Origin of the sequence: Pseudomonas sp. BF-R-26 (assembly GCF_019947395.1) — a bacterium.
GTDB classification, from domain to species: domain Bacteria; phylum Pseudomonadota; class Gammaproteobacteria; order Pseudomonadales; family Pseudomonadaceae; genus Aquipseudomonas; species Aquipseudomonas farris.
Window position 1 is genome coordinate 114,406 of the sequence record NZ_JAGYGK010000006.1, and the last position, 115,343, is coordinate 229,748.

The following is a 115,343-nucleotide window of genomic DNA, read 5'->3' on the forward strand; positions in this document are numbered from 1 at the left end:
GGCTCGGCGAGCACTTCAAATCTTCACTTCTCATCCAACAGCCTGGGCTAACGATTGTCCAGTGGCTGGATGTCCTCAATCAGTGGCTGCTGGTCAAGACTGGCTTTGCAGATTTTGCCCAGCAGGCGCGAGTGCCGAGCCAGCGCAACGGCTTCTGGAGCTGGACCAATCAGCTCTACGTGAGTATTGAGGATTTCATGCTGGCGGCGGTGTTTGTGACTTTTACCTTTGTGGTGCGCCTAACCGTTCTGACCCTGTCCACACCACTATTTTTGTTGGCTTCGTTCACCGGTTTTGTCGATGGCTTGATGCACCGCGACCTACGCAAGTTTGGCGCTGGACGGGAAAGCAGCTTTGTTTATCACCGCGTCAAGCGAGCAGTGGTGCCACTGTTAGTCGTGCCCTGGATCATTTACTTATCTATCCCCTTTTCGCTTAACCCTATGGCTGTGTTTTTACCTTGCGCCGTGTTACTTGGAGTGACAATGGCGATCACCGCAGCAACATTCAAAAAATATCTTTGACGGCTTCTAATCGGCATTCCAACGTATCGGTACTACGCAGTTTTTTACAAGCTATCCGGGATTTTCTTGGCTATCTCTGCGCTCGAATAAAAGCTATGCCGATCACAAATGGTTGAGCTTAATCAGAGGAAGATTCTCGAAGGCTAATGGAGGGGCATAAAAAACCGGAATCCTTATCAGATTCCGGCCTTCCCCGATGCGCAGGGATTAGTCAAATTTTCTAACTAGACCACATCACGGACATTCATCGGGATTGAGTTTTCAAGTGGACAACTCATCGTTCAAGACGATTTCCGCGCAACAACTCACCACGCTCAAGGCAAGGGATCGAACTTCAAGTCGCTAAGGCTCTGCACTTTGTCCTCACGCACCATTTTGTAGGCGGTGTTCGGGCCAATCCAGCGGTCCCAGATCGCATCGATCTCCCCGGCTTTTTCCATCGACGCCAGCGATTCGTTGACCTTGGCCAGAAACGCTGGCTCATCCCGGCGCATGCCCGCGCCAATCGGTTCCAGCGCCATCGGCTCCTTGGCCAGTGCCAGTTCGACACCACTTTCCTTGGCCTGACCGACCAGTTTCAACGCGGTCATGGTGTTGGTCACCAGGCCCACGACCTTGTTTTGCTGCAAGGCCATGTAGGCCGAGCCGGTGTCCTGGAATGTTACCGGCGTGGCCCCGGCGATACGGATCGACTGCTCGGACGTCGAGCCTTTGGTGGAGCTGATGCGTTTGTCCTTGAAGAAGCTTTTCGGTTGATCGGCGTTGACCGCGCGCACCACCAGGGTTTCCTTGGCGATGTAGTACGGGTCGCTGAACTGGATCTGTTCGGCGCGGGTTTTGGTGTAGGCCAGGTTGGCGAAGATCACATCGACGCGCCCCATTTTCACCTCAGGAATCCGTGCTTCCACCGACAGCGGCTTGAGCTCCAGTTCAACGCCCATGGTCTTGGCCAGGGCCTTGCACAAATCGACGTCCATGCCCACCAGTTCGCGGGTTTTCGGATCAGGCGCCGAGAATGGCGGCACGTCGGCGTAGACACCGCAGCTCAATGACTTCTTGGCCATGATGTCGCTCAATTGATCGGCCTGGGCGACCGCAACAGCCAAAGGACCTAACGCCAGCGTGACTAACAGATGCTTCATACGCATGGAAAAACTCCGGGGATGGGAAAGTCGAATGGCAGAGCAAGCAAAACCGTTGCGATTCAGTGAGCGCGCAAATCGGCGATAAATCGTTGTGCTCGCGGGTGCGAGGGTTGATTGAAAAAACGCTCGGGCGTGCTCTTTTCCAGAATCTGACCCGCGTCCATGAACCAGATGGTGTCAGCAACTTCACGGGCAAAATTCATCTCGTGGGTCACGCACATCATGGTCATTCCATCCTTGGCCAAACTCTTCATGACGTTCAGCACTTCCCCGACCATTTCCGGGTCGAGGGCACTGGTGGGTTCATCGAACAACATCACCGGCGGCTCCATCGCCAGCGCCCGGGCAATCGCTACCCGCTGCTGCTGACCGCCGGACAACTGCGCCGGATAGGCGCCAGCCTTGTGTGCCAGCCCTACCCGATCAAGCAATTGCATGGCCTGTTGCTTCGCGGCCGAGCCTTTCAGACCGCGAATTTTGCTCGGCGCCAAAGTGATGTTTTCCAGCACCGACAGGTGCGGAAAAAGATTGAAGCTCTGGAACACGAAACCCACCCGGCTGCGCAGCCGGTTGATGTGGGCGTCGGTACCGTGCACGTCCTGGCCATCGAACAGGATCTGGCCTTTCTGGATGTCTTCCAGACGATTGACCGTGCGGATCAACGTCGATTTTCCGGAGCCGGACGGGCCGCACAACACCACCACTTCTCCGGGCTTCACCTCAGCGGTGATGTCGGTCAGTGCGTGGTACTCGCCGTACCATTTGTTGATGTTCGAAAACATGATCATTGGATGCATGGACGCAACCCTCTTCAATTATCAATGGCCAGCAAGGGGTCGGCAGCCACGGCTTGGCCGGCGTTGCCCAGACGTTTGCGAGCGATACGGCGTTCCACCCAGGCGGCCAGATGGGTCAGACCGAAACAGAGCAGGTAGTAAATGATCGCCAGGATGAAAAACACTTGGAACGGCTTGGTCAGCAGTTGGTTGTTGACCTGGTTGGCGGCGAAGGTCACTTCCTGGACGTTGATCACGTAGCCCAGAGAGGTTTCCTTGATGATAGAGATGAACTGGCTGATCAGGCTGGGCAGCGCGTTGTACAACGCTTGCGGCAAGATCACCCAGATCGTCGTGCGCAGATACCCAAGGCCCAAGGCCCGGGACGCTTCGTACTGACCCGACGGCAGCGCCTGAATGCCGCCGCGAATGATTTCGCACAGGTAGGCGCTCTGGTAAATCACCAACGTGCAGAGCATGGTGACGAACCCGGTGATGTTGTGGCCGATCAACAACGGCACCAGGAAGTAGGTCCAGAAGATCACCATCAGCAGCGGGATGCCCCGCAGCACATACACCCAGACCGTGGCAGCCCAGCGCAGTCCGGTCCACGGCGACACCCGAGCCAACGCCAGCAGCAAGCCGAAAGGGAACGCCAGCAACAGCGCCAGCGCCGCCAGAATCAAGGTGCTCGCCAAACCACCCAAAGGGCCATGCGGGTACTGACCGATCAGGAACAAGGTCCAGTTCTGCTGCACAATCGAGAAGATATCGAACATCGTGGTCTACCTCGCCAGCGCTTTGTTGAAGCGCCGCGCCAACAACGCGCCGAGCCCCATCAACAGCAATGAAAAAACCAGGTAGAACACCGTGGCGACCAGATAAGACTCGAACGTGCGAAAGGTGTAGTTCTCGACCTCGCGGGTGGCGTACGTCAGCTCCACCACACCGATGGCCATGGCCAGGCTGGTGTTCTTGAACAACAGCACGGTGTGGTTGATCAAGGACGGCAGGCAGTTACGCACGCCTTGCGGCAGGATCACATAACGCATCGAGCGCACATAACCCAATCCGAGCGCCCTGGAGGCTTCAGTCTGCCCGGCCGGAATGGCGCGCAGGCCACTGCGGATGTCTTCACAGAAATACGCGGCCTGGCAAAGTCCCAAGGCAATCACCGAGAACAGGTATTCGGTGCTGTAGTTCGCCAGCCACAGTTGCGTGGATTCGCTGAGCAAGGTCGGCACACCGAAATACCAGAGCATCAACTGCACCAGCGTCGGCACGTTGCGGTGGTAAGACACGTAACCCGCCACCAGACGATCGGCGAGCTTGTTGCCAGTCAGGCGCACAGTCACCAACAACAGCGCCAGGGCCATCGCCAAGAGCCAGGCGAACAGCGCCAGTTGTAGAGTTATTTCGATGCCCTTGACGATCAGCTCGGCATATTCGCCTTGCAGAACCGCGGCCAAATCGAAGTCATGCTTCATGGTCAATCCCCATCGGCATTGGGATAAGGGCAGGGATAAGGCGCCAAGCACAGGCGTGGCGTGGGTACCGCGATGACGGATCGATCCGTTCTTCTGTAGTGTCTCGTGCGGGGGAAACTCAGCCCTGATAATCCTGCGGACGGGCAGTGGAAAGGCCGCCGGGCACTTGCAGGGTCGGGGTGATTTCCATGTGCCCGACGTTGACCGCAATCGGTGCGGCAATGGCAAACGCGATGGCGTCGGCAATGTCCTTGGCCTGAGGCAACTCGAAACCTTCGACGAAGCGCTTGTAGGTCTCTTCGGAGTCACCGTGGACGTGAGCGAAAATGTCGGTGGCCACTCGGCCCGGACAGATCTCGGTGACCCGAACCCGCTTGCCGAAGGCATCGATGCGCAACTGTCGCGAAAGCATGCTCACCGCCGCTTTGGTCGCGTGATAAGTCGAGTTGCCGCCGAAGTTGTACGCCGCGGCAATCGAACTGATGTTGATGATGTGGCCGCAATCACGCTCGACCATCCCCGGCAACGCCAGACGCGCCAGGTGCAATACCGCACGCAGGTTGACGTCGATCAGCAAGTCGATGCCTTCGGCGTCGGCCTTGAGAATCGAGCCCGGTTTGTCGACACCGGCGTTGTTCACCAGAATGTCGAACGGCTGGGTTTCGAACAGACGAGTCAGCCCGGCCAAGTCGGTGACGTCGATGGCATGAGCGATACAACCGGTTTTCGTGGCCAGTTCTTGCAGCTTGTCGGCGCTGCGGGCCAAGGCATGCACTTGCACACCTTCCTGACAGAGACGCTCGACGACTGCGGCACCAATCCCGGAAGAGGCGCCGGTCACCAGCGCGGTTTTGTAATCTGAAAATGGCATGAATCTGTCCTCGTATTACGTGTGCGGATCACTCGGGTGATCGCGATGACTTCGACTCTATCCAGCCCTGAAGCCGGGCACCAAGACGGAATGGCTGTGTGGCAATAAGCCCTGCTTATGACGGTGCAACACTTAAGCCAGCAACTGCGAAATCGGCGTGATACAGCCGCCCGCCAGCTCGATTTCGCGACGGATGGTGCGGGCCAGTTCCACGGCGCCGGGCGTGTCACCGTGCAACAGGATCGAATGCGCCGGCACCGCAATGTGCTTGCCATTGAGACTGGTGACGGTGCCCTCCTCCAACAACTGCCGAACCCGTTGCAGCACTGCCGCCGGTTCCTTGATCACCGACCCCGGCACCTTGCGCGGCACCAGCAGGCAGTCATCGTCGTAGGCACGATCGGCGAGAAACGTCGTGGCGACCCGCAGCCCAAATTTTTCAGCGGCGTTTTCAATGGCCCGACTGCTCGACGAGCTGATAATCAATGTCGGATCGAACGCGGCCACCGCACACACCAATGGCTCAGCCAGCGCCGCGTCGGCCGCGACCATGTTGCCCAGCGCGCCGTGAAAGCTCATGTGGGTCATGCGGTGGCCATTGACCGCTGCCATCCCGGCCAGCGCGCCGAGCTGATAAACCACATAGGTCGCCAACTCCTTGAGCTCGATGTTCATCTGACGCCGACCGAAGCCCATCAAATCGGGGAAGCCGACATGGGCGCCCAGATCGATATCGCCAGCCTTGGCCAGACGCACCGTGTTATCCATGATCAGCGGATCGCCGGCATGGAAACCACACGCCACGTTCGCGGAGGAAATCAGGCTCATCAACGCCTCATCCTCGCCCATTCGCCAAGATCCGAAGCCCTCGCCCAGATCAGCGTTCAAATCGATTTTCATCACTTCTTTTCCTCGCCCGTTCATGCCGCTTCCAGGCGCATGAACGCCTCGCCATAACTGACCGTCGTGCCACAAGGCACCAACACCGCCGTCACCCGCCCTGCCCTTTGGCTGCGTACCGGCAGCAGCAGGTCGCCAACTTGCAGCAGGGCAATCAGCTGCCCTTGTTCCACCCGACTGCCGACCGACGCCAGCACGTCGCTCTGCTCGGGGTGCATCAGCAGCAACCGACCCAGGCCTGGCGTCTTCAATAGCGATTCATCCGTAGCCTTTGATGTCACTGGCGCCACGATTTGAGCAGGTATGGCGACTTCGGCGGCACTGCGCTTGAGCACCAGATGCAGCCCCGGACGACGTATTTCCGCGCCAGCCAGGTGGGTCTCCTTGAGCCACACCGCCAACTGACGGATTTCCTGATTTGTCATGTTCGAATGTCCTTAACGCGAGGCCAGACCGTGAAGTTCGACCAGGCGGCGAACTTCCTCGAGGTAGCACTGATTGTCTTCCAGAGCCGCAACGGCTTCGGTGTAGCTGCATTCAATAAACCGCACTTTGCTGCCGATCGGTGCCTGCCCCAGCCGCCAGAGATCCGCTTCAATCACCGTGCCGAATTTCGGATAACCGCCACTGGGTTGCGCGTCGCGCATCTGGATGATGGGCTGCCCACCGTGGGGCACCTGAATCACGCCGGGGACGATGCCGTGGGAACGGATTTCCATCGCGGCCTTGGGCAAGATCGGCGCACCTTCGAGCCGGTAGCCGTAACGGTTGCTCTGGGTGGTGACCTTCCACTCGCCGGACCAGAATGCCGCACGGGATTCATCCAGAAAGCACTCGTATTCAGCCGCTGGAAGGACGCGCATAGCCGGCAGCCCATCGCGTTGCAATGGCAACGCCCGACTCGGCGACACGACCCCGTAATCAGTGGGCAGCATGCTCACACCAGGACGCATCGCCGAAATCCGATCGCCCTGTTGCAAGGCCCGTCCTTGCAAACCACCGAACTCACCGCGCAACTGAGTACTGCGCGAGCCAAGCACCTGCGGTACATCGACGCCACCGGCCAGGCATAGATAGGCGCGACTGCCAGAGGTCGGATAGCCGAGGCTAAGCACCTGGCCTTTCCTGGCCTGCGCTACCCAGAACGGCGGCAGTGGCTGACCGTCGAGGGAGGCTTCGCAGGCCGCACCGGTCACCGCGAAGTCACAGTCCTGAACAAACCGCACCTCGAATGGAAACAGCGGAATTTCGATGGCCCCTGCGTCCTGGGGATTGCCCAGCAACAGGTTGCCCAACGCCAGCGCCAGATGGTCCATCGCGCCGGAAGTTCCCACCCCGTAACCGAGGCTGCCGAAGCGGCCGAAGTCCTGCACGGTGGCCAGGGCGGTAGCCGATAAAATCTCGATCATCGAATGATCCTCTCGATGCGCAAGCGCAACATATCGCCCGGCCGAAGCATGGCCGGAGGGTTTTGGGTCGGGTCAAAAAACGACATTTCGGTGCGGCCGATGGTGTTCCAGCCGCTGGGGCCGGCGGAGGCGGAAACACCGGTCTGCACCCCACCAATCGACACCGAACCGGCGGCAATGCTGATCACTGGCACCTGCCGCCGCGGTGTGGCCAGACGCGAATCCATGCCGCCGAGATAGCAATAGCCGGGATGGCTGCCCAAGGCGTACACCGGATACAGCGGCTCGCAATGCAGATTGGCGATGGTGTCGATATCCAGCCCGGTGTGCGCCACCACATCATTCATGTGTGGACCGAATTCGCCGCCGTACACCACAGGCAACTCGACGATGCGCCCTTCGAGAGGCAGCGGTTGGCTCTGCTCCCAGGCCTCTAGCAATCGCTCGCACAGTCCTTTGAGGTCGCGCGGCGGCTTGATGAAGGTCAGCATCAGGTTATTCATGCCGGGGACCGCTTCGTGTATTTCAGCCCATTGCCCGGCCTGCAAAGCCAGGTTCCAAATGCGTTGTTGCGGCGCCAGATCCAGCTCGCCCGGGGCTTCGAACAACAAAGCCGTGGACCCCAGCAGGCTGATGTGCGGACGCAGTGATACAGAAGCAGTACTCATGTCGGACTCCGTTGTTGCAGCCAGCGCTCCAGGTGATGAATGTCCACGCCACCGGCACAGAACGCCGGGTCGTCGAGAATGTCGCGGTGCAGCGGGATATTGGTCGAGATGCCTTCCACGCACATTTCACTCAGGGCCAGGCGCATGCGAGCCATGGCCTCATCACGCGTCGCGCCGTGGGTGATGACCTTGGCCACCATCGAGTCGTAGTAAGGCGGCACCCGATAGCCAGCGGTGACATGAGAGTCGACCCGCACACCAAAGCCCCCGGGGACTTCCCAGCGCTGAATCAGCCCCGGGGTCGGCATGAACGTGATCGGGTCTTCGGCGTTGATCCGGCATTCCAGCGAGTGGCCATTGAGCTGCACGTCTTGCTGACGCAGCTCAAGCACTTCGCCTCGGGCCATGCGCAGTTGCTGCTGGACGATGTCGATGCCGGTGGTCATCTCAGTCACCGGGTGCTCGACTTGCAGCCGGGTGTTCATCTCGATGAAGAAAAACTCACCGTCTTCGTAAAGAAACTCGAAGGTGCCGACGCCGCGATAGCCGATCTGCCGGCAAGCGGCGGCGCAGCGTTCACCGACTTTGGCGATCAGCTCGGGATCAATGCCAGGCGCCGGCGCTTCTTCAAGCACCTTTTGATGCCTACGTTGCAAGGAACAATCACGGCAACCCAGCCAGATCGCATGGCCATGGGCATCGCACAACACCTGGATTTCCACGTGCCGCGGATGACCGAGAAACTTCTCGATGTAGAGTTCCGGATTACCAAAGGCCAGCCGTGCTTCTTCCCGGGTCAGCGCGATGGAATCCAGCAGTTCGCTCTCTTCTTTCACCACGCGCATGCCGCGACCACCGCCGCCGCCGGCTGCTTTGACGATCACCGGGTAACCGATTTCACGCGCGATGGCGCAGATGCTTTCATCATCGGTGGGCATCACTGAATCCGGACCCGGAACGCACGGTACGCCGGCTTTGCGCATCGCCCGTTTGGCGGCGACCTTGTCGCCCATGGTGCGAATGCATTCGGCGCTCGGCCCGATAAAGGTCAGGCCGGCGGCTTCGATGCGTTCGGCAAACCCGGCGTTCTCCGACAGAAAGCCATAACCCGGATGAATCGCCTGGGCCCCGCTGACCTTGGCCGCGAACAGCAGCGCAGCCTGGTTCAGATAACTCTGACCGGGTGACGCCGGCCCGATGCACAGGGCCTGATCGGCGTTTTGCACATACTGGGTGTGGCGATCAGCCTCGGAGTGCACGACCACGGTCTGCAACCCCAGGCCACGGCAGGCACGCTGAATGCGCAGGGCGATTTCGCCACGGTTGGCGATCAGCACTTTGTCGAACATTGAATTCACCTGAAAGAGAATGGGCTTGGAATCAGCCGAGTCGAAACAGCGACTGACCGGCTTCGACTTCGGCGCCACTCTGGGCGAGGATCGCAGCGATCCGTCCGGCGGCTTTGGCCTTGACCGGGTGGAACATTTTCATCGCCTCGATCACCGCCAGGGTTTGCCCGGCTTCGATCTGCTCGCCAACCGTGACAAAGGGTGCCTCCCCCGCAGCAGGCGTCAGATGCAGCACGCCGTACAGGCTGGCCTTGACCTCGATGGCCTGCACCGTCGGGGTATCGACCGTAGGTGGCGGCGGTGTCGATACCGGCGATTGCTCGGTCAACGGCTCTGCGGTCAAAACCTTTCCGGCCTGCTTGAAAAGACGAATCGTACTGTCGCCTTCGGTCAGACTCAGTTCGAGCAGATCGGATTCGGCGAGCAAATCGATCAACCCCTTGATGCGTTCTGAATCCATGCGTGGCCCCCTGCCTGTCGAGCGTGTCTGAGTGGATGGGGTCAATGTAGCGAGCCCGAAGTAAGACGACCAAGACGCTTTGGCTTTGGGGTGATAAGCCGTCCTTATGACCTCTCAGATCAGGCTGCCGCGCATCTCGGCGACCAGTTCCAACAGGATCGCCTTGACCGCCTGCGCCGGCACCGACAGCGGCAGGTGACCGGACAAACATAGCGCCAGTGGCGCCTCGACCTCGGGCTCGACAATGCGGCACATGTGCATCGAGGTGGCGGCGACCATCACCCGCGCCGAGGATTCGGGCAGGATGGTCGAACCGAAATGCTCGGCGACGGCGGCAGTCAGGGTGATCGAAGACTCGATTTCAGCCACCACCCTTGCGCTCAAGCCAATGCGCAGGAAGGCTTCATCTACCAGTCGACGCATGACGTTGTAGGGACGCGGCAGGAGCATGTCCATGTCCGCCAGGTCAGCCAGAGGGATCTCGTCGAGAGCGCTGACAGCAGGGTCGGCACTCACCAGATAGAGGTGCTCGCGCAGCAGCGAGACGAAGCTCAAGCCATGGACTTCACGCCCGCCATAGAGCACGGCCATGTCCATCCGGCCGTTCATGATCAACTCGCTCAAAGTGGTGCCGAAGTTCTCATTGAGGTACAGCAGAATGCCCGGATGACGCTCGCGTACCCGGCGCAACAGCGGCAAGGACAGCGTCGATGCGGCGGTGCCCGGCGCCAGGCCGACCGACACCTGCCCGGACAAAGCCTGCCCGGTGGCATTGATGTCACTTTGAGCCTGCTCACACTGGCGCAGAATGATTTGCGCATGGCCGTACAGCACCTTCCCCGCCTCGGTCGGGGTGACGCCGCGTTTGGTCCGAATCAGCAATTGCTGCTGCAGCTCCGCTTCCAGCGTGGCCAGTTGCTGACTGAGTGCCGGTTGGGCGACATGCAGCACATCGGCGGCCTGGGTCATGCTGCCGATATCGACGAGTTTTACGAAATACTTCAAACGACGCAGGTTCACGGTGGCGATGCTCTTGCTCAACAAAGGGGGGCTGCCCACAAGCTTTAGCAAGAGCCAGGCCAGCCCTTCTGTGTCTCAACCATAAGCCTTTGCTATGGCTTGATCGTTGCTGGCGGCGTTGATACCCGCCAAGGGCATACAGGCCTGTACGCACCGTATTAGTGCAAGCACTGTTCAGTTCCAGCCATAAGCGATGCCTATCCGACCAGAACGATCTCGTCTTATGGCTGCCCGGGTAGCGACTCGTACTGTAGGGCCTCGTCAACGCCATCAACGAGGAACGACACGTGACCGCCTCCCGCATCGCCGCCCGTGTGCAACGTATCAAACCATCGCCCAGCAGCGCCGCTTCCGATCGTGCGAACGAACTGCGCCGGCAAGGCAAGTCCATCATCAATCTGGTCGTCGGCGAGCCGGACTTCGATACCCCGGTGCACATTCGGCAAGCAGCCAGCGCAGCCATTGAGCGCGGCGAAACCCGTTACACGCAAAATGCCGGCACCCCGGAGCTGCGCCAGGCCATCGTCGCCAAACTGGCCCGAGAAAACGGCCTGACCTACGGTGCGAATCAGATCCTGGTCACCAGCGGTGCGAAGAGCGCGATCTTCAATGCCTTCGCCGCCACCCTCGGCGCGGGCGATGAAGTGCTGATTCCAGCGCCGTACTGGGTGTCGTACCCAGATATGGTGCTGGCCTGCGAAGGTGAACCCGTCACCCTCGCCTGCCCGGAAGAACACGCCTTCAAGCTGACCCCGGCGCAACTGCGCGGCGCGATCACCGAGCGCACTCGCTGGCTGCTGCTCAATTCGCCGAGCAACCCGACTGGCGCCAGCTACAGCGCCACCGAACTGCGCGCCCTGGCCGATGTACTGTTGGATTATCCGCAGGTGTTGTTGATGACCGACGACATCTACGAACACATCCGCTACGAAGGCCTGGACAACCCGCACATCCTCGCCATCGAACCGGCATTGACCGAGCGCACCCTGGTGGTCAACGGCGTGTCCAAGACCTATGCCATGACCGGCTGGCGTATCGGCTACGCCGCAGGCCCGGTCGACCTGATCGCTGCCATGGCGACCCTGCAATCGCAATCGACCAGCAATGCCTGTTCGGTCAGCCAGGCCGCAGCCGTGGAAGCACTCAATGGCGACCAGACGTTCGTCAAGGAAAGCGTGGCGGTCTACCAGCAACGCCGTGATCGTTGCCTGGACCTGCTCAACGCTATTGATGGCCTGAGTTGCCGCAAGCCCGACGGTGCGTTCTACCTCTATGTGAACTGCTCAGGTTTGCTCGGCAAAACCACGGCCCAGGGCAAGCAGTTGGACAGCGACTACGACGTGGTCATGTACCTGCTGGAAAGCCAGGGTGTGGCCGTGGTGGCAGGCACCGCATATGGCCTGGCGCCGTTCTTCCGGATGTCGATTGCCACCGACATCAAGACCCTCGACGAAGGTTGCACGCGTATTGCTGCTGCCGTTGCGGCTTTGAGCTGAGGACCGACGATGGCCGTGGCGACTCACCCTCCCCTGAGTTTCAAACAGGCCTTGCTGGCGATGCTCGGCATCTCGCTGGTGTTGATGCTCTCGGCACTCGACCAGACGGTGATCGGCAATGCCTTGCCAAGCATCGTCGCCGAACTCAAGGGCTTTGAACTTTACGCGTGGGTCGCCACGGGCTACATGCTGGCGTCTATCGTCACCATCCCGATCTTTGGCCGACTGGGGGATTACTACGGGCGTAAGCCCTTCGTGATCGCCGCTACCCTGATTTTCACCCTGGCGTCACTGGCCTGTGCACTGGCCAGTGACATGCTGTTACTAGTGATCGGTCGCGTCTTGCAGGGTGTCGGTGGCGGCATGCTGATCGGCACCGCATTCGCCTGCATTCCGGAACTGTTTCCCGACACCAAACAACGCCTGCGCTGGCAGATGCTGCTCAGCGCCCTGTTCAGCGTGGTCAACGCCATAGGCCCCGGGCTGGGTGGCTACCTGACGGGGGCGTTTGGCTGGCGCTCGGTGTTCTATCTCAATCTGCCGCTGGGTTGCCTGGCGCTGTTTTTTGCCTGGCGCTACCTGCCTTATTACCGTCCTCAACAACTGACAAAGATCAGCCTCGATTGGCCGGGCGCACTGCTGATCGCCCTGGCATTGGGCAGTCTGCAGTTGTTCGTCGAATGGCTGGGGCATTCCAGTCTGATGCTGAGTGCGGCGCTGGGACTGAGCTGCATCGCGGCAACCCTCGCCCTATGGCACTGGGAACGACGCTGCCAACACGCGTTGCTGCCGGCGGCGTTACTCGGATTACCGAGCATGCGCCTGTTGTTTCTGCTGTCGATGGCGGCCGGGGCGATCATGTTTTCGTTGTTGTTCTATCTGCCGCTGTTACTGCAAGGCAGCTACGGCTACTCGCCGCAGGATGCCGGCCTGCTGATTACGCCGCTGGCGTTGAGCATCACCCTGGGCGCCATCGTTAACAGTCGCATCGTGACCCGCTTACCTAATCCGAACCTGTTGCCGCTGTGTGGTTTTGTCGCGCTGCTGCTGGCCTGCCTCGGGCTGGCCATCGCCGGACGCAGTGCTTCGTTTAATGCCCTGCTCGGCTTGATCCTGCTGGCGGGACTTGGCCTGGGTTTCATCCTGCTGAACCTGACGGTCTTCACCCAGACCCTGGCCGAGCGCCAGTTCCTCGGCATCGCCACCGCGCTGACCCAATCGCTGCGCCTGGTCGGTGGTTTGCTGGGAACGGCGGGAATGGGTGTGTTGGTCAACCTGCTGTACAGCGCCAACCTGCAACGACTTTTTATCGCCCAAGAACACGCTGACGGGTTGGCGTTGTACGCCGATCCGCAAATCCTTTTGCGCCCCGATGCCGCCCTGCTCGAACACCCGCAATGGCTGAACCTGGCCCGCGATGCCCTGGCGCAGTCGGTGGGCGTCGGCCTGCTGCTGTGCGCCGGGCTCGGCGTGTTGGCGCTGTTCATCCTGTACCGCTTGCCGCCCGTGAGACTGAACGTCTTGCCGGCCAGCGTTGCTCCTGAAAAACAATAAAAACCTGACTGCCGCTTTTGACTGCCTCTCACAACACTCAATAACTCATGGGGATGACTCCGATGGAGCTTTTCAATCGCGCACCTAAAGTAATGGCCGGCATTTGCGGCTTGATCATCGCTCAACAGGGTTACGCCGCAGGCCTGGTGGAGGACAGCAAGCTCAGCGTGCTGGCCCGCAACTTTTTCAGTAATGCCGACAACCGCAGCGGCGCGGCCGATCCCAACTATACCCAGGAATGGGGCCAGGGTTTCATCGCCAACTTCCAGTCCGGCTACACCCAGGGCACAGTCGGGTTCGGCGTGGATGCCATTGGCATGTTCGGAGTCCGCCTCGACTCCGGTAAAGGCCGGCACTACAACCCCGAAAGCAAAAATTTCAACGGCAACATCTTCCCCACCGACAGTGATGGCCGTGCCGTGGATGAGTTCGGCAGCCTGGGCTTGACGGCCAAGGCGAAGTTCTCCAACACCGAACTGAAATACGGCACGCTGGTGCCGATGTTGCCTGTGGTGATGTCCACCGACCGCATGTTGCAACAGACTTTCAATGGCGGGCAGATTCAGTCCAAGGACCTGGAGAACTTCACGTTTACCCTCGGCCAGTTGGAGCACGTCAAAGGTCGTGGTTCAAGCAACCAGATGGGCATGTCGATACCCGGCGCGAACAACGCGCAGACCGGCGAGTTCGTGAACAAGTTCTACTACGGCGGCGTGGATTACAAAGCGACCAAAGACCTGACCTTGCAGTACTACTACGGCAACCTGCAGGACTTCTACAAACAGAACTTCCTCGGGCTCAAATACGATATGCAGATCGGCCCGGGCACCCTGCGTACCGATCTGCGTCACTTCGACAACCGCTCCGATGGCGCCAACGGCCATGACCCGGCGTTCTACACCTTCGGTTACTACGGCAACGGCGTCACCAAGGGCAAGGTCGACAGTCGGCTGGACAGCGCGCAATTCACCTACCTGGTGAACGGCCACACCTTCGCCGCCGGCCTGCAACAAGTCAGCGGCGACAGCGACGCGGTCTGGTTGAACCAAGGTGACGGTTCCACCGCCTATTTCATGACGGAGTCAATGATCGGCAAGTTCCAGCGCGCCGGGGAAACCACCTGGCAGGTTCGCTATGGCTATGATTTTGCGCGGGTCGGGGTTCCGGGCTTGAGCTTTCTGGGCATGTACGAAAGCGGCTCGAACATCCGTACCCCGACAGGCGACAAAAGCGAGTGGGAACGCAACCTGACGGTGAGCTATGTCATTCAGCAGGGGCCGCTGAAGGACCTGAGCATTGCACTGCGCCATGCGTCACTGCGCACTGAGGTGTCGACACAACGCGATAGCGACGAGCATCGGGTGATCGTCAGCTACCCGCTGAACATTCTGTAAGGCAATGAAACCCGGCGTAAACGCCGGGTTTCGGCTCCTTCTTTATGCTTATCGCTCCGACAAACTCTCATTTGAGGAACACCTGAGCATCATCGTCAACCCGTATTTATCTGGTTCAATTCAACTGAGCACGAATAGAGGTTGCCCAAAAACACAATGCCAGATAACAACAATTTTCAACTCCTACAGTGAACTGACCGAAGAAAAGCGATTCCTCACGTCTCGCTTTTCTTACTGCTATCCCCACCCTTTAACTTGATTCTGACTTCATATCACTATGGGCCAGCATCATGCCGACTTCCGCCTTTCGCTGCTCGTTGCTACTTTCGCTAGCTATCGTCCATGGCAGTAGCTATGCCGCATCGGCTGATGAGCAAGTACAGCTAAGCCTGGTCCAACAGCAACTCGACACTATCGAACGCCTTACGACGCGAGCCGAGTTAGCCAGTACCCCTGAATCAAACGAACGCTATCGCTTCGACTACCCCCAATTGCTCCAAGACATCCAACGTATCCGTCACGGTGTGCAGAGCTACCTGTCCCCCTCCCGCGCTCAACCCCGCGATCCCAGTGAACTGTTAGGCGATTACAGCCTCGACACTCCGTCCGCGGAGCCCTCGCCATGAGCATGACCGACGCCCAGACCGCGGCCTTCCAAAACGCCTCCGGCTTTTCGGCGCAGAGCAGTTCGACGCTCTGGCTGTCCCTGGTTCTCGTCCTGGCTTTGCTCTGGTGCGCCTGGGTGATGTGGACGGCTTACCGGGGATGGGCGACAGGCAGTGTGCGCTTCGGTGCTTTTGGCGGCAGCGCTGCGCGAGTACTGCTCACATTGTTGGTCCTGATGTTTTTCACCCTTTCCTAAACCAGGAGATCGCCGTCATGCTCAAGTGCCTTGTCCCCCTGAAAAACAACCTGCGTGATCGTGCGACCCAGCGCTTGATCGGTCTGCTGCTGGTACTCGGTCCAAGCCTGGCTTTTGCCGAACTACCGACTATGGAAGCTCCTTCACGCGGTGAAGGCTCCGGGTTGATCGAGACGATCAAAAACTACGCCTACGACGGCGGCATTCTGCTTGGTCTGCTGATCGCCCTGCTCGCGTTTCTCGGTGTGGCCTGGCACTCACTGACCGTCTATGCCGACGTGCAGAACCAACGCAAGACCTGGAAAGACTTAGGTGCGGTGGTCGGTATCGGTGCTCTGTTGGTGGTGATCATCATCTGGTTCCTGACCAAGGCTGCCGCGATTCTGTGAGGTCGGCATGAACGACACTATCGAACGCCTGGCCGACGGCACCTTGGTCTTTCTCCCTGAGCGACTCAATCGTGATCCCGCCGTATTGCGCGGGTTGACCAATGATGAGATGTGGGTAGCACTCGGCACCGGCGCCGTCATTGGCCTACTGCTGGGCGTTCCTCTGGCGATTGCCACCGCCTCCATTGCCGTAGCGCCGACCGGCATGATCGCAGGCATGGCGCTTGTGCTATTTGCCGGTGGCACGCTACTGCGCCGGGCCAAACGGGCTCGCCCCGAGACCTGGTTGTACCGCAAACTCGAATGGGTACTGGCTAGCCGTTGGCGCTTGGGTCGCGGCAATCTGATCCTCCACTCCGGTGCCTGGACGGTCCGCCGTTCACGTCGGCTGCGTCCTGCCCTGTCCCGGTGGCAGCCATGAGTCGTTTTCGGAACAAGGTCGATGCCCAACAGGCCCATATCTTCAGCCTGCGTCTGGCGGTAGTGATCCTCACCCTGCTCTGCGCCGGACTCTGGTATGGCTGGCGCTCGGCACCGACCGATCTGACTGTGCATGTCCCCCCGGATCTGCGCTCGGGTAGCACGCGCAAATGGTGGGATATCCCCTCAGAGAATGTCTATGCCTTTGCCCTGTACATCTTTGGTCAACTCAACCGCTGGCCCTCGGATGGCGAGCAGGATTATCGCCACGCCATCTATGGCTTGCAGTCCTACCTGACACCCGCCTGCAAGGCCTTCCTTGACGGTGATTACGAGTACCGCAAGGCCGCCGGCGAACTGCGTCAGCGGGTGCGTGGCGTCTACGAAATTCTGGGTCGAGGCTACAGCGAGGATCCTGAACTCCGGGTCAAGCAACTCGACCGTGACAGCTGGCTGGTCAAGCTCGACCTCAACGCCGATGAGTATTACGCCGCTGAACCGGTGAAACGGGTGGTGGTGCGCTATCCATTGCGCGTGGTGCGTTTTGACCTGGATCCCGAGCGCAACAAGTGGGGGCTGGCGCTGGACTGCTACCAGGGCACTCCGCAAAAAATCTCCCTGCCTGGAGGTGAACCATGAAGCGGATATCTACTCTGGGACTCACCGTCGTACTGATGTTATGGGGAGCCGGAACGCAGGCCGTCGAGCTGATGCACTGGGAACGCCTCCCCCTCGCGGTCCCGCTGGTGATCAATCAGGAACGGGTGGTCTTTGTCGATGAGGATGTTCGAGTCGGCGTGCCCTCCACCTTGACGGGCAAGCTACGCGTGCAATCAACCGGCGGCACGCTGTACTTGCGCGCGTCGGAAGCCATTGCCCCGACCCGCCTGCAACTGCAATCGGTCGCGACGGGCGAGATCATCCTCCTGGACATCGCGGCCACGCCTGGCGATCAACCGTTGGAGCCCGTGCGTATTCTCAAGAATGCTCAGGTGCACGCTACCGAGGCTGAATCGAGCACCGCCCCTGTTCCAGAACGCACGCCGATCCCGGTCGCGTTGACGCGCTACGCCGCACAGAGCCTGTACGCGCCGTTGCGCACCGTGGAGTCCCTGCCCGGTGTACGCCGCGTCCCGCTCAAGCTGCGCACCGAACTGCCAACCCTGCTACCGAGCGAAAACGTGTCCAGCACACCCATCGCCGCCTGGCGACTCGGTGACTATTGGGTGACGGCGGTTAAGTTACGCAATCGTGGTTCAGAGACTGTGCAACTCGATCCACGTCGGCTTCAGGTCACGCTGTTCGCCGCGGCCTTCCAGCATGCTTTTCTCGGGCCTGTCGGCAGCGCTGAAGACACCACGATTGCCTACCTCGTCACCCGCGGTGCCGGCCTCGAACACACGGTGCTGTTACCCCCGCCCGTTGCGCGAGGTGCTGGCGATGAAAACTAATGCGTTGCTCAAATGGCTGGTACCGGCTGCGCTGCTGGCCGTGGTGGTGATCATCCTGAAAAGCTGGGTCGCGGGTAGTAGCACTCCCTCTCCAGAGCACCCAGTTGATCAGAACAATATTCAGTTATCCGCGGAGCAAGCCAAGTCGCTCGGCATTGCGGGCGATACCCCACGCGACACGGTCGCCACCCTGGTCGGCCAGGTGAAGGCCATGCGCAGCGACATGCTCGGTTTGAAGAAACACAATGACTCATTGCAGACGGAAAACAACCGCCTGCGCGAGCGGGAAAACAGTGTCGATTCGCGTATTCAGACGGCGCTCGGCAGTGTGACCCAGCAGGTTGACGAAGGCCGTCGCCAAGCCAACGAGGCCCGACTCAAAGCGGAACAAGACAGTCGCCAGGCCCATGGGCTGCTGACAAAGTTGCAGGATCAGTTGTCCGGACTGACCGGCAAGGGTCAGGATCTGCCGGTCGGACTGGGGCTTCAGCCAGGCGATGGCGCTCAGTTCGAGGGAGGCCATCCTGCCGGTGACACGATGCAGTGGATTGAACCCTCGGATACTCTGCCCACCGACACCCGAGAAAAAGCCAAGACCTCCTCCACGCTAAGTCTGCCTACCGCTTTCAACTCGCAGGAAGGCCTGAAAGACAACGCTATTGATCGCAGCCAGAAACAGGTGCGGGCGGTCACCCAGGGTGAGCGTGACCTGACGCGATCCGTTGACCGTACCGACGGAGCAAAACCGATCTACACCATTCCTGAAAACGCCACGCTGATGGGCTCGGTCGCCATGACCGCACTGATCGGCCGAGTTCCGGTGGACGGCACCGTGAATGATCCCTATCCCTTCAAGGTGCTGGTCGGTCCGGAGAACCTGACTGCCAACGGCATCGACCTGCCGGACGTCGCGGGGGCCGTGATGAGCGGCACAGCCTCCGGTGACTGGACCCTGTCTTGCGTACGCGGACAGGTCGAGTCGATCACCTTTGTGTTTACCGATGGCACCATCCGCACGGTGCCTCAACCGAAAGCGGTAGCCAGCCGCAATGCCTCCACCACCCAGAGCTCAAACACCGACAAGATCCGCGGTGGACTCGGTTACCTGTCCGATCCGTATGGCATTCCTTGCATTGCCGGCGAGCGCCGCTCGAACGCCCAGCAGTACCTCGGCAGCCAGAGCCTGATCACTGCGGCCGGCGCGGGTGTCGCTGCCTTGCTCGGGAATGAGCAAAACAACAGCAGCGTGATCAGTTCGGGCGGCAGTGCGTTCGGGGTCACCAGCAGCAGTGGCAATAGCGCACTGAATTCAATTCTCAGTGGTGGGGTCAGCGACATCCGCGAGTGGGTCAACAAACTGTATGGCGAAGCCTTTGCTGCCGTGTACGTGCCACCGGCAGCACAGGTCGCACTGCACCTCGACCATGAGATCACCATCGACTACGAGCCCAAGGGCCGGAGCGTTCGCCATGAAAAAGACCATGCTTCTTTGCCTGACCTGGATTAGCGTGCTCTGCTGGGTCCTGACGGGGTGTTCCACCGACAAAGACACGCTTTTGCCCCATGGCGAGCAAACCATGCTGGACATCTGGAACGGTGCCGGTTCGCAAGGCACTCAGCAGCAACTGCTGGATGCTCGGCAGCAGTTACGCCGTCCGCTGGCCCAGGCGAATTTCTCCGCCGCTCTCCAAGAACCGTACACACGCACAGCGACGAACGAGATCCACAATTTGTTCCCTCGCCTGCCCAATCCCGACCTGGTGCTGTACGTGTATCCGCATCTGAGCGGCACCGAGCAGGTACCGGTCCCGGGTTACTCGACGGTCTTTCCGTTCTACCAACGTGTGCAGTACGCATTACCTGGTGAACGTCAGGAAGACTTGTAGTGCGTACTGGCGATTCGGGCAACCGCACTGCCGCGTGGAAAGCCTGGCGCAACCCATTACGCCCTCGCGCCACGTTGGCCGATGACGCCGCACTCTATGCGCACAACCCTAGCTTCACCGATCACCTGCCGTGGGTCGAGTACCTCGACGCCGAGCAGTGTTTTCTGCTCGATGACAATCGCTCGGTGGGCGCGGTGTTCGAGTTGCTGCCCATCGGCACTGAAGGGCGCGAACCCGATTGGTTGATGGCGGCCCGCGATGCCCTTGAAGATGCCCTGCAGGATAGCTTTGACGAGCTGGATCAAGCGCCTTGGGTGGCGCAGTTTTTCTGCCAGGACGACAACGACTTCACCCCCTACCTGACCCGGTTCACCGACTATATCCAAGATAGAGCACGAGGCACGGTCTTCACCGAGGCATATTTGGAGCTAAGCCGCCATCATCTGAAGGCCATCGCAAAGCCCGGTGGTCTGTTTGAGGATAAAGTGGTGACACGCCTGCCCTGGCGTGGCAATAACCGCCGGGTGCGCCTGGTGGTCTATCGCTGGCTCGAGTCTGACGCTGAGGAGGCAGGACTCACCCCGGTGCAATCCCTGCATCAAGCTTGCGAACGTATCGCTGCTTCGTTGCAGGCATGCGGGGTACAAACGACACGAATCGATGGCCGAGGTCTTTATGCCTGGTTAGTGCCCTGGTTCAATCCTGCGCCCAAGCTCACCGATGGAGCGCCCGAGGAGTTCTACCGCCGCGTGGCCTATCCGGAGTCGGGTGACGGTGAGTCGCTGGATCTGCCCTTCGATCATGACTTTGCCGAGCGGCTGTTCTTCAACGAACCGCGTTCGGATGTGCAGCACGGACTCTGGTTTTTCGACGATCAACCCCACCGGGTGATGGTGGTGGACAAACTGCGGCGGGCACCATCGATTGGTCAACTCACTGGAGAAACCCGCAAGGGCGACGCGGTGAATGCTCTGTTCGACCAGTTACCCGAAGATACGGTGATGAGTCTGACCTTGGTGGTCAAACCGCAGGATGTACTTGAGGAGCAGTTGAACCGCCTGGCCAGCAAAGCCATCGGTGAAAACCTAGCCTCGACCCAGACCCGTCAGGATGTCGAAGAGGCTCGCGCGATCATCGGCCGCCAGCACAAGCTGTACCGAGGCACCCTGGCGTTCTACGTACGCGGTCACGACGAACAGCAATTGCACCAGCGCTCGGTCAGCCTGGCTAACGCACTATTGGGTGCGGGCCTACAACCGGTACGCGAAGGTGATGAAGTCGCCGCCTGCAACAGTTACCTGCGTTGGTTACCGATGGCTTACAACCCGGCCCGCGACACGCGCAACTGGTACACCCGCCTGATGTTTGCCCAGCACCTGGCGAATCTGGTTCCGGTGTGGGGCCGCAGCACCGGCACCGGCTACCCGGGCATCACTCTGTTCAATCGTGGTGGCTCGCCGTTGAGTTTTGATCCGTTGTCACGCCTGGACCGAGCCATGAATGGTCATCTGCTGTTGTTCGGCCCCACCGGCGCCGGCAAGTCGGCCACTCTGGTCACCCTGCTGATGCAGGTCATGGCGGTGTACCGCCCTCGCCTGTTTATCGTCGAGGCCGGCAACTCATTCGGCTTGCAGGGCGACTACTTCGCGACACTGGGCCTGTCGGTCAACAAGGTCCAATTGAAACCTGGCGCCTCGGTCAGTCTCGCGCCCTTTACCGATGCTTGGCGCCTGGTCGAGCAACCGGATCAGGTCGCGAGTCTGTCGATCGATGAGCTGGACGATGAGGTGGTAACCAGTCGCGAAGACCAACGCGATATTCTCGGCGAACTGGAAATCACCGCTCGCCTGATGATCACCGGCGGCGAGTCCAAGGAAGAAGCCCGCCTGAGTCGAGCCGATCGCAGCCTGATTCGCGAGTGCATTCTGGATGCGGCGCAGACCTGTGTCGCGGCGGGTCGTCAGGTGCTGACTCGCGATGTGCGCGACGCCTTGCTGCGCGTCGCCGCCGACCCGTGCTTGACGGAAAAGCGTCGCGAGCGCGCCCAGGAAATGGGTGAGTCCATCGACCTGTTTTGCCAAGGCTTCGAGGGTGAACTGTTCGATCGTGAGGGCACGCCTTGGCCCGAGAGCGATGTGACCATTGTCGACCTGGCCACCTATGCTCGTGAAGGCTACGAAGCCCAGATGTCCATCAGCTACATCAGCCTGATGAACACCGTAAATAACCTTGCCGAGCGCGACCAGTACCTGGGCCGACCGATCATCATGGTTACCGACGAGGGCCATATCATCACCAAAAACCCGCTGCTGGCGCCCTTCGTGGTCAAAGGGACGAAGATGTGGCGCAAGCTTGGCGCCTGGTTCTGGCTGGCGACGCAAAACCTTGCCGACTTTCCCGCTGCTGCGCAGACCATGCTCAACATGATCGAATGGTGGATTTGTTTGAACATGCCACCGGCGGAAATCGAAGAAATCGCACGGTTCAAGAAACTCACGCCGGCGCAGAAAGCGCTGTTGCTTTCCGCCAGCAAGGAGCCGGGTAAATACACCGAGGGGGTCGTGCTGTCGAAAAAACTCGAAACGCTGTTTCGAGCCGTGCCGCCAAGTCTTTATCTCGCCCTGGCCATGACAGAGCCCGAGGAAAAAGCCGAGCGCTGGACACTGATGCAAGAGAATGGCTGCTCAGAGTTGGAAGCGGCTTACCGGGTAGCCGAACGGATCGATAGAGCGCGAGGAATAGAACCCGCATAGGGAATCTATTCAGGTATCGCGCTCTAAAGCGAGTGACAGGTTATTACGATGCGCCTCGAAGCCGCTGCTGAATCCTCAACAAGAATCCGGCTTCAAAAGCATCTTGGCAGTCACCGACCGGAAAGGTCTTGCGTGTTTGCGCCAGCTCCCACCACAGTGGAATCTCACCGGGCGTATCAAGCCAAGCCTGGGCGCATTGCACGCCACGTTCGATCATCGGAGCAAATTCGTTGCCCCAAGGTGTCAGAAGACTTGGGCAACCATCCGCCGCAGGAATTGAAATGTAGTTTTCGTCCATACACACCCTAGATGTCTGATTTTATTGTTAGACGCTGGACCCAGCATGGAAATCATAACGAAACCAAATGAACGCTCGATAACAGACATCAGCATCAAATGGCCTAGATCAATACCAATGTAGACTATATCCCGTGGATTGAGAGTCCCTCAAGGCGCAATTTGCGCGCATGACTCAAGACTACGAACAGCTGCGTCTGCAACTGGCGGAAAACATCCGCTTGATGCGACGTATAAAGAACCTTACCCAAGAGCAATTGGCGCTCACGGCCGAGGTCGATCGTACCTACGTCAGTCAAATCGAACGATGCACGGGCAATCCGTCGCTGATGGTCCTATGCAAGCTCGCCAACATTCTCGAGGTTACGACGGATCAGCTACTTATCGAGCCAGACTCCCTTCGCCGTGCGCTGAGCATCGAATAGCCACCTCGTCGCCCTGAAAATCCTTGTAAACCGACAACGCCAGCTTCAGCTTTATCACTGACGGTGTAGGTTCAATCATTGAACGTGTCCAGGCCATTAGCCCAAAGAGCCTGGATCATGCCTGTCGTATGTCCGTCAATTGCGCCCCAGAAGCTACGACCTTTGGCGCTGAGCATCCTGCTGGCGTGCGGGCCAAGCGTGGCGCTGGACACCGGCAGCATCACGTCCTCCGTACTTTCGCCAAGTTGTCTCGCCTACAGGGTCGTCGGCATTTGTTTCTGGCTGCTCTGCACGCCCTTCGGCTGCACAGTCAAAACCTCGACCAAGGTTCGTCATTTCATTCCTGAACTGGTGGTCTCGAGCTACGCCACCACCGGCAATAACCCGTGGACTGAAATGGCCACCCTCTCCTCTCCCATCAGCGGTGCGGAAGGTGGCGGTAACCTGATCACCCCGAACACCCAGCGCGACAACCTGCCTCGTTTCAAAAACGTCGATGGCATTGGTCATCCCGGTGGCTGGGCCGCCACGCAACTGGCCTCGCAATCCGGCTACGCCTGCGCCAGCGGTGCGACTGCGTTCATGCCCTACTACCTGAGCACCCTGGACTCACTGGCCTGGCGCCATGGCATACCCGAAAGTCTTTACCCCGAGTCGCTCATGCCCGGGATCCATGAAGTCGGTCGTCAGGCCTCAGGAAACATGTGGGGCAACGTCTATCCCCGTCAGGGTTTTCTGGTACAGCCCGACGATTTCAAGGCGGCCGCAGTCATGGCGCAACGGGCCGGCGATGTGATTACCCGTAACGGGCAACCACATGTGTATGTACCGCTCACCCCCACCCCACGTGACGGTTACTGGCCGCCTGGTCCTATCGTTGAAAACGACGCATCAACCCACAAATGGCAGTTGCTCTCCCCCCAGATTCAGCCCACGTGTGCCCTCTTCCCCAGCGATCCAGTGCAGAGCGCGGATGGCGGCTACGCCTGGTCGCTGTGGCGGCCCTATAGCTGCTGCAAACGTGAGGGGCAGACCTTTCTGTTCAGCATCGACTTCGAAGGCGGTGCTTCATGAGTCGGCTTCTCGCACGACCATGGTTGGGCGTGATGAGTCTGTTGTTCTACGGACTGCTCGCCATTGCCACGCATGCCCACGCCGCCGAAGGCGATTACCGCCTGGGCACTCAAGGCGAAGTGCTCGACGACCGGGTGATGTACACCATCGGTGGCGGCTCGGCAGTCGGCTCACCGAGCTCGCTCTACCGACCCAGTGGTCTCGGGGTCGGCGGCTCCTGGCGAGCGAACATGATGTGCGGAAACATGAGTCTCACCAACACCCTGCAAAACCAGCTGAACGGCGTCACCGAAGGTTTCCAGCAGATCATGGGCAGTATCGTGCAGAACGCGACTCAAGCCGTGATGTCGCTGCCGGCGTTGATCATCCAGCGCGCCAACCCCGGTCTCTATGAGTTGCTGAGTAACGGGGTGATGCAGGGGCGTATCGACTTCGACCGCTCCAAGCTGACCTGCCAGGCCATGGCCGAAAAGATGGCGGACAAGGTCGGTCAAGCCGGTTGGGGCGCGCTGGCCAAGAACCAGGAGATGCAGGGCAATCTGGGGCAAACTGGCGGTGATGCGGTGGTTGCGGTGAAAAACACCGAGGCGCGTAACGGCAACAATGGGGTGTCCTGGGTCGGCGGCCAGAAGGCTGGAGGTAGCGGGCAGCCCCCCATCCGTGTGACCTCCGACGTAGTGCGAGCAGGCTACAACCTGCTGCATAACCGGACGGTGGATGACAGTGCCTCGATCAATAGCAGCGATTGCCTCGGTGGGGCTATTTGCCAGACCTGGGCCTCGCCCCAGGAGGAATCCGAATGGGCCGTCCGCGTGCTGGGCGAGAGCGAAGTCTCGACCTGCGACAGCTGCGAAACCCTGCGTGCGACCGCTGGCAGCGGATTGACGCCGCTGATCCAGGAGGCCTACAGCGAACGCCTCAAGGCCCTGCAAGGATTACTGTCGGGCTCACTGCCGCCTACCCCTGACAATCTGGCGAAAGCCTCCAGCCCGATGCTGCCGGTAACCCGTGGAGTGGTCGAAGCCCTGCGCGACGATCCCGACCAGGATCTGTTGGCACGGCGCCTGGCCAGCGAGACGGCCTTGTCCAGCGTACTCGACAAGGCGCTCCTGCTACTGCGTACGCTACTGGCGGGCAGCCACGAACCCAATATCGCCTCAGCTGAGTCGGCACAGAGCGCCTTGACGAAAAACATCGACGCCCTAGAGCGCGAAATACGCCTGCTACAAACCGAGCTGCAGGTCCAGCAGATGCTCGCCACCAATACCGCCAGCCTGGTGCTCGATCGACATGCGGGTGGTGCCGATGCTTCGCGTACCGTCGAGCAAGGCGACCCTGAGCCGGGCCGACTCAATGATGCTGACGCTAGGCGCAAATGAGCCATGAAACACTCACCGCTATTCACTTTGCTTTCGAGTCTGGGGATTGCCGCGGTGATGGTCCTGACCGCCACACTGGTCGCCTGGATCGGCCGCACTGCGCTGGGGAGTTTCGAGGCCTGGCAGCAGGCATTCGAATCCGCACGACCTTATCTGCGGTGGTGGCGCGCCCTGCTCTACGCCGCCCTCTTTGCGCTCTGGTGGGACCTGCTTCGGCGCTACCGACATCGACCACAGGATCGACTGCGCGTGAAACGCATCGGGGCATTAGGGCTCGTGCTCTCGACCGTCGTCGAACTCACCCGACTGTGAGGTCACCACCATGCTCATGAGCACCAACAGCTACCTGGAGTTTTACCTCTCTCTGCTGGCCTGGATCATCAACAACGGCCTCTGGAGTGTCCTGTCCGACACCGGGCTATTCGCCGCGCCCTTCGGCGCAATCATCCTGCAAGAATGGCTGTCGGCCCGTCAGCAAGGCGCGGATGAAGGCAACAAGGGACTGCTCTCGGTGCCGCGGATCGAGAACCGGTTGTGGCTGGCCTACATCGTCGTATTGTTCGGCTGCGCGCCAGTCTTTCCGTTGAGCCTCTCGTCAATGACGTTCGATGATGCGGCGAGTCAGCGCTGCGGCGTGAGTGTGGTTGGACCGACGGAAACCGCCTGGGGGACGACCTTCAATACTATCGGCGAACGCTCCGCCAACGTACCGATCTGGTGGTTTCTGGTGCATGCCTTGAGCAAAGGCGTGACCGCGGCGGCCACCGCTTCCATCCCCTGTGCGCCGGATATCCGGCAGATGCGCATGGAGATCGACAGCTCGCGCATCGACAGCCAGGTACTGCTGCAGGAAGTCGCCGACTTCACCCGCGACTGCTATGGCTATTCCCGTTCTCGGTTGTTCACCAACCGTCCGCAGTTGGACAAGGTACAAAGTCACGACGCGTCCTGGATCGGCTCAAGCTATTTTCTCGACACGCCCGGCTACTACGATACGGATCGTTCACGCACACCGCGAGTCAGCTGGCCGTATGACGAAAGCCGCGATGTTTCCTTACCTAGGCTGGAGAATGGCGCGGGCTACCCCACCTGCAAGCAGTGGTGGAGTGATAGCGGTGTTGGGTTGCGCGAGCGCTTGATCCAGCAGGTCGATCCCTCGCTGCTGACTCAGTTGAAAGGTTGGTTGACTGGTCGTTCGAGCAACGAGATCGAGGATGCCACCCTGCGTGAGCTGGTCAGCCCGCGCCAGCAATCGATGTCCATGTCGCCCGGACAGGTGTACCAGGACTATGGCTCCAGTGCTCGCGGCGGCTCAATCAATCAGGGGCTCAATAACCTCGCCACCAACACCGGGCTGGCCCTCGGCTCCTTCAGCAACTTCCCGGCGATGAATGCGCTACGCGCCGCTCTGCCAATGGTGCAGGCCTTCCTGATCATGGGCGTCATCATCAGCTTGCCGCTGATCCTGCTGGTCAGTACCTACCAGTTGAAGACCGTCATGACCGTGACGTTTACGCTATTCACGCTGCACATGTTGAGCTTCTGGTGGGAGCTGGCTCGCTGGGTCGACTCCAGCATGCTCGACACCCTGTACAACCAGGTTTCGGCTTCCAATCAGATGCTGCTATCGCTGCCCACATCCGGGTTTATGGAGGGGACCGTCACGGCGCAGGTAATTGAGTATGTGATGGGGGCGATGTTCTTGGTGCTCCCTGGACTGTTTTTGGTCGCCATGAGCTGGGCAGGCTACTCAATCGGCAACAGCCTTGAGGGGATGTTAGGAGGTGCAAGCAAAGCCGCGCATGGAGCAGCGGGCAAAGGAACAGATCAGTTGATGGGTGCTACGAAGAAACTCATCTGATGTCATCAGATGATTTGAAATGACCTATGTAGTGGCCATTGTCATCGTAGTTGCCAAGATAGGAGCTAGCCCCAAGATAGTCTGGACCTGGATTATCCTCTTCAAGATCCGTGTCAATGACAGCCTTGGACTGCAGAAGAGCAATCACAGCGATCATCACCACAACAGAAGCGACCAGCCAGAAACCGATAAAGAGCAGCCACCCAACCAACGCCAACTTGGCAGTCAGAAAGCTCCCGCGAACAAGTAATTTACCTGCGGGCATACCTGCCGTCACCGCACGCTCAGCCTCGCGGGACTCAAACGCTTTCAACTTGCGATACCCGCGTTTTATCGACATGCCACAGGTATATGCCCAGCGGTGGGCACGTGAAGTCTGAACAGGTTGCTGAGTCGGCATGGTCTCGCCCTCTTCTGAGCGTTTTCATGGTTGAGACAGGAGTAACAGCCTACTACTGAAATCGGCCCGTGCCTGACCGCTTATCAGTTTGCCCAGCCGAAAAATCTTCACTGGAAGACAGAAGACAAGCCCCGTGAAACAGCGTCTCTACAGTGATTGACCCATGTAAATCGTCCGGCTAAATACAAGGTACGGATCGCTGTTATCGACAGCACCCTGCCCAGGTAGCCAGAGCCTTCAAGGCTACGTCACTTCGGTGATGGTTCTCCCCAAGTGCGATTAGCGTTCGGTAGCTCGCACGGTGACCGTTTCTACGGTGATGAACGCCTACTGCTCTCCTGAGCGCCTTTCGAGCTTTGCTCGCCAGACAAACCTTCTTGTTTTTCTTCAGCCCACTGCGGGGAAATCTTTCCCGCTCGGGACAGGTTTCTTCGCGTTTTCAACGGAGACATACCATGCCCGACTCACTTACACCGGAAACACTGAACACCCTTCGGTTGCCCATCGTGTTCACTCCTGACGCGTGGCAACGCGCAGTACTGCTCGAGCGTTCCGATCACGCTGAGAAGCTGCAGGTCGATCGGCTGAGCCACGTATTGCGCGCAGCCTTCGAGGCTCACCTGGCCTCTCCACACGAGCCCTTTGTGCTGTTTGATGTAATCCACATTGAACCAACAGATCACTTAGACCACGACCCGTTGCTGCAATTGAGTCTCAGCCTACTCCAAGAACCGGATCAGCCTGGCGCCTTGCTGATAGCGCTTGCAGGAGAGGCCAACGCTAAACGCAGATAACCGTACTCGGCGCTCAAATCCACATCGGACAGCATGCAAGACCTGCATCAATCCACCCATCACCCAATCGGGGAACCCTCCCCGACGGGTAAGGCGTTCCTCCGTTTTCTCTCGAGGAAAATGCCATGCGCGATATCTACCAAGACGTAACTGACAAGATCGTTACCGCTTTGGACCAAGGCGTTGCCCCCTGGATCAAACCCTGGTCCTCAAGTGGCTCAGCTGACGTCGGTCATCATCAACCCTACCCCATCAACGCCATTACGCATCGTCCCTATTCGGGTATCAACTTACCGTTACTCTGGACCGAAGCCAGGTTGCAGGGGTTCACTCAAGATCGTTGGCTGACCTTCAACCAAGCCAAAAAAGCCGGCGGGCACATCCGTAAGGGTGAGCACAGCACCCTAGCGGTGCTCTACAAGCCGATGGAGCGCGAGGAACAGACCGAGTCAGGCCAACCCGTACTCGATGAGAACGGTCAACCCAAGGTCGCTCACTTCGGCATTCTCAGGACGCATTTTCTGTTCAACATCGAGCAAACGGAGGGGCTCGAAGCGCTCAATGAAACCCTGCTTGAAACGGAACCGACCAATCCCTTCCAGGCCAACAGCGTTGCGGATAATCTGCTGTTAAGTTCAGGTGCACGTATCGTTCATCGGCCTGCCGACGAAGCCTTTTACCACCCGATCAGGGATCTCATCCAACTGCCGACAAAAGCACAATTTCACGATGAAGGCGGGTACTACGCCACAGCACTGCACGAGCTGACGCACTGGACCGGGCATCACGCTCGGTTGCAACGCGAAGGCATGACGTCAGCCTGCCCATTCGGCTCGTCAGGCTACGCTTTTGAGGAGTTGATCGCCGAGATGGGCGCGGCGTTTTTATGTGCTTACGCTGGCATTCAAGGAGAACTGCGGCACGAGGGCTATATCGATTCCTGGCTCGGCCTGCTCAAGGCTGACAAACGCGCGATCTTTCGCGCCAGTGGTCACGCCCGAAGCGCCTCGGAGTATGTGCTCAACCTGGAGCAGCAACTGAAGCAGACGGTAATGGATGACTCACGATGCATGAACGATGGAGTTTGATCGTTACCTCACCGCTGCAATCGCATCACAGGGCCCAACACGAGTTGAGCCCTTTTTTCTACGCCCAGAAAGATCCCTATGCCGCGGGGCACTGATGCAAAGAATCAGAGAGGGGCACACACCCGCAGCCTGTCATTCCGCATCCAGGTTCTGCGCCAGAAAATCCACCAAATCGAGCGGACTCCGGCTGTCGATCACCTTGTAGATCAGATCGCGCTTACTGCGCGGCAACTTCTTGACCACGCTCTTCGCCGAGGCCCTAACGGCTTCGTCGGTCCCATGGATACGTGCCGCGAGCAGCAGCACGAGCGTGGCATCAGTGAGATTCATGGCAAGACCCAAAAAATATGCACCGCAGTGTACCGACTCTTTTCTTTTTCGTACCAGCCCCCCCAACAAAACGATGTCTAGCGATATCAATATCCCGATTGCCGCACAAAGGGACACGAGCCAAAAGGACGGGTAAGGGTTGGAAGGGAATGGGGACTCAAGGGTAAGAGCTCTATCCGAAAAGGCTAAAAGGCCACTGACCCAGCCGTCTGCTGGAGGCCACGATGCTCAGTCTGTTTCGCCGTAAAAGGCAGAAGCCCCCTCCGCCACCGACCGTGAGCGTCGCCGAAGGTTACCTGCCCATCGAGTCGGCCCACAGCCTGTTAGCAGCGGAGCACCGCCGCCAGTTGCTCGATCGCATCTGGCAATACACCGCCCTCTCCCACGCGCAGTTCATCCAACTCTATTTAAATCCGATCCATCGCTACGCCGAACAGGTCCAGCAACTCCCGGCCAGCGAAACGCACCACCATGCTTATCTCGGTGGCATGCTTGACCATGGACTGGAACTGGTCGCTTGCAGTTTGAAACTGCGTCAGTCGTATCTACTTCCCACTGGCGCCGCGCCTGAAGACCAGGCCGCTCAGACTGATGCCTGGTCCGCTGGCATCGCCTATGGTGCGCTGCTGCATGACATCGGCAAGATCGCCGTGGACCTGCAGGTCGAACGCCAAGATGGCCGTCTTTGGCATCCTTGGCACGGCCCCCTGGATCAACCCTACCGTTTTCGCTATATCAAAGGTCGCGACTACCATCTGCATGGCGCCGCCGCAGGTTTGCTCTCTATCCAGATTCTCGACCGCCCGATCCTCGACTGGCTCAGTGGATTTCCTTCGCTTTGGGCCAGCTTGCTGTATGTCCTGGCCGGCCAGTACGAACGTGCCGGCGTGCTGGGCGAGTTGGTGATTCAAGCCGATCGAGTTTCCACCGCACAGAACATCGGCGGTAACCCGAGCAAGGCGCTGCAAGCGCCGATTCATTCGCTGCAACATCACTTGATCACTGGGCTACGCCATCTGGTTCAGCACGAGCTGAAACTCAACCAGCCGGGTGCCGTGGGATGGCTGACCCAGGACGCACTGTGGCTGGTTAGCAAGACGGTCACCGACAAGCTGCGAGCCTATCTGCTGTCGCAATCGATTGAGGGTATTCCTTCATCCAACATCGCGGTGTTCGACGAGCTTCAATCGCATGGGTTGGTCGAGTCGACCCCGGAAGGCAAAGCCATCTGGACCGCTCTTGTCGCTCAGGGAAATTGGCAGCAGAGCTTTACCTTTCTGCGCCTTCAACCGACGTTGATTTGGGGGAATGAAGACCGGCCTGAGGCTTTCAGCGGAACAGTGAGCGTGGCAGCCGATGACCACCCGACTGACGCTTCGGCATCACCTCCAGCGCCTAAGACTGTCAGTACTGGATCGCGTCAAAGCTCTTCGCTGACAGATCCCATGGCGATGGAAGACGCTGACTATCTCGGCACGCTGTTGGATATGTTCGAGCTGGAAGAGCCTGAGGTCAGCGACGAATCGTCAGCAAGCACTCTCGAAATCTCAAATCTCTCGTCGGATAACCCTGGCCAGGCATTCCTGAATTGGGTCAAGGAAGGCATCCTGGGCCACAAGCTGATCATCAACGACAGCAAAGCAAAGGTGCACATAGTGACGGGCGCTGTGTTTCTCGTGACCCCAGGCATTTTTCAACGCTATGTTCAGGAGTTTCCTGGGATCTCACAGGGTGCCTGTCAGGAAAATGAAGAATGGCGTTGGGTGCAGAAGCAATTCGAAAGTTTAAAAATACATAAAAAACGCGATAACGGACTAAATATTTGGAGCTGTAAAATTCAAGGACCTAGAAAAACCTCAAAACTTAAAGGTTATTTGATAGAAGACACAAAAATAATTTTTGATGAGCACCCTAGCGACAACTCATATCTGTCATTTGAATATGACTAGCACCCCACATCACCATCACACCACGCAGTAAAAAGATGTACTTTCCCTACACCGCTGGATCGTCCCTGAGAACGACGTGGATAATCATATCTAACGGAAACGCCACGATGTTCAGCTGCAAATAAAGCGGATGCGATTGCTGCAGGCTTAGTGCCAAGCGGAGCAACTTCAAATGAAGAGCTATAATCCCTAGACTTATAAAGCATCAACAATACCTCATAGCATGAGTATGGATTATTAGCGCCTGCATAAAGAATCTCTTCGACCTGCTGATCCAACAGGATTGACGCATTTTCCATCAAAGAATGAGTTTCCCATTCCGTTTTAAATGGCGGAATACCAAAAACAACATTAAACCGTTTCAAAACCTCAGGCTCTGAATCAGCGATTAAATTGCGCAAACGTGCACCTTCAAAACCGACAAATACAGTGACACTCCCCACACTATTAGGATTTGTTTGTAAGTTTATAAACCCCGGAATAGGATAGTAGTCCGACGCATAGCTATCACTTAACTGAAATTCATGCCTAGTTTTAGAACCAGTAGCGCTATTATAAGTGTGAGGCTCGGCATAGAGAAAATAGAACCTAACCGCTTCCCCTTGCAACAGGTACCCTCGAATTATCAGTAGCAGATCAGGAAAATCTAATGTAGTGGCATCAAAAAGAATATTTTTAGCCGGGAACTCTAGCGCAATATTTTCGACCTCATTCGCTCTCCAGCTTCTCCCGTCAATGTGAATTTTATACTCCGAAGGGACATAGCTAACACTTAGTGTCTTAGTCGCAGCTCTAGTCGCTATCGACAGACAATGAGCTCCTCGATCATCCACGACCGCACCGACAAATGCCACATCGTATGATGCACTTTTGAAAACATCATCTGCACACACTGACACCCAACTAAAATTCATCATAATTAAAACAACTTATAGTTTATTCCGACCTCTGTCTCAGTCGACTCTTCCCATTTATCCACGTAATCTTTGAGAAGGGCCTTAAACTGCTCCCCAGAGCCAACATATAAAGTATTAACCTCGCTGGCAGAGAGTGAAAGCTTGCGTTTCTTTCTATAACTTATTCCAAAATAGGGAGCAAAAATCGGATTCGGAACATAATCATTTTGCATTATATCATAATCACTTTTATTTTTAGTATCAGATGTCTCATACAATACAGACCACATAAGCCCGTCCTTAATTAGTGAAACCACCTCACTATCTAACGCAACTCGCTGGCTATCGTTAATGGAAAAGTGATTTATCTCGGGCTCGCTCTGACTAGGTCGTCGCTGAGCAGATTCAAATATACTACCGAGACGCATAATCATACTGTGTAGCTTTTTCCCGCTTGCCCCTGCTCGCTCTACCTCATCAAGCAATTTGCTACTCACCGCAAATGCCGCTGACGCTTGAGTTTTTGACGTTATGACCAGAGTTGATGAGTCTGACATCTCACCATTAGCATTTGCCTCTAGTAAGGTCTTATGACAAAGTTCTTGAAAATACCGCAAGTTAGGTTTTGAAAGCCCACAAAACCTCCCGAATCCGGCATACAAAAGACAGTCTTTTTGTGGGAGACCTTTATACAAATAGAGCAACGACCCAAACAACGTATTCTCAACCCAGCCACCTTCTTTACAAAAAAGACTTAACCCTCTAGTTTTATCACTTTTCGTTTTTTGTAATTCCTCCAGAATAACCGCAGTCGATGCTGAGTTGCGACTTAGGATGCTAGCGGATACAACAGAAACATCTGGAGTTACACCATCAAAGAATAGCTCTATAGGAACACCTTCATCCCCTCGCTTTACTAGAGCCTTTCTTATAGTAGTGACAATCCTATTTTTCAATGCTTTGTCTGAAACAGAAAGATTAGCCACATCTCGAACAGACAACTGAGGAAATATCTGCTTGGCTCGTCCCAAAACCGCAGCCTTGTAAGCATCTGTATTTCTGGCTTCAATATGCCCTGGATCAAACAAAGACTCTTTATTGAAATCGCCAAGTGACAGTTCATATCCTTCGTTCTGTAAACGCAGCAGCATCACCTCTGCAGCTAGCAAATCAAAGCCTTGATCACTTCGACCCAACTCTAGTTCAATGTTAATAGTTCTGTAGTCATGCGGCTCTATTAACTGCTCTTGCGTACTAGTCAAAAACTCGGAAATTGCGTGAGAGCGAACAGAAAAATTAATGCAATATTGATCATCTGGCTGCTTGACATAATCGTTAATAATTACTTGTTGCGCATCCTGAAGATTTTCAAACTCATCAACAAAAACCCTAAAAAAACATCCTTCAAGCCGGGGATCGCTTGAGGAAACAGCATTTATCAAGCTCTTAAATACGCTTTTGAAATTAAACATCACCGGCCGACTAAGAGAGGGATTTTGAACCCACAACTCAAACTCGGCGAGTTTCTCTTCTACAAACTCGCGGACATCATAAAAAGTTTCAACACCATTGCCTAAGTACCGCTTTGCGGCGACTGGAATCTTTGTGCTTCTCACATCCAACACACCCGACTCTAGCGAAGCACGGGAAATACTCAGCAAACTCTTTTCCAGCTCTCCCAAAACACACAGGGCAAAATAATAAGAAAAAACAATATCTGCATCATCATCCAACCAAGCACTTGTTAGCAATTTACAAAATCTGATGTCAGGCTTCCAGTAAAGACCTATAAACTTCAGCGACTGATCCGGAACACTGGCTCTATTTGCACTAAACACACTAGGATGACACAAATAACGCATTAACATGGTCTTTCCGCAACCACGTCCGCCTTCAATCTTCACTGCTTTTTTTTCTTTAAAAATACTTAACGATGAAAAAAAATGTGGAACAATGAACTGCCCCCAAACATCATCTGGTAATAATTCAGCTCTATTACGCAGAAAAGCATCAACAATATTTTTGTCCATTACTTAGCCCCGATTAATCAGCGGACACCATTGTCCTTTGGATGTCCAGTAGGCAGCCAGCGTATTGTTCGGTATAGTTCTATTGAAAGCTACTGTCAAATCCAGATCAAACTCAGATTGTTTTAAAACCACATCCTTTGACAATAATACTTCATTATAATAAAAATCTTTCACATCTTTAATAGTATTATACTCATCCCTACCCCACATCATGCCACCCGCCATTGATGCAAAAAAACCATGAGATGCGGATAAAATCTCTGCACAGTCAAAATCAATATAAGAACAATCTTTTGCAATTTTACTTACACCCGCTGAATGCGCCATAAATGAAAGCAAAATCACGTTACGAGTTACAGCCCATTGCTCTACACCATAATATTTAAAAAACTTTTCTGCTTGCTTTCCAGTACCTACAAAATCATCAACCAGCACCAACCACTCGACATGTTTCGGCAACTTAGCCACATCCTCTGGTCGAATCGTTATACCTTTGTTTATCAATCCATCTTCCCTGAAGTTCCTAAGCAGAGCCGCGCCGCTTTTACCAGGAGTTTTATCAAATCCACCATCCACAGAAACAAACCTGATTGGCAATTTATGGTTACCTTCCCGTAACCCTTTTAGAAAGTCATCTACGGTTACAGGCACTTTATATCCAGAACGCTGTAAAGCAGATGCTAACTGCATTTCTAGCATATGCCGCCTCATGCTTTTTAGCATGTCAGGAGATCTATATATGAATGCATCAAGAAGGTGTGCTGCTAGATAAAGCGCGCGTTGGCTTGAGAAATTGTTTAACCAGCCCTGCAGCTCATAGTGTTTTATTCCAGAAAGAATATTTTTACGGATAAGCGACTCAATTTTTTGCTTTGTATCACTGAAAAACCGCTCTTTCCCTGGGGGAATTTCGAATGACATTGCCTCTCCCTCTCTTGAGACACTTTTGAATGCAAGTCAGACCTATAGTAGACCTGCACTTAGAAAGCAAGAGCTTTTATCTAAACCGCAAAGCTTGATGCTCACAACGGGCAAGCCATTTATACATTACTGAGCGCCTTGCGCAGGATTTTTTTTCTGCACTTTTGGTTTGCGTTCGGGTAGATTCGGAATTTCGGGCTTCAATGCGGAACAAAATTTTTCGTAGGCCGCCCGGAGCGTCATTGACTTGTAAACATCTTCTTTAGAACTGAATATTTTATAATATTTGTTGAACCTTTTCTTATCGTTCGCATACACCCAAAGCCATTCAACTTCATAGCATACGCCACCTGAGTCATCTTTATTTTTCACAGATCGCTCAAGTAAGAACTTAAACACATAGTTATTAATTGATCGCACAAAGTTATCGACTATGAATGCGATTTTATCCACGTCCTCTGCCAACAATAAAATCGGCTTCTCTAGCGACTTAGTATGTGCCGCCAATCCGAGACGTATTGCATTCTTTGACCCTAATTTGCCGAATCGATGCACGCAACAGTGACGAAGCTCACAAACCTTCTTAAACTCTTGAGATGGGAGAATCAACGGGTTTGGGCGATTACCCTTCATCCCTATTAGTTCTTTGAGCGTTTCAAAAACATTATAAGGACTCGCCAGAGAAAAATCCTCTAGAAGAGCTTCTGGCAGAATTTCTTTTTTATGATGTAAAGCTGCCGCATACGATACGCTTTTTTCAGAGACAAGTGCCGATATATACTCATCACAGTGAATCAATTTTCGTATCAGCGCTCGAATATAACTTTCAGCGGCGGAAACATAGCCAAGTAAAATTAAATTACCCAGCACAGGACTATAGTCACTAGTAACCAACTTATTCAGCTGTTTAGTATTCGTTATAAATAGGTCAATGGGCGATAAATTATTATCACTATGGCCGACATCAAATTTACTACTCGTCTCAAATGGTGACGTTATGGCTTCTAGCTTACATAGTTCAAAAAATTCTTTTGACGCTATTTCTGTTGCACTTTCCGACGCGGTTGCCCCTTCTAGCAACACACCTCCTGCCTTTCTTCGCGGACTCATCGCTCATTCCTTCGGGTGCAAATCCATAACCATCACAACAGCCAGCCTAAGGCTCTCACGGTCACGACAAAAACTCATCAACGTAGAGGAGTACATTACTAATGATTTTATCGGCGGTTTTACGCCCGACCCTGCGTAGTTTCCTTAATTCAGTTCCAGGATCTTGCATAGAAAGAATATCCCCAACAGTTTTAGCCCCATCTAAACCAGTGATAACTTTACTTTGCCATGATGTGAGCCTTGGAAGATTCGACAATTCTAATGCCATACACTTATTAAATGTTGATTCATCAACAAGCAAACTACCACACTGATGGCAAAAGCGTTGCGTGTCAGTCAATCGGATAGCATTACACTTTCGACAAGGTGGTAACGTAAGCTGGAGCTTCTGAAGTAAATCTTCTCCAAGAAGAGTTTTGGAGGTCCGTCGAACAGGGTGCTTAACATTTTTTCGCCCTATGAAGTCAATCATATGTTGAGGGGAGAACCCATGTAAGCCTTGGCTGAATACGCGATTTCTTATCAATAGAGCCAAATGGGGAATATACCGCTCATATGACCTATCCTCTCCGTGAGAGACATTTGGGAGCTTTAGAAGTAGACCAACCTCGACAAGCAGGCTAATCATTCTATTGAATAGAGGGTTTTCCTCCTCCTCTATCCCGACAATAATCTGCTTTTGAATAGTTTTTTTAGCCGGCGAGTTAGCGTCTTTTATTAACTCAACGATCTTATTAAGCGTCGCCTCGCCTGTATCAATAATACTTTCCAACCGAGGCAACTTACTTACTAGAGACCTATACTCGCTCAACCGAACACTTGTATATTTTTCAATAAGCTTATTAAATTTCTGCTGTGAGCTTCGCGAACTGTCAGAATGATACTCTCGGAGCATCATCAAATAAGCTCGAGGTATTCCAAAAGCCGCATATTTTAGGAGTTGAGAAATATCATCCGGTATTTTCTCATACTCATTGAATCGTTTTTGTGCAATCGCACCCAACACTAAAGCGTAATTGTCTGCTTCAATTGAAAGCCAGGCATCAACACTTTCGGCTTCATGTGCCACGTGAAACTTCGGGCCGTACTCAGTAGTTCCTGGATACACCGATGCCTTGGGGGATATACGGGACGTTTTTAGTGTCCTAACAATATCAAAAAACTCGTAAAGATATTCGGGCGTTAAGGTTATTGCAGCATCATCAAGTAAAACAACTATCCGCTTTCTCTCTAGCCACTCCGTCAAAGAATGGAGCGCACTTGTTACTCCTGAAACACTTATTTTCTCTACTAGAAATTCCAAATCAGATGTGGGTGACAAGCTTTGCTCTAGCCGTTCAACAATGCTTTCTAGATCTTGCTTTGTTGCAAACAGAATTGAGCTCAAATCGAGTTCTTGATCATCCTCGATATCACATGCCACTTCATGAGCTGCAATAAGTATTTTGGCTAGCACCCAAGTATTAAAGAGTGCAATTGCGTTAGGCTTCGATTTTAGCAAGGGCTCGAGCCGAAAATACTTATTGAACGATACATAAATAGCTAAGGGTAACGACTCGTCCCCCTTACATTTAGTCCAAGCATAACGCATTAAATGCGTTTTTCCACAACCTCGGGGACCTACAATCAATTTAGTTCCCCGAGAAATCAGGGCGGCATAAATACTCTTGTAAAAATCGCCATCCTGCACAGTACACGCTAAAAGCTCATTCTCTTCGAGATAATCCGCACGCTCTTCTAAAAAAGACGTAAGCTCTTCAACTTCCACTTGTTGTTTTGCCATTATTTCAAATCCATTTTTAGATGAGCAAGTTGCCTCATGGACATTTGAGCTGCTGCAACACCATAGCTCAACTCAGATACTTTTAACTGCCCGTCTTTCGAACTCATATATTTGAATATTTTTTTTGAATATTTTTTATCAGACCGAATTATGAATAAACAATCACTAACAACTGCATACCCTGAGACTACGTTAGCTATTTTTTTAAAAAAATTCCGTCCTACACGCGCAATGAGTATATCTCCAGGGCGCGCTACTAAAAACTTAGTATGATCCAAACTCAAAAGTTCAACGCCACCCAAGAGTTCATATTTCGAATGTACGCCGCTTAAATCTGTGGTGTGAACAGTCGCGCACTCCAGATCTCTGACTTGTACGGAGGAGTGCTTTCCTCTCTTGATTTCCGCAATAGCTTGCAACTCAAGGCTACGAGATGAAGAGCTTGCCTTATATCGTTGCATCCGCGAGTGATAGCTATAGTCCAACCGATGAACACCTTCATCCGAGGAAATCGATATAGCCGGAGATAGCTTTCCGGTTTCCAGAATGGTACGAAGCTCTATTTCTTCACTTTTTCTTTCACAAGAAGTTTTATTAAAAATCAATATGTGCGTTTGAGCTTCAGTTCGCTTAAAAATTTTTCGAGGCAGTTGAATTATTTTTTTTACACAATGTTCTTTTAAAAGGAACTCTCTAAAACTTGAAAATTTTTCTGCAGTAAATATTCCATCTGGCAGTATAACACCTGCCTCACCACCATTTTTCAACATTCTTATCATCTGTGCCAGAAACAACACTTCGGATGAGCAAATTTTTGTAATCGAGGAGTATTTGCATATTCCAATCTGCTCAGAAACCTGCTGAAACTCATCCCGCCAATCAGGTTTTATATATGGTGGATTACATACTGCAAGGTCTATTGACCCCTCCTTCATCCCAAGCGTGCTTGGGAGGTTAAATAGCAATGCATCTCCGACTACATGATGCCTATTCTGATTTTCAGAATTAACAATCTGATGTCTGCTTTCAATATCAAGAGAGAATATTTTTGCATCATTCCAACGCTGAGAAGCAGCGAATGATAGACTGCCCAAACCACAGCCCAAATCCAATATATTTGTGGCTTTAGCAGTATCCATCAAGGACACTAGCAAACTACTTATGTCGTTTTCTGTATAATACCGACCCAGGCTATCTCTAGAAGTAAATGGAACTATATTCATACTTTTCTAACATCTCTAGAGTATTTTAACGATTACCGCTATTCGAAACATTGGTTAGACATTGCCTAGGTCGTCTCGCAGGCATTGTCTCATTACAGGAGACCGCCCTCTAAAGTCTGGGCACTCAATCGTCAGCGCCAGAAGGCAGGATACATCCTAACGTTACACTCATCGTCCAGCTGAAGGACTCTCCCCTTGAGGCTAATCATCCCACATCCCTCGCTCGACTAACAAAATATCTCCAATTCGAACCGACTGCTCGTCTGCCCAACGAACCTCATAAGATCAAACGAATATACGTACCCAGCAGGCTCGGATCCTCACACCTCAAGCCGTTCCCTGGCCCACAGCAGGCGGGAGACAGAGACCAGATTAAAACAGACGCACTCCTTAGCATGCTAAGGATATTTGAAATGATACTTTTCCCCTACGCCTCACGCGCGAACCTGCCTGAGGGCGGTCACGGGTAGCGGGCATGTGGCGCTATTCGTCAAAGAGGGCTGTGCACCGTGCGACGCACCGGCCCGTGAACTTCAGGCGGCCGGGACACCCTTCGACGTGTAAATGGTTGGCAGCCGGCAGGATGACGCGCGCGTCCTGAGTTGGGCGACGCACGTCGACATTGATCCGGGGAAAGTGCGCGCCCGCACGATCACCCTGAACCATGATGGAGGCCGCTGGCTATCTCTTGGTCTACCCAGTGAACTACCTGCTGCGGTTCGCGACGTTGATGGAGCATGGCAGCAGCAATGAAGGCGCCCTGGAGCCTCTGCCTTCAACCTCTAGCAAGAATGCGTTGTAATGGACCATTGATTGCCGCGAAAGAATCGACCACGCCATCCATGACGAAATCAAGCGCCCGACCATAGCCGTGATGCAAGCTCGCGATATCGAATCCTTGATCCTGCAGCTTCTGCAGGGAATCACCCACGGAATCGTGGGCGTCAGCAATTCGAAGATCGTTGGTAACGAAGAGCATTGCAACCCTTGGGTTCCTGGCATCCCACTCTTCAGGTTCCTGATCGCTCTTGAATGCATCCGTCGCCTCTTCATCTGCATCCAAGCGGTCCAAGATGTTCTGTAGCGTCTGCAGCAACTTCAAGCTAGCCCGGTCAGCAATTTGCTTTCGTGGGACACCGGCTGCTTGGAGAATTTGCTTAAGGATGCCATTGGGTAGTTTCTGCCAGATTTCATGAATGGATTTGCACCGAGCAAGGAATGCTTGCTGGCTCATCGCTAAGGGCGCGACCTGAGCAAGCTTTCCCAGCTGTGGGTAATGCAACCAACCATTGGCCTTTACTTCTCCGCGAGAGAATCCAATCAGATCTTCGGCCGACTTCTCTATGTCCAGGGCACCCGCGAGCTTGGACAGGTTTTCTCCCAAGGCCAGCAGTTGATCAAGTAGCCTGTCCACCTTGGAGACGATGTGCTCTTCGTTCAGATCAAGCTGAGCGACGATCCCTGAATCCAACGCATGCGTATAAGCATGCAGAATTTCTCGGCCGGGCTTGCCCTTGTACAGCTCACGCAACTGCACCTTGATCAGGTTGCGACCAACTCGCCCGCAGCCTGTGAAGGCCCACTGTCCCAGGTAGGAAGGATTGCAGCACCAGAAACCATGCAGATTGACCGGTGTAGTGGAGTAGAAGCTGTTCTGCTCATATCGCTCAAGAAATCTGTCGTCGAGATAGACGCTGGTCCCATCGATCAAGCTGTTGGCGCGGCCGTGCGTGACTGCGCCTACAACACCTGGCCAATGGAGACCCTCGGCACTCTGCCCCGGGGATAGCTCGCAGGAAACTGCTTCTACCGTCGCCCATACCTGGAGCAGCAAACCGTCACGGTCTTCACGAAGATCGCCCTCGAGCCAATCCCCCGGCTTTCCAAGCTCGACAAACGTACAGCCCTTCATCCAAGCGCGTAACTCCGGTCCGTCCAGAAGCATCGCCTTGTAGTAGAAGTGGCGGACACCGCGTCCGCCTCGTAGCCACAGGTACTTGCGCAAGTACTCATTGGACATGAACCATTGGATGTTCCGAGACGCCGTAAAGTGGTATTGGGCTGAAATCTCGCCCTCCGCAACGCCAAACTCCGGCAGTTCTAAATCATCGTATACCAAGCGCTGCTGTTCATTGCCCAGGCAACGAGGGGTGAGCCCCAGCGCCATCCATACCTTCTCTGCCAAGTGATAGGTATAGAACGCACCACTACCCCAGGAAGCGACGATATAGTCATTCCCGCTCACACTGGGTGCGAAGTCTCTTTCACTACCCTTACCACGCAGCACCGGGGTCGAATGTGCAACCTGCCCTTGGTCGCTGTGAAGGATGGGAATTGAGTTTTGGCCGTCGTCGGGAACGACAGCCATCAGCATATACACTGCCTCGCTGTTTGGTCCGTAGGGGTCATCTTCTGTGAAACAACTGACCTCCACCCGAAGCGCAGGATCGGTAGCGATTGGTTGTAGCAGCGAACGCAATCGCTCCGGCAGCAGATTGGCTGGAATGGGGAATGCTGCGAGATAGTCGATCATCTGTACGCGTCCTTGCTATGTCGAAGCCAACTCCATCGTCTCGCCAAGTTTCAACCAAAGCCAGAAGTGGAAGTAGGTGTAAGTCAATGTGCTTGAGCTCAAGTTGATCAGCCGTCAGGAGCTGCTCGCTCCACCCAGCATATTAACGATATCACCGCGTATTCAAGTAGCTGCAAATACTTCTCTACCCAATCTTGTATTGAGCGATTCCAATGCCCTTGCTACCCACCGGGCGCTGCCTGGCGTTGGTGGGCTGCCAAAGCTGGCGCGAAGCAGTGCCTAAGCTATCGCTAGCTCACAGCTACCTAGATCCAGGATATTCGTGAGAGTAAATGTGGGAGTATTCTTTCAGGCATGAAAAAGCCCAACCGGAAAAGATTGGGCTAAGTCATTGAAAAATATGGTCGGGACGGAGTGATTCGAACACTCGACCCCTGGCCCCCCCCATGCATGGGGGTAGCTGGATATTCAAAATTTGTCCACCAGCCATGCTTGCCGGACGAATAAAAAACCCGGCACGAGGCCGGGTTACCCACCATCTCCAAGACGCAGCCCCCAAATGAGAGGGATGGAGAGCTGACAAGAGAGTGCGGGGGCGGGATATTGCCAAATGGTGTCCTTCTGCGCAATAGAAGCCTCTTTCGCCCCCTCTCCAACACATCAGGTGACTTGTGAATTCCACGTATCCAGGAGAAGCCCGCGCCAGATGCACTCAAGCCAGCGGCGACATCCGTTGTCACCGCTCGAAGACAGCACCTCGGCTCGAGCCCAGGGCCCTGCAGACAATCCGCGCGGTAATTTCGAAATTATCCATGGTGAGCCCATCGATTGGCGAATGACCTTTTAGTCGCTCATGAGGTTTACACAGCGTCCGATAAAGCCTCCAGGCATCCACATCCGGAGACCGCGTTAATACCGTGAGCACCAACTTGTGCCGCAATGGATCAAGCTGCCAATCGGGAATGCGCTGACCACGATTCCCCAAGCTCAGAGACAGCAGGCGTCGAGCCTTAATATCGCGATTGATCTGATCGCGGGATTTGCCTGCCAGTCTCGCGAAGACCAGCAGCGGCAAGTTACTCGAAGCTTCAAACGTGGCCAACATTTCGGCCCGTTCACGCTGGATTTCAGACACGTGAGATTTGTGAGGTTTTTCAGTCCGTATTGGAGCGAGCACGACAGGCGATTGGTTGGGCCCAATGGGGTCTTTCTCGCTACTGACCAGCATCGTCGATGGGGCGGTCGCCGGTGCAAAGCTGCTGCTGTACAGAACAGCATTTCCCTTCGCGTTTTCCAGTAAGGGCAGCGAAGCTGCGCCCTCTAAACGAATGGTCAGGGGAGAACTTGCTGCTTTCGGTTTCCCCTGCCCCCAAAGGTCCAATCTATTCGCCCAATCCTGCATCATGGTCCGGCGCTGCTCGACGTATTCCGCGTGATTGTAGGCCGCACTCACCTTGTCCGGATCCGCATGAGAAAGCTGCGCGTCGACCCATACCTTGGGGTAGCCAATCTCATTAAGCGCCGTCGAAATCGTCGCCCTCATCCCATGACCGGTCAGTTGGTCGGCATACCCCATTCGACGCAACGCTCCATTCAAGGTGTTCTCGCTAATGCGCTTGCTTAGGTCGCTCCGGTGCGCGAACAAATAACGTTGCGCAGGGAGCACTTGGTCCAGCAAGTGACGCACTATCTCCAGCGCCTGGACCGACAATGGCACGATGTAAGGCGGTATGCTCGAAGTCTGCTTCCCCGCCTTGCGCATCCCCATCTGAAGCTGCTTTACCACTTCCGGCGGGATGATCCACAGCCGCCGCTCCAGATCAAACTGGTCGGGTGTCGCCAAGCGCAGCTCGCCGGTACGCACCCCCGTGAGCAACAACAAGCGAAGACCTAGTCGTGTTTGGATTGCGCCACCATAGCCACGAAGCGCAGCTAGCAACGCAGGTAGCTCGTTCATACGGAGAAAAGGATTGTGTGCGACAGGGGGTCTGGGAAGCGCTACCACATCAAGGTCCGATGCGGGATTCTGGTCAAGCCCTTCCACCTTCACCAGGGCGTATCGGAACAATTGCTTGAACCAGGTCCGACATTTTTCCGCTGTCGTTAACGCCTTGCGTTGTTCGATTCCGCTCAGTAAGTGCATCAAGTCGTGGCGATTGATGTCGTAGATGGACCGCCGGCCGAGCGTTGGCAGGACGTCTTTTTTGAAGATTCTCAAGATCTGCGAGAGGGTGCTCTGGCGCCCCTCCTTCAGGCTCAGCCTGCGGAACGCGACCCATTGATCAAACACCGCCTCTAAGGTGTGCTCTGCCGCATTACGCACAGAGCGACGTTGCTGTTTACGATGCTCATAAGGATTGATGCCTTGAGCAACCAAGGCACGCGCCTCATCACGGCGGCCACGCGCGTCTTTGAGACTGATCTGCGGGTAACTGCCCAGAGACATGCGCTTCTGCTTGCCTGCCCAGTAGTACCTGAAATACCAGATCTTTCCCCCACGGGCCGTCACATTGAGCGCAAGCCCATCCGTGTCGCCGAGAGAATAATCGTTGCCGGTAATTCTGGCTTGCCGAACGGTGGTATCCGAGAGTGCCATAGCGAGCTCCTGATCAGAGTCAGGGCCAGATGCTCATCTCGCTATCCAAGCTGATCCAGCAACAAACCGATTCAGTGCGCGTCCGAATTCAAGACTCTCATTCGGGACTCAATTCAGGACTTAAAAACACTGGATGGTGCTGGATTTCAGTGGTTCCCGCTGGAACGAAAAAAGGACCCGAAGGCCCTGATTTCAATCACTTACAGAATTCAGTGGAACTCTGCAGCGCAATATTTGGAGCGGGAAACGAGACTCGAACTCGCGACCCCGACCTTGGCAAGGTCGTGCTCTACCAACTGAGCTATTCCCGCGTCTTGGTGATGCGCATTCTATAGAATCCACATCCCCCGTCAACCCCTTGATTCAAAAAAGTTTATTTCTTTTCCACGTCCGTCTTCAGATGTGGCCAGGCAGCCCGCAAGTATTGGACCATGGACCACAACGTCAGGCCAGCAGACACCAGCAGCAAGGCGTAACCCATCAGGACCCAGAAGGTGAAGTCCGAAGGATTGGCCAGCAGGATCACCAGCGCCAGCATTTGCGCGGCGGTTTTCCATTTGCCCAGGTTCGACACCGCTACATGGGCACGGGCACCGAGTTCGGCCATCCACTCGCGCAGTGCCGAGACGACAATTTCGCGACCGATGATAACGGCGGCCGGTAGCGTGAGCCACAGGTTGCCATGCTCTTGCACCAGCAGTACCAGGGCAACGGCGACCATCAGCTTGTCTGCAACAGGATCGAGGAAGGCCCCGAACGGTGTGCTTTGTTCCAGACGACGGGCCAGATACCCGTCGAGCCAGTCGGTCGCGGCGGCAAATGCGAAGACCGAGGCGGACGCCAAATAGCTCCAGTGGTAAGGCAAATAAAACAGCAAAATAAAGATCGGGATGAGCAGGACGCGTAGAACGGTAATCAGATTAGGGATATTCATCGGCACAACTGGCTACGAGGTGAGTTGGGCATTCTACTCGCTGTGCAGATTTGCATAAATCAACTCTGCGAGCTTTTTGCTGATTCCGGGTGCTTTGGCGATCTCTTCGATGCTGGCACGAGACAGCTCCTGCAATCCACCAAAATGTTTCAACAAATCGCGTCGACGTGTAGGTCCCACGCCGGCAACGCCCTCAAGTGTAGACGTGCGGCGAGTTTTTCCACGACGTGCGCGGTGCCCGGTAATCGCGAAACGGTGGGCTTCATCGCGGATCTGCTGGATCAAATGCAGCGCGGGAGAATCTCCGCGCAAGGTGAATTCATGGGCCGCATCGTTGAGGTACAGGGTTTCGAAACCGGCCTTGCGCGTCGCGCCCTTGGCCACACCCAAAAGAATCAGGTCTGGCACAGCCAGTTCGTTAAGCACGTCACGGGCCATGGACAGCTGACCTTTACCGCCGTCGACCAGCAGGATGTCCGGCAACTTGCCCTCGCCGTCCTTCAATTTGCTGAAGCGTCGGGTCAGGGCCTGGTGCATCGCGGCATAGTCATCGCCCGGGGTAACGCCTTCAATGTTGTAGCGGCGGTAGTCGGACTTGATCGGGCCTTCCGGGCCGAACACCACACAGGAGGCCACGGTGGCCTCGCCGCTGGAATGGCTGATGTCGTAGCACTCAAGACGTTGCGGCGGCTCGTCCAGTTTCAGCACCTCGGCCAAGGCATCGAAACGTGCCGCAACGTGTTGTCGGTTAGCCAGACGTGCGCCCAGCGCTTGCTCGGCATTGGTGACCGCCAATTGCTGCCAGCGTGCTCGGGTGCCGCGCACTCGATGGCTGATGGTCAGTTCGCGACCGCGCAGCTCTTCGATGGCTGCGATCAGGGTCGGAAAGTCTTCGTGAACCACATTGACGATCAGCTCGCTCGGCAAGTCGCGCTCGGGACTGCTGATGAAGTATTGGCCGAGAAACGCGGCCATGACTTCGGAAACGTCTTCCTCGATACCCACCTGCGGAAAGAAGTTCTTGCTCCCCAACACCCGGCCACCGCGCACGCTGATCAAGTGCACGCAGGCGCCACCTGGATTGACGAACGCCGCAATCACATCGATATCGCCCGTCCCGCCTTCCATGCTCTGTTGGTCCTGGACCCGACGCAGCAATGAGATCTGGTCACGCAGTTCGGCGGCGCGCTCGAACTCGAGGTTAACCGCCGCCTCCTCCATGGCCGCAGACAACTCGTCCGCCAGGGCATTGCTGCGACCTTCAAGAAACATTACCGAGTGGCGTACATCTTCGGCATACACCTCGGGCTCCACCAGCCCCACACACGGCGCCTTGCAGCGCTTGATCTGGTATTGCAGACAAGGTCGAGCGCGGTTCTTGTAGAAGCTGTCTTCACACTGACGAACAAAAAAAGCCTTTTGCAGCAGACTCAGGCTTTCACGAATCGCCCCTGCGCTGGGATAAGGGCCGAAATATTTGCCCTTGGCCTTTTTCGCGCCCCGATGAATGCTCAAGCGTGGGAACTGGCCATCCGAGAGAAAGACGTAAGGGTAGGATTTGTCGTCGCGCAGCAGGATGTTGTACGGCGGACGCCATTCCTTGATCAGCGTCTGCTCAAGCAGCAAGGCTTCGGTTTCGTTGGCCGTGATGGTGGTTTCGACCTGGGCGATACGGCCCACCAGCGCGGCGGTCTTGGGGGCAAGACCGGCTTTGCGGAAGTAACTCGCCAAGCGCTTCTTGAGATTTTTGGCTTTGCCGACATAAAGCAGCCGCGCATCGCTGTCGAACATGCGATAGACGCCCGGCCGCCCACTGACCGTCGACAGAAAAGCACTTGGATCGAAGATTTCAGTCATTTTCAGAGGCTGGCATCAACCATGCCGTGACGAACCGCCAACAGCGTCAACTCGACATCGCTGCTGATCGAAAGCTTCTCGAAAATACGGTAACGGTAGGTATTCACTGTTTTTGGCGACAGGCACAGTTTGTCGGAAATGATCTGCACCTTTTGACAGCCGACAATCATCAACGCAATCTGGATTTCCCGCTCCGACAAGGCGTCGAAGGGCGAATCATTGGTTGGCTGGAACGACTTGATCGCCAGTTGCTGGGCAATTTGCGGGCTGATGTAGCGTTGCCCGGCAAACACCAGGCGAATGGCCTGGACCATTTCCGGCAATCCGGCGCCCTTGGTCAGGTAACCCGCGGCACCTGCCTGTAACAGCCGGGTAGGAAACGGATCTTCTTCGCACACGGTGACCGCGACGACTTTGATGTCTGGATGACTGCGCAATAATTTGCGCGTGGCTTCAAGACCGCCGATCCCGGGCATCTTGACGTCCATCAGCACCACATCGGGTTTCAACTCACGCGCTTTCAGCAGGGATTCCTCCCCTGACTCAGCCTGGCCGACTACTTGCAGGCCATCGATGTCAGCCAGCATTCGTGTAATGCCTGTACGAACGAGATCATGGTCATCGACTACTAGCACCCTAATCAAGCAGACACCTCGCGATTTGGTCTTATTGGGTTGTCGGACACCTTAGCAAAAAGCAACTGGCAGACCTAGCGGCAAGCCGCATATAAAAAGTGTCAATTCTTCTTGCGAGGCTTGCCGCCAGTGTGTTTCAGCGATGCAGTTCATTGATATCACGCTGCATTCTCAGGAAACACTGGTCTTGACCGACCACCTTGAGACCCTTTCTCTCGTAAAGCATTTTTGCCGGATTATTTTCAAAGACGGTCAGACGCAATGCCGGACGTCGTTCCTTGCACGCCATCGCGAATACCTGATCGATCGTCCAGGAGCCGGCGCCCTGCCCCTGGTACGCTGTTAATAAATGCAATTCGCGGATATACAAGGCACTAGCGTCGCGGCTCAGACTGACATACCCCATCAACGTGTCATCACGCACAATCAGCCAGTTTTCGCGTCCCTCCCAGGCGACATCAAAGGCCTCGTCCAGCCACAACAGCTCATGTTGAATGTAGTAGCGAAGCATATTTCGACAAGTCAGGTTACGAGCAAAGTCCAGATCCCGAGACGTTGCCGGACGCAATTCGAAACCCATTCAAGCCTCCGCCACAGCGACGATTTGCCCTTTCCAGCCATCAGCATTGCGACGAGCAACGACCATAAGATTCCCCGTACCCGGCGCCGCCACAATCAACGTCCCGTCCGCCGCCCAGATTGCACTGCGCCCTGCCGACTCCCAGCCACCCGTTGCGCCACCATGGTTGGCCATCAGAACCGCCATCGAGTGGGTACAAGCATAGCCCTGCAATAGTGCGGTATCCGGAGCGTAGCCGTTTTCTGTGACCAACACGCCCGCAGCGTAAAGATCAGCGCCCTGCCGTGCCGCGGTTGCCGCGTGGCTGGCGTGAGAAAAATCGGCGCATACCGCTAGCGCGACGGTGTCGCTACCGATCTTTAATGTCGAACCGCCCGTTCCCGGGGCAAATGCCACTTCCTCGCCTGGGTGCAGATGTTGCTTGCTGTAAACCCCAAGCGAACCATCGGCACCCAATACCAGTGCGCCGATCAATACCGGCGAATCGTTCGACAGACGAATCGGCATCCCAACGACACTGGTCACACCGACTTCCCGCGCGAAGTCGCGCAGCGGTTGCAGCACCCTGGCGTCTGGCGCTATGGCCAGCTCCGCCGCCAGGCCGCGTTCGTACCCGGTCAGCGACAGTTCCGGAAACACCAGCAATTGCACGCCTTGCTCTGCAGCAACCTGCATGAAGCGCCGATGCCAGGCCATATTGGCGGCAAGATCACCGGCGATGGAGATTGATTGAGCGGCGGCAATGGTCAGTGTCGTCATGGTTCGTCCTTGTCGTTGTGGTGATTGGGCGCAGCGCAAAGTGTGTCACAACCCCCGACGTACTCAAGCGATAGAAAAGCCCATGATCATCGATAGCATTTTCTGATTGAATCCGCGTACCGGCCTCTAGTAAGCTCGGCGCATTCATCGGAGACAGACCATGCTCAACGCCCTCTCACAGCTTCGTACCGCCAGCGCCCCGCGCTCGGTTGCGGCTGCCCGGGCGAATGACGTTTGTGCTTCGGTCAGCTTTTATTTTGGGTATTGGTTTAGCCACTGGCGCGCCTGATACCCACACGGCGCCCACTTTAAACGGGTCGCCACCAGAGAATTCTCAACCCCCGGTCGGCTCCCCGACCGGGGGTTTTGTTTTTTCAGCCCTGAACATTTTTAGCGTCAACCAGACAATTTGAGGATTCACGACATGAACTACACCACTTATTACCGTTACGACAGTTTTACCGCCTGGCGATTTACCAGCCTCCGCTCGGGACAGCCTGCCGCCTCCGATCGGTCACCCACAGGTGGCAAGCACACACACGCAGCCAATCCGGCCAATTGTCGAACACCCCAGTAGGGCCGAGCGCGCGGGAACGAACCCGCCGCCAGCCCAGGAAGCCCGAATATGAACTCGTCCGTCTCTGCTCTGCCGCTGTCCACCCTGAGCCCTGCCAATGAAGCGCTGACCTTGCGTCTGCCCAGTTCATTGCAACTCAAACAGCAATTACCCCTCAGCAATGCCCTGACCCGGCAAGTCGCCGACCACCGTGAGGCGGTTCGCGCGATCCTCAACGGTGAAGACTCCCGTCTGCTGGTCATCGTCGGTCCCTGCTCGATTCACGATCCCCGTTCAGCCCTCGAATACGCCGCCAACCTGGCCCGTCTGTCTGCGCAAGTCAGCGATGAAATGCTGCTGGTGATGCGCGCCTACGTCGAAAAACCCCGCACCACGATCGGCTGGAAAGGCCTGGCCTACGACCCGCATCTGGATGGCAGCGACGACATGGCGGGTGGCTTGACGCTGTCCCGCGAATTGATGCGCGAAATGCTCCAGCTGGGCTTGCCCGTTGCCACCGAACTGCTACAACCGATGGCCGCCGGCTACTTCGACGACCTGTTGAGCTGGGTCGCGATTGGCGCCCGTACCACCGAATCACAGATCCACAGGGAAATGGCCAGCGGCCTGAGCATGCCAGTAGGGTTCAAGAACGGTACCGATGGCGGTGTGGCTATCGCCAGCGACGCCATGCGCTCGGCCGCCCATCCGCATCGCCATTTCGGCGTCGATAGCCAAGGGCACCCTGCAATTATTCAGACACCGGGCAACCCCGACACCCACCTGGTACTGCGTGGAGGCCATCGCGGGCCGAACTACGACCGCGACAGCATCGCCCAAGTGCACAGCGATTTGACCAGACTCAAGATCCCGGCGCGGATCATGGTCGACTGCAGCCACGCGAACAGCGGTAAAGATCCAATGCGTCAGCCAGCCGTGTTCAACGACGTGCTTGAACAACGCCTGCAAGGTGATCGTTCGCTGGTCGGCATGATGATTGAGAGCCATCTGTTCGAAGGCTGCCAGCCATTGAGCCCGTCGCTGCGTTACGGGGTGTCGGTAACGGACGGCTGCCTTGGCTGGACCGGGACGGAACAACTGTTGCTGCAGGCAGCCGAGCGGCTTCGTACGCAGCGCCATACTCAACAGCCAAAGTGACCAATGCCCGCCTTCCGGTTTTCAATCGAAAACCGGAGGGCGGTCGACGTTAAAACCTGTTTACGAGTGCACTTGCACCAACGTGGCTTCGGACTGCTGGCTCACATCGTCGAGACGCTCGACCGAATAGGCTACTCGGACCGTCAAGTCCTGATGCTCGCGCCAAAACCTGTAGGGGACGATAAATACCAGCGGTTGACCGGCCATTTCCCTGGAGACTTCACGATCATCGCGATGATTGAAATGCTCTCCGTCACATTTCAGATAGACCAGTTCCCCCTCTTCAGCCTGAGCATTATCGATCACGACGGTGACACCATCGATCGCATCTTGCACATCCAGCCAACCCTCATCGGCTTCCAGCACGGTAGGTGGCAAAAGCGGTTCTCGTTCCAGCGCGCCGATCAACAGTGGTGCAAGCTCCGAGAAGCGTGACGCCTGCCCCTTCTGCTCGACGCAGTAGCCGATCGTAACGGCAGCCCCGAGATTGGATGCAATACAGTCAGGACTTACCCAGAACGACAGTTCACCACCCACTGCAAAGGATTCGACTTTCAATGTGTCATTGAAACTCGCTTGTGGCGTAGCACCTGCCCAGGACAGCAAGACCCGATCTCCAGGCGCCATCCGGGCATACGGTCTGATCGTCACGCGCGCCCCCTCCACGACTCGGTCCGGATCGAGCGTGCCGCCCACCGCATCGTTCACAATCACAGGCAGCAAATCTGGCCGGGCATCACCGACGCTCAGGTATAAACGCCCGGACTCCACAGGTTCACAAAAGCGCGCAGTGTAGAGGGCGTAATAAACCTCGAGTGACCCGCCGTCCAATGCGGTGATGTGCACGGCCGATACGCAAAAGACAATCGCCCTGCCCACCTGAGCTTCGCTGACAAACCGCGATACCTCATGCCGATACGCAACACCCTCTGAATCAATACCTGACCAGAACATGACCAGTTTGTCTCCGCAGGCCATGTCCGGGTAAGGCGCGACGGTGATAATCGCCTTATTGTCGGACGGATCGAGTGTGGCGTTATCCGCCTGATCCAGCTGTGGTGCCACCAGGCATTGCTCTACAACATTCAAGTTATCTGCTTCATAAGAAGTCATTTATACGCTCCAGTCCTTGGAATCAATGTCGCCTTGAGGTCGACATCGAACGAAGCCTATTGAAACCCGCGGTGCTGATTCGCGCTGCCGGACAATTGCGTCGTCTTGCACGGTAAAAGGACGTTTCAGCAGTAGGTCATTGCGAGGAAGCTCGCAGTCATCGTTAAAAAGATGTCCGGATATTCCGACCAAGACCTCATGCTCATTCGAGCTTTCGTACAATTTCTATTCCGTTTTCATCAGGTTACAGCGGCTTTTTCATACATCGCCGAGCAGGTGGTGTGCTTTAGAGTGCGCCCTTGAGCACACACCTGACCTACCGTGAAAAAAGGAATGTACATGCTACGGAATGCAACCACTCAGTATCCGATCCTGCTGGTCCATGGGCTCTTCGGCTTCGATCGCATCGGCAACCTTGAACTGTTCCATGACGTCAAACTGGCCCTGAGAAGTGCCGGTGCGAGGGTTTTCATCCCACACCTGTCAGCCACCCACAGTAATGAAACCCGCGGCGAACAACTGTTGGCGCAGATCGACCGGGTATTGCAAGGAACCGGTGCAAGCAAAGTCAACCTGATCGGTCACAGTCAGGGTGCACTGGCTGCACGGTATGCGGGGGCGCTGGCGCCGGAGGCTGTCGCTTCGGTGACATCGGTCAGCGGGCCGAACCATGGCTCGGAACTGGCCGACTTCCTGCGCAAGGCGCTGACGCCCGGGCGCCTGCCGGAACTGGTCGCCGGAGCGGTGGCCACCCTGTTCGCCGACTTCCTCTCATTGCTCAGTGGCAACCGGCACCTGCCGCAGAACGCCATCGCCGCGCTCAATGCACTGACCACCGAAGGCGTTGGCGCATTCAACGACAAGTACCCTCAAGGGTTACCGAAAACCTGGGGTGGCAAGGGTCGTGAAATGGTAAACGGCGTGCGCTACTATTCCTGGAGCGGCATCCTGCAGGGAAACATTCTCGATGAGGGGCTCCATGCACTCAATCCGCTGCACGGATTCCTGCGGGCCTTCTCCCACTATTTCACCACCGAAGCCGAACAGAATGACGGCATGGTCGGTCGATTCAGCGCCCATTTGGGGAAAGTGATCCGTTCGGACTATCCGCTGGATCATCTAGATAGCCTCGGCCAGACAACCGGTCAGGTCCGCAAGGGCATCGACCCGATCGCCCTGTACGTACAGCATGCCGAACGCTTGAGAAATGCCGGCCTTTAAGCAATGTCTTGATGCCATGCGATAGACGGAACTGATATCCACTGAATTGATATTCACGGAACTTTGAGAGAGAAATAGCCCACTGAATCCGGTAGGCTCCGCACTTTATTGAACATTGAATGGAGTATTTTCCCATGGCCAAAGCCACTGCCCGTCACATCCTGGTTTCCAGCGAAGAAAAGTGCAACGAACTCAAAGCCCAGATCGAAGCCGGTGCCGACTTCGCCGAAGTCGCTAAAGCCAACTCCAGCTGCCCGTCCAGCCGCCAGGGCGGTGACCTGGGTTCGTTCGGTCCAGGCCAGATGGTCAAGGAATTCGACACCGTGGTTTTCAGCGCACCGATCAACGTGGTCCAAGGCCCGGTCAAGACCCAGTTCGGTTATCACCTGCTGGAAGTGACCAGCCGTCAGGACTGATCAACCCTAGAGTTTGCTACATAACGGCCCGCCTTTTGGTGGGCCGTTGTGTTTTCGTTACGTGATACGGCTGGCGAGGGACGCGCCGCTAGCGTACAAATTGTGGTTATCGACCACCCGGCTCTAAGGCTGACAATGCGACTGGTTTTCCCCACTTTGTTGTTCACTGCCGTGGCCCTGTTATTGGGCGCCGCCGGTGTGAACGCTGCACCGCAACATGCGTTGACCGTGTACGGTGAACCGGCGAAGTATCCCGCTGGCTTCAGTCATTTCGCCTACACCAACCCGCAAGCGCCCAAGGGCGGCACGATGCGTCGCTCGGCGATGGAAATCGGCCATTTCGACCATATCCTGCCGTACATCGACAAAGGCACGGGTGTCACGCAGATCGACGGCTTGATTTACTCACCCCTGGCCCAGCGCTCGCTGGACGAGCCCTATACCGTTTATGGCCTGGTGGCCCAACAGATGGAGCGTTCCGACGACGGACTGTCGCTGCGTTTCTATCTGAATCCGAAGGCCCGTTTCGCCGACGGCAAGCCGATCACCGCCGAAGACGTGCGCTACACATTCGACCTGCTGATGACCCAGGGCAGCCTGCGCTATCGCACGCAATTCGCCGACGTCAAAGGCGTCGAAGTGGAGTCACCACTCACCGTTCGGTTCGACTTCAAGAGCAACGAAAACCGTACCCTGCCCCTGGACCTCGCGACCTTGCCGGTATTTCCCGAGCACTGGTGGAAAACCCGCGACTTCGCTAACGGCGGCGGTTACGAGCCGCCGCTGGGCAGCGGACCGTACCGCGTAAGCAAGGTCGACTCCGGGCGCAGCATCACCTTCGAGCGTAACGCCGACTGGTGGGGCAAGGATTTACCGGTCAGCCGCGGCCTCTACAACTTCGATCATTTCAGCATCGAGTACTTCGGCGATACCGACGTTGCCCGTCAGGTTCTGCGTGGCGGCGCCTACGATTACAACCGCGAATTCTCCGCCACCGCCTACTCCATCGGCTACGTCAGCCCGGCGCTGAGCGACGGTCGCCTGCAAAAGGCTCACCTGGCCAAAGAGGCACCGCAATCGGCCCAAGGCTTTGTGTTCAACCTGCAAAACCCGATGTTCCAGGACCGCCGCGTGCGCCAGGCCCTGGCCATGCTCTGGGATTTCGAGTGGAGCAACCGGCAGATGATGCGCGACCTGTACATCCGCCAGCAGAGCTACTTTTCCAATACCGACCTTGCAGCCCGGCAACTGCCCGACGCCGGTGAGCGGGCGATTCTCGAACCGCTGCGCGGGCAAATCCCCGACGAAGTCTTCACCCAGGTCTTCGAAGCACCGAAAACCGATGGCAGCGGCGTGATTCGCGACAAACAGTTGCAAGCCCTGGACTTACTCGAACAGGCGGGCTGGAAACCCGATGGCGATCAACTGGTCAATGCCCAAGGTCAACCGCTGAGCTTCACCTTCCTGATCAGCCAGAACGGCATGGATCGATTGCTGCTGCCTTATAAGCGCACCCTGAAACAAATCGGCATCGACCTGAATATTCGCCGCATCGACGCCTCCCAGTACGTAAACCGCCTGATGTCCCGGGACTACGACATGATCGTCACCGGCTACCCGGTCACCACTTCGCCGGGCAACGAGTTGTACAACTATTTTGGCTCGGTAGCGGCCAACGATCCCGGCTCCAACAACTACATGGTGCTGAAGAACCCCGCGGTCGATACGCTGGTCAACGGCCTGGTTCGCGCCACCACCAAGGCTGACATGCTGCGCTACGCCCATGCCCTGGACCGTGTCCTGCAATGGAACTTCTATTGGATTCCCAATTATTACCCGCCAGGCAGCTCGACCGTGTGGTGGAACCGCTTCGGCATTCCCTCTGTACAGGCGAGCAATGAGGAAGCCATCGAGAGTTGGTGGGAAGTGAGCTCCACTCCCTTGACCAACCAACAGATGACTGCCGAGCTCATCAAACGCGGCAAACCCGGAGGACCGCACTGATGTGGGCTTACGTACTGCGGCGCTTGCTGCTGATCATTCCGACGCTGGTGATCATTCTTCTGGTCAATTTCATTATCGTCCAGGCTGCACCGGGTGGCCCGGTGGAACAAGCCATCGCGCACCTGCAAGGCATCGGCGGAGCGAATGTCGGCGGCGGTTCCAGCGAAGCCCTGCAGGGCAGTTCGCGCGCCAGTCGCGGGCTCGATCCGCAGTTGATCAAGGAGATCGAAAAGCAATACGGCTTCGATAAGCCGGCACCGGAACGCCTGTGGCTGATGCTCAAGAGCTACGCCCACCTCGACTTCGGCAAGAGCTTTTTCCGCGGCGCCACCGTCACCGACCTGATTCTGGAAAAAATGCCGGTGACCATTTCCCTCGGACTCTGGGCCACGTTGATCACCTACCTGGTGTCGATCCCTCTGGGCATCCGCAAGGCCGTGCACCATGGCAGCCATTTCGATATCTGGAGCAGCACCGCGATCATCATCGGTTACGCCATGCCGGCGTTCCTGTTCGCGATGTTCCTGATCGTGGTCTTCGCCGGCGGCACGTCGTTGAACTGGTTCCCGGTACGCGGCCTGGTCTCGGACAATTTCGAGTCACTGTCGACCCTGGGTAAAATCACCGATTATTTCTGGCACCTGGTGCTACCGGTGACGGCGCTGGTGGTCGGCGGTTTCGCGACCCTGACCATCCTCACCAAGAACTCCTTCCTCAATGAAATCACTCGCCAGTACGTAGTCACCGCCCGGGCCAAGGGCTTGAGCGAACGCCGGGTGCTTTACGGCCATGTGTTTCGCAACGCCATGCTGCTGGTGGTGTCGGGAATTCCGCAGGCCTTCATCAGCGTCTTTTTCGCCGGCTCGCTGCTGATCGAAGTGATTTTTTCCCTCGATGGCCTGGGGCGCATGAGTTACGAAGCCGCGGTATCACGGGACTATCCTGTGGTATTCGGTTCGCTGTTCATCTTCACCTTGTTCGGCTTGCTGATAAAAATCATCGGTGACCTTTGCTACACCCTGGTCGACCCGCGTATCGACTTCGCCGCGAGGAACGCCTGATGTTCAAGCTCTCGCCGCTGGGCCGTCGCCGTTTCGACCGTTTCAAGAAAAACCGCCGGGGATGGTGGTCGCTGTGGTTGTTTATCGGCCTGTTCCTGCTGACCCTGGGCGGCGAGCTGATCGCCAACGACAAACCGCTGATGGTCAGTTATCAGGGCTCGCTGTACTTCCCGGCCTTCAAACGCCATACCGAGCAGGAGTTCGGTGGGCAACTGCCATTTCAGGCCGACTACCGCAGCGATTACGTGCAGAAGCTGATTCACAAGGACGGCGGCTGGATGCTGTTTGCGCCGATCCCTTTCAGCGACGACACGCCCAATTACGACCTCAATCAACCCGCACCAAGCCCGCCGTCAAAGGTCAACTGGCTGGGCACCGACGATCAGGCCCGCGACGTGTTGGCCCGGGTGATTTTCGGGGCGCGGGTGTCGATTCTGTTCGCGCTGGCGCTGACCTTTATCAGCGCGTTGATCGGCATCGCCGCCGGTGCCCTGCAAGGCTATTACGGCGGCTGGGTCGACCTGATCGGCCAGCGCTTGCAGGAAGTCTGGTCGGGGCTGCCGGTGCTGTACCTGTTGATCATTCTGTCGGGCTTCGTTGAGCCGAATTTCTGGTGGCTGTTGGGGATCATGGCGCTGTTTTCCTGGCTGGCCCTGGTGGACGTGGTGCGCGCCGAGTTCCTGCGCGGGCGCAACCTGGAATACGTCAAGGCCGCCCGCGCATTGGGCCTGACCGATCGCAAGGTGATCGTGCGGCACATTCTGCCCAACGCGATGAATGCCACCCTGAGTTATCTGCCGTTCATTTTGACCGGGGCGATATCCACGCTCACGGCGCTGGATTTTCTCGGCTTCGGCATGCCCGCCGGTAGTGCGTCCCTGGGCGAATTGATCGGTCAAGGCAAGCAGAACCTGCAAGCACCGTGGCTGGGGCTGACGGCGTTTTTCACCCTGGCGCTGATTCTTTCTTTATTGGTGTTCATTGGCGAGGCGTTGCGTGATGCCTTTGATCCACGATCCTGATCCCCGATCATGAGACGGACTGTTGATATGAGTGACAACCTGATCGAAATCCGTGACCTCAACGTGGCCTTCAGCGGCCAGACCGTGGTGCGCAACCTGTGCCTGGACATCCGCCCCGGCGAATGCCTGGCGCTGGTCGGTGAGTCGGGTTGCGGCAAGTCGGTGACCGCCCACTCGATTCTGCAACTGCTGCCCGAGACCGGCACTGAAACCACCGGCAGCATTCGCTATCGCGGCCAGGAATTGATCGGCGCCGACGCCAACGTCTTGCGCGAACTGCGCGGCAACCGGATCGCGATAATCTTCCAGGAGCCGATGACCTCCCTCAATCCGCTGCACAGCATCGAAAAGCAGATCGGCGAAACCCTGTTGCTGCACAGAGGGCTGGGTGGCAAAGCGGCGCAAGCGCGGATTATTGAGTTGCTGCAACTGGTTGGCATCCAAAAACCCGAAGAGCGCCTCAAGGCCTACCCGCACCAACTGTCCGGCGGCCAGCGGCAACGGGTGATGATCGCCATGGCCCTGGCCTGCGAACCGGAATTGCTGATCGCCGACGAGCCAACCACCGCGCTGGATGTGACGGTGCAGCGCAAGATCCTGCGGCTGCTCAAATCCCTGCAAGAGCAACTCGGCATGTCGCTGCTGCTGATCAGCCACGACCTCAATCTGGTGCGCAGCATGGCCCAGCGGGTGTGCGTGATGCACGCCGGGGAAATCGTCGAGCAGGCACCTTGCGAAACGCTGTTCACCGAGCCGAAACACCCTTACAGCTGCGTGCTGCTGAACGCCGAGCCGGAAGGTGAAGCCCTGCCCCGGGACGAGCGTGAAAACGTGCTGGAAGTGGAGAATCTGCAAGTGCAGTTCACCCTCAGTGGCGGGCTGTTCCAGCGTAAGACTTACCTGCGCGCGGTGGACGGCATCAGCCTGAACGTTCAGCGCGGCAAGACCCTGGGCATCGTCGGTGAGTCCGGTTCAGGCAAGTCCACGCTTGGTCAGGCGATCCTGCGCTTGCTTGATTCCGAAGGCAGCATTCGCTTTCAGGGGCAGGCGCTGGATGGCCTGACGCAAAAGCAGCTGCGGCCATGGCGCAAGAAGATGCAGGTGGTGTTCCAGGATCCCTTCGGCAGCCTCAGCCCGCGAATGTCCGTGGCGCAGATCATCAGTGAAGGCCTTGAGGTTCACAGCCAGTCCACCCCGGACGAATGCGAAGCCCAGGTGATCCGGGTGCTGGAAGAAGTCGGCCTCGACCCGCAAAGCCGTCATCGCTACCCGCACGAATTCTCTGGCGGCCAACGCCAGCGCATCGCCATTGCCCGCGCACTGGTGCTGAAACCGGCGCTGATCCTGCTCGACGAACCGACCTCGGCGCTGGATCGCACGGTGCAAAAACAAGTGGTCGCCCTGCTCCGCCAGCTTCAGGAGAAACATGGCCTGACCTACCTGTTCATCAGCCACGACCTGGCGGTGGTGCGCGCCCTGGCCCACGACATGATCGTGATCAAGGACGGCAAAGTAGTGGAAAGCGGCGCGAGCCATGATGTGTTCGAGTCGCCGCAGCATCCGTATACCAAAGAGCTGTTGGCGGCGGCGCATCCGGGGTTGGCATAATCCCGTACGCCGATGAACCGCGTCGCGGCCATCGCGGGCAAGCCCGGCTCCCACAGGTTTTATGTCGTGCCCACATTCAGCGGCAACCCCAAATCCTGTGGGAGCGGGCTTGCCCGCGATTGGACCAGCACAGGCAATACTTAATCAGGATCAGCCCCATGAACACCACCGAAAGCCTCAAGGACTACCAGCGCGTTCGCTCCCTGGCGATCCGCTCGCTGTTCGAGATCATCGAGCAATCGAGCGAGGGCACGGTGATTGTCGACCGCGACGCAAACATCGTCTGGATGAATGAGCGTTATGCCCGGCGTTTCGGTCTCGAATCGGCCGCAGGTGCGATCGGCAGGGCCTGCGAAAGCGTGATCCCCGGCAGCCTGTTACGCGAGGTGGTGCGCACCGGACGACCCATCCTGCTGGACATGCAGGACACCCCCAAGGAACCGTTGGTGGTGATGCGCCTGCCGATTCACGACGATGCCGGCGCAGTGATCGGCGCCATCGGTTTTGCCCTGTTCGATGAATTGCGCAGCCTGTCGCCGATGCTCAAGCGCTACCTGAGCATGCAGGAAGAACTGGCCTCCACTCGCTCGCTGCTGCGGGCGCGGCAGACCAAGTACAACTTCGCCCATTTCATCGGCACCAGCGCCGCCAGCCTGGAGGTCAAACGCCGCGCCCGGCGCAGCGCCAGTGCCGAGTCACCGGTGTTGTTGCTCGGCGAAACCGGCACCGGCAAGGAACTGCTGGCCCAGGCGATCCACGGCGCTTCTCCTCGGGCACACAAAGCGTTCGTCAGCATCAACAGCGCGGCGATTCCCGAATCGCTGCTGGAAGCCGAGTTCTTTGGCACCGCCCCCGGCGCGTTCACCGGTGCTGATCGCAAGGGCCGCACCGGCAAGTTGCAAATCGCTCAGGGCGGCACGCTGTTTCTCGATGAGATCGGCGACATGCCGCTGCCCCTGCAAAGCAAGTTGCTGCGAGTGTTGCAGGAAAAGGAATTCGAGCCGGTGGGCTCCAACGAAGTGATCCAGAGCGATGTGCGAGTGATCGCGGCCACCTCCACCGATCTGGAAGCGGCGATCAAACGCGGCGAGTTTCGTGCCGACTTGTATTACCGCCTCAACGTGCTGCCGATTCAGGTTCCGCCCCTGCGTGATCGCCTCGACGACCTGCCGGCCCTCAGCGAAGCGATTCTCGAGGAGCTGCGCAGTCAGCACGAACTGAACCCCGAAGCCTTGGATTTGTTGGGTCAACACGCCTGGCCAGGGAACATTCGTGAACTGCGCAACGTCCTGGAGCGTGCGGCGTTGCTCAGTGATGATTTGATGCTGAACGCGACGGATATCCGCGCGGCGATTGGCAGTTTTACCCCGGTGGAGCGTGTGGTGCCCCTAGTCATCGAGCCGGTTGCCCATGAAACCTTCAGTGAGGCTCGCGAACGGTTTGATCGGCAGTTGATTGAATCCGCCCTCGCGCAATGCGGCGGGAAGGTTATCGAAGCGGCGGCTCGGTTGGGGCTGGGGCGGTCGACGTTGTACAAGAAGATGGTGGCGTTGGGGATTGCGGAGTCTCCATAAAGAGACATTGATCTCCATTGGTAGATGGATTTTCAGGATCAAAAGATCGAAGCCTTCGGCAGCTCCTACATAGGACTTCCGCATTTCCCTGTAGGCGCTGCCGAAGGCTGCGATCTTTTAAGGCCCTCCGCCCCGTCTCAATATGGAGACAAATATTTTTCACAACACTGATAAAAAACATAATCTCTATATATTTCAATAACTTATATAGATGGCACGAAACTCGCTAAAGCCCTCTCCTACAAAAGCCTCACCCTACAAAAATAACAATCCAGGAGACACACCATGAGTGTGATCATTGCCTTGGCAGCTCTTACGCTGCTGATGGTGGCTGCTTACCGTGGCTACAGCGTTATCCTCTTTGCCCCGATCGCCGCCCTCGGCGCCGTCCTGCTCACCGACCCTTCCGCCGTTGCCCCAGTCTTCACCGGGGTGTTCATGGAAAAAATGGTCGGCTTCGTCAAACTGTATTTCCCGGTGTTCCTGCTCGGTGCCGTATTCGGCAAGCTGATCGAGTTGTCGGGTTTCTCCCGCTCCATTGTCGCAGCGGCAATTCGCTTGCTTGGCACTCGCCAGGCGATGCTGGTGATCGTGCTGGTCTGCGCCCTGCTCACTTACGGCGGCGTGTCGCTGTTTGTGGTGGTGTTTGCGGTCTACCCGTTTGCCGCCGAGATGTTCCGCCAGAGCAATATTCCCAAACGCCTGATCCCGGCGACCATCGCCCTCGGCGCGTTCTCGTTCACCATGGACGCCCTGCCCGGCACTCCTCAGATCCAGAACATCATCCCTAGCACCTTCTTCAACACCACCGCTTGGGCGGCACCGTGGCTGGGTGTGATCGGCACGATTTTCGTGTTCTGCGCCGGCATGCTGTTCCTTCAGCGCCAGCGCAACAAGGCCCAGCGCACGGGTGAAGGTTATGGTTCAGAGCTGCGCAATGAACCGGAAACCGCGCCGGACATCAAGCTGCCCAACCCGTGGATCGCGCTCTCGCCGCTGTTGATGGTGGGCCTGATGAACCTGCTGTTCACCCGCTGGATTCCGCTGTGGTACGGCAAGACTCACAGCCTCTCGTTGCCAGGCATGGCAGCACCGGTGACCACCGACATCGCCAAACTGACGGCGATCTGGGCGGTCCAGGCAGCCTTGCTGGTAGGCATCGTCATGGTGCTGGTGTTCGCCTTTCAGACGATTCGCGGCAAGTTGGCCGAAGGAAGTAAAAGTGCGGTCAGCGGCGCGCTGCTGGCGGCGATGAACACCGCGTCGGAATACGGTTTCGGCGCAGTGATCGCATCGCTACCGGGTTTTCTGGTGCTGTCCGGCTGGCTCAAAAGCATTCCCAACCCGCTGGTCAACGAAGCGATTACCGTGACCCTGCTGGCCGGCATCACCGGTTCGGCGTCGGGCGGCATGAGCATCGCCCTGGCGGCGATGTCCGAGACGTTCATCAGTGCCGCCCACGCCGCCAATATTCCGCTGGAAGTGCTGCACCGGGTCGCCGCGATGGCCAGTGGCGGCATGGACACCCTGCCGCACAACGGCGCGGTGATTACTTTGTTGGCGGTCACCGGTTTGACCCACCGCGAGGCCTACAAAGACATTTTCTGTATTACGCTGATCAAGACACTCGCTGTTTTTTTGGTGATCGGTACTTTCTACGCCACTGGCATTGTGTGAGGTATTCATGACGACTCTTTCGGGCAAGACCGCACTGGTCACCGGTTCCACCAGCGGCATCGGTCTGGGAATCGCCCTGAGCCTGGCCAAGGCTGGCGCCAACCTGATCCTCAACGGTTTCGGCGATGCGTCCAGGGTGATTGCCGAAGTCGAACAATTCGGCGGCAAAGTCGGCCATCACCCCGCCGACGTCAGCAACCCGGCGCAGATCGCCGACATGATCGAGTACGCCGAGCGTGAGTTCGGTGGCGTGGATATCCTGGTCAACAACGCGGGCATCCAGCACGTGGCGTCGGTGGAAGATTTTCCGGTGGAGCGCTGGGACTCGATCATTGCGATCAACCTGTCGTCGGTGTTTCACAGCACCCGCTTGAGTTTGCCGGGGATGCGCACCAAGGGCTGGGGACGGATCATCAACATCGCTTCGGTGCATGGCCAAGTGGGTTCGGTGGGCAAGGCGGCGTACGTCGCGGCCAAGCATGGTGTGATCGGCCTGACCAAAGTGGTCGGTCTGGAAACCGCTACGACGAACGTCACCTGCAATGCCATTTGTCCGGGTTGGGTGCTGACGCCGCTGGTGCAGAAGCAGATCGATGATCGCGCCGCGACCGGGATCGACCCGCAGCAGGCGCAACATGATTTGCTGGCCGAGAAGCAGCCGTCGCTGGAATTCGTGACGCCGCCGCAGCTGGGTGAGTTGGTGCTGTTTTTATGCAGCGAGGCCGGTAGCCAGGTGCGTGGCGCCGCGTGGAATATTGATGGTGGGTGGTTGGCGCAGTAACCCGCCGCCAGACCCTGTGGAGAGGAAGGCTTGTCTGTGGCGAGGGGGCTTGCCCCCGTTCGGCTGCGGAGCAGTCGTAAAACCGGGCAATGTGGTGTAACTAAAGGCAAAAAGCGGGGTCGCTTCGCGACCCAACGGGGGCAAGCCCCCTCGCCACAGGCAAGCCTTCTCATCACAGAGCTCCCTCGCCACAGTAGACTGTGTACACATAAGAAAAAGAGGCCAAGCCATGTCCGACATCCTCTGGCAACCCGGCACCGAGCGCATCGGCAAGACCCGCATGGAGGCCTTCCGGCGCTTCGTCAATCAGCGACACATCCTTGAGATCGCCGACTACCCTGCCCTGCACCAATGGAGCATCGATCAGCGGGAAGCCTTCTGGCAGGCCATCGTCGATTTCTTCGACATTCGTTTTCACGATCAGCCAGACGCTGTGCTGATAGAGGGCACGCAAATGCCCAGCGCCCAGTGGTTCCCCGGCGCCACGCTGAACTTCGCCGAGCACCTGCTGCGCCGTCGCGACGACGCCGTGGCGGTAGTGGCCATCGGTGAAAACGGCCAACGGGAAAAACTGACCTGGGCCGAACTGGCGAGCCACGTCGCCGGTTTTCAAAACGGCCTGAAAGCTGCCGGTGTCGGTATTGGCGACCGCGTGGCCGCGTGCATGCCGAACACCTGGCAAACCCTGGTGGCGATGCTTGCCACCACCAGTCTGGGCGCGATCTGGTCTTGTTCATCACCCGACTTCGGTACCCACGGGGTGATCGACCGCTTCGGCCAGATCGAGCCGAAAATGCTGATCACCTGCGCTGGTTACCGCTACGCCGGCAAAGAGATCGACCAGACCGCCAAGGTCAACGAAATCCTCGGGCAACTGCCGTCCTTGCAGCAGTTGATCGTTGTGCCTTACGCACGACCCCAGGCACGCATCGAAGACTTCCACAGCCAGGCCAACGTGACGCTCTGGGACGATTTCTACGACCCGGGCGGCGAGCCGCAATTCGTTCCCGTGCCTTTCGCTCATCCGCTGTACATCCTCTATTCCAGCGGCACTACCGGCGTGCCGAAGTGCATTGTTCACAGCACCGGCGGCGTGCTGCTGCAACATGTCAAAGAACATGGCCTGCACACCGATCTCGGCCCCGGCGACCGCTTGTTCTATTACACAACGTGCGGCTGGATGATGTGGAACTGGCTGGTCTCGGCCCTGGCAGTCGACAGCGCCGTGGTGCTTTACGACGGCTCGCCGTTTCATCCAGGCCCGGAGCGCTTGATCGATCTGATCGACGACGAACGCATCAACGTCTTCGGCACCAGCCCCAAGTTCCTCACCGCGCTGGAAAGCAACGGCGTGAAGCCGTGCGAAAGTCATGATCTGAGCAGCCTGAAAACCGTGCTGTCCACCGGTTCCGCGCTGTCCCCGCAAAGCTTCGATTACGTCTATCGCGCGTTCAAGTCCGACCTGTGCCTGTCCTCGATGTCCGGCGGCACCGACATCGTTTCGTGCTTCGTGATCGGCAATCCGGTGCTGCCGGTACGCCGTGGCGAAATGCAGTGCAAGAGCCTGGGCATGGCGGTCGAAGTCTGGAACGACGCCGGGCAGCCGGTGATTGGGGAAAAAGGCGAACTGGTGTGCACCCGACATTTTCCGGCGATGCCCATCGGTTTGTGGCATGACCCAGACGGGGAGAAGCTGCGAAAATCCTATTTCAGCCTGTTCCCCGGCGTCTGGGCCCAAGGCGACTACGCCGAGCAACTGCCTCACGGCGGCATGCTGATCCACGGCCGCTCCGACGCGGTGCTCAACCCCGGCGGCGTCCGCATCGGCACGGCGGAAATCTATCGTCAGGTGGAGAAAGTCCCGCAGGTGCTGGACAGCGTCGCCATCGGCCAGCAATGGCAGGATGACGTGCGAGTGGTGCTGTTCGTGAAGTTGCGCGACGGTGTCGAGCTGGACGAAGCGCTGCAACAACAGATTCGCCAGGTCATCCGCGCCAACACCACGCCACGGCATGTACCAGCGAAGATTGTCGCGGTCACCGACATTCCGCGCACGATCAGCGGCAAGGTGGTCGAGCTGGCGGTGAGGAATGTGGTGCACGGCGAGAAGGTAAAAAACACCGATGCGCTGGCCAATCCCGAAGCGCTGGAGCAGTTTCGCGAGCGCCCCGAATTGAACGACTGAAATGCCCCCCCCCGTAGGAGCTGCCGAAGGCTGCGATCTTTTGATCTTTAGCGATTCATCTGACGCCAAAGTCAAAAGATCGCAGCCTTCGGCAGCTCCTACGGGGGTAGACGTCAATCCATCAGCCCCCATTCTCCCGGCGGTGTATGAGGCCCGGGCGTAGCCTCAGCGTGCATTTTCAGGCGCAGGCGCAAGTTGTTCACCGAGTCCGCATGTTTCAGCGCCTCTGCCTCATCAATTGCGCCCTCGGCAAACAGCTCGAACAGCGCCCCATCAAACGTCTGCATCCCCGCCTCTGACGACTTCTCCATAATCCCCTTGAGCTCGGAAAGCTCATTGCGCCGGATCAGGTCGCCGATGGTCGGCGTTCCCAGCATGATCTCCACCGCCGCCCGGCGCTGCCCATCGCGGGTCCGCACCAACCGCTGGGAAACAAAGGCCTTGAGGTTATTGCCCAGGTCATGGAGCAGTTGCGTCCGGCGCTCTTCGGGAAAGAAGTTGATCACGCGGTCTAGCGCCTGATTGGCGTTGTGCGCATGCAAAGTGGAAATTACCAGATGACCGGTATCGGCAAACGCCAGTGCATGCTCCATAGTCTCGCGGTCGCGAATTTCGCCGATCAGCACCACATCCGGCGCCTGGCGCAGGGTGTTTTTCAACGCTGCATGAAAACTGCGAGTGTCTACGCCGACCTCACGCTGGTTGATGATCGACTTCTTGTGCCGATGGATAAACTCGACCGGGTCTTCGATGGTGATGATATGGCCGCTGCTGTGGCGATTGCGGTAATCGATCAGTGCCGCCAGCGAGGTCGACTTGCCCGAGCCAGTCGAACCGACGAACAATATCAGCCCTTGTTTGAGCATCACGGTTTCGAGCAGCACCGGTGGCAACTTGAGGTCTTCGAAGCGTGGAATGTCGAGTTTGATGTTGCGCGCCACGATAGACACATCGTTGCGTTGCTTGAAGATATTGAGCCGAAAGCGCCCGACGCCGACCAGGGAAAGCGCCAGGTTCATCTCCAGTTCGCGATCGAACTCCAGGCGCTGTTCAGCGTCCATGATGGACGCCGCGATGGCCGCGATTTCTCCGGGCTTGAATGGTTGCTCGGCCAAGGGTTTGAGCACACCGTCAAATCGCGCGCTGGGTGGCGCGCCCGTGGACAGGTAAAGATCGGAGCCATTGCGGCTGGCCAGAATTTGCAACAGTGCATCGATTTCCATGGCAAAAAGCACCCGCGAAGCATTCAATTGAAAAAATGACCCGAAACGGGTCATCCAGCGTCTACCGCCATGCAAGGATAGTAGACGCCGCCACACCGACTGACGCGCAGGACATTGTAATGAACGCACCACCGACCGCCAGCGACGCCCAGGCCTTGATTGCTCGACTGGACTGGACAAACAACCCGCTGGGCGCCGCCGATCACTGGCCGCAGAGCCTGCGCACCGCCGTGGACATTGTGATTCACTCGCCCATGCCGATGCTGTTGCTGTGGGGCCCGCAGCTTACGCAGATCTACAACGACGGCTTCGCCTTCCTCGCCGGCAGCAAGCACCCACACGCTTTCGGACAACCGACGCACCAGATCTGGCCAGAACTGAAAGACTTCACCGACCCGATTTACAGCGCCGTCCTACAGGGCCAGGTGCGGACCTACAGCGAACAGCGCTTTACCTTGCAGCGCGACGGGCGAGATTCCGACTTCTGGCTGGATTTGACCTACAGCCCCATTCGCAATGAAAGCGCCGAGGTCGCCGGGATTCTGGTCACGGCCATCGAAACCAACGAACGCCGGCGCATCGCCCTGGAACTCGAGCAACGCTCCGCCGCCAGTCTCAAGGCCCAGCACGAAACCGAGCAGCGTCTGCAACTGGCGCTGGCCGCCACCGATGCCGTCGGCACCTGGGACTGGGACATCGGCGAAGACCGCTTCATCGCCGACGCCCATTTCGCTCAGTTGCATGGCGTCGACCCGACCATGGCCAGCCAGTTGCCCATCAGCGAATACCTCCACGGCGTGCATCCGGAAGATCGCGCGATGATTGCCCGCAGCATCAAGCACTGCATCACCCATGGCAGCGAGTACGCCGAGGAATATCGCTTGCTGCAAGCCGACGGCCAATTGCGCTGGGTGTTTGCCCGAGGCCGCTGCTACAAGGATCATCATGGTCGGCCGATCCGTTTCCTCGGCGCCGCGCTGGACCTCACTGAACGCAAGCACATCGAACAAGCCCTTCGCCAGAGCCAGACCGAGCTGCAACTGATCATTAACGCCATGCCGATCCTGATCAGTTACGTCGACAGCGAGGAGCGCTTTCGCCTCAACAATGCCGCCTATCTGGAATGGTACGGCCTGACGCCCCAAGAGCTTTATGGTCGCACCATCCATGAAGTGTTGGGCGACGAAGCCTATGCCCTGCGTGCCGAATACATCGCCGAGGCGCTGAAAGGCAAGGCTTGCAGTTTCAGCATCAGCGCCGCGCACCGCGACGGCAGCACCCGTCAGGCCTTGATGAACTACCTGCCCCGTCATGGCGCGGACGGCGCGGTCAATGGTTTTTACATCTTCGTGATCGACGAAACCGAGCGCAAACAGACCGAAGAAGCCCTGCGCAACCTCAACGAAACCCTTGAAGAACGCGTCAGCGCCCGCACTCAACAACTGGCCGAAGCCAACCAGCGGCTGCAAAACGAGATGTTCGAGCGCGAGCGCGCCGAAGACGCTCTGCGGCATGCGCAGAAAATGGAAGCGGTGGGACAACTCACCGGCGGCATCGCCCATGACTTCAACAACATGCTCACCGGGATCATCGGCAGCCTCGATTTGATGCAGCGCTACATCGCCGACGGGCGTGCCGCCGAGATCGGTCGTTTTACCGAAGCCGCGGTATCCTCGGCTCACCGCGCCGCCGCCCTGACCCATCGGTTGCTGGCGTTCTCACGGCGTCAGTCGCTGGATCGCAAGCCGCTCAATGCCAACCAGCTGGTGCATTCCCTGGAAGATTTGTTCCGCCGGACCAAGGGCGACCATATCGAGCTCAAAATGCAGCTGGCCAATGAAGTCTGGCCGGTCAGTACTGATGTCAGCCAACTGGAAAACGCCCTGCTCAACCTCGTCATCAATGCCCGGGATGCGATGCCCGAAGGTGGCGAGCTGCTGATCGAAACCGCCAACGTTCACCTCGACGGTAGCGACATCACTCCCCTGGAACCGGTCAGGGCCGGGGATTACCTGATGATTGCCGTCAGCGACAACGGCGCCGGCATGACCCCGTCAGTGTTGGCCAAGGCCTTCGACCCGTTCTTCACCACCAAACCCATCGGCCAGGGCACCGGCCTTGGACTGTCAATGATCTATGGCTTCGCCCAGCAGTCGGGCGGGCACGTCAGCCTTCACAGCCTGCCGGGCCAGGGCACCTGCGTTCGCCTGTATTTGCCACGGCTGCACGTCGCGGTGCCGGAGCACACTCTGGAACCGCTCAACGGCGAAACACCGGCAGCGGTTGCCGGTGAAACCGTGGTGTTGGTAGAAGACGATCCGGCGGTGCGCATGCTGGTGCTCGATCTCCTCAATGAGTTGGGTTATCACGCCCATGAAGCCGAAGACGCGAAGGCCGCCCTGCCCTTGCTGGAGTCCGACCTGCGGGTCGATCTGTTGGTGACCGATGTCGGGCTGCCGGGCATGAACGGTCGGCAACTGGCGGAAATCGCGCGTCAGCATCGCCCGGACCTGAAGGTGCTGTTCATGACCGGTTATGCGGAGAAAGCCGCCGAACGCCAGGGTTTCCTGGAGGAAGGCATGGACATGGTGGCCAAACCCTTTTCCATTGACCTGCTGGCCAACAAGATTCGCACGATGATCGGCCAAACGGACTGAGTTAAGGCATAATCGCGCGCCCCACGCTGGCACCAACATAGCCACCACCGTTGCAAGGTACTGCCAATGAAAGCCCAAGCCCGCCATATCCTGGTGAAAACCTCGGAAGAAGCCGAGCAGCTCAAACAACGCATCGCCAAGGGCGAAGCCTTCGATGTGCTGGCCAAGAAATACTCCACGTGCCCGTCCGGCAAACGCGGCGGCGACCTGGGCGAAGTACGGCCCGGGCAGATGGTCGGCGCGATCGATGCGGTGATCTTCAAAAAACCGCTGCGGGTGGTGCATGGGCCGATCAAGAGCAAGTTTGGTTATCACCTGGTGCAGGTGTTTTACCGGGATTGATCGATTGGCTTCAGTGCCTCATCGCGGGCAAGCCCGCTCCCACAGGGTGCGGTAATGTGACTGCAATCGTGGGTAACTCACAAATCCCTGTGGGAGCGGGCTTGCCCGCGATCCGGTTGCGCAGCAAGCGGCCATCCACCGCTTATCTCGGGATCAGTGCCCCAGGCACCTGAATCACCCGACTCGCCAACCGATGCCCGGCCTCGGCAGCCTCAACCGGGCTACCGCCCTTAAGTCGACACGCCAAATACGCCGCACTGAACGAATCCCCCGCCGCCGTGGTGTCCACCACCCGCTCGACCACCTGCGCCGGCACTTCGAACGACTCACCGTCACAGCGAATCAGACACGCCTCCGCGCCGCGCTTGAGCACCACTTCAGGCGTGCCCATCTGCTCGTAAGCGGTAAACACCGCCGCGCAATTGGAAAAGTGGAACAGCGCCTGCTCGTCGTCAACCGTCAGCAACGCCAGGTCGATATAGGGCAGAACGCTGCGATAAGCCGCCCGTGCCTCTTCAATCGACGCCCACAAGCGTGGCCGGTAGTTGTTGTCGAACACAATCCGCGCATCCCGCTGCCGGGCTTCGATCAGGGTTTCCAGAAGTTTTTCCCGCCCCTGCACACCGAGCACCGCCAGGGTGATGCCACTGAAATACAACACGTCGTAATCCGGCAGCGCCGCCAGAATCGGCTCGGCGGCCGGGGTGGTGAAGCAATCGCGCACCGCCGCTTCGTTGCGCCAGTAGAGAAAACGCCGCTCGCCCGCCGCATCGGTCTGGATGCAATACAGGCCGGGCAAGCGACCGGGCAAACGCTGGACCATGTCCAGGCCAATGTTTTCGCTGGCCCAGCTCTGGCACATCGCGTCGCTGAAACTGTCGTCGCCCAGGGCGGTGACGTAATCCACCGTGCCGCCATCGCCCAGCTCACGGGCCAGGTAGACCGCAGTGTTCAGGGTATCGCCGCCGAAGCTTTGTTGCAGAGTGCCGTCGGCGCGCTGCTGCAATTCGATCATGCACTCGCCAATCAGGGCGATGCGCGGGATGTTGGGGCCTAGGGGGCTGATATTGTTCATGGTTGTGGGGGCTCTGGTATTGCGATGTTGTTTGGTAGGCCGTCATCGCGGGCAAGCCGCTCCCACAGGGATTTGTGAATTGCCACAAATTGCAACCACACCAAAAAACCTGTGGGAGCGGGCTTGCCCGCGATGGCCGCACCTCGGTCTGGAAACCTTAAAAACAGGTTTCCATGGTTTCGATGACATTCAGTTGCTCATCCACCAAACACCCAATGCGCCACTTGTCGAACGTCAGGCACGGGTGCGAAGTACCAAACGAGATGATATCGCCCACCCGTAACTCAACCCCCGGCGCCACGGTCATGAACGCGTGCTGGTCCATCACTGCCGTCACCTTGCAGGCACTCACATCATCGCCGGTCGCCGGCACCACACCGGCCTTGTAACGCAGCAACGGCACCGGTAAACCGGCGTCATAGGCGACGTCGCGTTTGCCCAGGGCGATCACCGCAAAACCCGGTTCCGGCAACGACTGCACATGCGCCCAGACTTCCAGCGCCGGGCGCAAACCTTCGTGCAGGTCGCTGCGACGGTCGAGCACGCAGCATTGCGCCTCTTTGTAGATGCCATGGTCGTGGGCCACGTAACTGCCGGGGCGCAGCACGCTGAGGAAACGCCCGCTGGCATTCTGCGCTTCGAACGATTCGGCGATCAGGTCGTACCAGGCCGAACCCGACGCCGTGATGATCGGTTTGGCAATGGCGAACGCACCGCTGTCCTGCAACTGCACCGCCAGACGCACCAGTGAATCGGCGAACTCACGGATGCCGCTCACCGCGTGATCGCCGTGAATCACCCCTTCGTAGCCCTCGATGCCGGTCAACGCCAGCGCCGGTTGAGCCGCGATCGCCTCGGCCAGCGCCAGCACTTCGGCTTCGGTGCGACAACCGCAACGACCGCCGACCACGCCGTACTCAATCATCACGTTCAGCCGCACACCGCGCGAAGCGAAATACGCGCCGAGGTCCGCAACGTTATCCGGATGATCGACCATGCAATAGAAATCGAAGGTCGGGTCTGCCAACAGATCAGCGATCAGCGCCATGTTCGGCGTACCGACCAATTGGTTGGCCATCAGCACCCGATGCACGCCATGGGCGTAGGCCGCGCGGGTTTGCGTGGCACTGGCCAGGGTGATGCCCCAGGCACCGGCGTCCAGTTGGCGACGAAACAGCGCCGGGGTCATGCTGGTTTTACCGTGCGGCGCCAGTTCCGCGCCGCTGTTGCTGACGAAGTCCTGCATCCAGCGAATGTTGTGTTCCAGCGCTTCGCGGTGCAGCACCAGCGCAGGCAGGCTGACGTCGCGCACAAGATTGGCGCCTGTGTGGGCAAAGCCCTTTTCCACGGCGGCAGTATTTTTGGCAGAAGACATGGTCGAACTCCTCACATTCGCGGCCGCAGGCAGCCGCTGTTATTCGTTGATACGCCGGGCGAGGCTGTTGGCGCTGTCGATCAGCACCCGACGATAGTCGTTGTAATTGTTCTTTGCATCGGCCCGTGGGGCGACGATGCACAGGGTCGCGATGGCCACGCCGTTCGGGTCTTTGACCGGGGCGGCGAAACAATGGGTAAAGGTGTCGGCGACGCTATCGAAGGAAAAGAACCCATCGATACCGGCCTGGCGAATTTCCTCGAGAAACCGCTCCAGCGGCAGGTGTTCACCGCCGGGCAGGATGAAGTCGTCGGGGTCGATCAAATCGACGATCTGCTGATCGCTCAGATGCGCCAGCAACAGGCGCCCGGAAGCGGTCCAGGGAATCGGCGCGTTCTCGCCGATGTCCGAGGAAATGCGAAAATGCCGCCCGCCCTCTTTCATCAACGCCACGGTGTACTTGCGCCCGTTGAGCAGGCACATCTGCGCGGTTTCACGGGTCTGGCTGACGATCTCTTGCAAGGCAAGATCGGCCTCGCGGGTCAGGTCGAAATGGCGCAAATGCGCCTGACCGAGGAAGTACAGCTGACGACCGAGGTAAACGTGACCGTCCTTGCCCACAGGTTCAAGAATGCGCCGTTCCAACAAGGAGGCGACCAGTTCATAGACCGTGGATTTCGGGCTGCCGATGCCGCTGGCGATTTCATTCGGGCGCAGGGGCTGGCCGATTTCCTTGAGGAATTCGAGAATGTCGAACGCCCGGTCCAGACCGCGAGCCCGGCGCTTGATGGTGTCTTCGGTCATTTCAGTGTTCCCATTAATGTGCCGGGAGTTTAACCAGAGTGCTGCGGCGACTGTTAGGCCGCCTTCGCGGGCAAGCCACGCTCCCACAGGGTTCTATGTGCCGCCACAGATTGCAGACACACCTTCCATCCCTGTGGGAGCGGGCTTGCCCGCGATGGGCGCGCCTCGGTTCAGGCCTTTTTCTTGTACGCGATGCAGTCAATCTCAACCTTGCAATCGACCATCATGCTCGCCTGTACACAGGCCCTCGCCGGCGCGTGTTCGCTTTTGAAGTACTCGGAAAACACTTTATTGAAACTCCAGAAATCCCGCGGGTCTTCCAGCCACACGCCAGTACGGACTACGTCTTCCAGACCGTAACCGGCCTCTTCCAGAATCGCGATCAGATTTTTCATGGTCTGGTGAGTCTGCTCGACAATGCCGCCCACGATAATTTCACCATCCAGCGCCGGCACCTGGCCGGACACGTGCAGCCAGCCATCGGCTTCGACGGCGCGGGCGAAAGGACGGGGCTGGCCGCCACCGGCGGTGCTGCCGGTGCCGTAACGAGTAATGCTCATGGGTGTTTCTCCTAATTGCAAAGTGAATGCTTAAAAACGGGTGTTCTTGAGAAATTCCGCCAGACGTGGCGACTGCGGGCGTTCGAACAGTTCCTTGGGTGGCCCCTGCTCTTCGATCCGCCCCTGATTCATGAACACGATCTTGTCTGAGACCTCAAAGGCAAAGCGCATTTCGTGGGTCACCAACAACATGGTCATGCCGTCTTCGGCCAGGCCCTTGATCACGTTCAGCACTTCGCCGACCAGTTCCGGGTCGAGGGCCGAGGTGACTTCATCGAACAGCATCAGGCTCGGGTTCATCGCAATCGCTCGGGCAATCGCCACGCGCTGTTGCTGGCCGCCGGACAACTGACCGGGGTAATGGTCGCGACGTTCCAGCAGGCCAACCCGCTCCAGCCATTTTTCCGCCAGCGCCACGGCTTCATCCTTGTGCAGCTTTTTGACCTTGAGCAATCCGAGGGTGACGTTCTGCAACGCGGTGAGGTGGGGGAACAGATTGAATTGCTGAAACGCCATGCCGGTCATCGCTCGATGGCGGGCGATGACTTTTTCCGGGTGCCGCACGCGCTTGCCGTTGACCTCGTGATAGCCGATGGATTCGCCATCGAGCAGAATCTGCCCGCCCTGGAACTCTTCGAGCATGTTCACGCAGCGCAGCAACGTGGTCTTGCCTGAGCCGCTGGAGCCGATCAGCGTGACCACGTTGCCGCGCTGCATGGTCAAGTCGACGCCTTTGAGCACTTCGAGCTGGCCGTATTGTTTGTGCAGGCCGCGGATGTCCAGCAGCGCTTGATTCTGTGTCGAAACTTGAGCTTGTGTCATGGCAAGGCCACCCGCTTTTCAATGTGCCGGCCGAGTAATTCGATGGCGTAATTGATGATGAAAAAGAGCAAACCGGCGAACAGGTAAAACTCCAGGGTCATGAACGTCCGGGCGATGATCTGCTGGGTGCTGAGCAGCAATTCGGCCACGCCGATCACCGACAACAGCGTCGAAGCCTTGACGATCTCGGTGGACGAGTTGACCCAGGTCGGCAAGATCTGCCGCAACGCCTGGGGCAACAACACGTAGCCCAGTGCCTGGTAAAACGTCAGGCCGATGGCCTTGCTCGCTTCCATCTGGCCACTGGGCAGCGCCTGCAATGCACCGCGCACAATCTCGGCGACGTGGGAGCCGCAAAACAGCGTCAGCCCCAGGGTGCCGGCGCCGAATGCGCTGATTTGCCAGCCCAATGCCGGCGCCATGTAGAAGCAGGCCAACACCAATACAAACACTGGCGTGCCGCGAATGATGTCGACGTAAAACCGGAACGGCGCGCGCATCCAGAACGTGCCATAGGTGAGCACCAGACCTGCAACGACGCCGACCAGCGTGCCCAGCAAAATCGCCAGCGCCGAGCACTGCACACTGGTCAGAAAGCCCTGCCACAGGACGTCCCGCGCCACCCATAACTCATGCAACCAGCTGGGAGATTCGTACATGGGGGGCCTCCTATCGGCGAATCGCCAGACGCTGCTCGAGGTAACGCAGCATCATGGCAATGAGGTAACAGGCCGCAACATAGAGCGCTGTGGTCACCAGCCAGGTTTCAATCACCCGGTAGCTCTCGACATTGATCTTGCGCGCGTAATAGGTCAGCTCCGGCACGGCAATCGCCGCCGCCAGCGAGGTGTCCTTGAACAGCGAAATGAAGTTGTTCGACAGGGCCGGCAGCACGTTGCGCAGCATCACCGGCACGGTGATGTACGCCTTGACTTGCCACTCACCGAGCCCGATGGCCAGGCCGGCTTCACGTAGCCCCTTGGGAATGCTCAACAACCCGCCGCGGAACACTTCGGTCAGGTACGCCCCGGCATACAGCGACAGGGTGATGATGAACGACGGGATCTTGTCCAGACGAATGCCAAGGCTCGGCAACGCGAAGTAGATCAACAGAATCAACACCAGAATCGGCGTATTACGGATTACCGTCACATACACCGACGCCAGCCCCCGCAATGCGCGATGCTTTGACAGCAAAGCAAACGCCATCAGCAGGCCGATCACGCAGCCGATGGCGATCGACACCAGCGCCAGTTCAAGGCCCAGACCGAGCCCCGCCAGCAAGGTGTCGAAGTCGCGCCAGACGGCGGCAAAATTCAACTGATAGTTCATGGTCAGCAGTACCTTGAACGGGGCGATTTAAAACCGCCCCGCTCTCACGGGATCATTTGTATTCGACGGGGAAACCAATCGTAGGTGTCGGAAGGTCTACACCGAACCACTGCTTGAACGATGCCGCGTAAGTCGGGAACTCAACGCCGGTCATGGCTTCATGCAGGACGGTGTTGACGAAGTTCAGCCAGTCCTGATCGCCGCGTTTGACGGCGCACGAATAAGTTTGCGGGCTCCAGGCATAGGCCGGGCTGCGATAGCGACCAGCGTTCTGCACCATCAGGTACTTCACCGACGACTGATCGGTGGCCGCCGCATCGGCACGACCGGAGTTCACCGCCTGATACATCAAATCCACGCTGTCGTACTGATCGACCTTGGCCTTGGGCAGCGCCTGATGCACCAGTTCTTCGGCGTACACGTTCTGCAACACCGCCACGATCACACCGTCACCGGCGGCCTTCAGGTCGTCGATTTCCTTGTACTTGCTGTTGGCCGGCAACAACAGGCCCACGCCTTCGCGGTAGTACGGCAGGGTGAACGCCACTTGCTGGGCGCGGCTGGCGGTCACGGTGATGAACTGGCAACTCATGTCGACCTTGTCGGTCAGCAGATTCGGAATTCGCGCATCGGACGACTGCACCACGAACTCGACCTTGCTCGGGTCATTGAACAACCCTTTGGCCACCATCCGCGCGATATCAATATCAAAACCCTGCAACTTGCCATCCGCTCCCTGGAAGTGCCACGGCGCATTGGTACTGCCCGTGCCCACGATCAACTTCCCACGGGCCAGCACGCTGTCGAGCTTGCTGTCTGCCGCTTGGGCGACACCCATGACAGCGGCCGAAGCCGCGAACAGAAAAACACACGCTTTAAACAACGAAGGTCGGCGATGCATGGCAAGCACTCCAGGGTCATGTTTATTCCGCTATACCGGAAGAAGGTATGTAACAACGGAATAGACAGCAGAAAGTGTGCCACAGGTTATGAGTGGAATCTGGGGGGAATTGAAAAGTGTTTTGAATCAGATGGATGCGCGTTAGCGCGAAGAAGGCGTTACGAAACGCACAAATAAGAGAACGCTACCGTGGGACACAACGCTCGAGTACTTGCACCACATGTGAAGCCATAGCGATTCAAAATGAAGCAGAGCCCTACCTGTAATTTCTGACAGTAGACCCACCTGCTCGCCTCCTTTAACGTCAACAGGCCTTCGATTGTCTTTGAAAAGGAGATTTCAATGAGCTCGATGACCACCCACACGACCATGGCAGCGGTCTACCGCAAGGCGCTGAAAACCTGGCGCCCGGTGATACTGTATTTCGGCAATAAAAACTGTTACGCCTGCGAAATGGCCGAGCCGGTTTTCCGTGCTATTGCCGAGAAGTACAAAGATCACGCGCACATCTATGTGCTGAGTACGAGCGAATCTCCTCGGCATCCAGATGTCACCGGTACACCCACTGTGCTGTTTTACAAGGAAGGGAAATTACTGAAGAAGCTCAAGGGGATTGGAACCCGGGAAACCCTGGAAGAAAACTTCAAAAAGCACATCCGCAAGCTCAGGCCCAAACAGATTGCCCACAAACCGCGCCACGACTTGCCGTGGTTGCAGAGAACCTTCAGCACTTTATGCACCGCGCCTCGGGCACGGGAGCTGTTGAATGTACGGTTGATGAGTCATGTTTGAGTCGTCTGGGCGATCGCCTTCGCGAGCAAGCCCTAATGCCGGTGACACGCAACCTCTGTGGGAGCGGGCTTGCTCGCGAAGACGGCGGCACAATCAACATTGATGTCGCCTGACACACCGCTTTCGCGAGCAAGCCCGCTCCCACAGGTTCCGCTCCTTGCCGGGTTGTTTATCGTCCGGCAAAGCGCAACCGCGACAACATGCGCAAATCGCCCTCGAGGTAATAGTCATCGGTCCAGCTGTCATCCGCCGCCAACGGCCGGACCTGCTTGAGTTGCAGTTTCTTTGCAAAGTAGCGGAACCGGTAATGCTCATAAAACCGCAGCAGTTCCAGGCCGTAGCGATCGGCCAAGTCGGTGTCGCCACGGATGATCAGGTAGTTCTCGTCATTACCGTTGCTGGCCGCGGCGCTGAGGTTGTGGCTGCCGCTGATGATGGTCGGTGTGTCGGTGGTGAAGTCGACGACGATGGCTTTGGTGTGCACCAGCAGGTTGCCCTTCTGGCCTTTCATGTTTTCCTTGAGCCAGCCTTCCAGACCCGTATTGAGCAGCGCGGTGGCGGCAAATTGAGCGGTGCGGTCGGCATGGAAACCGGTGATGCTGCTGACGGTGTTTTGCAGGCCGTAACGCAAGATGTCGTCGTGGGGCTGGCCGAGCAAGGCGTTGAGTATCTCCTCCGGCAAGGTGAACGCAGTGACAAACAACAGGTCTTTTTTGGCCGACTCGATGATGTCGACGAACTCACGCAAATCGCCCTGGCCCGAGCGCGGTGAGAAGCCGGCGAACAGCGCCTGGTCCGGCTGCATCGGATTGTTTTCCGTGAGCCATTCCCGAGTCGCACCGACATCCGCCGGCGTGGCCCAGACTTGTTCAAAGGTTTGCAGATAACTGGCGCCGATCCGAGCATCGTCCAGCACATGCACAACATTGGCCTGACGATAAACGCCGTTGGCGGTGAAATTGGTGCTGCCGCAGAGTACCGCTTCGGGCTGATGCTGCCCCGCCGCGTCGAGCCGGCTCAGGACCATGAACTTGTTGTGAAAGATGTTGTGCGTGACCCGCCCGCGCTTGTTCGCCGCCGGGATTTTTTCCAGGCTGGCTTCGTTCAGCGCCGTGGTGTCTTCGTCTGGTTGGGCGTGGTACAGAACCCGAACCTTTACGCCGCGCTCAAACGCGGCGTTCACCGCATCGACGATCACCTTCAACTGATATTCGTAGATCGCGATGTCCAGCGCCCACTGGCCATCCTCGGCCCGTTCGATGAACCCCAGCAAGCGTGCGAGCAGGCCATTTTCCAGCCATTGCCGCGGAGCATCGGGCCAGGCTTCGATGGGCAGTTTCTTGTTGGCGCTGAGCAGCGCATCAAGGTCGGCGAATTTGCGCTGGAAGGCCTGACTCGCGGCCACCGCCCGGTTGAAGATGACGTTCTGGCCCGCTGGAAGGCCATTGTCGGTGGTGAGCGTCACTTCCAGAAACTCACCCAGCTGCGGCGCATCGGCAGTGCCGTAGGCCAGGTGAATCCGATAATGGATCGTCACGCCCGGATTGACCGCGTAATCGGCCCAGCGAAATTTCTGCAATGGCGCGGTATCGCTGGGGGTGGCGTGAAACTGGGGGAACGTATGAGCCTTGCCGGGGAAGGTCAGGCTATTGAACAGAAACAACCAGGGTTTGTTGCCTTGCTGTTTTTCGATGGCGAAACCCAGCAGACCTTTGCGACGAGGCTCGGCCAGATCGATCGCCAGCAACACGCCGTTGGTGCCTGCGTAGGCTTTGACGCGAAAATCGTCCTGATCGTTGCGGGCTAGAACGCGCATGGGTCACTCCTGTGAAGATCAAAAGATCGCAGCCTTCGGCAGCTCCTACATTGATTGTTGCACACCCATCATTCGCGGATGCACCCGCTATTCACCAATCATTTGCCGATGTACCCGCGTCCTGTAGGAGCTGCCGAAGGCTGCGATCTTTTCGGCTACAAATCATCGATATGCTGGTAATGCGTTTGCAGTTGATCCGCCAACACTTTAGCCCGTCCGAGGCGAATCGGTCCGCGCTCAATGTCGATCAGCAACCCCGGACACTCCAGCGCCGGCAACGTTGACCATTCCTTCACCCGTCCATCCGTCACCAGCAACAGCCGTTGCTGTTCTGCCGGAAAACGCTTTTGCCGTGCCGCTAGCCAGTGCCCTGCTTCACTCAGCGCCGCCAGCATCGGCGTTCCGCCACCGGCACCAAGCCCTTCGAGCCAGTCGCGCAAGCCAGCGGAAGCTTTCAAACCTTGCACCTGCCACTTCGGTACATGGCCGCTGGCGGTCAGCAAAGCCAAGCGCGCACGCTGTCGATAGGCATCGTCGAACAGTTGCGCCAGCAAGCCCTTGGCATCGCTCAACGCTTGATGACGACGGGTCGAGGCCGAGGCGTCGACGATCACCAGCCATAATTCATGAGGACTGCGGGTGCGCAGATGAAACAGCACATCGTCGCGTTGACGCGGTCGGCCATTGAGCAAGGTGCCGGGCCAATTGATCGATCCGCTCAGGGCTGCGTGACGCTTGCCCTGTTTACCGTGATCCAGCCGTCCTGCGCGGGGTCTGGCATTCGCCCCCGCGTCTGATCGAGGGCGAATGCCTAGGGCTTTTTTGGCCAGCTCGGCACTTCACGTCGAGCGCCGACCGGGAGCGCCTGGGCGGGTATTTCGCCCCACCGGCCCTGACCTTCGCTCGGGTTGGCGTTCTGATTGGAAGGCGGCGGTGCTGCGGGTGATTGGTGCGGCATCGGTGGCGAGTGTTCGCGACGACGATGGCGCAAGGCAAATTCAGCGACCGCGTCGATATCGTCCTCGCTGATCGCGGTCGCGCCCCGCCATGCCGCGTGGGCCCGTGCCGCGCGCAACCAGACCAGATCGGCTCGCAGGCCATCGACGCCGGCAGCAAAACAACGCTCGGTGATCTGCGCCAGCGCGGCATCGTCGAGGGGAATGCTCGCGAGTGCCGAGCGCGCCTTTTGGCAACGTTCGCGCAGAGCGTGTTGCTGGCTTTCCCATTCGGCGCAGAACCCTTGCGGGTCGCTGTCGAAATCCAGTCGGCGACGGATGATCTGACCGCGCTCGGCCGGTGCGGTGTGGCCACTGAGGGCGACGTTCAGGCCAAAGCGGTCGAGCAATTGCGGGCGCAATTCGCCCTCTTCCGGATTCATGGTGCCGATCAGCACAAACTTCGCCGAATGCCGATGGGAAATCCCGTCGCGCTCGATCAGGTTGGTGCCGCTGGCGGCCACGTCGAGCAGCAAGTCCACGAGGTGATCGGGCAGCAAATTGACTTCATCGACATACAACACGCCACCGTCGGCCTTGGCCAGTACGCCGGGGGAAAACTGTGCGCGACCTTCGCTCAAGGCCGCGTCGAGGTCGAGGGTGCCCACCAGCCGTTCTTCGGTGGCGCCTAGCGGCAAGGTGACGAATTGACCGCTGGCCAACAGGTCCGCCAGGCCTCGGGCCAGGGTGGATTTGGCCATGCCGCGCGGGCCCTCGATCAGCACGCCACCGATTTTCGGGTCGATGGCGGTCAGGTACAGCGCGAGCTTCAAGTCATCGGCGCCGACCACGGCGGAAAGCGGGAAATGGGGGGTGTCGGTCATTTTCAAATCTCAGTCATGGTCGGTGGCAGGCACACCTTGTACCTGTGGGAGCGTGGCTTGCCCGCGAAGGCGTCCGTTCAGTCGAAATCAAAGTTGATTGTGAGGGCCTCTTCGCGGGCAAGCCACGCTCCCACAGGTACAAGGTGTCACAGAGTTATCCGTCTTCTTCTATATCCAGCAACAAATTCTCCAGCGCCTCGCGGTACTCGCCCGGCTCTTTCCACATCCCTCGCTGCTGCGCTTCCAGCATGCGCTCGGTCATGTCGCGCAGGGCATGGGGATTGTGTTCGCGGACAAACTCCCGGGTCGCAGGATCGAGCAAATAGGCGTCCGCCAGCAACGCATATTGGTGATCGTCGATCAACTGCGTGGTGGCGTCGAACGCAAACAGGTTATCGACCGTCGCCGCCAGTTCGAACGCGCCTTTATAGCCATGACGCTTGACCCCGTCGATCCATTTCGGATTGGCCGCCCGGGAACGGATCACCCGGTTAAGCTCTTCCTTCAAGGTGCGGATCTTCGGCAAGTCCGGCTGACTGTGGTCGCCGTGATAACTGGCCGCCGCTTCACCGCTGAGGCTTTCGACAGCCGCCAGCATGCCACCCTGGAATTGGTAATAGTCGTTGGAATCGAGCAAGTCGTGTTCGCGGTTGTCCTGGTTTTGCAGCACTGCCTGCACCTGGCTCAGACGCTGGGCGAACTGTTCGCGGGCGGCGGTGCCTTCATCGGAGCCGCCGTAAGCGTAGCCGCCCCAGTTCAGGTAAACCTCGGCCAGGTCTTCGCGGCTTTGCCACAAGCGACCGTCGATGGCGCCCTGCACGCCCGCTCCGTAAGCCCCCGGTTTGGCCCCGAAGATGCGCCAGCCGGCCTGCCGCCGGGCCGCGTCTTCATCCAGACCGGATTCCAGCAGCGCTTGCCGCTCGGCGCGGACCTTGGCCGCCAACGGGTTGAGATCGTCTGGCTCATCCAGCGCGGCGACCGCTTGCACGGCGGCATCGAACAGGCGGATCAGGTTGGCAAAGGCATCGCGGAAAAATCCGGAGACGCGCAAGGTCACATCCACCCGCGGGCGGTCCAGCAGGCTCAACGGCAGAATTTCGAAGTCATCGACGCGCTGGCTGCCGGTCGCCCAGACCGGTCGCACGCCCATCAGCGCCATGGCCTGGGCGATGTCGTCGCCGCCGGTGCGCATGGTTGCGGTGCCCCAGACCGACAGGCCGAGCTGCCGCAGGTGATCGCCGTGGTCCTGTAAGTGCCGCTCAAGAATCAGATTTGCCGACTGAAAACCGATGCGCCACGCGGTGGTGGTCGGCAGGTTGCGCACGTCTACCGAATAGAAATTGCGCCCGGTGGGCAGCACGTCCAGCCGGCCGCGACTCGGCGCACCGCTCGGGCCGGCCGGGACGAATCGGCCGCTGAGAGCGTCGAGCAGACCGCGCATTTCCGCTGGGCCGCAGGCGTCCAGGCGTGGGGCAACCACTTCGCGCAGGCTCTCAAGGATGGCGCTGACGTCAGCCCACGCAAGACCCTGTGGGAGCGGGCTTGCCCGCGATAGCGGTGGGTCAGATAAATCAATGTCGACTGACACGCCGCCTTCGCGGGCAAGCCCGCTCCCACAGGGGGCGCGGTGGGCTTGAGATGGGTTCAGTGTCAGCAAGATCAGTTCAGCGGCAAATAGCTCCAGTCGCTCGCGGGTATCGCCCGCTGTGCGCCATAGCTCATCGCTGACCGACAACAGGGCATCCGGACGCAGCCCGACCCAAGGCTCAGCCAACGCACAATCCAATGGATCAAACCCCAACGCGAACGCCTTGGCCAGCGCCCGCAGCAAGCTCGATTGCGCCCCACGGCCATCGCCGCGAGGAATACGCAGCAAAGCCAGTAAGGTATCGATGCGCAACCGACCGACCGGCGACTCGCCAAACACGTGCAGGCCATCGCGGATCTGCGACTCCTTCAAATCGCACAGGTACGTGTCCAGACGCGGCAACCAGATCGCCGCATCGGCATCGCTGTCGAGCTTTTCGTCGAGCTGCAGTTCGCGGTCAATGTGCGTGTCGCGCACCAGTTGCAGGATGTCGCGCTGCAACTCTCGGGCGCGGCGCGGATCGAGCAATTGCGCTTCGTAATACTCGTCGGCCAACAATTCGAGATTACGCAGCGGACCGTAGGTTTCGGCGCGGGTCAGCGGCGGCATCAGGTGATCGATGATCACCGCCTGCGTACGGCGCTTGGCCTGGGCGCCCTCGCCCGGGTCGTTGACGATAAATGGATAGATGTTCGGCAGCGGTCCGAGCAATGCGTCCGGCCAGCAATTTTCCGACAGCCCGACGCCCTTGCCCGGCAGCCATTCGAGGTTGCCGTGTTTGCCGACGTGAATCACGCCGTGAGCGCCGTAGGTGTTGCGCAACCAGAAGTAGAAAGCGAGATAGCCGTGGGGCGGCACCAGGTCCGGGTCGTGATAGACAGCACTTGGATCGACTTGATAACCCCGGGCCGGTTGAATGCCGACGAAGGTCAGGCCGAAGCGCAGACCGGCAATCATCATTCGTCCGCCACGGAACATTGGATCGTTTTCGGGTGTGCCCCAACGTTCCAGTACGGCTTGGCGATTGGCCTCGGGCAGCGCGTTGAACATCAGGTTGTAGTCGTCCAGCCCGAGGCTTTGATGGCAGGGACGCTGGTCGAGGGTGTCGAGGTCGTTGCTGACGCCGCCGAGCAATTGCTGGATCAGCGCGGTACCGCTGTCCGGCAACTCGGCCGGCAGCGGATAACCTTCTTTATGAAGCGCACGCAGAATATTCAGCGCCGCGGCGGGAGTGTCGAGGCCGACACCATTGCCGATGCGCCCATCGCGAGTCGGGTAGTTGGCGAGGATCAGGGCGATGCGTTTTTCGCCGTTGGGCACTCGCGCCAGATCGATCCAGCGCCGAGCCAGTTCAGCGACAAAATCCATGCGCTCAGGTGCAGGCCGGTAGCAGACCACGTCGGATTGACTGCGCTCACTGCGCCAGGCCAGATCCTTGAAACTGATCGGCCGGCTGATGATCCGGCCGTCCAGTTCCGGCAGCGCGATGTGCATCGCCAGATCGCGAGGACCAAGGCCCTGCTCGCTGGCGCGCCAACCGGGTTCATTGTCCTGGGCGCAGATCGCCTGGATAACCGGGATATTGCGGCGAAACGGTCGCAAGTGCGGCGCTTCGGGACTGGACTGGGCGAAACCGGTGGTGTTGAGAATCACCCCCGCCTCGACTTCATCCAGCAAGTCCTCAACCACCGTCAGGCAGCCGGGCTCTTTCAGACTGGCCAGCGCAATCGGCAACGGATTCAACCCCGCCGCTTGCAAACGCTGGCAGAAAATATCGATGAAACCGGTGTTCGCCGCCTGCAAATGCGAGCGGTAAAACAGCACCGCCGCCACCGGCTGATCAGCTTGCCAGTCGGCTTGCCAATCCTTCAGTTCTGCGGGGCTTTTTTGCGGGTGGTAAATCGCGGTGCGTGGCAGGGTTTGCGGCTCGGACCATGGGTAGTCACGGCCCAGCCAGCGACTGGCGAGGCAGCGAAACAGGTCGAGCGCATTGGCCATGCCGCCCTGACGCAGGAAGTGCCAGAGCCGGTCGCGGTCTTGCGCGGTGACGGTGCTCAGGTCACTGAGTTCCGGGTCCGGGCGATCATCCCCCGGCACCAGAATCAGCTGCACGCCGCGCTCGGACAATTCCACCAGACGCTCGATGCCATAACGCCAATAGGCGATGCCGCCGTGCAGCGAGATCAGAATCACCTTGGCGTGGCGCAGCACTTCGTCGACGTAGAGATCGACCGAGGCGTGATTCTGCACCTGCATCGGGTTGGCCAGGCGCACGCTCGGGTAATCGTCGGGCAACTGTTGCGCCGCTTCGGCGAGCAACGCCAGGCTGGAATCGCCGCTGCACAGGATCACCAGCTCGGCGGGGGTTTGTCCGAGGTCGGCAATGTTGTCATCCGACACGAAACCGCCGGGCTGGGTCCTGAGCAGGTGCATGGTTTAAACGCTGAGCGCTGCGCGCAATTGCGCTTCGAGCGCAGCGGCGTCCAGGTCCTGACCGATTAACACCAGACGGGTGGTGCGCGCTTCTTCAGCGCCCCACTGACGGTCGAAGTGCTTGTCGAAGCGCGTGCCCACGCCCTGGATCAGCAGACGCATCGGCTTGTTCGGCACTGCTGCAAAACCTTTGACCCGAAGGATGCCGTGCTGGACCACCAATTGAGTCAGCGCATCCATCAGCAGGCTTTCGTCGGCTTGTGGCAGCTCGATCGAGATGGAATCAAACGCGTCATGGTCGTGGTCGTCTTCACCTTCATGGTGATGATCGTGATGGCTGTGACGGCTGTCGATGTGTTCTTCGGAACCGGCGCCCAGGCCGATCAGCACGTCCAATGGCAGACGACCGCTGCTGGCTTCGATGACTTTCACCGCTGGCGGCAGTTCTTCGGCGACTTCCAGGCGCACGCGGGCCAGGTCTTCAGCGCTGATCAGGTCGGCCTTGTTGAGGATCACCAGGTCGGCGCTGGCCAGTTGGTCGGCGAACAGCTCATGCAGCGGCGATTCGTGGTCCAGGTTCGGGTCGAGTTTGCGCTGGGCATCGACCTGATCCGGGAAGGCAGCGAAGGTGCCAGCAGCCACGGCCGGGCTGTCGACCACGGTGATCACCGCGTCAACCGTACAGGCGCTGCGGATTTCTGGCCACTGGAAGGCTTGAACCAAAGGTTTTGGCAGGGCCAGGCCCGAAGTTTCGATGAGGATGTGGTCGAGGTCGCCGCGACGAGCGACCAGTTCGCGCATCACCGGGAAGAATTCTTCCTGAACCGTGCAGCACAGGCAGCCGTTGGCCAGTTCGTAGACGCGACCGTTGGCTTCCTCTTCGGTGCAACCGATCGAGCACTGCTTGAGGATTTCGCCGTCGATGCCCAGCTCGCCAAACTCGTTGACGATCACCGCGATACGGCGGCCCTGGGCGTTGTCGAGCATGTGGCGCAGCAAGGTGGTTTTGCCCGAGCCGAGGAAACCGGTAACGATGGTGACGGGGAGTTTGGCCAGTGTTTTCATCGGATGCCCTTTGGCAAGGTGGCGGGCATACGGGACGACAATCGCAGCGGCAGGTGCACGCGCGCAAGAGTTCCGCCACCGGATCACCCCGCCCGGTTGTAGTGAGAATCTGTGTCGAGGCAGGTCTCCTGGCTGACGGTGTGCCAATCGTTCGACTGGCGCTTGCTGCGCCTTCCCGCGAACCTGATGGATCAGGGCTTGCAGTGGCGTGGCAGCGAACATCACCGTTCACAGTTGCGGGGGCAGCCGCGGCATCGACCGCGTTCCCTTCTTAGCTTCGGCAGACGCCGAAGAACCTCGAAAGCGCAAGGCTACGCATCGTGTGGGGGCGGGTCAATGTTCATGCCGCGTTCTGTGGAGGCTGGGATGACGCCATCGCGGGCAAGCCCGCTCCCACAGTTGATCGCATTCCCTTGTGGGAGCGTGGCTTGCCCGCGATGCAGGCGACTGGGTTCCGAGTTGAGAACCCATGCCAATTGACGCCCAACCCCCGCCCATGCTCTCCTACACGCCTTGTTACGGGTGCCCTTCACAGGGTGAAACGGGAAACCGGTGAATCATGTGCTTTACTCTAAAGCCATGTCAGTCCGGTGCTGCCCCCGCAACGGTAAGCGAGTGAAGCGTCAGATCCACTGTGCCCGTCATACGGCATGGGAAGGTGATGCTTGCAGGTTTCGGCGCAAGCCCTGCCCCTCGCGAGCCCGGAGACCGGCCCGCAACACAAAGTGACTTTTACGTTCACTGAATAACAAACCCGCGGTGGGCGGGCGCTGTTCGAAATCTCTGCGTGCCCCGGCGTGCGGAGGTTTTCATGCGCTCTATTCACCCGCTGACAGACCAGAGGGAAGCGCCATGTCGATCATCAGCAGCACCGGCAGCAACACCGATAAAAAGATCACGATCAGCACCACCACTACCCTGAGCCAACGCCTGACCGCCGCTTTTTGTGCGTCGATCCTTGGCGCGTGCCTTGTGTATTTCGCCGGTTTCTCGCACATCGAAGCGGTGCATAACGCCGCGCACGATACCCGTCACAGTTCTGCCTTTCCGTGCCATTGAGACCTGCTGACATGATCAAGCGTATTGCGCAAACCGCAGGCTTCACAGGGCTGCTGGCCGCCCTGCTGTTGACCCTGCTGCAAAGTTTCTGGGTGGCCCCGCTGATTTTGCAGGCCGAGACCTACGAAAAATCCGAGCCAGCCGCTGTTGAAATTCACGAGCACGCCGCGGGTGCTGTCACCGCTCACACTCACGATGCCGAAGCCTGGGAGCCGGAAGACGGCTGGCAGCGCGTGCTGTCGACCACCGGCGGCAATCTGGTGGTAGCGGTCGGTTTCGCTTTGATGCTCGCGGGCCTCTACACCTTGCGCGCCCCACGCCGTACCTCTCAGGGCCTGCTCTGGGGTCTGGCCGGTTATGCGACATTCGTGCTGGCGCCCACCCTCGGCCTGCCACCTGAGCTGCCGGGCACCGCTGCTGCGGAGCTGGCGCAACGGCAGATCTGGTGGATTGGCACTGCCGCATCCACTGCTGTAGGCATCGCGCTGATCGTGTTCAGCCGCCACTGGCTGATGAAGATCCTCGGCGTAGCGATTCTCGCCGTTCCGCACGTCATTGGCGCGCCACAACCGGAAGTGCATTCCATGCTGGCTCCGGAAGCCCTGGAAGCGCAGTTCAAAATCGCTTCGCAGCTGACCAACATGGCGTTCTGGCTGGCCCTGGGCCTGATCAGCGCCTGGTTGTTCCGCCGCAAAAGCGATGGCCAATACTCCGCATGACTGACGTCAGCGCAGCGCCGACCCTGGTGGTCGGCCTGGGCTGCCAGCGCGGCTGCCCCGTCAGCACGCTGCGGGCGCTGCTTGATCAGGCGTTACAGGCCCATCAAATCGAGCTTCGTGAGATCAAGGCCTTGGCCAGTATCGATCTCAAGCGCGAAGAGCCCGCCCTGATCGAACTGGCCGAACAACTGGCATTGCCGTTGATGTATTTCAGCAGCGAACAATTGGCCGGTTATGAACCGCAACTCAGCCACCACTCAGACATCGCGTTCGAACGCACCGGCTGTTACGGCGTAGCGGAAAGTGCCGCACTGGCATTGGCCGAACAGTTGGCTCAGGCACCGGCAAAGTTGCTGATTCCACGACAAAAATACGCCCAGGCCACCCTTGCATTGGCCAGCGCCGCGTAAAATCCCCGATAATCCCCGCCTTCGATCATGAGCAATCTTCATCTGAAGCGTGCCCATACCCTTTTTCTGACAGGAAACGACGATGACCGTCTACTTCATTGGCGCAGGCCCCGGCGACCCGGAACTGATCACCGTCAAAGGCCAGCGGCTAATTCGTAGCTGCCCGGTCATCATCTATGCAGGCTCCCTGGTGCCCGCCGCCGTGCTGGAAGGCCATCGGGCCGAACAGGTGGTCAACAGCGCCGAATTGCACCTGGAACAGATCATCGAGCTGATCAAGACCGCCCATGCCAACGGCCAGGACGTGGCCCGGGTGCATTCCGGCGATCCGAGCCTGTACGGCGCGATTGGCGAGCAGATTCGCTACTTGCGTGAACTCGAGATCCCTTTCGAAATCATTCCCGGCGTCACCGCCACCGCAGCCTGCGCAGCGCTTTTAGGTGCTGAACTGACCTTGCCGGACGTGTCACAAAGCGTGATTCTGACCCGCTACGCCGACAAGACCGCGATGCCGGCCGGTGAAGAGCTGGGCAGTCTGGCGCAGCATGGGGCGACCATGGCGATCCACTTGGGGGTCAATCATCTGGAGAAGATCCTCGTCGAATTACTGCCGCACTATGGCGCCGATTGCCCGATCGCGGTGATTCATCGGGCAACCTGGCCGGATCAGGATTGGGTGGTGGGGACGCTGGCGGACATTGCCGGGAAGGTTGAAGCCAAGGGATTTCGCCGCACGGCGCTGATTCTGGTGGGCCGGGTGTTGGGCAGCGATCATTTCAGTGAATCGTCGTTGTATCGCGCGGGGCATGCGCATTTGTATCGCCCATAGGACGCCATCGCGGGCAAGCCCGCTCCCACAGGTTTTGAGTCGATCACAGTATTGCGGCCAACACAAAATCTTGTGGGAGCGGGCTTGCCCACGAAGGGGCCATTGAATTCGACCCACAAAAAACGGCGCTCACGGGGCGCCGTTTTTCATTTTGCAGCGAACACCTTAGTAGTAGGCGTTTTCTTTCTGCGTGTGGTCGGTCACGTCACGAACGCCCTTGAGCTCAGGAATACGCTCGAGCAAGGTGCGCTCGATGCCTTCACGCAGGGTAACGTCTGCCTGGCCGCAGCCCTGGCAACCGCCGCCGAATTTCAACACGGCGATGCCGTCTTCGACCACATCGATCAGGCTGACCTGACCGCCGTGGCTGGCCAGCCCCGGGTTGATTTCGGTTTGCAGGTAGTAGTTGATGCGCTCGTTGACCGGGCTGTCGGCGTTGACCATCGGTACTTTGGCGTTTGGCGCCTTGATGGTCAGTTGGCCGCCCATACGGTCGGTGGCGTAGTCGACTACCGCATCGTCCAGGAATGCTTCGCTGAACGAGTCGATGTAAGCGGTGAAGCTTTTGAGCCCCAGCGCCGTGTCTTCAGGTTTTTCTTCCCCCGGCTTGCAGTAGGCAATGCAGGTTTCGGCGTACTGGGTGCCAGGCTGGGTGATAAAGACGCGGATGCCGATACCCGGGGTGTTCTGCTTGGAGAGCAGATCAGCCAGGTAATCGTGGGCGGCGTCGGTAATGGTAATAGCGGTCATGGAAACTCCTCGCAGGCTTGGACGCAGTTTACGCCAATCATCGCGCCGGACAAAGTCCTAGTATTTTTGTCGGGAAAGATGCACTGATCACTGTGGGAGCGACCTGTGGCGAGGGGGCTTGCCCCCGTTGGGTTGCGAAGCAGCCCCAAAATTTCTGACATACCGAAGATCTTGTGAGTGCTGCGCACTCAAACGGGGGCAAGCCCCCTCGCCACAGGTCGCTCCCACACTGGGTCGCAGGCACTTCTAAACTCCGTGCATCAAAGATTCTCGTAGCGGTTCATGTCCAGCACGCCCTCTTCCACCGGGTCGGTGTCGTGGATGTAGCGGCTCAGATCATGGAAATACTGCCAAAACTGCGGATGGCTGCGGCGAATGCCCCAGCGTTCGACGATTTTCTCGAAACTGGCAGCGTCCTTGGCATTTTCCATCGCATCGACGAACGCGGGCACTTGGCCGGCCGGGATGTTGAACATGAAGTTCGGGTAGCTGCTGAGCACACCCGGATAAATCGTCAACGTATCGAGCCCCGGCTGATAGCGCAGCGACTCACCGAGCAGGAACGCCACGTTGCTGTGGGCGCGGTTGCGCAGCAGGCTATAAACCTCGCGCTTGCCGCTTTGGGTCTCGATGCGCAACATCGTGGCTTCCGGCAACTGATCGATGACCTTCAGCCCCGCAGCCGGACGTGAAGTCAGGCGGCTCAAGGCCTGCTCGGCGTTCTGCAACGCCAGGTCGATGTTCGGCCGCGAGCAATAAGCGCCGTCGCAGCGGTTGATCGGGTCGGGCTTGGCATTGAGGTCGCCGTACCGGGCCAGCAATTGCAGGGCGAAATCGCGTTTCGGGTCCTTTTCGTCCAGCGTCAACGCCGTTGGTTTGTCATTATCGATGTACTCATAATCCAGCCACATCTTGAACTTGCCGCCGTTCTGGTACCAATCGTCGAGGTAGCCGTCCCGTGAGTCGGCCGGCATCAGACGCAGGAAATTCTGCTCGGCACCGTTGCGAATCAGGTCGAAGTACAACCGGGTCTGGGCTTGATGGGAAACGTTGCCGAACACATCGAAGTTGACCGCCAACTGGTAATACGTGCGCTCCAGCAACGGGTAATCGAACAGCCAAATGGTTTGCGGGACGTCACCGATCAGGCCTTTGTTCACCGAGGCGCTGTCGAAATGCCGGAAAATACTCAGCAAAGCGTTGTCATTGCCGGCCCACAGGGTCGACCAACTCGGTGCCGGCAGGTCGGCGTAGCTGTCGCGGCGCAAGGCTTCGTACTCGTTGCGTTTGTCGCGGTAGTCATGCCACAGGCTCAGGACACTGCCGACGTCATCGTTCTGCCCCGGCATCGCCAGCAACGGCGTGGCCTGGCCGCGATAATTCGGGTCGGTGATGTAAAGGTCATGCTCCGGGGCCTGGAACAGCGCCCAGAAGTTGTCGCGAATCACGTCGGTGGCGATCTGGCCGCGGCAGACAGGGCCACGAATAAAGGTGCGCACGAAGTATTCGGCGTTATCGAGCATGAACTGGTAACGCGCCTGAGCCGGGATGCCCTCAAAGGTCGTGAACGGATTGGCCCGTCGCTCCGGCCCATAACCCGGCAGTGCGTTGACCTGCCAATTGCCGCTGTAAAACAGGCTTTTGATCCGCGCCATCTTCGCCGCGCTCAGCGGATAGGTGATGTGGGTCTTGTGCACGATCACGCCTTGCACCGGCCACAAACGGTAGTAGACCTGAGTGCCCGGATCGTCATTCGGGCGGCGAGTGTTAATTAGATCGATCGGCTGCCCCGTCGGCGTGCGCGAACGTACCCACTGAAAGAAATGCCCCGGCTCGCCGTCCTTGAAATAGATGTGTGCCAGGAACCAGTGCTCGAACAACCAGCGCCCGACCAGGCTCTCCCGGGCGCCCGGCGCGTTGAGCAGGTTTTCCCATTGCACCACCTGCAAGGCTTCCTTGGCGCTGGGCACCAGGCCCTGCTCATCAATTGGCGCGCCGGAGGCTAGCCAGCGTTGCAACGTCTGGTATTGCTGATCGGTCAGGCCGGTGACCGCCAACGGCATGCCTTCTTTAGGGTGGACGCTGGCGTAGCCGTCGAACTCCGCCGGCATGGCGCACATGTTTTCCCGGTTCAGGCCCAGGACGATGTCTTCCGGCAATTTGGCGTTAGGTTGCAACGGGGTTTTGTGGCCCAGTTCGAGCATCCGCGCCATCAGCGCCGCTTGGCTGCCTTGGGCGTCGAGCACCGAATAAAAGCCTTTTTGCTGCCAGGCACGTTTGCCAAAGGCGTCATAAAACAGCCGGGTCGGCGCTGCGGCCTGGCGGCGCTCACCGTCATAGACCGGCGCCTTCGTCGCGCCTCGGGCCACCCCTTCGCCACTGCCCAGATTGAGCTGACAGGCGGAATCGTAGCAGGCATGGCAGGCGACGCACTTTTCGGTGAAGATCGGTTGAATGTCGCGAACGTAGGAAATATCCGGACCTTGTGCAGCGGCGCCCCCGCTTAAAAACAGCATCAATAGGCTGGTGACGACGCGATACGACATATCCCTGGTCCTGATCATGAGAAAACGCCGCGATTCTACCGGTGTGGCCCGCGCACCAACATGAACGATATTCATGCAAAACCCGCACATGCTCCAAAAGCGCACAGGTTTGTTATTATCCCGCCCCTTCGTCATGGCCTTACCGAGTAGTCCAAATGTCCGATCGCAGCGTTCGCCTTCAAGCTCTCAAGCACGCCCTCAAAGAGCGCATCCTGATTCTCGATGGCGGCATGGGTACGATGATCCAGAGCTACAAGCTCGAGGAGCAGGATTACCGTGGCAAACGCTTCGCCGACTGGCCGAGCGATGTAAAAGGCAACAACGACCTGTTGGTGCTGACGCGCCCGGACGTGATTGGCGCTATTGAAAAAGCCTACCTGGATGCCGGCGCCGACATTCTGGAAACCAACACCTTCAACGCCACCCAAGTGTCCCAGGCCGACTACGGCATGCAGGGCCTGGCGTACGAACTCAACGTAGAAGGCGCACGCCTGGCGCGCAAGGTGGCGGACGCCAAGACCCTGGAAACCCCGGACAAGCCGCGTTTCGTCGCCGGCGTACTTGGCCCTACCAGCCGCACCTGCTCGCTGTCGCCTGACGTGAACAACCCCGGCTACCGCAACGTGACCTTCGATGAACTGGTGGAAAACTACACCGAGGCCACCAAAGGCCTGATCGAAGGCGGCGCCGACCTGATCCTGATCGAAACCATCTTCGACACCCTCAACGCCAAGGCTGCGATCTTCGCTGTGCAGGGTGTTTACGAAGAGTTGGGCGTCGAGTTGCCGATCATGATTTCCGGCACCATCACCGACGCCTCTGGCCGCACCCTCTCCGGCCAGACCACCGAAGCGTTCTGGAACTCCGTGGCCCACGCCAAGCCGATCTCCGTCGGCCTGAACTGCGCCCTGGGCGCCAGTGAACTGCGCCCGTACCTGGAAGAACTGTCGAACAAGGCCAGCACCTACGTGTCGGCGCACCCGAACGCCGGCCTGCCGAACGAATTCGGCGAGTACGACGAACTGCCATCGGAAACCGCCAAGGTCATCGAAGAATTCGCCCAAAGCGGCTTCCTGAACATCGTCGGCGGCTGCTGCGGCACCACACCGGGCCACATCGAAGCCATCGCCAAAGCAGTGGCCGGTTATGCGCCGCGCGAGATTCCGGACATTCCCAAGGCTTGCCGCCTTTCGGGCCTGGAGCCGTTCACCATCGATCGCAGCTCGTTGTTCGTCAACGTCGGCGAACGGACCAATATCACCGGCTCTGCCAAGTTCGCCCGTCTGATCCGTGAAGACAACTACACCGAAGCCCTGGAAGTCGCCCTGCAGCAGGTCGAAGCCGGCGCCCAGGTGATCGACATCAACATGGACGAAGGGATGCTCGATTCGAAGAAGGCCATGGTGACCTTCCTCAATCTGATTGCCGGTGAACCGGACATCTCCCGCGTCCCGATCATGATCGACTCCTCCAAGTGGGAAGTGATCGAAGCCGGCCTCAAATGCATCCAGGGCAAGGGCATCGTCAACTCGATCAGCATGAAAGAAGGCGTCGAGCAGTTCATTCATCACGCCAAACTGTGCAAACGCTACGGCGCCGCCGTGGTGGTGATGGCCTTCGACGAAGCCGGTCAGGCCGACACCGAAGCACGCAAGAAAGAAATCTGCAAACGCTCCTACGACATTCTGGTCAACGACGTCGGCTTCCCGCCGGAAGACATCATCTTCGACCCGAACATCTTCGCCGTGGCCACCGGTATCGAAGAACACAACAACTACGCTGTGGACTTCATCAACGCCTGTGCCTACATCCGCGATGAACTGCCGTACGCCCTGACCTCTGGCGGCGTATCGAACGTGTCGTTCTCGTTCCGTGGCAACAACCCGGTGCGCGAGGCGATTCACTCGGTGTTCCTGCTGTATGCGATCCGTAATGGCCTGACCATGGGTATCGTCAACGCCGGCCAACTGGAGATCTACGACCAGATTCCGGCCGAGCTGCGCGACGCCGTCGAAGACGTGATCCTCAACCGCACCCCGGAAGGCACCGACGCCCTCCTCGCCATCGCCGACAAGTACAAGGGCGACGGCAGCGTCAAGGAAGCCGAGACCGAAGAGTGGCGCAACTGGGACGTTAACAAGCGTCTGGAACATGCGCTGGTCAAGGGCATCACCACCCACATCGTCGAAGACACCGAAGAGTCGCGTCAGTCCTTCGCCCGCCCGATCGAAGTGATCGAAGGCCCGCTGATGTCCGGCATGAACATCGTCGGCGACCTGTTCGGCGCCGGTAAAATGTTCCTGCCGCAAGTGGTGAAATCCGCCCGCGTGATGAAGCAGGCCGTGGCCCACTTGATCCCGTTCATCGAACTGGAAAAAGGCGACAAGCCGGAAGCCAAGGGCAAGATCCTCATGGCAACGGTCAAGGGTGACGTCCACGACATCGGCAAGAACATCGTCGGCGTGGTGCTGGGGTGCAACGGCTATGACATCGTCGACCTCGGCGTGATGGTGCCGGCGGAGAAGATCCTGCAAGTCGCCAAAGAGCAGAAGTGCGACATCATCGGCCTGTCCGGTTTGATCACGCCTTCGCTGGACGAAATGGTTCACGTGGCTCGCGAGATGCAGCGTCAGGACTTCCATCTGCCGTTGATGATCGGTGGCGCGACCACCTCCAAGGCGCACACGGCGGTGAAGATCGAGCCCAAGTACAGCAACGACGCGGTGATCTACGTGACCGACGCCTCCCGCGCCGTGGGCGTGGCGACGCAGTTGCTGTCCAAGGAATTGAAACCGGCTTTCGTCGAGAAGACTCGCCTGGAATACATCGACGTTCGAGAGCGCACCGCCAACCGCAGCGCCCGCACCGAACGCCTGAGCTACCCGGTGGCCATCGCCAAGAAGCCGCAGTTCGACTGGGGCAGCTACGAACCAGTCAAGCCGACGTTCACCGGCGCCAAGGTGCTGGATAATATCGACCTGAAGGTGCTGGCCGAATACATCGACTGGACACCGTTCTTCATCTCTTGGGACCTGGCCGGCAAGTTTCCGCGCATCCTCAAGGACGAAGTGGTCGGTGAAGCCGCCACCGCGCTGTACGCCGATGCCCAGGAAATGCTCGCCAAGCTGATCGACGAAAAACTCATCAGCGCCCGTGCGGTGTTCGGTTTCTGGCCGGCCAATCAGGTGCGCGACGATGACATCGAAGTCTACGGCGATGACGGCAAGCCGTTGGCCAAGCTGCATCACTTGCGTCAGCAGATCATCAAGACCGACGGCAAACCGAACTTCTCCCTGGCCGACTTCGTTGCGCCCAAGGACAGCGGCGTGACCGACTACGTGGGTGGTTTCATTACCACCGCCGGGATCGGTGCCGAAGAAGTGGCCAAGGCCTATCAGGATGCGGGCGACGACTACAACTCGATCATGGTCAAGGCCCTGGCCGACCGCCTGGCCGAGGCCTGTGCCGAGTGGCTGCACCAACAGGTGCGTAAAGACTACTGGGGCTATGCCAAGGACGAGACGCTGGACAACGAGGCGCTGATCAAAGAGCAATACACCGGCATCCGCCCTGCTCCGGGCTACCCGGCGTGCCCGGATCACACCGAGAAAGCCACGCTGTTCAAGCTGCTTGACCCGGAAGCGGAAGAACTAAAGGCCGGCCGCAGCGGCGTATTCCTCACCGAGCACTACGCCATGTTCCCGGCGGCAGCAGTCAGCGGCTGGTACTTCGCTCACCCGCAGGCGCAGTATTTCGCCGTGGGCAAGATCGACAAGGATCAGGTGCAGAGCTACACCTCGCGCAAAGGTCAGGAGTTGAGCGTGACCGAGCGCTGGCTGGCGCCTAACCTGGGTTACGACAACTAATCCCCATCCCCTGTGGGAGCGACCTGTGGCGAGGGGGCTCCCACAGGTTTCGGGTGTATTGTCTATGCTTACCTCTCATACATTGATGACGGGGGATTTATGGACGATCCAGTCGACAACAACAAACCGCCGACCTTCTGGCAGATGCTGCACAGCGTCATGGCGGCGGCTTTCGGGGTGCAAAGCGGGAAGAATCGGGCTCGGGATTTCAGCCACGGCAAGCCGAGTCATTTCGTGATGTTGGGGATTCTGTTCACGGCAGTGTTCGCGTTGACGCTGTTTGGCATCGTCAAACTGGTGGTGTACCTGGCGGGTATCTGAACCGGCTCAGTGCATCAGGGCTTGCAAGCTGAACGGGTAGCGATACGACGTCGGTCGCCCCTTGGCGGAGAGTTTCTGAAAATCCACGCCATAATCCTGAGTAGCACTCAACGCCAGCAACCGCTTGGCTTGTGCGTGATTGATCAGCTGCAACAACGGAATCTGCCGGTCGCGCCCACCGTACTGGCTGACATCCACCCCCATATCGTAGTCATGCAGTTGCACCAAGGCCCAACCACCCAGAGTGAAGTGCCCGCCCAACAGCACACTCAACCTCCCTTCCAACAGCGCCTGTAACGCAGTCGGTGAATTGTTGACGGCGCTGAACAGCGCGTCCTTGCCGGGTTGGCCGCCCGTTTCGGCGAAGGCCTGCATGGCGCCAAAGGCCATTTCATCGTTGGCCGACCAGACCAGCGACGTGTGCGGATAACGCTTGAACAATAACCTGGCCTGCTCATAGGCGCGCTCGCGGGTCCAGCCGCCGTAGACCAACTGACGCAACCGCACTTCAGGGTGTTCGGCCAATGCCCGCATCATGCCCTTCTCACGCTGTTGCGCGGCTGGCGTGATCTTCAGGCCAGAGAAGGCCACGAGATCAATGACCTGACCGGGCGCGACCGGACGATGCAGGCGAATCAGCTCCTTGAGCATCAAGTAGCCGCCCTCCTCATTGTTGGGCACCAGGCTGCCCAACCAGTCGGGATACTTGTCCGGCTGGGCACCGAGCAGGCGCATCTGGTCTGCGGTCAGGCCGTTGTTGACCAGAAACAGCTTCACACCGCTGCCTTGAGCCAGGCGCAGGATTTCGGGCGCGACGTACAGTTCGTTGACGAACACCAGATAGTCCGGTCGATTCGGCCCTTGCAGGGCTTCGCGGGCCTGCTTGAGAGTGGTTTCAGCGTTTCGCTCGGAATACTGGATGCGCAAATCCATGCCCAGATTCTTGGCCGCGGCCTGCATGAACTGCGAGTAACTGACCCAGAACACCTCTTGGGTGGTTCCCGGATTGAGGAACAATACAGACGCCGCCTGGGCACACGGCCCCAAGACCGTACCAAGCGCCAGCACTACACCACAGAAGAACTTCAACATTAAACGTCCGAGCCCCCGAAAATCCGCTGCGCATTATAGCCAGCGAAGTCCCTGGAACGGCGCTTATTCCGGCGTCTGTCCGACAATCGTCGGCGCCGGGCCCGGACGGGGTCGTTTATTGATGGCTGACCCAGAACACCGCTGTGCCCACGACCAGGATGATCAGGAACAAAATCGCCCAGGCATCTACCGTGCTATCGCTTTTCCCTGCTTTGGTTGGGTTGCTCATTGCATCGCCTCTTGTCGGTTTTATCGGTGATTGCATAAAGACTCGAGCACAGTTAAGACGATGATTGCCCGCACCACAAATGTGGGTTTTGCTCCTATGAGTTTCATTAGTCGTTTTGGTTCTTTACATATACTCAAACATCACTTTTGCGCATAACTGCAAACTGGTATCTTGCCTCCGCTCCGTTGGGAGTGCGCGGCCGTGCGCGCAGAATTGCCGAGGCAGTATCGGAAACTTCAGCAAGCGAAAAACGCAACTGGATCCGACCGGCCCAAGCCTGAGAACAGGACTTATATGTACGTATATGACGAGTACGATCAGCGGATCATCGAGGACCGCGTCAAGCAGTTCCGAGATCAGACCCGACGCTATCTGGCAGGCGAGCTGAGCGAAGAAGAATTCCGCCCCCTGCGCCTGCAAAATGGCCTTTACATCCAGCGCTTCGCGCCAATGCTGCGGGTGGCGGTGCCTTATGGCCAACTGACTTCGCGCCAGACGCGAATGATGGCCAAGATTGCCCGCGACTATGACAAGGGCTACGCCCACATCAGTACCCGGCAGAACGTGCAGTTCAACTGGCCGGCTCTGGAAGACATCCCGGACATCCTGGCTGAATTGGCGACCGTGCAGATGCATGCGATCCAGACCAGCGGCAACTGCCTGCGCAACGTCACCACCGACCAGTTCGCCGGTGTCGCGGCCGACGAGTTGATTGACCCGCGTCCGTGGTGCGAAATCGTGCGCCAATGGACTACTTTCCACCCGGAATTCGCTTATTTACCGCGCAAGTTCAAAATCGCCATCAACGGTTCGACGTCCGACCGTGCGGCCATCGAAGTCCATGACATCGGCCTTGAGCCGGTGCACAACGCCGCGGGCGAACTGGGTTTCCGTGTGCTGGTCGGTGGCGGCCTGGGCCGTACGCCGGTGGTGGGCGCGTTCATCAACGAGTTCCTGCCATGGCAGGACCTGTTGAGCTACCTCGACGCCATCCTGCGGGTTTACAACCGCTACGGCCGTCGCGACAACAAGTACAAGGCGCGGATCAAGATTCTGGTCAAGGCCCTGACACCTGAAGTGTTCGCGCAGAAAGTCGACGCGGAAATGGAACACCTTCGCGGTGGCCAGACCACGCTGACCGAGGCCGAAGTGCATCGCGTGGCCAAACACTTCGTCGATCCGGAATACCAGGCTCTGGACAACCAGACTGCCGAACTGACCGAACTCGACAAACAGCACCCAGGCTTCGCCCGCTGGCGCACCCGCAACACCCTGCCCCACAAGAAACCGGGTTACGTAGCCGTGACGCTGTCTCTGAAGCCGACAGGCGTTGCGCCAGGCGACATCACCGACAAGCAGCTCGATGCCGTTGCCGACCTCGCCGACCGCTACAGCTTCGGCCAGCTGCGCACCTCCCACGAGCAGAACATCATTCTGGCCGATGTCGAGCAGAGCCAATTGTTCGCCCTGTGGGGCGAGTTGCGCGAGCAAGGTTTCGCCACACCGAACATCGGTTTGCTGACCGACATCATCTGCTGCCCGGGCGGCGACTTCTGCTCCCTGGCCAACGCCAAATCGATCCCGATCGCCGAATCGATCCAGCGTCGTTTCGAAGACCTGGACTACCTGTTCGACATTGGCGAGCTGGACCTGAACATCTCTGGCTGCATGAACGCCTGTGGTCACCACCACGTCGGCCACATCGGCATTCTCGGGGTGGACAAGAAAGGCGAAGAGTTCTACCAGGTGTCCCTGGGTGGCAGCGCCAGTCGCGATGCGAGCCTGGGCAAGATCCTCGGCCCGTCTTTCGCACAGGAAGCCATGCCTGACGTGATCGAGAAGCTGATCGACGTGTACATCGAACAACGTACCGAAGACGAACGCTTTATCGACACCTATCAGCGTATCGGCATCGACCTCTTCAAGGAGCGCGTCTATGCAGCGAATAATTAAGAACAACGAAGTCGTCGACGAAACCTGGCACCTGTTGCCGAAGGACTTCAACATCGACGAGATCAGCAATTGCGACGACCTGATCGTCCCGTTGCAGCTGTGGCGCGAACACAGCCGCATGCTCAAGGCCCGCGATGGTGGCCTGGGTGTGTGGCTGGACGCCGATGAAGAAGCGGAAGAAATCGGTGACGACGTGGAAAATTTCCAGGTCATCGCCCTGAATTTCCCGGCCTTCACCGATGGGCGCAACTACTCCAACGCCCGCCTGCTGCGTGACCGTTATGGGTTCAAAGGCGAACTGCGGGCGATTGGCGATGTGCTGCGCGACCAGCTGTTCTACCTGCACCGCTGCGGTTTCGACGCCTTTGCGATCCGCGCCGATAAAGACCCGTATGAAGCCCTGGAAGGTCTCAAGGACTTCTCGGTGACCTATCAGGCTGCTACCGACGAACCGCTGCCGCTGTTCCGTCGCCGCTAAGTACGCGTACAACAAAAAGCCCTGAATCGGAAATCCGGTTCAGGGCTTTTTTGTGTCCGGCATAAACGATTACGCGACGGTGCTTACCAGAAGCGTTGCTGGGTCAAGCGGCTCCACCAGCTCAGCAATACACGATCGATCGAACCGCTGGCCGCGATGCCGATGCGCTCCTGCAGGCTTTTGCGTTCGGCGTAATGCAAATGGTAGAGCTCGGACTGCTTGGCGCGTTCGGCAAGGTATTCATCGCTGGTCTTGAGTTCATCTACCAGTTGCTTGTCGAGCGCCGCAATGCCCAGCCAGATTTCTCCGGTGGCCACTTCGTCGATGGCCAATTGCGGGCGATAGCGGGAAACGAAGTTCTTGAACAGCTGATGGGTGATGTCCAGGTCTTCCTGGAATTTCTCCCGGCCCTTCTCGGTGTTTTCGCCAAACACTGTCAGGGTGCGCTTGTACTCGCCGGCCGTCAGTACTTCAAAGTCGATGTCGTGTTTTTTCAACAGGCGATTGACGTTGGGCAACTGCGCCACCACGCCGATCGAGCCGAGGATCGCGAACGGCGCACTGATAATTTTCTCGCCGATGCACGCCATCATGTAGCCGCCGCTGGCCGCGACCTTGTCGATGCACACGGTCAACGGCACGCCGGCTTCACGAATCCGCGCCAGTTGCGAAGACGCCAGGCCATAGCTGTGAACCATGCCGCCGCCGCTTTCAAGGCGCAACACCACTTCATCCTTCGGCGTGGCGAGGGTCAGCAGTGCGGTGATTTCGTGGCGCAGACTCTCAGTGGCCGACGCCTTGATGTCACCGTCGAAATCCAGCACGAACACCCGCGGTTTGGCCTCGGGTGTCTTCTTTTGTTTTTTCTCGGTTTTAGCTTGGGACTTACGCAGGGCCTTGAGCTGATCCTTGTCGAGCAAGGTTTGCTCCAGGCGTTCGCGCAGCCCTTTGTAGAAATCATTGAGTTTGTTGACTTGCAACTGCCCGGCCGACTTGCGCCGACCTTTGCTGCGCAACGCCGCAAAACTGGCCAGGACCACCAGAATGGCGATCACCAGAGTCACGGTCTTGGCCAGAAAAATGGCGTACTCGAACAAAAGCTCCACAGGGACTCCTTCAATCAATGCGCGGGGTAAACACGCGCGGGATACCTCCAGCATACCCATCCGCCGGCCTGACGGCCAGCCGTGAAACCTCTGGCAACGGGCCTGTAACGGGCATTTCAAACAAGCGTATGTTTTTTCATTGACAGCTCACCGCCATCCTCATAACCTCGCCAAACCTTCAACGTACCGGGATGACGCGGACGTGGGCAGCATCTACTTGATTCGACATGGCCAGGCCTCCTTTGGTGCAGACGACTATGACGTCCTGTCGCCGACCGGAATTCGCCAGGCAGAACTCCTCGGCCAGCACCTGGCCGAACTCGGTGTCAGCTTCGATCGCTGCCTGTCGGGTGACCTGCGCCGTCAGCAACACACCGCCAACAGCGCGCTGGAACAATTCGCCGCCGTCGGGATGCCGGTGCCGGTGCTGGAAATCGATTCCGCCTTCAACGAATTCGACGCCGACGCGGTGATCCGTGCCCTGCTGCCGGCCATGTTGGAGGACGAGCCCCAAGCGCTGGATATCCTGCGCAACGCCGCACAAAACCGTGCTGAGTTCCAACGTATCTTTGCCTTGATCATCGAGCGCTGGCTCGCCGGCACCTACGACACGCCGGGCCTGGAGAGCTGGCTGGGTTTTGTCGAACGCGTGCAGGCCGGTCTGCATCGATTGCTCGAACAAGCCGACAATACCCAGAAAATCGCCGTGTTCACTTCCGGTGGCACTATCACTGCCCTGCTCCACCTCATCACACAAATGCCCGCAAAGCAGGCGTTTGAACTGAACTGGCAAATCGTCAACACCTCGCTCAACCTGCTTAAGTTTCGTGGTCGCGAGGTGGCCCTGGCTTCCTTCAACAGTCATGCACACCTGCAACTGCTGAAGGCCCCGGAACTCATCACGTTTCGCTGAGTCCGGATTATTGTGACCCTGGCTGTAATCACCCAGCTCTTATTACCCAAGAAAGGATCGAACCATGACCTCCGTAGCTGATGCCGTACAAGCAATGAAAGCCAAGTTCAACCCAGCCGCTGCTGCCGGTCTGGACCTGGTATTCGGTTTCCGCATCGACGACACCAAGAACTTCTCGCTGATCGTCAAAGACGGCACCTGCGACCTGCAAGAAGGCGAGAACCCGGACGCCCAGGTCACTCTGGTAATGGACGGCGAAACCCTGGAAGGCATCGTTGACGGTTCGACCGACGGCATGCAAGCGTTCATGAGCGGCAAACTGCGCGCTGAAGGCGACATGATGCTGGCCATGAAACTGTCCGAGCTGTTCCCGGCCTAAACACGCCGCTCCCGTCTTTCGGGAGCACGTCTGGCTGCAAACGAATCCCGCCCCTCGTGGCGGGATTCGTCGTTTTCGCCCTCGGAAAACGGCTATCTGCGGATTTGCCGACTATATTCCTTCTGGCCGCATGCGTCAGACATCGGCTGTTGATCCCCGCTTCTTTGTGAAGAACTTTCTGGAGAGCGCTGCCATGAGCCCACCTGACGAGCACAACGACTTCAGTCGTCGCCGTGTATTGCAAGGCCTTTCGGCAGGCGCCGTCGGTGCCTGGGTCAGCCCACTATTCGCAGGGAGTAAAACCATGCCCGATGCCCCGGCCGATCTGATTCTTTACAACGGACGCCTGCACACCGTCGACCGCAAGAAACCCCAGGCCAGCGCCGTCGCGATCAAGGACGGACGCTTCGTGGTGGTCGGCAGCGATGCCCAGGCCATGGCGCTGCAAGGCCCCGGCAGCCAGATCATCGACCTGCATGGCCGCACGGTGATTCCCGGTCTCAATGACTCCCACCTGCACTTGATCCGTGGCGGCCTTAACTACAACCTCGAACTGCGCTGGGAAGGCGTGCCGTCCCTGGCCGATGCCTTACGCATGCTCAAGGAGCAGGCCGATCGCACGCCAACGCCGCAATGGGTGCGGGTGGTCGGTGGCTGGAACGAGTTCCAGTTTGCCGAGAAGCGCTTGCCGACGATTGAAGAACTGAACAAGGCAGCGCCGGACACCCCAGTGTTCGTCCTGCACCTCTACGACCGCGCCCTGCTCAACCGTGCCGCGCTGAAAGTCGTCGGTTATACCCGCGACACGCCGAACCCGCCGGGTGGCGAGATCCAGCGCGATGCCAGTGGCGACCCCACCGGCATGCTGATTGCCCGACCCAATGCGATGATCCTTTACTCGACCCTGGCCAAGGGACCGAAGTTACCGCTGGAGTATCAAGTCAACTCGACCCGCCAGTTCATGCGCGAACTCAATCGGCTGGGCGTCACCAGCGCCATCGATGCCGGCGGCGGTTATCAGAATTATCCAGACGATTATCAAGTCATCCAGCAACTGGCCAAAGACCAGCAGCTCACGGTGCGCATTGCCTACAACCTGTTCACTCAAAAACCCAAGGAAGAGCTGACCGATTTCAAAAACTGGACCAGCACTTCCCATTACGGTCAGGGCGATGACTTCCTGCGGCACAACGGTGCCGGGGAAATGCTGGTGTTCTCGGCAGCGGATTTTGAAGACTTCCTCGAACCCCGCCCCGACCTGCCGCAAACCATGGAGCAGGAGCTGGAACCGGTGGTGCGGCATCTGGTGGAACAGCGCTGGCCCTTCCGCCTGCACGCCACCTACAACGAATCCATCAGCCGCATGCTCGACGTGTTCGAGAAGGTCAATCGGGATATTCCGTTCGACGGCTTGCCATGGTTCTTCGATCATGCTGAAACCATCACCCCACGGAACATTGAACGGGTCAAAGCCTTGGGCGGCGGTATCGCCATCCAGGATCGCATGGCGTTCCAGGGCGAGTACTTTGTCGACCGTTATGGCGCGAAGGCGGCTGAAGCGACACCCCCGATCGCGCGCATGCTGGCCGAGGGTGTGCCGGTGGGCGCCGGCACCGATGCCACGCGCGTGTCCAGCTACAACCCCTGGACCTCGATGTACTGGCTGGTCAGCGGCCGCACCGTCGGCGGGTTGGCCCTGTACCCGCAAGGCTTGAGCCGCGATACGGCGCTGGAACTGTTCACCCACGGCAGCGCCTGGTTTTCTTCCGAACAAGGCAAGAAAGGCCAGATCAAGGTCGGGCAACTGGCGGACCTGATCGCACTGTCGGCGGATTACTTTCACATCGAAGACGAAGCCATCAAATGGATCGAGTCGGTGCTGACCATTGTCGATGGCAAGATCGTCTACGGCAGCGTGGAGTTCGAAAAACTGGGACCACCGCCTATCCCGGTGGTGCCTGAGTGGTCGCCCGTGGTGAATGTACCGGGACACTGGAAACCACTGGCGCCGCTGACCGCGCAAGTGCACCAGTGCGTGGGCGCTTGCGCGGTGCATGCCCACAGCCATGAGCGGGCGCGGTTGTCGTCAGCGCCGGTCAGTGACTTTCAAGGGTTCTGGGGGGCGTTTGGCTGTTCGTGTTTTGCGTTCTGAAAAAGAGAAAAGATCGCAGCCTGCGGCAGCTCCTACAGGATCGATTTCACCCGCAATATTTCGGTGAATATAAATCCTGTAGGAGCTGCCGCAGGCTGCGATCTTTTGATTTTCAACCCCAGCATTCCCCACATACATTTGAAGCAATAAAAAAATCAGGATCCACTCACCCACAGAAATAAGCCGCTCGGCCGCCAATGAAATACCCACTGACACAAGCTTGACCTCGATCAGTTGCTCACTCCCTCGCAATCACTACTATCGCGCTTCCATCGAAGGCCACGGACGGCTCATTGGGAGCCTGCGACCCGTTATTCTCAAGGAAGAGTCAATCATGCGGTCATTAAAAATCATTCTGCTGGCGTCAGCATTCAACGGGCTGACTCAACGGGCCTGGCTGGATTTACGTCAAGCCGGCCACTCGCCCAGCGTGGTGCTATTCACCGATGGTGACGCGGTGTGCGAGCAAATCGAACACTCGGGCGCCGATCTGGTGATCTGCCCGTTCCTCAAGGACCGGGTACCGCAACAGTTATGGAGCAACCGCCAGCGTCCCGTGGTGATCATTCATCCGGGCATTGTCGGCGACCGTGGCGCCAGTGCGCTGGACTGGGCGATCACCCGTGAACTCGGCCGCTGGGGCGTGACCGCGTTGCAAGCGGTGGAGGAAATGGATGCCGGACCGGTCTGGGCCACCTGTGAATTCAACCTGCCCCAAGGCTTGCGCAAATCCGAGTTGTACAACGGGCGCGTCAGCGATGCCGCGATCTCCTGCATTCGCGAAGTCGTGGAAAAATTCATCGCCGGTTTTGTTCCGGTGCCCTTGGATTACAGCCAACGCCATGTGATTGGCCGCTTGCAGCCGAACATGAAGCAAGCCGACCGCTCCTTCAGCTGGCACGACAGCTCACGCTTCATCCAACGCTGCATCGACGCTGCCGATGGCCAGCCCGGCGTATTGGCGAGCCTGGCTGGCGGTCAGTATTACCTGTACGACGCTCACCTGGATTCGCGCAGCGGCACGCCGGGGGAGATTCTCGCGGTGCACGACGATGCGGTGCTGGTGGCGACCGGCGATAGCAGCCTGTGGATCGGCTCGCTGCGACGCAAACCCCAGCCCGGTGAAGAAACTTTCAAACGCCCGGCCCGGCATGTGCTCGCCGAGCAGCTGGTGCAAGTACCGACCCTTGATTGGTCGATCGCTTCCCTGCCCTTCAACAATGAGTCCTATCAACCGATCCGCTATCGCGAATCAGGCCATGTCGGCGAACTGACCTTCGAGTTTTACAACGGCGCGATGAGCACCGAACAGTGCCAGCGACTGGTGGAAGCCCTGCGCTGGGCCAAGTCCCGGGACACCCAAGTGCTGCTGATCAAGGGCGGGCGCGGCAGTTTCTCCAACGGCGTGCACCTCAACGTGATCCAGGCCGCAGCGGTTCCAGGGCTGGAAGCCTGGGCCAATATTCAGGCCATCGATGACGTCTGCCAGCAACTGCTCAGCGCCCGGCAACTGGTAGTCAGCGGCCTGACCGGCAACGCCGGGGCCGGCGGCGTGATGCTGGCGCTGACCGCCGACATCGTCTTCGCCCGGCCCGACATCGTGCTCAATCCCCACTACAAAACCATGGGCCTGTACGGCTCCGAATACTGGACCTATAGCCTGCCCCGCGCCGTCGGCCAGGCAATGGCGGAACAACTCATTGAAGACTGTCTGCCGATCAGCGCCACCCAAGCCTTGCAACTGGGCATGGTCCAGGAAATCGGCCCGCGCTGCCCCGACGAATTTGGCCTGTGGTTGTTGCAGCGGGCCAATGGTGCGTTGAGTGATCCGGCGTATCAGGCGGTGCGCGAGCGTAAAAGCCAGCTCGATACTCAACTGATGCAGCACTGTCGCAATGCCGAGCTGGAAGAGATGCAACTGGACATGGTGCAGAACCGCAAACAGTTTGCCGAGAAGTGCCGAAATTTTGTGTTCAAGCGCAAGGCGTGTGGCACGCCTCAGCGGTTGGTGGCTGAATGGGCGCAGGTGAAGGAAATTGAATTGGCAGATTGATTGTTTGGCATGAAGTAATTAGGTCGGGCAGTGAAATCTGTGGCGAGGGAGCTTGCTCCCGTCCGGCTGCGCAGCAGTCGTAAACCATCCGATAAGGTGCATCTGAAAAACTGCAGTGGCAGGTTTTGGGGCCGCTTCGCGCCCCAGCGGGAGCAAGCTCCCTCGCCACAGACGGTATCCGCTGGCGGCGCCTGCTCTTACAATGCCCGCACCTCCCACATCGGCCAGCCCATGGACATCGACCTCGCCCGCACTTTTCTGGAAATCGTCCGCCATGGCAGCCTGGCCGCGGCGGCTGAGAAGCTGCACGTCACCCAAACCGCGATCACTGCCCGCGTGCAGAAGCTCGAAAGTCAGCTCGGCAGCACGCTGTTCGTGCGCAACCGCGCCGGGGCGCGCCTGACGCCGAACGGCGAGGCCTTTGTGGTTTACGCCAATCAACTGGTGCAAACCTGGGAAGCGGCGCGCCGGGACTTGCCGCTGCCCGAGGGCTACCGCGACGTGCTGCACATCGGTGGCGAGGTCAGTCTGTGCAACCCGTTGATGCTCAGCTGGGCCGGCGAACTGCGCGAGAAAATCCCCAGCCACGCCTTGCGCATGGAAATCCGCGACGGCGAAAACCTGCTGCGCCAACTGGAGCTGGGGGTGCTGGATGCGGCGCTGGTCTATCAGCCCGAGTACTGGCCGCGCCTGCAAGTCGAGCAGGTGCTGGAAGAAAAACTCATCCTGGTACGACTGGCCGGACGGCCCGATCCTTACGTGTATATCGACTGGGGCCCAGACTTCCGTCGTCAGCACGATGCCGCATTGCCGGAGAAGGCCAAGGCAGCCTTGAGCTTCAACCTCGGCCCGCTGGCCTTGCAATACATTCTGGAAAACGGCGGCAGCGGCTATTTCCGCACCCGCGTGGTCCAGAGCTACCTGGAAAGCGGCGTGCTGGAGCCAGTGCCCAAGGCTCCGGAGTTCAGCTATCCGACCTACCTGGTCTACTCCCGGGACCGCGACTCGGCGACCTTGCAACGAGCCTTCGATTTGCTGCGCGAAGTGATCAAGACGGACGACGACTGGTCCCAGCGCTGGAACCCGTTGACCTGACGCCAGGCGCCTTGCACCGGAGCATGGCGCTTGTGTCCTCAAGGTTGGGCCAGCCTCTACGGCGAGATCGACTAATCTGCTGGTTATAACAATAACCACAGGTGAACGCAGTGAGGCAGACCACCGAAGCATTCCGCGCGCGCTACCGTGCCGATATTCATCCGCTCTACAACCCTTGGTTGCACGGCGCCTTTGTGCTGCTGTTCGGGTTGCTGGCCATCGGCGCGTTCTGGAGCACCGTGCATCAGGTACACCCCCTGGAATGGCTGACGGTGCCGCTGACCCTGTTGTTCTTCAACTTCGGTGTCTATGTCGTACATCGGCATCTGGGGCACCACAAAAAGCGCCTGGCGCAAATGTTCTACGCCCGTCACGCCGGTGACCATCACAGCTTTTTCACCCCCGGCCACATGACCTACGACAGCGCCCGGGACTGGCGGGTGATTCTGTTTCCGGCCTGGCTGATCGTGTTGCATACCCTCGTCATCACCGCGCCCGCCTGGTGGCTGTTGGCTCAGATCAACGGCAACGTCGCGGGGCTGTTCGGCGGCTGCATGGTCCTCGGTTACCTGACTTATGAAGTGTTCCATGCCTGCGAACATCTACCACCCGGCAACCCGCTGACACGTCTGCCATGGATCCGCCAGATGCGCCGTCTGCACGAATTGCACCATCGCCGTGAGCTGATGCAGGAGCGCAATTTCAATATCGTGTTTCCACTGATGGACTACCTTTTCGGCACCCTGCACTGGGAACCGGAACAAGCGCCTCCACACCTGACGAGAACGCCCACCCGTCTGCAGCACGTGGTCGACATCGCTGGAAATCCGCTCACCGTGCTCGCCTACGCCAGCACCGCGACACGTTGGCCGGAGTGGCATCCGTCCTCCCTCAAAGTCGATGGCCAGAGCGGCCCGCTGTATGCCGGGGCGCGGTTCGAGGAAGACATTCGGGCCGGCGGCCGTGAGGGGCATTTGCGCTGGGAGGTCGATGAATACCTGCCCGGTCGCCGCTGGAGCGCTCGGGCCTGGGGCGATCATGGGCTATCGTTGGTGGTGACTTACGAGTGCGAGGCTGAGGGCGACGGCACGCGGTTTGTCCGCACTCTGGAATATTGCTTCAGCGGTATGGTGATGCGCATCACCAATCGACTGTTGCTCAAGCGGCGCATCGAGCGTGAATCGGCGCAATCGATGCTGGCGTTACGCGAGATGGCGCAAAAACATCTGGCCTCGACAGGAGTCACCGCGTGAGAGCCCTCAAGTTTCGGCATTTATTGTTGCTGTTGATCATTGTGATTGGCGGCCTCCTGTTGTTATTACCGACCAAAGTCCAGCCGATCGCCTGGACACCGTCACCGGCGCCCTCCCTCATCGACGGCATCTACACAGACAATCAGCGCCTCAAAGGCGTGGAGCGTGTCGGCGCCGCTGACATCGACGGCCCGGAGGCGTTGCTGCTGGAGGAAGGCGTCCTCATCACCGGTCTGCATGACGGCCGGTTGATTAGCACCAGCCTCGACGGCAAGACCACCAAGGTGCTGGCCGATACCGGTGGCAGGCCATTGGGCCTGGCGCGCCATCCCAATGGTTTGTTGGTGATCGCCGACGGGGTCAAGGGTTTGCTGTCGCTCGATGCTCAAGGCCGTGTGATTGCATTGAGCACCACGGCCAACAACGTGCCCTTCGGTTTTACCGATGACGTGGTCATCGACAAGCCCGGGCATTACGCCTATTTCAGCGATGCTTCCAGCCGTTGGGGTTACGGCAAGGATGGCGAGGCAATCATCGAGCACGGCGGCGACGGCCGATTGCTGCGTTATGACTTCCAGACCGGCACGACGACGGTCTTGCTGGATAAGCTGGAGTTCGCCAACGGAGTGACCCTGGGGCCTGACGATGCGTTTGTGCTGGTCAACGAAACCGGTGCCTATCGCATCAGCCGCTATTGGCTGACCGGGCCGAAAGCCGGAACCCACGATCTGTTCATCGACAATTTGCCAGGGCTGCCGGACAACCTGGCATTCAATGGTCGCGACCGTTTCTGGGTGGCGCTGTATGCACCGCGCAATGCACTGCTCGACGCCACGGCGCCCTACCCTCTGGTACGCAAAATGATCGTGCGCGCGATGACGGTCCTGCCCAAACCGGTGGAGAGCCGCGCCTTTGCCCTCGGCCTGGACCTCGACGGTAAAGTGATTGCCAATCTGCAGGACGCCAGCAGCGGCAACTACTCACCCATCACCACCGTGCGCGAGTATGGGGACTGGTTGTATCTGGGTTCGCTGAAAGCACGGCACATGGCGCGGTTGCCGTTGAGTACGGCATTGCAGTAGTCACGGTGATCAAACTGTGGGAGCGGGCTTGCTCGCGAAGGCGGACTGACATTCAACATTGATGTCGACTGGCATGACCTCATTCGCGAGCAAGCCCGCTCCCACAGTTGATTCAGGTTCGTTTTGGAGAGCTTTGGATGGGGCACCTCGCATGGAGCCGCAAAGTCGGGCTCTGATCATTCGAGGTACCGGTATTTGTCCCCGTTCCAATTTTTCAGCCGCCGGTCGTCAGTGGCTTGATACAGAAGTCAGGACGGCGTCTGGAGTCGTTCAACGATCTTATTCTTGACCAGCACGCGCTTCTCCTTGAGCTTCTTCAGTTCGTCATCGCTGAGCGCGTCCGATTGGGCGGTCTCAGCCTTTACCACCTCGGCGTCCGCCTGAGAATACTTGTTGATCAGTGAATCCAGTAACGGATCCTTGGTGCGTTTTTGCTGGATCTCTTCCTTCGAAAGTTTCAGATCCTGATACAGATCATGAGTCACCGGCATGGAACACCTCCGTTTGTTAATCGGTAGCAAACGCGATTGATTGCGCTCACCAGCTATCAGAATGGCCTTGCTTACCGTGTTCTGTCGACCGTCTATCAGACCAGCGGTGTCCGTTCGTCGTCCTGTCGCAAACGCGATAAAACCTTTGCATTAGCGCCCGCCTCCATTGATTAACGATCACCCGGATCGCTCATGAAAACCTGTGTGGAGAATGACCGATGGACGGATTCAATCTGCGTCACCTCGCCCTGGCTGTAGCCTTGAGTAGCAGCATGGGCACGGCTTTTGCCGCCACCTCCAACGACTTCGTCGATGACGCGGCCGAGGGTGGCATCGCGGAAGTCGAGACCAGCAAACTGGCCCTGGAAAAAAGCTCATCGGCCGACGTCAAGGCGTTCGCCAAGATGATGGTCACCGATCATACCAAGGCCAATGAAGAGCTGGCGGCCCTGGCGAAAAAGCATGACATCGAGATGCCAGACACGACGACAGTGGTCAAACAGGCCAAGGAAAAAATTCTTGACCTGCGCGATGAATCCTTCGACACGGCCTATGCCAACAATCAGGTAAAGGCTCACGAAAAAACCATTGAACGGTTCAAAAAAGAAGCCAACACAGTGACGGACGACAGGACCAAAGGCGCCACCGAACTCAAGGCATTCGCGCAAAAAATGTTGCCGGCGCTGGAAAAACACCTGGATATGGCGAAAAAACTCCAGGCGGCTCATCCCGACAAATAATCCCAAGCTTGAGGCCAGGTGCGGAACCTGTGGGAGCGGGCTTGTGTGGCGAGGGGGCTTGCCCCCGTTCGAGTGCACAGCGCTCACAGGTCCTGGGTCCGCTGCGCGGCCCAACGGGGGCAAGCCCCCTCGCCACACAATCCCGCTCCCACATGGATTGCGCAGTCAATGAAAATCCAGAATCAACCACCCAGCACGCTGCGGATCATGCTCAACAGCGCTTCAGGGCCATAGGGCTTGCTCAACAGATAAGTGTCGGGGCTAAGTTGGTGATTGCGCGAAATGATGTCCCGGGTGTGGCCGGAGGTAAACAGCACCGCCACCGGCGGATTCTGCACCTTGGCCCAAGCGGCCAGGTCCGAGCTTTTGATCAGACCGGGCATAACCACATCGGTGAAAATCAGGTCCACCGCCGCGCCATCGAGCAACATCTGCATGGCCAGGTCACCGTTGGCCGCGGTCAGAACCTGATAGCCCTCTTCACGCAACAAGTCCACCGCCGAGCCACGCACCGCTTCGTTATCCTCGACCACCAGAATGGTTTCGTGTCCGCCCCGGTGCTGCGGATCATGGCGCGTTGTTTCACCGGGCAACGGGCGCAAGCTGCGCGGAAAATACAGCTGCACCCGAGTGCCCTGCCCGACGACGCTGGAGATCTCGATATGCCCGTCGCTCTGTTTGACGAAACCGAACACCATGCTCAAACCCAGGCCGGTGCCCTGGCCGTCGGCCTTGGTGGTGAAAAACGGTTCGAAGGCCTGTGCGAGCACTTGCGGCGGCATACCGACACCCGTATCAGCCACCGCGACGCAAACATAGTCGCCGGCGACGATGCCCTTGCCTGCGCAAAACTTGCGGTCGAGGGCAATGTTCTCGGCGCTCAGGGCAATGGTCCCCTCGCCGTTCATGGCGTCTCGAGCGTTGATCGCGAGGTTGAGAATGGCGTTTTCCAGTTGATTGCGGTCCACGTAGAGATGCCATGGATCGTCAGGCGCCGTCACCTTGATCTGGATAGTTTCCCCCAGCGCCCGCTGCAACAACTCTCCCAGGCCTTCGAAGATCTGCCGTGGATCGCAGACCGCCGGCGACAAAGGCTGACGACGGGCGAATGCGAGCAATTGCGACGACAATTTGGCACCGCGCTCGACGGCGGCAATCGACGCACTGACCCGGCGTTGCACGTTGGCGTTGTCCGGCTCGTGACGCGCCAGCAAATGCAAGTTGCCGGCGATGACCTGCAACAGGTTGTTGAAGTCATGGGCCACGCCACCAGTGAGACCGCCGATGGCTTCGAGTTTTTGTGACTGACGCAACTGCTCTTCGGCCGCCAGCCGCGCTTCGACCTCGTCGGCGACGCGCTGCTCCAGGTTGCGGGTGAATTTGAGCAACGACTCTTCGGCGCTCTTGCGTTCGTGGATGTCAATCAACACCCCGGGAAAGCGGAACGCCTCGCCTTGCTCATTGAACTCGCAGCACCCGCTGGCGAGCACCCACAGGTAACTGCCATCGGGACGCAGAACCCGGTATTCAGCGTTATAGGGAATGCCGGTTTCCACCGACTGATTGAGCCGCTCCTGAACCCAGCTACGGTCGTCGGGATGAATCTGCATTTCGGCGATGATCGGTGGCAGGTTGGTCAGGTCCTGGTCGGGCGGATAGGAAAACGTGCGGGCGAAGCGTTCGTCGGCAGACAGCACATTAGCCTTGATGTCCCAGACGAACGAGCCGAGCAAAGCCCCGGCATTAAGAGCCAGGCGAACTCTTTCGTTGTCGGCGCGATAGGCGCTTTCGGCTTCCTGGCGGCGGCGCTCGGAAATCACATGATCCGTGGTATCGACCACCATCGCCATGACCCCGGCGGGGTGTCCGTCATCATCGGCGACGGGACTGTAATAAAGATCCATCCAGACGTCTTCGGGTACGCCATCACGCAACAGCACCAGGGCTTTGTTGTGATAGGACAAGGTACCGCCCGCAAGGCAGATATCCACTACGTGGCGATTGAATTCGGCGACCTCTGGCCAGCCCAACTCCACCGGGGAACCCAGCAGGTAAGGATGGCGCCCACCGGCAAATCTCGAGTAGGCATCGTTATAGATCATGTAGCCGGGCCGGCCCCACAGCATCACCATCGGCAGGGGTGAGGCGAGCAATAATTGCACCGCGCTGCACAGGCTCCCGGGCCAGGTATCGATGCTCCCGAGCTCGGTCAGGCTCCAGTCGAACGCGCGAATGCGTCCGGCCATTTCGCCGCTCCAGCCGGTACATCCGTGGCTATTGTCTAGAAACTGCATCGACTGGCCTATGTCCTGTGAATGACATGTTTTCAGGCAGTGCAACGGCGTGAGGAGACGGTGCGTGCCCGTTTGTTTCGAGCACCGCCGACGCCAATGGTTTCATAGAGGTATAGCTGAATGTCTCAGGTTCAGCGGAAATCCCGGCTACGCACATGGATACCGTCGAGCAATGAACTCAGGTCGCTCAAGCGTCCGGCAATCAGATGCCGCACCTCGCCTTCCTTTTCCCAACGCCCATCGACCTTGAGCAATTGCGAGCCGACCAGTACCTGCCGTTGCCGT

The 115,343-nt window shown here is 58.2% G+C and carries 101 protein-coding genes, 1 tRNA gene, 1 pseudogene and 2 riboswitches (2 of these 105 only partly in view); of the genes and pseudogenes, 52 read left to right on the forward strand and 51 right to left on the reverse strand.

The genetic code is table 11. The features are described 5' to 3' along the window. Window positions 1–524 carry the 3' portion of a TIGR03747 family integrating conjugative element membrane protein gene (locus KGB18_RS10170; RefSeq protein WP_223569804.1) on the forward strand. It extends 208 nt beyond the left edge of the window, so the window shows 524 of its 732 coding nt (coding positions 209–732); its start codon lies off the left edge, out of view; the stop codon is at window positions 522–524. A 314-nt stretch (window positions 525–838) separates the two neighbouring features. Here KGB18_RS10170 and KGB18_RS10175 read toward each other — a convergent pair whose 3' ends face one another. The 12 genes from KGB18_RS10175 to nac all read right to left on the reverse strand — a co-directional run bounded on the left by KGB18_RS10175 (window position 839) and on the right by nac (window position 10,609). Beyond that, entirely contained in the window at window positions 839–1,672 is an 834-nt protein-coding gene (locus tag KGB18_RS10175) for an ABC transporter substrate-binding protein (RefSeq protein ID WP_223569805.1), read from the reverse strand. Between the two features lie 56 nt (window positions 1,673–1,728). Continuing rightward, on the reverse strand, window positions 1,729–2,457 hold the full coding sequence (locus tag KGB18_RS10180; protein ID WP_223569913.1) for an amino acid ABC transporter ATP-binding protein: 729 nt from the start codon (window positions 2,455–2,457) through the stop codon (window positions 1,729–1,731). Window positions 2,458–2,480: 23 nt separating this feature from the next. Next, window positions 2,481–3,224, reverse strand: a complete 744-nt coding sequence (locus KGB18_RS10185) for an amino acid ABC transporter permease (protein WP_223569806.1) — start codon at window positions 3,222–3,224, stop codon at window positions 2,481–2,483. A gap of 6 nt (window positions 3,225–3,230) precedes the next feature. Next, complete coding sequence (locus tag KGB18_RS10190) at window positions 3,231–3,932, reverse strand: amino acid ABC transporter permease (RefSeq protein WP_008073770.1); 702 nt, start codon at window positions 3,930–3,932, stop codon at window positions 3,231–3,233. A gap of 118 nt (window positions 3,933–4,050) precedes the next feature. Further along, complete coding sequence (locus KGB18_RS10195) at window positions 4,051–4,803, reverse strand: SDR family oxidoreductase (protein ID WP_223569807.1); 753 nt, start codon at window positions 4,801–4,803, stop codon at window positions 4,051–4,053. Between the two features lie 132 nt (window positions 4,804–4,935). Further along, window positions 4,936–5,703: a LamB/YcsF family protein gene (locus KGB18_RS10200; protein WP_223569808.1), complete on the reverse strand. Its 768-nt coding sequence runs from the start codon at window positions 5,701–5,703 to the stop codon at window positions 4,936–4,938. A gap of 20 nt (window positions 5,704–5,723) precedes the next feature. Then, on the reverse strand, window positions 5,724–6,128 hold the full coding sequence (locus KGB18_RS10205) for an acetyl-CoA carboxylase biotin carboxyl carrier protein (protein WP_223569809.1): 405 nt from the start codon (window positions 6,126–6,128) through the stop codon (window positions 5,724–5,726). A gap of 12 nt (window positions 6,129–6,140) precedes the next feature. Then, on the reverse strand, window positions 6,141–7,112 hold the full coding sequence (locus tag KGB18_RS10210) for a biotin-dependent carboxyltransferase family protein (protein ID WP_223569810.1): 972 nt from the start codon (window positions 7,110–7,112) through the stop codon (window positions 6,141–6,143). After that, window positions 7,109–7,780 carry a 5-oxoprolinase subunit PxpB gene (gene pxpB, locus KGB18_RS10215; protein WP_223569811.1) on the reverse strand — a complete coding sequence of 224 codons (672 nt, stop codon included), beginning with the start codon at window positions 7,778–7,780 and terminating at the stop codon, window positions 7,109–7,111. The genes KGB18_RS10210 and pxpB overlap by 4 nt, the downstream gene beginning before the upstream one ends. Beyond that, on the reverse strand, window positions 7,777–9,129 hold the full coding sequence (accC, locus tag KGB18_RS10220; protein ID WP_223569812.1) for an acetyl-CoA carboxylase biotin carboxylase subunit: 1,353 nt from the start codon (window positions 9,127–9,129) through the stop codon (window positions 7,777–7,779). The genes pxpB and accC overlap by 4 nt, the downstream gene beginning before the upstream one ends. A 31-nt stretch (window positions 9,130–9,160) precedes the next feature. Further along, window positions 9,161–9,589, reverse strand: coding sequence for an acetyl-CoA carboxylase biotin carboxyl carrier protein (locus KGB18_RS10225; protein WP_223569813.1), 429 nt, complete (start codon window positions 9,587–9,589; stop codon window positions 9,161–9,163). A 114-nt stretch (window positions 9,590–9,703) separates the two neighbouring features. Further along, entirely contained in the window at window positions 9,704–10,609 is a 906-nt protein-coding gene (gene nac, locus KGB18_RS10230; protein WP_223569814.1) for a nitrogen assimilation transcriptional regulator NAC, read from the reverse strand. A gap of 287 nt (window positions 10,610–10,896) precedes the next feature. On the opposite strand from nac, the gene KGB18_RS10235 reads away from it, so the two are divergent. From KGB18_RS10235 to KGB18_RS10290, 12 genes are all read left to right on the forward strand, one after another. Further along, window positions 10,897–12,105 (forward strand): aspartate transaminase, encoded by a 1,209-nt coding sequence (locus KGB18_RS10235; protein ID WP_223569815.1) that lies wholly within the window; start codon window positions 10,897–10,899, stop codon window positions 12,103–12,105. A gap of 9 nt (window positions 12,106–12,114) precedes the next feature. Further along, entirely contained in the window at window positions 12,115–13,659 is a 1,545-nt protein-coding gene (locus KGB18_RS10240; protein ID WP_223569816.1) for an MFS transporter, read from the forward strand. A 62-nt stretch (window positions 13,660–13,721) separates the two neighbouring features. After that, window positions 13,722–15,053: an OprD family porin gene (locus KGB18_RS10245; RefSeq protein ID WP_223569817.1), complete on the forward strand. Its 1,332-nt coding sequence runs from the start codon at window positions 13,722–13,724 to the stop codon at window positions 15,051–15,053. 290 nt (window positions 15,054–15,343) lie between these two features. Next, window positions 15,344–15,679 carry an RAQPRD family integrative conjugative element protein gene (locus KGB18_RS10250; protein WP_193864049.1) on the forward strand — a complete coding sequence of 112 codons (336 nt, stop codon included), beginning with the start codon at window positions 15,344–15,346 and terminating at the stop codon, window positions 15,677–15,679. Further along, the gene (locus KGB18_RS10255; RefSeq protein ID WP_223569818.1) at window positions 15,676–15,915 is read left to right on the forward strand and encodes a TIGR03758 family integrating conjugative element protein; all 240 of its coding nucleotides are present in this window, start codon (window positions 15,676–15,678) and stop codon (window positions 15,913–15,915) included. Before KGB18_RS10250 ends, KGB18_RS10255 begins: the two co-directional genes overlap by 4 nt. 17 nt (window positions 15,916–15,932) lie before the next feature. Continuing rightward, window positions 15,933–16,304, forward strand: a complete 372-nt coding sequence (locus tag KGB18_RS10260) for a TIGR03745 family integrating conjugative element membrane protein (RefSeq protein WP_122419352.1) — start codon at window positions 15,933–15,935, stop codon at window positions 16,302–16,304. Window positions 16,305–16,311: 7 nt separating this feature from the next. Continuing rightward, window positions 16,312–16,725, forward strand: coding sequence for a TIGR03750 family conjugal transfer protein (locus KGB18_RS10265; RefSeq protein WP_223569819.1), 414 nt, complete (start codon window positions 16,312–16,314; stop codon window positions 16,723–16,725). Continuing rightward, entirely contained in the window at window positions 16,722–17,363 is a 642-nt protein-coding gene (locus KGB18_RS10270; RefSeq protein ID WP_223569820.1) for a PFL_4703 family integrating conjugative element protein, read from the forward strand. Before KGB18_RS10265 ends, KGB18_RS10270 begins: the two co-directional genes overlap by 4 nt. Next, a complete protein-coding gene (locus KGB18_RS10275; protein ID WP_223569821.1) occupies window positions 17,360–18,175 on the forward strand; it encodes a TIGR03749 family integrating conjugative element protein in 816 nt (271 codons plus the stop codon). Before KGB18_RS10270 ends, KGB18_RS10275 begins: the two co-directional genes overlap by 4 nt. Next, window positions 18,165–19,682, forward strand: coding sequence for a TIGR03752 family integrating conjugative element protein (locus KGB18_RS10280; protein ID WP_223569822.1), 1,518 nt, complete (start codon window positions 18,165–18,167; stop codon window positions 19,680–19,682). Before KGB18_RS10275 ends, KGB18_RS10280 begins: the two co-directional genes overlap by 11 nt. Next, window positions 19,645–20,061 (forward strand): TIGR03751 family conjugal transfer lipoprotein, encoded by a 417-nt coding sequence (locus tag KGB18_RS10285; protein ID WP_223569823.1) that lies wholly within the window; start codon window positions 19,645–19,647, stop codon window positions 20,059–20,061. The genes KGB18_RS10280 and KGB18_RS10285 overlap by 38 nt, the downstream gene beginning before the upstream one ends. Continuing rightward, window positions 20,061–22,814 carry a conjugative transfer ATPase gene (locus KGB18_RS10290; RefSeq protein ID WP_223569824.1) on the forward strand — a complete coding sequence of 918 codons (2,754 nt, stop codon included), beginning with the start codon at window positions 20,061–20,063 and terminating at the stop codon, window positions 22,812–22,814. The genes KGB18_RS10285 and KGB18_RS10290 overlap by 1 nt, the downstream gene beginning before the upstream one ends. 43 nt (window positions 22,815–22,857) lie before the next feature. Here the strand turns inward: KGB18_RS10290 and KGB18_RS10295 are convergent, their stop codons facing one another. Next, window positions 22,858–23,112 carry a LasR-specific antiactivator QslA gene (locus tag KGB18_RS10295; RefSeq protein WP_032866288.1) on the reverse strand — a complete coding sequence of 85 codons (255 nt, stop codon included), beginning with the start codon at window positions 23,110–23,112 and terminating at the stop codon, window positions 22,858–22,860. 169 nt (window positions 23,113–23,281) lie between these two features. Here KGB18_RS10295 and KGB18_RS10300 point away from each other — a divergent pair, with 169 nt between their 5' ends. From KGB18_RS10300 to KGB18_RS10320, 5 genes are all read left to right on the forward strand, one after another. Then, a complete protein-coding gene (locus KGB18_RS10300) occupies window positions 23,282–23,536 on the forward strand; it encodes a helix-turn-helix domain-containing protein (protein ID WP_223569825.1) in 255 nt (84 codons plus the stop codon). 117 nt (window positions 23,537–23,653) lie between these two features. Continuing rightward, window positions 23,654–24,610, forward strand: a complete 957-nt coding sequence (locus KGB18_RS10305) for a TIGR03756 family integrating conjugative element protein (RefSeq protein WP_223569826.1) — start codon at window positions 23,654–23,656, stop codon at window positions 24,608–24,610. Then, complete coding sequence (locus KGB18_RS10310) at window positions 24,607–25,989, forward strand: integrating conjugative element protein (RefSeq protein ID WP_223569827.1); 1,383 nt, start codon at window positions 24,607–24,609, stop codon at window positions 25,987–25,989. Before KGB18_RS10305 ends, KGB18_RS10310 begins: the two co-directional genes overlap by 4 nt. 3 nt (window positions 25,990–25,992) lie before the next feature. Next, window positions 25,993–26,301, forward strand: a complete 309-nt coding sequence (locus tag KGB18_RS10315) for a hypothetical protein (RefSeq protein WP_223569828.1) — start codon at window positions 25,993–25,995, stop codon at window positions 26,299–26,301. A 10-nt stretch (window positions 26,302–26,311) separates the two neighbouring features. Beyond that, the gene (locus KGB18_RS10320) at window positions 26,312–27,850 is read left to right on the forward strand and encodes a conjugal transfer protein TraG N-terminal domain-containing protein (protein WP_223569829.1); all 1,539 of its coding nucleotides are present in this window, start codon (window positions 26,312–26,314) and stop codon (window positions 27,848–27,850) included. Here the strand turns inward: KGB18_RS10320 and KGB18_RS10325 are convergent. Beyond that, complete coding sequence (locus KGB18_RS10325; protein ID WP_223569830.1) at window positions 27,843–28,250, reverse strand: DUF3742 family protein; 408 nt, start codon at window positions 28,248–28,250, stop codon at window positions 27,843–27,845. The genes KGB18_RS10320 and KGB18_RS10325 overlap by 8 nt on opposite strands. 455 nt (window positions 28,251–28,705) lie before the next feature. On the opposite strand from KGB18_RS10325, the gene KGB18_RS10330 reads away from it, so the two are divergent. Next, entirely contained in the window at window positions 28,706–29,044 is a 339-nt protein-coding gene (locus KGB18_RS10330) for a hypothetical protein (protein ID WP_223569831.1), read from the forward strand. A gap of 125 nt (window positions 29,045–29,169) precedes the next feature. Beyond that, window positions 29,170–30,132: an ArdC family protein gene (locus tag KGB18_RS10335; protein WP_223569832.1), complete on the forward strand. Its 963-nt coding sequence runs from the start codon at window positions 29,170–29,172 to the stop codon at window positions 30,130–30,132. Window positions 30,133–30,264: 132 nt separating this feature from the next. Here KGB18_RS10335 and KGB18_RS10340 read toward each other — a convergent pair whose 3' ends face one another. Next, a complete protein-coding gene (locus KGB18_RS10340) occupies window positions 30,265–30,462 on the reverse strand; it encodes a hypothetical protein (protein WP_096143053.1) in 198 nt (65 codons plus the stop codon). A gap of 224 nt (window positions 30,463–30,686) precedes the next feature. Between KGB18_RS10340 and mobH the strand changes: the two genes are divergently transcribed. Further along, window positions 30,687–32,411 carry a MobH family relaxase gene (gene mobH / locus KGB18_RS10345; RefSeq protein ID WP_223569833.1) on the forward strand — a complete coding sequence of 575 codons (1,725 nt, stop codon included), beginning with the start codon at window positions 30,687–30,689 and terminating at the stop codon, window positions 32,409–32,411. Here mobH and KGB18_RS10350 read toward each other — a convergent pair. The 6 genes from KGB18_RS10350 to KGB18_RS10375 form a co-directional block, all read right to left on the reverse strand. After that, on the reverse strand, window positions 32,408–33,328 hold the full coding sequence (locus tag KGB18_RS10350) for a hypothetical protein (RefSeq protein ID WP_223569834.1): 921 nt from the start codon (window positions 33,326–33,328) through the stop codon (window positions 32,408–32,410). The genes mobH and KGB18_RS10350 overlap by 4 nt on opposite strands. A 2-nt stretch (window positions 33,329–33,330) precedes the next feature. Beyond that, window positions 33,331–35,337 (reverse strand): hypothetical protein, encoded by a 2,007-nt coding sequence (locus tag KGB18_RS10355; RefSeq protein ID WP_223569835.1) that lies wholly within the window; start codon window positions 35,335–35,337, stop codon window positions 33,331–33,333. 3 nt (window positions 35,338–35,340) lie between these two features. After that, the gene (locus KGB18_RS10360) at window positions 35,341–36,258 is read right to left on the reverse strand and encodes a hypothetical protein (RefSeq protein ID WP_223569836.1); all 918 of its coding nucleotides are present in this window, start codon (window positions 36,256–36,258) and stop codon (window positions 35,341–35,343) included. Window positions 36,259–36,384: 126 nt separating this feature from the next. Then, window positions 36,385–37,368, reverse strand: a complete 984-nt coding sequence (locus KGB18_RS10365; protein ID WP_223569837.1) for a hypothetical protein — start codon at window positions 37,366–37,368, stop codon at window positions 36,385–36,387. A 61-nt stretch (window positions 37,369–37,429) separates the two neighbouring features. Continuing rightward, complete coding sequence (locus tag KGB18_RS10370) at window positions 37,430–39,151, reverse strand: zinc ribbon domain-containing protein (RefSeq protein ID WP_223569838.1); 1,722 nt, start codon at window positions 39,149–39,151, stop codon at window positions 37,430–37,432. Further along, window positions 39,151–40,374, reverse strand: coding sequence for a class I SAM-dependent DNA methyltransferase (locus KGB18_RS10375; protein ID WP_223569839.1), 1,224 nt, complete (start codon window positions 40,372–40,374; stop codon window positions 39,151–39,153). The genes KGB18_RS10370 and KGB18_RS10375 overlap by 1 nt, the downstream gene beginning before the upstream one ends. 462 nt (window positions 40,375–40,836) lie before the next feature. Between KGB18_RS10375 and KGB18_RS10380 the strand changes: the two are divergent. Next, window positions 40,837–41,127, forward strand: a pseudogene (locus KGB18_RS10380) (TIGR03759 family integrating conjugative element protein); the annotation flags it as partial. 22 nt (window positions 41,128–41,149) lie between these two features. On the opposite strand, the gene KGB18_RS10385 reads toward KGB18_RS10380, so the two are convergent. The 8 genes from KGB18_RS10385 to KGB18_RS10420 all read right to left on the reverse strand — a co-directional run bounded on the left by KGB18_RS10385 (window position 41,150) and on the right by KGB18_RS10420 (window position 50,268). After that, complete coding sequence (locus KGB18_RS10385; protein WP_223569840.1) at window positions 41,150–42,907, reverse strand: hypothetical protein; 1,758 nt, start codon at window positions 42,905–42,907, stop codon at window positions 41,150–41,152. Between the two features lie 736 nt (window positions 42,908–43,643). Beyond that, on the reverse strand, window positions 43,644–45,503 hold the full coding sequence (locus KGB18_RS10390; protein ID WP_223569841.1) for a tyrosine-type recombinase/integrase: 1,860 nt from the start codon (window positions 45,501–45,503) through the stop codon (window positions 43,644–43,646). A 235-nt stretch (window positions 45,504–45,738) separates the two neighbouring features. Beyond that, a tRNA-Gly gene (locus KGB18_RS10395) sits at window positions 45,739–45,814 on the reverse strand. 62 nt (window positions 45,815–45,876) lie between these two features. Beyond that, a complete protein-coding gene (pgsA, locus tag KGB18_RS10400; protein ID WP_052964322.1) occupies window positions 45,877–46,437 on the reverse strand; it encodes a CDP-diacylglycerol--glycerol-3-phosphate 3-phosphatidyltransferase in 561 nt (186 codons plus the stop codon). A 33-nt stretch (window positions 46,438–46,470) separates the two neighbouring features. Further along, the gene (gene uvrC, locus KGB18_RS10405) at window positions 46,471–48,294 is read right to left on the reverse strand and encodes an excinuclease ABC subunit UvrC (RefSeq protein ID WP_201062400.1); all 1,824 of its coding nucleotides are present in this window, start codon (window positions 48,292–48,294) and stop codon (window positions 46,471–46,473) included. 2 nt (window positions 48,295–48,296) lie between these two features. After that, window positions 48,297–48,938: a UvrY/SirA/GacA family response regulator transcription factor gene (gene uvrY / locus KGB18_RS10410; protein WP_008015884.1), complete on the reverse strand. Its 642-nt coding sequence runs from the start codon at window positions 48,936–48,938 to the stop codon at window positions 48,297–48,299. Window positions 48,939–49,065: 127 nt separating this feature from the next. Continuing rightward, entirely contained in the window at window positions 49,066–49,509 is a 444-nt protein-coding gene (locus tag KGB18_RS10415) for a GNAT family N-acetyltransferase (RefSeq protein ID WP_201062401.1), read from the reverse strand. Next, on the reverse strand, window positions 49,510–50,268 hold the full coding sequence (locus KGB18_RS10420) for a carbon-nitrogen hydrolase family protein (protein WP_201062402.1): 759 nt from the start codon (window positions 50,266–50,268) through the stop codon (window positions 49,510–49,512). It abuts the gene before it with no gap. Window positions 50,269–50,893: 625 nt separating this feature from the next. On the opposite strand from KGB18_RS10420, the gene KGB18_RS10425 reads away from it, so the two are divergent. Beyond that, window positions 50,894–51,982 (forward strand): 3-deoxy-7-phosphoheptulonate synthase, encoded by a 1,089-nt coding sequence (locus tag KGB18_RS10425; RefSeq protein WP_123722397.1) that lies wholly within the window; start codon window positions 50,894–50,896, stop codon window positions 51,980–51,982. A gap of 60 nt (window positions 51,983–52,042) precedes the next feature. Here KGB18_RS10425 and KGB18_RS10430 read toward each other — a convergent pair whose 3' ends face one another. Beyond that, a complete protein-coding gene (locus tag KGB18_RS10430; RefSeq protein WP_201062403.1) occupies window positions 52,043–53,095 on the reverse strand; it encodes a hypothetical protein in 1,053 nt (350 codons plus the stop codon). 339 nt (window positions 53,096–53,434) lie between these two features. Between KGB18_RS10430 and KGB18_RS10435 the strand changes: the two genes are divergently transcribed. The 10 genes from KGB18_RS10435 to KGB18_RS10480 all read left to right on the forward strand — a co-directional run bounded on the left by KGB18_RS10435 (window position 53,435) and on the right by KGB18_RS10480 (window position 66,644). Further along, window positions 53,435–54,316, forward strand: a complete 882-nt coding sequence (locus KGB18_RS10435; RefSeq protein ID WP_123722395.1) for an esterase/lipase family protein — start codon at window positions 53,435–53,437, stop codon at window positions 54,314–54,316. Between the two features lie 134 nt (window positions 54,317–54,450). Then, entirely contained in the window at window positions 54,451–54,732 is a 282-nt protein-coding gene (locus KGB18_RS10440) for a peptidylprolyl isomerase (protein ID WP_007898306.1), read from the forward strand. Between the two features lie 135 nt (window positions 54,733–54,867). Beyond that, window positions 54,868–56,736 carry an extracellular solute-binding protein gene (locus KGB18_RS10445; RefSeq protein ID WP_223569842.1) on the forward strand — a complete coding sequence of 623 codons (1,869 nt, stop codon included), beginning with the start codon at window positions 54,868–54,870 and terminating at the stop codon, window positions 56,734–56,736. Beyond that, window positions 56,736–57,797, forward strand: coding sequence for a microcin C ABC transporter permease YejB (locus KGB18_RS10450; RefSeq protein ID WP_201062405.1), 1,062 nt, complete (start codon window positions 56,736–56,738; stop codon window positions 57,795–57,797). The genes KGB18_RS10445 and KGB18_RS10450 overlap by 1 nt, the downstream gene beginning before the upstream one ends. After that, window positions 57,797–58,819 (forward strand): ABC transporter permease, encoded by a 1,023-nt coding sequence (locus tag KGB18_RS10455; RefSeq protein WP_223569843.1) that lies wholly within the window; start codon window positions 57,797–57,799, stop codon window positions 58,817–58,819. Before KGB18_RS10450 ends, KGB18_RS10455 begins: the two co-directional genes overlap by 1 nt. 27 nt (window positions 58,820–58,846) lie before the next feature. Continuing rightward, on the forward strand, window positions 58,847–60,427 hold the full coding sequence (locus tag KGB18_RS10460) for an ABC transporter ATP-binding protein (RefSeq protein WP_223569844.1): 1,581 nt from the start codon (window positions 58,847–58,849) through the stop codon (window positions 60,425–60,427). Window positions 60,428–60,585: 158 nt separating this feature from the next. Beyond that, window positions 60,586–62,001 (forward strand): sigma-54 interaction domain-containing protein, encoded by a 1,416-nt coding sequence (locus tag KGB18_RS10465; RefSeq protein WP_223569845.1) that lies wholly within the window; start codon window positions 60,586–60,588, stop codon window positions 61,999–62,001. A 285-nt stretch (window positions 62,002–62,286) separates the two neighbouring features. Then, entirely contained in the window at window positions 62,287–63,678 is a 1,392-nt protein-coding gene (locus tag KGB18_RS10470) for a GntP family permease (protein WP_223569846.1), read from the forward strand. A gap of 7 nt (window positions 63,679–63,685) precedes the next feature. After that, complete coding sequence (hbdH, locus tag KGB18_RS10475) at window positions 63,686–64,459, forward strand: 3-hydroxybutyrate dehydrogenase (RefSeq protein WP_223569847.1); 774 nt, start codon at window positions 63,686–63,688, stop codon at window positions 64,457–64,459. 229 nt (window positions 64,460–64,688) lie between these two features. Beyond that, window positions 64,689–66,644, forward strand: a complete 1,956-nt coding sequence (locus tag KGB18_RS10480) for an acetoacetate--CoA ligase (protein WP_223569848.1) — start codon at window positions 64,689–64,691, stop codon at window positions 66,642–66,644. A gap of 113 nt (window positions 66,645–66,757) precedes the next feature. On the opposite strand, the gene KGB18_RS10485 is transcribed toward KGB18_RS10480, so the two are convergent. Beyond that, window positions 66,758–67,867, reverse strand: coding sequence for a PilT/PilU family type 4a pilus ATPase (locus KGB18_RS10485; RefSeq protein ID WP_123722457.1), 1,110 nt, complete (start codon window positions 67,865–67,867; stop codon window positions 66,758–66,760). A 119-nt stretch (window positions 67,868–67,986) separates the two neighbouring features. Here KGB18_RS10485 and KGB18_RS10490 point away from each other — a divergent pair, with 119 nt between their 5' ends. Continuing rightward, on the forward strand, window positions 67,987–70,524 hold the full coding sequence (locus KGB18_RS10490; RefSeq protein WP_201062411.1) for a PAS domain-containing protein: 2,538 nt from the start codon (window positions 67,987–67,989) through the stop codon (window positions 70,522–70,524). Window positions 70,525–70,590: 66 nt separating this feature from the next. Continuing rightward, window positions 70,591–70,866: a peptidylprolyl isomerase gene (locus KGB18_RS10495; protein WP_007933743.1), complete on the forward strand. Its 276-nt coding sequence runs from the start codon at window positions 70,591–70,593 to the stop codon at window positions 70,864–70,866. Between the two features lie 142 nt (window positions 70,867–71,008). Here the strand turns inward: KGB18_RS10495 and KGB18_RS10500 are convergent, their stop codons facing one another. From KGB18_RS10500 to KGB18_RS10535, 8 genes are all read right to left on the reverse strand, one after another. Then, window positions 71,009–71,941: a sugar kinase gene (locus tag KGB18_RS10500; RefSeq protein WP_223569849.1), complete on the reverse strand. Its 933-nt coding sequence runs from the start codon at window positions 71,939–71,941 to the stop codon at window positions 71,009–71,011. 157 nt (window positions 71,942–72,098) lie between these two features. After that, window positions 72,099–73,316, reverse strand: coding sequence for an amino acid deaminase (locus KGB18_RS10505; protein ID WP_123722384.1), 1,218 nt, complete (start codon window positions 73,314–73,316; stop codon window positions 72,099–72,101). 39 nt (window positions 73,317–73,355) lie between these two features. Further along, entirely contained in the window at window positions 73,356–74,120 is a 765-nt protein-coding gene (locus KGB18_RS10510) for an IclR family transcriptional regulator (protein WP_223569850.1), read from the reverse strand. A gap of 170 nt (window positions 74,121–74,290) precedes the next feature. After that, on the reverse strand, window positions 74,291–74,680 hold the full coding sequence (locus KGB18_RS10515; protein ID WP_050681226.1) for a RidA family protein: 390 nt from the start codon (window positions 74,678–74,680) through the stop codon (window positions 74,291–74,293). 30 nt (window positions 74,681–74,710) lie between these two features. Further along, on the reverse strand, window positions 74,711–75,502 hold the full coding sequence (locus KGB18_RS10520) for an amino acid ABC transporter ATP-binding protein (RefSeq protein ID WP_063340152.1): 792 nt from the start codon (window positions 75,500–75,502) through the stop codon (window positions 74,711–74,713). Next, entirely contained in the window at window positions 75,499–76,161 is a 663-nt protein-coding gene (locus tag KGB18_RS10525) for an amino acid ABC transporter permease (protein WP_123722382.1), read from the reverse strand. Before KGB18_RS10525 ends, KGB18_RS10520 begins: the two co-directional genes overlap by 4 nt. Before the next feature lie 10 nt (window positions 76,162–76,171). Next, entirely contained in the window at window positions 76,172–76,834 is a 663-nt protein-coding gene (locus KGB18_RS10530) for an amino acid ABC transporter permease (RefSeq protein WP_018927655.1), read from the reverse strand. 52 nt (window positions 76,835–76,886) lie between these two features. Then, window positions 76,887–77,735 (reverse strand): transporter substrate-binding domain-containing protein, encoded by an 849-nt coding sequence (locus KGB18_RS10535; RefSeq protein WP_123722381.1) that lies wholly within the window; start codon window positions 77,733–77,735, stop codon window positions 76,887–76,889. Between the two features lie 342 nt (window positions 77,736–78,077). Between KGB18_RS10535 and KGB18_RS10540 the strand changes: the two genes are divergently transcribed. After that, entirely contained in the window at window positions 78,078–78,527 is a 450-nt protein-coding gene (locus KGB18_RS10540) for a thioredoxin family protein (RefSeq protein WP_123722380.1), read from the forward strand. 169 nt (window positions 78,528–78,696) lie between these two features. Here the strand turns inward: KGB18_RS10540 and KGB18_RS10545 are convergent, their stop codons facing one another. The 5 genes from KGB18_RS10545 to cobW all read right to left on the reverse strand — a co-directional run bounded on the left by KGB18_RS10545 (window position 78,697) and on the right by cobW (window position 87,248). Further along, the gene (locus KGB18_RS10545; protein WP_223569851.1) at window positions 78,697–80,343 is read right to left on the reverse strand and encodes a phospholipase D-like domain-containing protein; all 1,647 of its coding nucleotides are present in this window, start codon (window positions 80,341–80,343) and stop codon (window positions 78,697–78,699) included. Window positions 80,344–80,498: 155 nt separating this feature from the next. Beyond that, window positions 80,499–81,035 (reverse strand): vWA domain-containing protein, encoded by a 537-nt coding sequence (locus KGB18_RS10550; protein WP_201062417.1) that lies wholly within the window; start codon window positions 81,033–81,035, stop codon window positions 80,499–80,501. Window positions 81,036–81,154: 119 nt separating this feature from the next. Continuing rightward, window positions 81,155–82,162, reverse strand: coding sequence for an ATP-binding protein (locus tag KGB18_RS10555; RefSeq protein ID WP_223569852.1), 1,008 nt, complete (start codon window positions 82,160–82,162; stop codon window positions 81,155–81,157). A 154-nt stretch (window positions 82,163–82,316) separates the two neighbouring features. Continuing rightward, window positions 82,317–86,183: a cobaltochelatase subunit CobN gene (gene cobN, locus KGB18_RS10560; protein WP_223569853.1), complete on the reverse strand. Its 3,867-nt coding sequence runs from the start codon at window positions 86,181–86,183 to the stop codon at window positions 82,317–82,319. A gap of 3 nt (window positions 86,184–86,186) precedes the next feature. Then, entirely contained in the window at window positions 86,187–87,248 is a 1,062-nt protein-coding gene (gene cobW, locus KGB18_RS10565) for a cobalamin biosynthesis protein CobW (protein ID WP_007898232.1), read from the reverse strand. A 100-nt stretch (window positions 87,249–87,348) separates the two neighbouring features. After that, a riboswitch (cobalamin riboswitch) is annotated at window positions 87,349–87,563 on the reverse strand. 188 nt (window positions 87,564–87,751) lie between these two features. Beyond that, window positions 87,752–87,980: riboswitch (cobalamin riboswitch) on the forward strand. Between the two features lie 120 nt (window positions 87,981–88,100). Here cobW and KGB18_RS10570 point away from each other — a divergent pair. The 4 genes from KGB18_RS10570 to cobM all read left to right on the forward strand — a co-directional run bounded on the left by KGB18_RS10570 (window position 88,101) and on the right by cobM (window position 90,265). Next, on the forward strand, window positions 88,101–88,307 hold the full coding sequence (locus tag KGB18_RS10570) for a CbtB domain-containing protein (RefSeq protein WP_123722376.1): 207 nt from the start codon (window positions 88,101–88,103) through the stop codon (window positions 88,305–88,307). Window positions 88,308–88,318: 11 nt separating this feature from the next. After that, window positions 88,319–89,026, forward strand: a complete 708-nt coding sequence (locus tag KGB18_RS10575) for a CbtA family protein (protein WP_223569854.1) — start codon at window positions 88,319–88,321, stop codon at window positions 89,024–89,026. Next, complete coding sequence (locus KGB18_RS10580) at window positions 89,023–89,436, forward strand: cobalamin biosynthesis protein (protein WP_007898224.1); 414 nt, start codon at window positions 89,023–89,025, stop codon at window positions 89,434–89,436. The genes KGB18_RS10575 and KGB18_RS10580 overlap by 4 nt, the downstream gene beginning before the upstream one ends. A gap of 82 nt (window positions 89,437–89,518) precedes the next feature. Next, entirely contained in the window at window positions 89,519–90,265 is a 747-nt protein-coding gene (gene cobM / locus KGB18_RS10585; RefSeq protein ID WP_123722375.1) for a precorrin-4 C(11)-methyltransferase, read from the forward strand. 165 nt (window positions 90,266–90,430) lie between these two features. On the opposite strand, the gene nfuA is transcribed toward cobM, so the two are convergent. Together nfuA and KGB18_RS10595 are read right to left on the reverse strand one after the other, a co-directional pair. Further along, a complete protein-coding gene (gene nfuA, locus KGB18_RS10590) occupies window positions 90,431–91,015 on the reverse strand; it encodes a Fe-S biogenesis protein NfuA (RefSeq protein WP_007898222.1) in 585 nt (194 codons plus the stop codon). 260 nt (window positions 91,016–91,275) lie between these two features. Continuing rightward, a complete protein-coding gene (locus KGB18_RS10595; protein WP_123722374.1) occupies window positions 91,276–93,561 on the reverse strand; it encodes a fatty acid cis/trans isomerase in 2,286 nt (761 codons plus the stop codon). 155 nt (window positions 93,562–93,716) lie between these two features. On the opposite strand from KGB18_RS10595, the gene metH reads away from it, so the two are divergent. Both metH and KGB18_RS10605 read left to right on the forward strand, forming a co-directional pair. Then, a complete protein-coding gene (gene metH / locus KGB18_RS10600; protein WP_223569855.1) occupies window positions 93,717–97,427 on the forward strand; it encodes a methionine synthase in 3,711 nt (1,236 codons plus the stop codon). Between the two features lie 99 nt (window positions 97,428–97,526). Continuing rightward, a complete protein-coding gene (locus tag KGB18_RS10605) occupies window positions 97,527–97,748 on the forward strand; it encodes a DUF2970 domain-containing protein (protein WP_123722372.1) in 222 nt (73 codons plus the stop codon). A gap of 6 nt (window positions 97,749–97,754) precedes the next feature. Here KGB18_RS10605 and KGB18_RS10610 read toward each other — a convergent pair whose 3' ends face one another. Then, window positions 97,755–98,840: an ABC transporter substrate-binding protein gene (locus KGB18_RS10610; protein WP_201062421.1), complete on the reverse strand. Its 1,086-nt coding sequence runs from the start codon at window positions 98,838–98,840 to the stop codon at window positions 97,755–97,757. Window positions 98,841–99,363: 523 nt separating this feature from the next. On the opposite strand from KGB18_RS10610, the gene KGB18_RS10615 reads away from it, so the two are divergent. Beyond that, on the forward strand, window positions 99,364–101,022 hold the full coding sequence (locus KGB18_RS10615) for a nitrite/sulfite reductase (RefSeq protein WP_123722370.1): 1,659 nt from the start codon (window positions 99,364–99,366) through the stop codon (window positions 101,020–101,022). Continuing rightward, entirely contained in the window at window positions 101,006–101,500 is a 495-nt protein-coding gene (locus tag KGB18_RS10620; RefSeq protein ID WP_038982933.1) for a DUF934 domain-containing protein, read from the forward strand. Before KGB18_RS10615 ends, KGB18_RS10620 begins: the two co-directional genes overlap by 17 nt. Before the next feature lie 83 nt (window positions 101,501–101,583). On the opposite strand, the gene sohB is transcribed toward KGB18_RS10620, so the two are convergent. After that, entirely contained in the window at window positions 101,584–102,606 is a 1,023-nt protein-coding gene (gene sohB / locus KGB18_RS10625) for a protease SohB (protein WP_123722369.1), read from the reverse strand. 202 nt (window positions 102,607–102,808) lie between these two features. On the opposite strand from sohB, the gene KGB18_RS10630 reads away from it, so the two are divergent. The 7 genes from KGB18_RS10630 to KGB18_RS10660 all read left to right on the forward strand — a co-directional run bounded on the left by KGB18_RS10630 (window position 102,809) and on the right by KGB18_RS10660 (window position 111,533). Further along, on the forward strand, window positions 102,809–103,519 hold the full coding sequence (locus KGB18_RS10630) for a histidine phosphatase family protein (RefSeq protein ID WP_123722368.1): 711 nt from the start codon (window positions 102,809–102,811) through the stop codon (window positions 103,517–103,519). A gap of 64 nt (window positions 103,520–103,583) precedes the next feature. Beyond that, window positions 103,584–103,898: an SCP2 sterol-binding domain-containing protein gene (locus tag KGB18_RS10635; RefSeq protein ID WP_123722367.1), complete on the forward strand. Its 315-nt coding sequence runs from the start codon at window positions 103,584–103,586 to the stop codon at window positions 103,896–103,898. 304 nt (window positions 103,899–104,202) lie between these two features. After that, window positions 104,203–106,050: an amidohydrolase gene (locus tag KGB18_RS10640; RefSeq protein WP_123722456.1), complete on the forward strand. Its 1,848-nt coding sequence runs from the start codon at window positions 104,203–104,205 to the stop codon at window positions 106,048–106,050. A gap of 334 nt (window positions 106,051–106,384) precedes the next feature. After that, a complete protein-coding gene (locus KGB18_RS10645; RefSeq protein ID WP_223569856.1) occupies window positions 106,385–108,103 on the forward strand; it encodes a hydrogenase maturation protein in 1,719 nt (572 codons plus the stop codon). 231 nt (window positions 108,104–108,334) lie between these two features. After that, window positions 108,335–109,198, forward strand: a complete 864-nt coding sequence (locus KGB18_RS10650; protein WP_123356843.1) for a LysR family transcriptional regulator — start codon at window positions 108,335–108,337, stop codon at window positions 109,196–109,198. A 110-nt stretch (window positions 109,199–109,308) separates the two neighbouring features. Next, window positions 109,309–110,451: a sterol desaturase/SRPBCC family protein gene (locus KGB18_RS10655; protein WP_223569857.1), complete on the forward strand. Its 1,143-nt coding sequence runs from the start codon at window positions 109,309–109,311 to the stop codon at window positions 110,449–110,451. Further along, window positions 110,448–111,533 carry an SMP-30/gluconolactonase/LRE family protein gene (locus tag KGB18_RS10660; RefSeq protein WP_123722363.1) on the forward strand — a complete coding sequence of 362 codons (1,086 nt, stop codon included), beginning with the start codon at window positions 110,448–110,450 and terminating at the stop codon, window positions 111,531–111,533. Before KGB18_RS10655 ends, KGB18_RS10660 begins: the two co-directional genes overlap by 4 nt. Window positions 111,534–111,781: 248 nt before the next feature. On the opposite strand, the gene KGB18_RS10665 is transcribed toward KGB18_RS10660, so the two are convergent. Next, window positions 111,782–112,024: a hypothetical protein gene (locus KGB18_RS10665; protein ID WP_123722362.1), complete on the reverse strand. Its 243-nt coding sequence runs from the start codon at window positions 112,022–112,024 to the stop codon at window positions 111,782–111,784. Window positions 112,025–112,242: 218 nt separating this feature from the next. Here KGB18_RS10665 and KGB18_RS10670 point away from each other — a divergent pair, with 218 nt between their 5' ends. After that, window positions 112,243–112,764 (forward strand): DUF4142 domain-containing protein, encoded by a 522-nt coding sequence (locus KGB18_RS10670; protein WP_223569858.1) that lies wholly within the window; start codon window positions 112,243–112,245, stop codon window positions 112,762–112,764. 182 nt (window positions 112,765–112,946) lie between these two features. Here KGB18_RS10670 and KGB18_RS10675 read toward each other — a convergent pair whose 3' ends face one another. Together KGB18_RS10675 and KGB18_RS10680 are read right to left on the reverse strand one after the other, a co-directional pair. After that, window positions 112,947–115,058: a PAS domain-containing sensor histidine kinase gene (locus KGB18_RS10675; RefSeq protein WP_223569859.1), complete on the reverse strand. Its 2,112-nt coding sequence runs from the start codon at window positions 115,056–115,058 to the stop codon at window positions 112,947–112,949. Window positions 115,059–115,189: 131 nt separating this feature from the next. Continuing rightward, a protein-coding gene (locus tag KGB18_RS10680; RefSeq protein ID WP_411736814.1) for an error-prone DNA polymerase crosses the window boundary here: on the reverse strand, window positions 115,190–115,343 show its final stretch. It continues 2,945 nt past the right edge of the window; the window shows 154 of its 3,099 coding nt (coding positions 2,946–3,099); its start codon lies beyond the right edge, outside the window; its stop codon occupies window positions 115,190–115,192.

What these genes read in the sequence shown, in the direction of transcription:
- KGB18_RS10370 (WP_223569838.1), bottom strand. Translation starts at nt 39,151, where the DNA reads ATGGCAAAACAACAAGTGGAAGTTGAAGAGCTTACGTCTTTTTTAGAA.
- nfuA (WP_007898222.1), bottom strand. Translation starts at nt 91,015, where the DNA reads ATGACCGCTATTACCATTACCGACGCCGCCCACGATTACCTGGCTGAT.
- KGB18_RS10455 (WP_223569843.1), top strand. Translation starts at nt 57,797, where the DNA reads ATGTTCAAGCTCTCGCCGCTGGGCCGTCGCCGTTTCGACCGTTTCAAG.
- KGB18_RS10375 (WP_223569839.1), bottom strand. Translation starts at nt 40,374, where the DNA reads ATGAATATAGTTCCATTTACTTCTAGAGATAGCCTGGGTCGGTATTAT.
- accC (WP_223569812.1), bottom strand. Translation starts at nt 9,129, where the DNA reads ATGTTCGACAAAGTGCTGATCGCCAACCGTGGCGAAATCGCCCTGCGC.
- KGB18_RS10610 (WP_201062421.1), bottom strand. Translation starts at nt 98,840, where the DNA reads ATGTTGAAGTTCTTCTGTGGTGTAGTGCTGGCGCTTGGTACGGTCTTG.
- cobN (WP_223569853.1), bottom strand. Translation starts at nt 86,183, where the DNA reads ATGCACCTGCTCAGGACCCAGCCCGGCGGTTTCGTGTCGGATGACAAC.
- KGB18_RS10515 (WP_050681226.1), bottom strand. Translation starts at nt 74,680, where the DNA reads ATGAGCATTACTCGTTACGGCACCGGCAGCACCGCCGGTGGCGGCCAG.
- KGB18_RS10525 (WP_123722382.1), bottom strand. Translation starts at nt 76,161, where the DNA reads ATGTACGAATCTCCCAGCTGGTTGCATGAGTTATGGGTGGCGCGGGAC.
- hbdH (WP_223569847.1), top strand. Translation starts at nt 63,686, where the DNA reads ATGACGACTCTTTCGGGCAAGACCGCACTGGTCACCGGTTCCACCAGC.
- KGB18_RS10195 (WP_223569807.1), bottom strand. Translation starts at nt 4,803, where the DNA reads ATGCCATTTTCAGATTACAAAACCGCGCTGGTGACCGGCGCCTCTTCC.
- KGB18_RS10180 (WP_223569913.1), bottom strand. Translation starts at nt 2,457, where the DNA reads ATGATCATGTTTTCGAACATCAACAAATGGTACGGCGAGTACCACGCA.
- KGB18_RS10295 (WP_032866288.1), bottom strand. Translation starts at nt 23,112, where the DNA reads ATGGACGAAAACTACATTTCAATTCCTGCGGCGGATGGTTGCCCAAGT.
- KGB18_RS10225 (WP_223569813.1), bottom strand. Translation starts at nt 9,589, where the DNA reads ATGGATTCAGAACGCATCAAGGGGTTGATCGATTTGCTCGCCGAATCC.
- KGB18_RS10240 (WP_223569816.1), top strand. Translation starts at nt 12,115, where the DNA reads ATGGCCGTGGCGACTCACCCTCCCCTGAGTTTCAAACAGGCCTTGCTG.
- KGB18_RS10265 (WP_223569819.1), top strand. Translation starts at nt 16,312, where the DNA reads ATGAACGACACTATCGAACGCCTGGCCGACGGCACCTTGGTCTTTCTC.
- KGB18_RS10200 (WP_223569808.1), bottom strand. Translation starts at nt 5,703, where the DNA reads ATGAAAATCGATTTGAACGCTGATCTGGGCGAGGGCTTCGGATCTTGG.
- KGB18_RS10260 (WP_122419352.1), top strand. Translation starts at nt 15,933, where the DNA reads ATGCTCAAGTGCCTTGTCCCCCTGAAAAACAACCTGCGTGATCGTGCG.
- KGB18_RS10275 (WP_223569821.1), top strand. Translation starts at nt 17,360, where the DNA reads ATGAAGCGGATATCTACTCTGGGACTCACCGTCGTACTGATGTTATGG.
- KGB18_RS10635 (WP_123722367.1), top strand. Translation starts at nt 103,584, where the DNA reads ATGACCTCCGTAGCTGATGCCGTACAAGCAATGAAAGCCAAGTTCAAC.
- KGB18_RS10315 (WP_223569828.1), top strand. Translation starts at nt 25,993, where the DNA reads ATGAAACACTCACCGCTATTCACTTTGCTTTCGAGTCTGGGGATTGCC.
- KGB18_RS10650 (WP_123356843.1), top strand. Translation starts at nt 108,335, where the DNA reads ATGGACATCGACCTCGCCCGCACTTTTCTGGAAATCGTCCGCCATGGC.
- KGB18_RS10580 (WP_007898224.1), top strand. Translation starts at nt 89,023, where the DNA reads ATGACTGACGTCAGCGCAGCGCCGACCCTGGTGGTCGGCCTGGGCTGC.
- KGB18_RS10675 (WP_223569859.1), bottom strand. Translation starts at nt 115,058, where the DNA reads ATGCAGTTTCTAGACAATAGCCACGGATGTACCGGCTGGAGCGGCGAA.
- metH (WP_223569855.1), top strand. Translation starts at nt 93,717, where the DNA reads ATGTCCGATCGCAGCGTTCGCCTTCAAGCTCTCAAGCACGCCCTCAAA.
- KGB18_RS10485 (WP_123722457.1), bottom strand. Translation starts at nt 67,867, where the DNA reads ATGGAAATCGATGCACTGTTGCAAATTCTGGCCAGCCGCAATGGCTCC.
- KGB18_RS10470 (WP_223569846.1), top strand. Translation starts at nt 62,287, where the DNA reads ATGAGTGTGATCATTGCCTTGGCAGCTCTTACGCTGCTGATGGTGGCT.
- KGB18_RS10510 (WP_223569850.1), bottom strand. Translation starts at nt 74,120, where the DNA reads ATGACCGAAGACACCATCAAGCGCCGGGCTCGCGGTCTGGACCGGGCG.
- KGB18_RS10175 (WP_223569805.1), bottom strand. Translation starts at nt 1,672, where the DNA reads ATGCGTATGAAGCATCTGTTAGTCACGCTGGCGTTAGGTCCTTTGGCT.
- KGB18_RS10255 (WP_223569818.1), top strand. Translation starts at nt 15,676, where the DNA reads ATGAGCATGACCGACGCCCAGACCGCGGCCTTCCAAAACGCCTCCGGC.
- KGB18_RS10365 (WP_223569837.1), bottom strand. Translation starts at nt 37,368, where the DNA reads ATGAGTCCGCGAAGAAAGGCAGGAGGTGTGTTGCTAGAAGGGGCAACC.
- KGB18_RS10495 (WP_007933743.1), top strand. Translation starts at nt 70,591, where the DNA reads ATGAAAGCCCAAGCCCGCCATATCCTGGTGAAAACCTCGGAAGAAGCC.
- KGB18_RS10665 (WP_123722362.1), bottom strand. Translation starts at nt 112,024, where the DNA reads ATGCCGGTGACTCATGATCTGTATCAGGATCTGAAACTTTCGAAGGAA.
- KGB18_RS10205 (WP_223569809.1), bottom strand. Translation starts at nt 6,128, where the DNA reads ATGACAAATCAGGAAATCCGTCAGTTGGCGGTGTGGCTCAAGGAGACC.
- KGB18_RS10280 (WP_223569822.1), top strand. Translation starts at nt 18,165, where the DNA reads ATGAAAACTAATGCGTTGCTCAAATGGCTGGTACCGGCTGCGCTGCTG.
- KGB18_RS10340 (WP_096143053.1), bottom strand. Translation starts at nt 30,462, where the DNA reads ATGAATCTCACTGATGCCACGCTCGTGCTGCTGCTCGCGGCACGTATC.
- KGB18_RS10320 (WP_223569829.1), top strand. Translation starts at nt 26,312, where the DNA reads ATGCTCATGAGCACCAACAGCTACCTGGAGTTTTACCTCTCTCTGCTG.
- cobM (WP_123722375.1), top strand. Translation starts at nt 89,519, where the DNA reads ATGACCGTCTACTTCATTGGCGCAGGCCCCGGCGACCCGGAACTGATC.
- mobH (WP_223569833.1), top strand. Translation starts at nt 30,687, where the DNA reads ATGCTCAGTCTGTTTCGCCGTAAAAGGCAGAAGCCCCCTCCGCCACCG.
- KGB18_RS10190 (WP_008073770.1), bottom strand. Translation starts at nt 3,932, where the DNA reads ATGAAGCATGACTTCGATTTGGCCGCGGTTCTGCAAGGCGAATATGCC.
- KGB18_RS10500 (WP_223569849.1), bottom strand. Translation starts at nt 71,941, where the DNA reads ATGAACAATATCAGCCCCCTAGGCCCCAACATCCCGCGCATCGCCCTG.
- KGB18_RS10545 (WP_223569851.1), bottom strand. Translation starts at nt 80,343, where the DNA reads ATGCGCGTTCTAGCCCGCAACGATCAGGACGATTTTCGCGTCAAAGCC.
- KGB18_RS10440 (WP_007898306.1), top strand. Translation starts at nt 54,451, where the DNA reads ATGGCCAAAGCCACTGCCCGTCACATCCTGGTTTCCAGCGAAGAAAAG.
- KGB18_RS10285 (WP_223569823.1), top strand. Translation starts at nt 19,645, where the DNA reads ATGAAAAAGACCATGCTTCTTTGCCTGACCTGGATTAGCGTGCTCTGC.
- KGB18_RS10640 (WP_123722456.1), top strand. Translation starts at nt 104,203, where the DNA reads ATGCCCGATGCCCCGGCCGATCTGATTCTTTACAACGGACGCCTGCAC.
- KGB18_RS10450 (WP_201062405.1), top strand. Translation starts at nt 56,736, where the DNA reads ATGTGGGCTTACGTACTGCGGCGCTTGCTGCTGATCATTCCGACGCTG.
- KGB18_RS10445 (WP_223569842.1), top strand. Translation starts at nt 54,868, where the DNA reads ATGCGACTGGTTTTCCCCACTTTGTTGTTCACTGCCGTGGCCCTGTTA.
- KGB18_RS10360 (WP_223569836.1), bottom strand. Translation starts at nt 36,258, where the DNA reads ATGTCATTCGAAATTCCCCCAGGGAAAGAGCGGTTTTTCAGTGATACA.
- KGB18_RS10355 (WP_223569835.1), bottom strand. Translation starts at nt 35,337, where the DNA reads ATGGACAAAAATATTGTTGATGCTTTTCTGCGTAATAGAGCTGAATTA.
- KGB18_RS10385 (WP_223569840.1), bottom strand. Translation starts at nt 42,907, where the DNA reads ATGATCGACTATCTCGCAGCATTCCCCATTCCAGCCAATCTGCTGCCG.
- KGB18_RS10325 (WP_223569830.1), bottom strand. Translation starts at nt 28,250, where the DNA reads ATGCCGACTCAGCAACCTGTTCAGACTTCACGTGCCCACCGCTGGGCA.
- KGB18_RS10350 (WP_223569834.1), bottom strand. Translation starts at nt 33,328, where the DNA reads ATGATGAATTTTAGTTGGGTGTCAGTGTGTGCAGATGATGTTTTCAAA.
- KGB18_RS10570 (WP_123722376.1), top strand. Translation starts at nt 88,101, where the DNA reads ATGTCGATCATCAGCAGCACCGGCAGCAACACCGATAAAAAGATCACG.
- KGB18_RS10620 (WP_038982933.1), top strand. Translation starts at nt 101,006, where the DNA reads ATGCAGCGAATAATTAAGAACAACGAAGTCGTCGACGAAACCTGGCAC.
- uvrC (WP_201062400.1), bottom strand. Translation starts at nt 48,294, where the DNA reads ATGACTGAAATCTTCGATCCAAGTGCTTTTCTGTCGACGGTCAGTGGG.
- KGB18_RS10530 (WP_018927655.1), bottom strand. Translation starts at nt 76,834, where the DNA reads ATGAACTATCAGTTGAATTTTGCCGCCGTCTGGCGCGACTTCGACACC.
- pgsA (WP_052964322.1), bottom strand. Translation starts at nt 46,437, where the DNA reads ATGAATATCCCTAATCTGATTACCGTTCTACGCGTCCTGCTCATCCCG.
- KGB18_RS10575 (WP_223569854.1), top strand. Translation starts at nt 88,319, where the DNA reads ATGATCAAGCGTATTGCGCAAACCGCAGGCTTCACAGGGCTGCTGGCC.
- KGB18_RS10535 (WP_123722381.1), bottom strand. Translation starts at nt 77,735, where the DNA reads ATGCATCGCCGACCTTCGTTGTTTAAAGCGTGTGTTTTTCTGTTCGCG.
- KGB18_RS10335 (WP_223569832.1), top strand. Translation starts at nt 29,170, where the DNA reads ATGCGCGATATCTACCAAGACGTAACTGACAAGATCGTTACCGCTTTG.
- KGB18_RS10305 (WP_223569826.1), top strand. Translation starts at nt 23,654, where the DNA reads ATGCCTGTCGTATGTCCGTCAATTGCGCCCCAGAAGCTACGACCTTTG.
- KGB18_RS10310 (WP_223569827.1), top strand. Translation starts at nt 24,607, where the DNA reads ATGAGTCGGCTTCTCGCACGACCATGGTTGGGCGTGATGAGTCTGTTG.
- KGB18_RS10430 (WP_201062403.1), bottom strand. Translation starts at nt 53,095, where the DNA reads ATGACTTCTTATGAAGCAGATAACTTGAATGTTGTAGAGCAATGCCTG.
- KGB18_RS10615 (WP_123722370.1), top strand. Translation starts at nt 99,364, where the DNA reads ATGTACGTATATGACGAGTACGATCAGCGGATCATCGAGGACCGCGTC.
- KGB18_RS10605 (WP_123722372.1), top strand. Translation starts at nt 97,527, where the DNA reads ATGGACGATCCAGTCGACAACAACAAACCGCCGACCTTCTGGCAGATG.
- KGB18_RS10520 (WP_063340152.1), bottom strand. Translation starts at nt 75,502, where the DNA reads ATGACACAAGCTCAAGTTTCGACACAGAATCAAGCGCTGCTGGACATC.
- KGB18_RS10415 (WP_201062401.1), bottom strand. Translation starts at nt 49,509, where the DNA reads ATGGGTTTCGAATTGCGTCCGGCAACGTCTCGGGATCTGGACTTTGCT.
- KGB18_RS10435 (WP_123722395.1), top strand. Translation starts at nt 53,435, where the DNA reads ATGCTACGGAATGCAACCACTCAGTATCCGATCCTGCTGGTCCATGGG.
- pxpB (WP_223569811.1), bottom strand. Translation starts at nt 7,780, where the DNA reads ATGAGTACTGCTTCTGTATCACTGCGTCCGCACATCAGCCTGCTGGGG.
- KGB18_RS10250 (WP_193864049.1), top strand. Translation starts at nt 15,344, where the DNA reads ATGCCGACTTCCGCCTTTCGCTGCTCGTTGCTACTTTCGCTAGCTATC.
- KGB18_RS10670 (WP_223569858.1), top strand. Translation starts at nt 112,243, where the DNA reads ATGGACGGATTCAATCTGCGTCACCTCGCCCTGGCTGTAGCCTTGAGT.
- KGB18_RS10480 (WP_223569848.1), top strand. Translation starts at nt 64,689, where the DNA reads ATGTCCGACATCCTCTGGCAACCCGGCACCGAGCGCATCGGCAAGACC.
- KGB18_RS10245 (WP_223569817.1), top strand. Translation starts at nt 13,722, where the DNA reads ATGGAGCTTTTCAATCGCGCACCTAAAGTAATGGCCGGCATTTGCGGC.
- KGB18_RS10540 (WP_123722380.1), top strand. Translation starts at nt 78,078, where the DNA reads ATGAGCTCGATGACCACCCACACGACCATGGCAGCGGTCTACCGCAAG.
- KGB18_RS10210 (WP_223569810.1), bottom strand. Translation starts at nt 7,112, where the DNA reads ATGATCGAGATTTTATCGGCTACCGCCCTGGCCACCGTGCAGGACTTC.
- KGB18_RS10185 (WP_223569806.1), bottom strand. Translation starts at nt 3,224, where the DNA reads ATGTTCGATATCTTCTCGATTGTGCAGCAGAACTGGACCTTGTTCCTG.
- cobW (WP_007898232.1), bottom strand. Translation starts at nt 87,248, where the DNA reads ATGAAAACACTGGCCAAACTCCCCGTCACCATCGTTACCGGTTTCCTC.
- KGB18_RS10330 (WP_223569831.1), top strand. Translation starts at nt 28,706, where the DNA reads ATGCCCGACTCACTTACACCGGAAACACTGAACACCCTTCGGTTGCCC.
- KGB18_RS10270 (WP_223569820.1), top strand. Translation starts at nt 16,722, where the DNA reads ATGAGTCGTTTTCGGAACAAGGTCGATGCCCAACAGGCCCATATCTTC.
- KGB18_RS10555 (WP_223569852.1), bottom strand. Translation starts at nt 82,162, where the DNA reads ATGACCGACACCCCCCATTTCCCGCTTTCCGCCGTGGTCGGCGCCGAT.
- KGB18_RS10390 (WP_223569841.1), bottom strand. Translation starts at nt 45,503, where the DNA reads ATGGCACTCTCGGATACCACCGTTCGGCAAGCCAGAATTACCGGCAAC.
- KGB18_RS10645 (WP_223569856.1), top strand. Translation starts at nt 106,385, where the DNA reads ATGCGGTCATTAAAAATCATTCTGCTGGCGTCAGCATTCAACGGGCTG.
- KGB18_RS10595 (WP_123722374.1), bottom strand. Translation starts at nt 93,561, where the DNA reads ATGTCGTATCGCGTCGTCACCAGCCTATTGATGCTGTTTTTAAGCGGG.
- KGB18_RS10490 (WP_201062411.1), top strand. Translation starts at nt 67,987, where the DNA reads ATGAACGCACCACCGACCGCCAGCGACGCCCAGGCCTTGATTGCTCGA.
- KGB18_RS10460 (WP_223569844.1), top strand. Translation starts at nt 58,847, where the DNA reads ATGAGTGACAACCTGATCGAAATCCGTGACCTCAACGTGGCCTTCAGC.
- KGB18_RS10300 (WP_223569825.1), top strand. Translation starts at nt 23,282, where the DNA reads ATGACTCAAGACTACGAACAGCTGCGTCTGCAACTGGCGGAAAACATC.
- KGB18_RS10465 (WP_223569845.1), top strand. Translation starts at nt 60,586, where the DNA reads ATGAACACCACCGAAAGCCTCAAGGACTACCAGCGCGTTCGCTCCCTG.
- KGB18_RS10420 (WP_201062402.1), bottom strand. Translation starts at nt 50,268, where the DNA reads ATGACGACACTGACCATTGCCGCCGCTCAATCAATCTCCATCGCCGGT.
- KGB18_RS10505 (WP_123722384.1), bottom strand. Translation starts at nt 73,316, where the DNA reads ATGTCTTCTGCCAAAAATACTGCCGCCGTGGAAAAGGGCTTTGCCCAC.
- KGB18_RS10425 (WP_123722397.1), top strand. Translation starts at nt 50,894, where the DNA reads ATGAACTCGTCCGTCTCTGCTCTGCCGCTGTCCACCCTGAGCCCTGCC.